Here is a 115343-nt window from a genome sequence, read left to right as displayed (position 1 = left end):
CAGCTTTTTCGCTTACTTTTTCTACGCCAGCTTCGAAACGCTCTTTCAGAGGCTTAGCAGCTTCTTCAGCGATCTTTGTAGAAGCTTCCTGAATGCGACCAGCATCAGCGATCAGCTTGTCGTAGCCAGTTTTCAGAAGTTCAGTTTGCAACTCAGCAACTTCCTGAGGTGTTTTGCATTCGAAGATTTTCTTGGAAGCTTCAACGTTGCCTTCGATAGCAGCTTTAGTGATCTCAGTTACCAGAGTAGCAACGTCCTGAACACCTTTGGCAGCGATAGAGGAAGACTTAACGAAAGCGTCTACGTTCTCTTTAGAGAAAGACAGTGCATCTTCGTAAGATTTGAAGGCATCAACGCCTTCGACTTTAAAGAATTTTTCCATTTGTTCTTTACCGAAATCCATCATTTCGTTGTAACCTTCTTGAATTTGAGTGGAGAATTGTTCGAATTGTACTTCGAAGTCAGTAGCTGGAGCTGCAGGCGTTGCAGGAACTTCAGCTTTAGGCGCAGCAGGCTTCGGTGCAGCAGCTTTTGGCGCTTCTGCTTTCGGAGCTTGCGAAACTGGTTTTGATTCTGTTTTAGCAGCTGGCTTAGCCGCAGGCGCTTTCGCGGCAGGCTTGGCTGCTGGTTTTGCGGCAGCTGGCTTGGCAGCAGCGGGTGCAGCTTTCGCTGGCGCAGCCTTCGCAGCAGTCGCTTTAGGGGCAGCAGGCTTTTTAGCAGGCGCTTTCGGAGCAGCTTTAGCAGCAGCAGGTGTCTTGTTAGCAGGGGTAGTCATCTTCAACCTCACCAGCGAAAATACGTTAATCCGGTCGCTGCCAAATGCCCATTGCATTGCAGCATTGAAGACACCTTACCGATGTTTTTGCAGTGCGTCAATAATATTTTTCGCACCGCAACAAAATTGTCACTTACTTGTGCCACCCGCAAATCCGACCAAGCCGTTTTCGCCCACTTCCAATACAAATGGGCGGGCGTTAATGACACTGCCCCAAATGTCTGTTTTACTCAAAACTCTCGGTTTTACAGGTTTTACGCCTGTCACATCCAACCCGAGAAGCAGGTCATCAAAGGCCATATCGTCCCAATGGGGTGTGCCCCACAGATACGCATCAAAGTGGAATTCACCATCCACACAAGCAGCCACGGTCCAATAGAATTTATCTGATGAAAGACGTAACCCCTTCTGATTATTGTGCAACGCACCACTCTCTTTAAGCGTTTTCCTAACTATATCTAGAAGCTTGTCATTGATCACCAAATCTTCCTGCACCCCACGCCAAGGCGCCAGCAAATCATCTGTCTTCAAATTATTCAGATAAGCTTCACCGCGAACCTGCATGGTAATTTTCTTTGAATAAAAGAAGACGTCATAGCTACGGGTCTGATGTTGATAGATGCCGTTATAGACAAAGCGGTACCTGTCCGTGCCCAGATCGGCACAAACCTTGCGTATATCATCTCCGTTCACATAGCTAAACCAATTGAATTTACGCGAAATTGGGTCATTTGGCCCCAAACCACCAGTACAAGAGGCGGCAAAAATGACCATACACAGGGCAAAAACTGATCGAATAAGTGACATTTTTTCTATAACTCCGCCGCTTTCTTTACTCTTTCTTATCAAACTCAATGCACACTGATGAGTAAGTTTCACTCGACCTTAAGCTCTTGATGACATAGGCTGCAAGCACATGATGAAAAATTTTATAAATAATGCATCTCAACGCACCGGAAAAAAACTCGCCATTGGCGCGGTTGCTTTTATGCTGCTGATGGGCGCGGGCTTCACCTCCCCTGCTGTTGCTAAATATGCCTCTTTCGTCATGGATGCCGATACAGGCCGTGTCCTTCATAGTGTGAATGCCGATACCCGCAATTACCCGGCCTCTCTCACCAAAATGATGACGCTGTTTATGTTGTTTGAAGCACTTGAAAAGAAACAAGTCAGCCTGAACACCAAAATGCGTGTCTCACGCCGCGCGACCTGGCAGCCGCCATCCCGTCTCGGCCTGAAACGCGGCTCTCACATCCGTGTGGAAGATGCCATTTATGCGCTTGTAACCAAATCAGCCAACGATGTGGCGACTGTTGTTGCCGAAAAGCTCGGTGGGACAGAATGGGAATTTGCCAAGGCAATGACCAAGCGGGCCAAACAGATCGGCATGAAAAGCACCAATTTCCGCAACGCCTCCGGCCTGCCCAACCGTCGCCAGCTCAGCACCGCGCGCGATATGGCGGTTTTGGGCAACGAACTTTGGAAACGCTTTCCACAATATTACAAGTATTTCAAGACACAGAAATGGACCTACAAAGGCCGCACCTACGGCAACCATAACAAGCTGATGAAGAAATATGACGGTATGGACGGCATTAAGACCGGCTATATCCGTGCTTCCGGCTTTAACCTGGTTTCTTCTGTAAACCGCGGCGGTCACCGTCTGATCGGTGTTGTCTTTGGCGGCAAGACCTCTAACAAACGAAACGCCATTATGGAACGCATTCTGGATAAAGCGTTCAACAAAGTCGATCCACATATGATGGCGGCTTACACAAAGAAGAAAAAGGTCAAACAGGCCAAGAAAACCAACGCCATCATAGCCAAACGGCGCTCTACCGCCTGGGGTGTACAGGTTGGCGCCTTCAACACCATCAAAAAAGCCCGCGTTCAGGCCAATGCCGCGATCAAACGTGCGCCCAGCTATCTGACAGGCGCCAAGACAAAAGTGGTTCCGCTTAAAAACGGCAACAAAAAAGTCTACCGCGCCCGTGTGGTCGGCGTTGAAAAACGCGAAGCCTACCGCGCCTGTAAAGCCCTTAAACGTATGAAGCAACCCTGTATGGTCTTTCGAAACAAAACCCAGGTGGCTTTGAACAAGCGCTAATCTGAATACGAAAAACCCCGGATGATTTGTCCGAGGTTTTGTTTTATGTAACCAGCATATGTCGTCATTCCACACGCTCCCTCCATTGTCATCCCCGTGAAAACGGGGACCCAGAAATGCGTGTATCCCAGACCGCCTGGGTTCCCGCTTTTACGGGAATGACGGGTGGAGAGAGGTATCTCTTATCACCCCACAACATGTGCGAGGTGACAGGAACAATCACATCTCAGGTGCTTCGATGTTGCTGGCTTCGAGCTGTTCTACCAGGCTGGCTTTCAAGCGTTCAAGCCCGGCCTCATCCTTGGCTTCACAGCGCGCCACCAGCACGGGCTGGGTGTTTGACGCACGAAGCAGCCACCAGCCGTCTTCGGTCACCACACGCACGCCATCAACGGCGATGACTTCAACTCTGTCATCACTTGCCAAACGCGCTTTAACCTCTTCGGCTACATCGAATTTGCGTTCTTCAGCACAGTCAAAGCGGATTTCCGGGGTGTTGACCATCTTGGGCATGGCATCCAGCATGTCGTCGAGTTTCTCATCTGTCTGGGTGAGGATAGAGATCAGGCGGATGGCGGCGTAGAGCGCATCGTCAAAACCGTAATAGCCATCTTTAAAGAAGATATGGCCGCTCATTTCCCCGGCGAAGGGGGACGACAGTTCTTTCATCTTGGACTTGATCAGCGAATGCCCTGTCTTCCACATCATGGGCTCGCCCCCCATGCGGGCGACTTCGTCAAAGAGAACCTGCGACGCCTTAACATCTGCAATGATGGTAGAACCGGGTTTGCGTGACAGGATTTCTTTTGCCCAGACAACCATCAACTGATCGCCCCAAAGCACACGACCCTGACTGTCCACCACACCGATGCGATCGCCATCACCATCAAAGGCAATGCCGAGATCACAGCCTTTGGAACGCACGGCATCTTTCAAATCCGCCAGGTTCTTTTCGACCGTAGGGTCCGGGTGGTGGTTGGGGAAGTTGCCGTCAATATCGGCATACAAAAGGAAGTGTTTGCCCGGCAGCTTGTCACACATCATGGTCATGGCTTCACCTGCTACACCGTTTCCAGCATCCCAAGCGATTTTCAGCTCTTTACCCGGTTTAAAATCAGCCAGCATCCGTTCCACATAGGCATCCAGCATCAGGTGCGTTTCCGTGCTGCCTTCACCGCTTTCGTAATCTTCTTTTTCAGCAATAACACCCAGGTCCTGAATGTCGGCACCAAAGAAAGACAGCCCGGACATCATCATCTTCATGCCATTGTAATCTGGCGGGTTGTGGGACCCGGTGATCATCAGACCTGCATCCGTTTCAAGGGCGTAGGTAGCATAGTAAAGCATGGGCGTTGGACCACGACCTACTTCAAAGACCTTGAGCCCACAAGCCATCAGGCCGCGCACAGCAGCCGCTGCCAGACCGGGGGAGCTGAGACGTCCATCATATCCAACGGCAACCGATTTGCCCCCTGCCCGCTTGATCCGGGTGCCAAACGCGCGGCCCAGGGTTTCGACGACTTCTTCGGTGAAAGTATCGCCGACGATGCCACGGATGTCATATTCACGAAGGATGGTTGGATTGATGATAGAAGTCATAAAGATAGTCCATTCAATATATAAAAAGAGAGCCCCGAGCCAGGGGGCCGGAGCTCTCAATCAAAGTCTGTTTAGTCGGCCAGTTTTGGGCGACCGATGCAGGTATAATCAAACCCTGCTTCTTTCATTTCCACACGGTTGTAGATGTTGCGCAAGTCAATCATGACAGGTGCATTCAACAGCTCTTTCATACGGTCTTTATCCAGCATGCGGAACTCATTCCATTCCGTGATGATGACCAAAGCATCCGCACCGTCCATGGTGTCATAGGAATTTTCTTTCCACTCCACACCCGGCAACATTTCTTTGGCTTCACCCATGGCTTCAGGGTCAAACGCAGCAATCGACGCGCCTGCTTTTTGCAGGGCCGGGATAATGTCCAGACTGGGTGAATCGCGCATGTCGTCTGTATTTGGCTTAAAGGCCACACCCAGAACAGCGATTTTCTTACCGTCAACAGAACCACCACAGGCCGCAACGACTTTGTCAGCCATTTTCAGTTTACGTTCTTTGTTTACATCAACAACGGTTTCGATGATTTTCAACGGGCTGTTGTAGTCCTGCGCTGTTTTCACCAGTGCCAATGTGTCTTTCGGGAAGCAGGACCCCCCATAACCAGGGCCTGCATGCAGGAATTTCTTGCCGATGCGACCGTCAAGGCCGATGCCTTTGGCAACCTGCTGAACGTCCGCGCCCACTTCTTCACACAGGTCTGCGATTTCGTTGATGAAAGTGATCTTGGCAGCAAGGAACGTGTTGGCAGCGTATTTGATCAGCTCAGACGTGCGACGTTCTGTAAACAGGATCGGTGTCTCGATCAGGAACAAAGGACGATACAGCTGACGCATCACATCTTGGGCACGCTCACTTTCCGTACCGATAACAACTCGATCAGGGCGCATGAAATCTTCGATGGCAGAACCTTCACGCAGGAATTCAGGGTTGGAAACCACATCAAATTCCGCATCCGGGCGGGTTTCGCGGATGATTTTTTCGACTTCATCACCTGTGCCAACGGGAACAGTGGATTTAGTCACAACAACGGTGTAACCATCCATGGCTTCCGCAATTTCTTTAGCAGCCGCATAAACATATGACAGATCGGCATGACCATCGCCACGACGCGTTGGTGTGCCCACAGCGATAAAGACCGCATCTGCGCCTTTGACAGCTTCTTTCAGATCCGTGGTAAATTCCAGACGACCGCCGGAAACGTTGTTTTCAACCAATTTATCGAGGCCCGGCTCGTAAATCGGCATGATGTTTTCATGCAGGTTATCGATTTTCTTTACGTCTTTATCGACGCAAACAACGTTTGTACCAAATTCTGAAAAACATGCACCGGACACAAGTCCTACATAGCCGGTACCGATCATTGCAATACGCATGGGATTTCCTTAACGCGTTGTAGTAAAAATTATTTTGTGAAGTTTTCAAGCAGGTCCTGAACGCGATCACGCAGATCATCACGGTCCAGCGCAAATGCGATATTTGCCTCGATAAACCCGATTTTTGATCCGCAGTCATAGCGACGACCATCGAAACGCAGACCTCTAAAGTCCACACGATCCATGGTCTTTGCCATGGCATCGGTCAATTGAACTTCGTTTCCTGCACCGCGTTCCTGCTTATCCAGTTCCTTGAACACTTCCGGCTGAAGAACGTAACGCCCGATGATGGACAGATTACTTGGCGCATCTTCTGGCTTTGGCTTTTCAACCAGACCATCAGCCTTGGCAATGCGTCCATCATCTTCGGTGACTTTCAGCACACCATATTTGTTTGTTTCTTCGCGTGGCACTTCTTCAATTGCCACCACGTTACCGCCTGTCTCGTTATAGACGTCGATCATCTGTTTGAGACAGCATTTGTCTTTTGCCAGCACCAGATCATCGGCAAGCAAAACGGCGAATGGTTCATCACCGATCAGTTCTTTTGCACACCAGACGGCATGACCGAGACCACTTGGCTTCATCTGACGGGTATAAAAGACCGATCCGGGTTTTGGTAGAATATCCAGAACCGTTTTATGAATTTCGTCCTTACCCTTTTCCAACAGGGTGTCTTCCAATTCGTGGGAATGATCAAAGTGATCTTCCAGCGCTGTCTTTCCGCGACCGGTAACAAAGATAAATTGTTCAATACCAGCGTCGATCGCTTCTTCAACCGCATATTGGATCAGCGGTTTATCTACAACAGGCAACATTTCTTTTGGCATTGCTTTTGTTGCAGGAAGGAAACGGGTACCTAATCCCCCAACTGGGAACACCGCTTTCCTGACAGGCTTGGTCATACTTTTCCCCTAGACATCATCATGATCTTTCAAACACGGCTTTGTGCCACAGCGAATTGTTTAGCACAAGTGACGGGTTTGTGAAACGTGAACTAAATTTAATTGTCTTTTTTGTTGAGATAGTCTTTCCAAGCCGTTCTTGCTTTCTTGCAACCTTTGAATTTTATCGTGCGCGCAACCTTGCTTTGCGACATCTTTAATGCGGCTGCTGCCTTCACCTGCCAGAAGGTTGCCTCGCAATTCAACTTTGCCACACCTTCAGGGCCGGATTTATCCCATTGTTCAATCAGTTCTTTTTGTTTCCCTACCTGATTGGTGAACATATCCTGGGCGGCTTTCATATCGCCCTGCAGGGCACGCAGGATGGCGTCTTCACGTTTTTTACCATCGACTTTGCCCTTGAAGCCTTCGATCATCATATGCTGCTGAATTTGTGTCCCGATACGCACCAGATGGAGAATCACATCCTCGCTTTCTTCAAACACAAGTTTCCGGGTAATAACCCCAATGCGTTTTTCCGGCTGACTGCGCAGATAATCATAGCGCGCAAGTGATTTTTCCTGCCCCAGACGGCTCAGGTGATAGCGTGATGGCGGCATATAGTGGATTTCATCAATCAGATTGACCTTATCGCGCATCACCACCGGAAGATTACGCACGTTCTTTATCGCCTCTTTTAACAGAGATAAAAACCGATCCGTCTTCACATCCCCATAAAGCGACCCATATAGCTTAATCGCCCCATAGTTGGACGCGATCTGGTCAGCAAAAGTCGCATCCTTGATTTCATCAAACAAACGGCGTTGGGTCGCAAGAATAAGGGCAAAGCTTAATTGCCGGGATGTCTTGTCACGCAAATACCCGGATGAAACCTGAAGCCAACCATTTTCTATATCCCATCCTACGTAGCGATCTGCGCCTTTGCCTTCGATAATCTCAAAAGCCGGGATGAGGTCTGCCAACGGGCTTAAGATCGGCGCGACCTGATCGGTGATCAATAAAGCTTCTTCCAGACGCAGGCCAAACTGAACGAAGACATCTTCATCCAATCCTTCGGAACGGATCACCGGGAAGCGCCCGATAACTTTGAAATCATCATCCCCGTCATCCGGTGCGTCTGCGGAAAAACAATCCGGCTTTTTCGGACGCCAATCATTGGCCCAGGCAAGACCTGCTTCCGATACTGCATGTCGGGCAGACTCAACTGCACTTTTTAAAATTTTCTGTGCATCCTTATCCCCGCCCCAGGCGGCAAGGCGCGCCCACATGATGGCTTTTTCCAGCGCCATGTCTTCGCGGGATTCTTCCAGATAATAAAGGGCCGCATGACGTTGGGCAGGTGCAACACCGATATCAGCAAGACGCAGAAAGCTTTTAAAAGCGCTATCCTCATCCCCCAAATTCTTGCGTTTAAGTGCTGCCTTATAAGACGACAGCACCGTATCGATATCACAAAAATCAGAGGCCTGAACCGACGTCGGCGTAGAGAACAAGAGACCACATAGAACCCCTGCCCCCATCAAAGCTTTAACAGAGGATTTAATCATTCAACAGCACATCCTTTGCCTGATTGATCTGGGCGGCATGTTCATCTGATCCACCCAGATCAGGATGCGCTTCCTTGATCTTGCGGTGATAGGCGGCTTTGATTTCTTCCGGTGAAGAATCTTCATCCAGTTCAAGGACCTCCAGCGCCTGCTTGCGTGTCATCGGACCCTTTTTAGGATCAGGTGTCTGGATTTTCCCGGCACCGAATATACCCTTAAGTGCCCGCCCAAGCTGCATAATCATGCGAAATCGCTGAAACCAGATAAATAAGGCTGGCAATCCGGCAAATGCCAAAGCGAGCTTACCACTTAGCGCCAACCAAACCACAAACAGGATCAACAGAACACCACCGCCCCATTTCATGGCATGGATGACCGCTTTTGGGTCAGCCTGGGCAAACCATTGCAGCAAGGTATAAGCCACAATCAAAAAAGCGAGGATCAGAACGAGATAAAACAGCATGTTATTTCAGGCAGGGTAAATTAATCGCTTCCACTAAGGTACGCACCTCTTGTCTAGCTGCCAAGTGGGACATGGATAATTCTTCGCCCTTCAAGTCCATCATGGTCAGGCCTTTTAGGAAAAGTTCCCGATAGATCACCCGTTCCCCAAAACCCGGGACAAAGCGACAGCCCAGACGTTTGGACATTTCCGTCAAAAGCTTTTCCATATCCCGCTTGTTACGCGCATCCAGATGACTGAGGCGATTTCGCATCACGATCCAATCAATCCGCGCGCCATTTTGGTCCAGCGCTTTCTTCTGGCGTTGCTGCCAGATGGTCTCGGCATAATGACTTGGGCTTTTGATGGTCATTTTAGCAGGATCGACGCGGGCGAGCACATCCAGATCAATAAAGCTGTCATTCAGCGGGGTGATCAGCGTATCGGCCAGTGAATGGGCCAACACACCCAAGGGCGTATGATGACCGGGCGTATCAATGATGATGACATCTTCAGCCTCTTTCAAGCGGGCAAAGGCATCCTGAAAATGGCCATTGTCTTCAGTGATGCGCACATGATCCGGGCTGCGCAACAGACGGTCTGATTTCGTCCTGTTTTCGATATAGCGCGACAGCGTGCCCTGGCGTTGGTCCAGGTCTAAACTGCCGACATTCAACCCTTGTTCCAACAGGCCCGCAATGACATGCATGGCGGTGGTGGATTTACCCGTCCCACCCTTTTCATTCCCGAAAACAATGACATGCGCATTCATTACTGATGCACCTTCAACCAGACAGAGGTATCGTGATAAACCGCCCCATTATTGGGGTAACCCGGATCACTGGACACAAGACCATTAATCCCGCGTCCTTCGATAAAGGAACTTGCAGGCCAGATGCCTTCGACAACCAATGTATCTTCATGCTGACCTTTGGCCCCAACCGCATTTAACAGCACACTGCCCTGTTCATTGCCAATGCGCACGAGATCACCATCGACAACGCCAATTTTGCGCATAATGCGGCTATGAATCAGCACTTCTGGGCAACGTTCCTTGATGCGCGATGTCTTGGTTTCTGTAAAAGACGAATTCAGGAAATTTTGTGCCGGAGGCGTGATCAGGCGGAATGGTTTTTCGTCCGTCTTTTCATCAATGATGTCCCAATGATCGGGAAAGGCTGGCATGTCCTTGCCCTTTGGCCCCATATTCTTCCAGTCCGGTTTGAAATGGAATTTACGGTCCGGTGTTTCAAACCCGTTGATGAAATGCGACTCTTCAAAGCTTGGATAAAGGTCATGTCCGGTCTTTTCAATCAAACTATCCGCGTTCGGATAGCCAGATGCCGCCAGTGTTTCTTCAACAATCTCCAGCGAAGTTTTTTCAAAACCTTCGTGCCTGGCATTCAAACGTTTTGCAAGTTCACAGAGAACCTCGTGATTGGACTTACATTCGCCCGGGGCCTCAATCACTTTTTTACCGACCTGAAGCGTACCGTGGGCACTGGCTGTATAAAGATCATCATGTTCCAAAAACATCGTGGCAGGCAGGACAATATCGGCATATTTCGCCGTTTCCGTCATGAATTGTTCATGCACACAAGTAAACAAATCTTCACGCGCAAAGCCTTTGCGCACGGCTTCTGAATTCGGGGCAACGATTAAAGGGTTTGTATTTTGGATAAACAATGCCTTCACCTGTGGACCGCCCAGCAAGGCTTCTTTGCTGCCACACAAGATCTCCCCAATGCGTGATTGATCAAGGGTTCGAACAGATGGATCAATCACATCCAGCCCTTCAATCAGGGTAGTATTTAGCTTGGCAAGGTCTCCCTGCCCATAAAGCGCCCCACCGCCTTCAACCATCCACGCCCCCGTAACCGCTGGTAGGCAACTGACCGCATGCATGTTATGTGCGCCGTTGCGCGAACGGGTCATACCATGGCCGACACGGATAAAGCTTTTCTTGGTACTGCCATATAGACGGGCAAAAGATTCAATGGAATGGGCGGGTACGCCTGTGATTTCTGCCGCCCATTCCGGTGTTTTATCTTTCAGATGTTCTTCAAATTCACCCGGAACATCCGTGTATTTTTCCAGATAATCGCGATCCGCATAGCCTTCTTTAAACAACACATGCATCACCGCGCAAGCCAGCGCCCCATCCGTTCCCGGACGAACGGCCAAATGAAGATGCGATTTATCGGCTGTCTTGTTTTTATATGGGTCAACAACAACCAGCTTGGCGCCGTTCTTCACCCCTTTTAAGGCATGGGTCATCAGATGGATTTGACTGGAAACCGCATTCAAGCCCCAGATGACGATCAGATCGGACTTTTCCATTTCCAAAACATTAGTGCCGCGCTTGCTGCCCGTCCCAGCCGTCCATCCCGGGCCAGACAGACCAACACAGTATGTCCCCTGCATCTTGGAATATTTCTTGGCATGCGTCAGACGATTGATTCCGTCGCGCATCACATGCCCCATTGTTCCGGCATAATAAAATGGCCAGATGGAATCTGCCCCAAAGACCTGTTCTGTCTGCAAAAGGCGAGAGGATACTTCTTCCAAAGCTTCATCCCAACTGATCCGTTCAAACTGCCCGGAGCCTTTGGGACCAATCCGTTTTAAAGGGTGCATCAGACGATCTTCGTGGTGAATACGTTCGGCATAGCGCGCGACCTTGCCGCAGACCAGACCATTGGTAAATGGATTATCCTTGCTGCCATTGACCTTGCCAATGCGGGTATCACTTAGACGTTCAACCTCAACCGGGCAAACGCTTGGGCAGTCGTGTGGGCAGACAGACTTCACAATTTCAGAACACATGGGGGAAAGCTCTTTTTGAGTGATTAAAAATACCTGGCGACAATGTAGTGCGATTGCTTGCCTTTTTGCAAGCAACACAGTAGGGTCGGGCAAAGTTTCAACCGGGACGTTCCATCATGAAAAAAGCCTTTCTCTTCACCATTGTCTTTATCGCCCTTTTTGCTTCGGTTTCTTCCGTCATTATTTATATGAGCGAAGAAGTAAATAAAGAAGAAGGCTTCCTCTATAGCGCCATTGGCTGCATCAGCGTCTACAAGAAACTGGACCGTCAGGACAAGGCCGAAGTCGTCCTAAATTTGGTCCATAGCTTCAGTGAAAAACAGAATATCGACGAAATCAAGCCCGGCTACCTTACCCGCTTTATCAAGCTGGTAGAAAAGAAATGGGAAAAAGAAAATGACGTTGCGAAGAAGAACTGCGACGGCATTTATGCCATGGCCGAAAAAGAAGAAAAGCCCGCACAATATAATGCCGTCGCTATGAGCGTTGTTGACTATCTAGCTCAACTGCACGCCAAGAAAAAAGAAACTGCAACCGAGCGCGCGCATCGCGTCCTTGAAGAACAGAAACTCAATCAACAATAATCTGTTTATCCGGATGGAAAGCATGATAGGCAAAGGCAAAAGTCACATGGTGGGCGATGTCTTTGCCTTTTTTCTGCACAATGATATTGCCGACATCATCGCCCTGAAACACGGTTTCACCATCAAGGGCTGAAGCCAGACCTGCCTGCCATTCAATCACCATCCCATCGGTTTCAATCACCACTTTGGATTTGATCAATTCAACCGACCAGGCCTTGTCCCCGATCACCAAAACAGGGGCCATCGGCGCAATCCCTTTGGGCATATCCCCACCATAAAGAAACGGACGTGCAGATTTCGCGTAACCCACATAAGGATTGCGGCCATAATCGCGTGCACTTTCCTGATTTGGGATCAACACTTCGCCATTTGGATGACGTTCCTTAAACAAGGACCAGCTTTCCAGACGCGACGGAATAATGGGCAAAAGCGTACCCTGTAATTCCCCAACGATAGCTTCCCCCATAAATTGCTGCCACCAGGTCTCAGTCTGACGATCATACATGATCAAATCAGAATTCCTGAGTTTTCCTGTTGTCCCAAAATCCAACACCCGCCCATCCGGGAGACGACGATCAAAAACAAGGGCAGCGTTACATAGGGGGCAATAGGTCACCGCGACCGGAACGCCTGCGATTTCATCATTCACAATTTCATGCCACATCAGGATACGCAAAGGGTACGCACGGGCCACGCCATCAACTTCGACAGAGACCACCCCTTCTTTTGCCTGTAAATCCTTGATTTCATCTACTTGTAGAAAATGCGGCTCATCAATCGCCGGGATGCCATCCTTGGGCGGGCCGCCGGATAAAACGTCTTTAAATTCAACAGATGACTTGGAAAAATCGGTGTTTGGCCATTCATATTTCCAAAAATTGGGATCTGCCATTGCGCTGTGGGCAAAAGCTATCAATATTATCAGAGCTAACCGGATCATTCGAGACACCATCATTTTAAAACAGTGCCTTAATGATAATGATTACAATGGTAAACGCTAAATCACTTATGCGTTACCCAACCATATATTCAAGGATCAGCCATGGATGCGTCTGTATTTCTCATTGCCTGCATCATTTTAGCAATTCCGGTCATTCTCCTGGGTGCGGTGATCAAGATATACAATCTCGGCAAACGCATTGAAAAACTTGAAGCTGCGCTTCTTTCAACTGAACAGCCCTTACATCAAAAAACAAAGGAAATGGCAGCACAGACACCTCCTGTCATAAAAGAAAAGACTGAAACACCCACAACAAAAAAACCGACACCCACCATTCCGCAAATTAAGCCCCAGCCAAAGCAAAAGCAAAACACTCTCCCACCAAAAGAAACCATTGAAAGCCAGCTTGGTTCAAAGTGGCTGGTATGGGTCGGCGGGCTCGCACTAATATTCGGTGGAGTTTTTCTGGTCAATTATTCCATTGAAAATGGCCTCCTTGGCCCTTGGGGGCGCATCACATCCGGTCTTGTATTTGGCCTTATTATGCTGGGTGCAGGTGAATGGTTTCGCCGCCAACCAACCGATTCAAAATATACCAGTGCCTGGCCGCATATTCCCCTCGCGCTCACAAGTGCCGCCATTATCACATTGTTTGGTGCTGTCTATGCGGGGTACGCACTTTATAACCTGTTTCCCCCTGCAATTGCCTTTGGCCTTTTGGCAGTTGTGTCCATCGCAACTGTTATAATCGCCGTTCTGCACGGTCCGTTGTTGGGGCTATTGGGGGTGATCGGTGCCTACAGCGTACCGATGCTGATCAGTAGCTCTGACCCTTCCATCATCATCCTTTTCAGTTACCTCTTCCTTTTCTGTACAGCCAGTCTTGCCCTCTTTCGTTATATGAAATGGAAAAATATGGCCTGGGCTAATTTAATTGGGTCACTAAGCTGGGCAGCCATTGGGATGACGGGTTTTGCGTTATCAGATGGCAATAGCCTGGCTATTGGTCTCTATCTGCTCGCGACACTTTGTCTCTTTATCCTTTACGCATGGGATTGCACGGAAACAAAAAATGACGGATCACTCACTGATCAAATCCGCCAGAAATTACTCCACCCACCCTATCAGGTCAGTTTAATTGCAACCATCGCCATCAGTTTTTTAATGGTCATCTTTACCATTGACGCTGCGCACTCCGCCATCAGTCTATTCTTTGTGTGTTGCCTTGCCATTGGCCTACTGGTAATAGCCCGATTAAATGGCAATTTAATCGATTTTATCTTTATTAGCCTGATTGTTATCCTGACCACACTGTTATCCTGGGATTTTTCAAACGAAATTCTTGTCAAAACACCGCGTTTTCTGGGCACAGATATTCCATTTGGATTTAACCCAGAAATCATCATTCCTGATGGCTACGAACTTTTCCTCACCCTTGGTCTGGCGGCATCCTTGATCCATCTTGTTGTCGGGGCTTTTTTCACCTGCACCCATACCAATGCTGGGCGCTGGGCGCTTTTAAGTGTGCTGTCCCCCTTATTGATCTTTATCTTGTCTTACTGGAAGATCAACGGATTACAAACCATTCCGACCTGGAGCTTTATCGCACTGGGTATCGGACTTGTTTTCACCCTGCTTGCGCATCACGTCTCCCGCCAAGCAAAAACCGATATCCAGAAACACGCGCTGGCCGCTTACATCGTCGGCGGTTTTGCCGCAGTAGCGCTTGCCTTTGGTGCCGGGCTTGAAAGCCATTGGCTCGCCATATCCCTTTCCTTACTGTTGCCAGCGATGGCCTGGGTAAACAGCAAAATCCCGCTTGATGCACTTAAGTGGTTTGCCTATCCCATGATCATATTCGTCCTTGGGCAATTACTGTTGGAAGGTCATCTTTGGGCCTTCATGTCTGACAATTACAAGGCAGTGGACTGGTACCTTTATGGATACGGCCTGCCTGCTTTGTCCCTGGCACTGGCATCTTACATTTATGGGAAAGAACGCCCAAGCCACCTGATATCCCTACTGGAGGCCGGGGCCCTTTCATGCTGGATCACCACCTTGTCCTTGATGGTCCATGATTTTGCCGATATCGCCCTGAACCAACCTGGTTACAGCTTTGCAGAACAAAGCATGCAGTCCGTCATCTGGCTGATGAACAGTCTTGGCATTTTCTGGCTGAATAAACGCTATCCATCACGCATTCGAAATTTCGCATGGCGCCTCTTGCTGCTGATCTCAGCCTGCCAGGTTATTCTCTCTCAGGTCCTGCTGCATAATCCTTGGTTCATGGTCCCTAGCCCGATTGGCAACTGGCCGTTTTTCAACTGGCTTTTTGTCGCCTATGTTATCCCTGCGGTTTTCGCTTTCATCTTCGCTCGCATTTTCAAGGAAAAGGATCAGCAAAAATATGCCCGCTTTGCTGGCGTGGCGTCATTTGCATTGCTGTTCATCTATGTTTCAATGGAAATTCATCATTGGTTTGCCGGGCCGAACCTTCAATCCGTCACAATAAGTGAAACAGAACTTTATATCTATTCGCTGGTCTGGTTATTGTGCGCAGGAGGCTTAATGGCCCTTGCCATCCGTTATCAACAAGCCGATATGCAAAAAGGGGCAATGGCGGTACTGGTCCTCACCGTCTTTAAAGTCTTCATTTATGACATGGCACATCTCGAAGGATTGTTACGTGCAATTTCTTTTCTGGGACTGGGGGGAATCTTGATTGGGGTTGGGTATATCTATCAGCGTTATATCGTCAAACCGACCAGCTAAAACGAAACAACAAAAATATCTTTAGCTTTGCCACCGTCTTCTCCTATAGTCTGAAACAAAATGAACATAAACTGGAAAAATACTGAATATGAGTGAACGCGTTGATGCAATCGTTATTGGTGCCGGGGTTGTCGGACTGGCCGTTGCCCGGTCTCTTTCCATGTCAGGCAAAGAAGTCATTATTGTTGAGGCAGATAAGGCCATTGGAATGGGGACCAGTTCACGCAATAGTGAAGTCATCCATGCGGGCATCTATTATCCAAAAGACAGCCTGAAAGCCAAACTCTGTGTTTCTGGCAAGGAAATGCTTTATGACTTTTGCGACAGCCACGGGGTGCCTTATAACAAGATGGGCAAATTGATTGTCGCAACGTCCACAGACCAATTGGATGCGTTGAAAGCCTTAAAACAAAAGGCTGCGGACAATGGCGTGAATGATCTTGTCTGGCTTTCAAAAGAAGAAGCACTGCAGCGCGAACCCAACCTGAATTGCGAAGCCGCACTCTTATCGCCTTCTACCGGGATTATCGACACCCACGCCTTTATGCTCGCCCTGCAGGGGGACGCAGAAGAACATGGCGCCATGTTGGCCCTGAACAGCCCCGCCCTGTCCGGTAGCGTCACCGACGATGGCATCGCACTGGAAATCGGCGGGGAAATGCCCATGTCTATTACAGCCGACATTGTGATCAATGCCGCCGGATTAAGCGCGATCAAGCTTGCGCGTTTGATTGATGGACTGGATGCAAAACACATCCCTGATGATTATTTCTGTAAAGGCAATTACTTCAGCCTGGGATGCAAAGCACCCTTTTCTCACCTGATCTATCCCGTGCCGGAAAAAGCAGGCCTTGGTGTGCATCTGACCCTGGATATGGGCGGACAGGCCCGCTTTGGTCCGGATGTAGAATGGCTGGATGACGGTAATGACATTGATTACGAGGTTGATCCCAAACGCGGTGATATCTTCTATGATGCCATCCGCACCTATTGGCCGGATTTGAAAGATGGTGACCTGCATGCAGATTATTCCGGCGTGCGTCCGAAAATTCAGGCCCCCGGTGAAGAAGCGCGTGATTTTCTTATTCAGGGGCCATCGGTCCATGGTATTTTAGGATTTATAAACTTGTTTGGCATAGAATCACCCGGATTGACCTCTAGCCTCGCCATAGCACAAGAAGTCATGGATGAATTGAAACTGAAATAGTGTCTCGTGATGATGAAAAGAAAACTCGTTGGATTTTGTAGCGCCCTTATTCTCGGTTTAACACTGGCAGCCCCCAGTGCGGATGCGCAATTGCGCTCCCAAGGCAAGGTGCTGGAATTTGGCGAGGATGATGACGGCAACACGCTGTTTCAGGGTCCAACAGTTGATCATGCCCAGGAAATGCGACGCCTGATCCAGAATATCGCGAAATATGGCCGCAAGTTTAAACGCGACTTTGTTGTTCTTGTGCGCGATGCCAAAGGCTTGATGACGCAGGTTGTCGATGTTGACCTTCTGCTTTCTGCCCCCAGTTCCACCTACCTGCAGGCCATTGATGGTTTGATTGAACCGGACCTGTCTTTTGGTAAAGAAGAATTCGGCGAAGCCACATCTGAAAAAGACCAGAAAGATGCGATGGATCAGTTAAAAGTCGCCAATGATGTGGGCCTGAAAGTTTTCACCATTGATTATGCCAGCAAACCCAAGGACGTGGATAAAGCCATCCGCTTTGCCCAGAAAAACAAGTTTGTGCCCTATGTGGCACCGGGGCGCGGTTTCCAGAATAACAAACTGCCCAACTGGCCACGCCGTCCGGTCAATGAAAATTCCCACACGATTTCCAACGTAGGACTGGTCAAAAACTATCTGCTGATCGAAGAATCTTCGCGCATGGGTTCGGCGGCTGAATATGCCATGAAGATCCACAACACAAACTATGATCTGGTCGCAACCCCTGTATTTCACCATCGCTCCCAAACTTTGGGGCGTGATAATGTGCGCAAGATGCAGTTTAAAAAACTGGGTTCACGCCGCCCGGTTCTGGCGATTATGAACATCGGTACAGCAGACGTCGGAGCCTTTTACTGGAAAGACAGCTGGCGTCAGGGAAACCCTTCCTTTGTGCTGGAACTTGCACCTTTCAGTTCGGACCATCACCTGGTGCAATACTGGCATCCAAGCTGGCATCAACTTATGTATGGCAACACCATGTCTTACCTATATGGCATCATTAAAGAAGGCTATGACGGCGTGGTATTGGATGGGGTTAATGTCTATGAAATATTCGCAAACCCTGAATAAACCAGAACGCTCTACGTACTATTTTACGATCCCTACGCATTAATTGCGATTGTCATTTTGTTCTGTCTCCCTACAATATTTTGAAACTTTGGGAGGTTTAAACACATGCTGACGCAATATGACACTTATCAGGATGTCTACGATAAATTTGAATGGACGGTGCCGGAACGATTCAACATGGGAGTCTCGGTCTGTGATGTACATGCCGATGCCACCCCGGATAAAGAAGCCCTGATCGTTGAACAGGCCGATGGCCGGATAGATCGTTACAGCTTTAATGAGATCAGACGCTTTACCAATAAGTTGGCGAACCTTTTTACCGATAAAGGTGTCGATCATGGGGACCGGGTTGCCGTGCTGCTGACGCAGTCGCTAGAAACCGCCGCCACCCATGTGGCCAGCTGGAAAGCGGGTTTTATCTCCATTCCCCTTTTCACCCTGTTTCGCGAAGAAGCCCTGGAATTTCGCCTGCAAAACAGCGGCGCGCGTGTGCTTGTCACCGATCTTGAAAATTACGAAAAGATCAAACCACTGCGCGACAAACTCCCTGCCCTTGAATTTGTCTATCTGGTGGATGGATCGGCCGACGGTGCCCTTGATCTTTATGACGACCTGAAAGGTTGCACAGATGAGTTCACACCCGTTGAGACGAACGCTGAAGACCCAGCGTTAATCATCTATACATCTGGGACCACAGGGAACCCAAAGGGGGCCCTTCATGCCCATCGCACCATCATCGGGCATATCCCCTGTGTGCAGATGGCCCATGAATTTGCTCCACAGGAAAACGACTTGTTCTGGACCCCTGCGGAATGGGCCTGGATTGGCGGGTTGATGAATATCCTGATGGGAGCCTGGTATCTGGGCATTCCGGTGCTGGCTTATCGCGCCCGCAAATTTGATCCGGAAGCTGCCTTAAAGCTGATGGAACGCCATGGCGTCAGAAACATCTTTATGCCGCCCACCGCCCTTAAAATCATGCGTCAGGTCGATGATATCGCCGGGCGATTTGACCTAAAACTGCGCACCGTCACTGTTGCAGGTGAGCCGATGGGCCAGGAACTGTTGGACTGGGGGCAAAAAGCCTTTGGCCTGACGCTGAATGAATATTACGGCCAGACGGAATGTAATATCGTTGTCTCCAACTGCGCAGCCCTTATGCCCGTAAAGCCCGGTTCCATGGGTCGCCCCGTGCCCGGCCATGACGTGCGTATCATCGATGAAAATGCGAACGAAGTGCCGCGCGGTGAAGTTGGCGACATCGCCGTTTATAAAGGTGACCCGGTACAGTTGCTGGAATACTGGGATAATCCGACAGCAACCGAAAAGAAATACCGCAACGGCTGGCTGATTATGGGTGATCAGGGCTATATGGATGAAGATGGATATATCTTCTTTGTGGGGCGTGATGACGACCTAATTACTTCAGCCGGATATCGCATCGGCCCGTCAGAGATTGAAGACTGTCTGACCAAACACGAAGCCGTCGCTTTATGTGCCGTCATCGGTGTGCCCGACCCCATACGTACAGAAGCCATCAAAGCCTTTATCACCCTTCGTGACGGTCATGATGGCACTGAAGCTCTGGAAACGGAACTTAGGAATTTTGTGAAAGACAAATTGTCGCCCCACGAATATCCCCGCCATATCGAATTTGTTGATCACCTGCCTTTGACCGCAACGGGTAAAATCCGTCGCAAGGACTTGCGTGATCAGGAAATTGCAAAAATGGAACGTGCTTAATATCTGCGGTTTGAAACCTTCAGGGAAGTAACAACGAAGCCTTTGTCCGCCGGATAGCGATCCGTCACCATGGTCAGGGCTTCGGCTTCCGTAACGGCTACGATATTCTGGTAATGGACGTCTGCCCATTCATCCCCAAAATCAAGATGACTGTTGTTTTCTTTCACGCAGTTGCGCACCTCTTTATTATAGATGCCGACTTCAAATGTTTTTTGATTTCCGGTTGCGACAGCAAACATACCTTTTCTCCTTCATCGATATGGACTAAGGATCAATGGTAATACCAGTTTATTAAGAATTGATTATCACTGCCTAAAAATCAGGCAATCAGCCCGGCGTAATACCTTTAATGATAAAGCCTTTGTGCTTTGGGTATTTTTGCAGGATACGACGACGTGCGTCCATTTCATCGCGGGCATTGACTTCTATATAGTGGGTTTCTGCCCAATCATCGCTATACTGCGCACGTTCACCCGCTTGCATGGCTTGTTTCACAAGCTCGTTATAAATTGCTACTTCAAATAGAGCCATTTTTTAATTTTCCTCAAGAAACTATCTCGGGAGATAGTACTTTATTTCCAGTTCCCCGAATGTGACGCGGATCACACCTTAAAAGACTTTAGCACTGTTTCAAGACGTTCCCACGCCTTTTCTTCCCCTGGCAGACCAAAACGCAGGAATTCCGGCTGATCCACAAAAGGGCGCACCAAAATACCATTAATTGCCAAATACGCATATAATTCTTGCGCATTAGAGATTGAACAGTATCTAAAAAGATTTGTTCCTCCACAAACCTTTAATCCAGCAACCTGCAATACCTTATCCAACCTCGCAGTCTGTGCAGCCAGATCAAGGCGCGTCTGGTCAATCCAGGCGGTATCGCGAAACGCACGTTGCCCGATCTCCAAAGCCGGACCATTGACAGCCCAGGGACCAATACCGTCTTTCAGACGCTGCCCAAGTACACCACCGACCAGCACAAAGCCCAGACGCAGCCCCGCCAGCCCAAAAAACTTTCCAAATGATCGCAAGACCAACAGTCCGTCCATCCCGCTTGATGCCGAAACATCAATCTCTGGCGTGCAATCCACAAAGGCTGCATCCACGATCAACAGGCCACCTTTGGCATGTTGTCTTTTAGCAAGCTGGATCAGCTCATCCGGACTATAAATCTCCCCTGTCGGATTGTTCGGGCTGACCACAATAATAATGTCACCGTCTTTTTCTGCGGTTTGAAGATCAGGAACACCTTCAACCTCGTGGCCAGCCAGGTCCCAGCAATAGGCATGCTCTTTATATGTGGGTTCCAGAATGCGCACCTTCTTTGGCCGTTCAAACACATGCGGCAGAATTTGCAGCAAGGTCTGGGTGCCAGACACCGGGATCACCAGCGAAGGATCAGCCACATTATAATAAGAAGCAGCTGCAATTTTTAACTCTTCCAGCAAATCCTGATCGGGCAAACGGCCCCACAAGTCTGTTTTCAAGGGTGGGATCGGGTATGGATTCGGGTTGATGCCCGTCGATAAATCGACCCATCCGTCGACTGGGGTGCCGAATTTCTCTGCTGCATCTGCTAAATTACCGCCGTGGAAGACCGCCAAAGCCAAAACTCCGTGAAATATTATTACTCAACCGTCCCATCTTTGCGCAATGGGTAACACGTCCAAAAAACGGGCTCAAGCATCACCTGCGCAAAAACGTAATTAAATTACAAATGAAACTGTTTTTAGGTGGCAATAAATCCCCCCAAACCTCTTTCCTGTAATTTTTAGAACGTTTATTGCATTGCAAAAAATTACCTTAAAAACAACAACTTAAGCCATTTTTTCTCTTGAAATTATATTACAAATTCACAGATAAAAGAAAGACAAGTCCAAACAACAGGAGAGGATCATGTCCGTATTTGAAGCAGCCGATTTTGACAATCACGAAAACGTCGTGTTCGGCTTTGACGAAGAAACCGGCTTAAAATGCATCATCGGTATTCACAACACCAACCGTGGACCAGCGCTCGGCGGGTCACGTTTCTGGAACTATGCAACAGAACAAGAAGCCATTACCGATGTGCTGCGACTTTCAAAAGGCATGACGTATAAGGCTGCAATCACCGGGCTGGATCTGGGTGGCGGCAAGTCCGTAATCATTGGCGATCCGAAGAAAATCAAAACGCCTGATCTGATGCGTGCCTTCGGCCGTGTGATTGAACGTTTGAATGGCGCTTACATCACCGCAGAAGACGTCGGCACCACCGTGCAGGACATGGACTATATCCGTGAAAGCACCGCCCACGTACGGGGTAAATCCACAGGTACAGGCAACCCGTCTCCTGTCACAGCCTACGGAACCTTCATGGGCCTGAAAGCTGCGGTGAAGCACAAGCTGAAAACGGATGATTTGACCGACCTGCGCGTCATGGTTCAGGGTGTCGGCAACGTGGGTTACTACCTCTGTAAGGACCTGCATGAAGCAGGTGCCAAGCTGGTGGTGACAGACATCAACGCCGATGCCATCAAGCGTGTGGTCGATGAATTCGGCGCAACCGCTGTGGGTCTGGATGACGTTTACGGCCAGGACGTGGATATCTACGCCCCTTGCGCGTTGGGTGCGACCATCAACGATCAGACACTGGATCAGTTGAAAGTCAGCATCGTTGCAGGGGCTGCCAACAACCAACTGGCAAAAGACCACCACGGTCAGGCGATTAAAGACAAAGGCATCCTCTACGCCCCTGATTACGTCATCAATGCTGGTGGCCTGATCAACGTCTTTAGCGAAACCGATGACTACGACCCTGCTGTCGTCAAGGCACAGGTCGAAAAAATCTACGACACCTTGTTAGAAATCTTTGCGCGTGCCGATGCCGAAAACAAACCAACCTCCATCGTCGCCGACATCATGGCAGAAGAACGATTTCAAAAGCCCGTAACACTGGCTGCTGAATAAGGTTGGTCTGAGCAAAAAGAAACCGCCGTTTCCTGATATGGGAGACGGCGGTTTTGTATTTTATAGGCCAAGTTCACTCAGTCCCGGGTGATCATCCGGTCGGCGGCCCTGTGGCCAATGGAATTTGCGTTCGCTCTCTTTAATCGGCAGGTCATTGATGCTGGCGTAGCGTTCCATCATCAGGCCATCTTCATTAAAGACCCAGTTTTCATTGCCGTAAGATCGATACCAGTTGCCACTATCGTCATGCCATTCATAGGCATAACGCACAGAAATGCGATTATCCTTGAAGGCAAATAGCTCCTTGATCAGGCGATATTCAAGTTCCTTATCCCATTTGCCTTTCAGAAAATCCGCCGCTTCTGCACGGTTGGTGACAAAATGGGCACGGTTGCGCCATTTGGTATCTTCAGAATAAGCGAGTGCCACTTTTTCAGGGTTACGACCATTCCAGCCATCTTCGGCCAGGCGAACTTTTTCCGCGGCGGTTTCTTCAGTAAATGGAGGAAGCGGGTAGCGTTTTTCCATAGTCTTATCCTTTTGTTGATCAATCGTGCCAACATCTTAAGCCTCACTTGAACATGTCTCAATAATACGTTAACGTTTTTTTAGGACAAATCACCTTATTCATCAGCCAAGGGTCAGAGAAATCTTGAAACAGGAAAGCAGACACATCGTCATTGCCGTCCCACCAAAGGCACAGCCACTTGATGTTTCAGGTCCTCTTGCCGCTTTTCGTGAGGCCTACAGGCAATCTGACAAAAAGATACGCTACGAGGTTTCATTATTGTCCATTGATGGGTCCGATTTCATTGAAATTGAAGGCATGACAGTCAAAGCAGATTTGACACTGGAAACGCTAGACAGACCCATTGATACATTTCTCATTGCAGGCACCCATGCCTACCAACAGGCCTTTGAACATTCAACGTTTACAGATTGGCTGAAAGAAAACACACCGAACATTCGACGTTATGGTTCCGTTTGCACGGGTGCGTTCTTCCTCGGGGAGGCTGGCCTGCTGGATGGGCGCAAAGCAACCACCCACTGGCAACAGGCCGACGAACTTAAAGAGCGCTATCCCAAAGCAGACATCGACCGGGACGCCATTTTCATTCAGGACGGGGCGCTCTGCACGTCTGCCGGAATTACGGCCGGAATTGACCTTGCCCTGAAACTTATTGAAGATGACTATGGGCGAGACCTAGCCCTTAAAATCGCAAGGCGGCTGGTCGTATTTTTAAGACGCCCCGGTGGGCAATCCCAATATAGCGTTCATCTTCAGGCGCAAGTTGCCAATGAAGGACCTATTCAAACTGCACAGCAATGGATTTTAGACAATCTGGAAAGTGATCTCTGCCTACCCGTTTTGGCCAAAAAATCCGCCATGAGCGTGCGTAATTTCAGCCGCACCTTTAAAAAGGAAACCGGACACACACCGTCGGAATTTATCGAACAGGCCCGCATTGATGCGGCCAAAAGATTGCTGGAAGACGGCGACATGGCCCTGCAGCGCATCGCCTCTCACTGTGGGTTCACCAATGTCGATATGATGCGCCGTACCTTTATCAGACGCATCGGCATTAAACCCACAGATTATCGAAATCGCTTTCAGAGCTAGCCGATCAGTTCAATAACCCCGCACCCATTGCAGCGTCTGGTTTATTTTTATCGCCCGTAACCCTTTATTAAGTTATAATCAATAGGATAAGGTTGGGAGGAAGCAATATGTTCAAACCAGTCAATATGGACAAACGATCCAGTCGGCGCCATGAAATCAATGTGGTTGCCAACCTGATCAGTGAAGGCAAAAGCCATTCGGCCACGGTGCTGGATATCTCGACTGGTGGGGCAAAAATCGTTTTGAAGAACAGCACATTGCTGCAGTCAAGTGATGTTCAAATTGACCTGCCCTTTCTGAATGAACTGGACGCCTATGTCATCTGGGCCCATGGTGAAAAATGCGGCCTGAAATTCAATGATGACCAAGATCGTCTAAGTGAATTCCTCTATAATCTCGCTGTCTACGGCACCGCACATTCTTCTGAATGATCACTCTTTTATCACCCGCATGACAAAGTTGGTGCGAAAACGCAGCACATTGTCATCGTGGTTCAAGACCCGGTCACAAAACGCCTGATATTCTTCCATATCCTTCAGGCTGATATTCAAAATCACATCACTTTCCCCAGAAATACTGAAAGCTTTGGTCACGGCAATTTCGTGTTTGACCCGTTCCTGAAAGGCACTGTAGGCCTGATGACCGTGCCGGGCCAAATCAATTTCAACAATGGCGTGCAAGTTTCTGCCAAGCGTTTTTTCGTCAATCACGGCAACCGTTTTCTTGATGATGCCCTGCTGCTTAAGCTTCTGAACCCGGCGCAAACAGCTGCTTGGGGCCAGGTTAACACGTTCTGCCAATGCTGCATTTGTCAGGCTGGCATCCTGCTGCAGGATCGTGAGTATATTTTGATCAATCTTATCCATGCAATATTATTGCACATTTAAGCAATATTTGACCACAACTTCGTTTGGAATTGTTTTAGGGTTTGCGCAGGTTCAAAAGAAAGAAGTGCAAAACATGAATGCAATCATCCATTGGCTGAAAAAGCCCGTCACCGACAGCGTTAAACTTTATTGGGAACTTTTGAAAGTCATGGTCCCGATTATGATCGTGGTGCGCCTGGGTGTTGAATTTGGAATGATTGAACATGTGGCCCGTCTCTTTACCCCCTTTATGGACCTTGTTGGCCTGCCTGCTGAAGCAGGGATCATCTGGACAACGGCCATGCTGGTGAACATCTATGCCGGGATGGTGACCCTGATTGCGCTGCTGCCCGAAGCGCCAATGAGTGTCGCACAAATAACGGTTTTGGGATCCATGATCCTGATTGCCCACAGCCTGCCCATCGAACAACGCATCGTGCAAAAAGCCGGGCCCAGCTTTATCGCCACAACCTTGTTGCGTGTCGTCGGTGCATTGGTTTACGGCGCCATCCTGAACGCGATTTATCAGGCCTTTAATTTCTTACAGGATAACGCTACCATTTCATGGTTACCCCAAACCGAAGTAGATGCGGGTTGGGCGCAATGGTCTATCGATAGTGCCATTCAGTTGTTTTCCATCTTCTGGATCATTCTAGTGCTGGTCGTCCTGCTGAAAATTCTGGAAATCCTGAAGGTGACGGATTTTATTTCCAAACTTCTGTCGCCTGTTTTGGGGCTGATGGGAATTTCTGAAAAAGCCATCCCTGTGACCATGATCGGTGTGATGCTCGGACTGGGATATGGCGGGGCACTTATTATCCGCGAAGCCAAAGAAGGCAATATGTCAGGCCGGGATATTTTCCTGTCGCTCAGCTTCATGTCGCTGTTCCACAGCATGATCGAAGATACGCTTTTGATCTTTGCTTTAGGCGCTGATTTAACAGGTATTCTGATCGGGCGGTTTATCTTCTCCTTCATCGTGGTGATCCTGCTGAGCCAGTTAATCACACGGATGCCGGAACAGACCTTTAATCGGCTGCTGTTTCGCAAGACATAGAAATCTATCGACCCGCCTGCGCATTCCCTGTAGTAATGCGCCATGAACAGAGAAACAGAATTAGAAATCTTCCTCGTCTGCGCGCCCGGCTTTGAACAACTGGTGCGCGCAGAAGCGATTGAAAAAGGGTTCAAAAAACCCAAGTGCGACCATGGTGGCGTCACCATCCTTGGCGGCTGGTCTGTTGCCTGGCGGGCAAACCTGGAAATGCGCGGCGTCAGCAAAGTACTGGTGCGTCTCGCAAGTTTCAAAGTCACGCATCTGTCACAACTGGACAAACGCGCGCGCGAAATGGGCTGGAATACACTATTGCGCCGTGACGTTCCTGTCCGGGTGGAAGCTTCTTGTAAAAAATCCAAAATCTATCATCAGAAGGCCGCCGCAGAACGCATCGCACTCGCCATCACCGATGATGTGGGCTGTAAAATCTCTGATGAGGCCGAGGTCACAATCAAAGCCCGTATCTTTGAAAACCGCTGTACCCTCAGTATCGATACATCTGGCGAAGGCCTACATAAGCGCGGATCAAAAGAGGCCTTGAACAAAGCCCCCATGCGCGAAACGCTTGCTGCCCTGATCCTGCGCGATTGTGGTTATGACGGCAAAGAGCCTGTGCTTGACCCCATGTGCGGGTCTGGCACCTTCGTTCTGGAAGCAGCCGAGATCGCATCAAAGAAAAAAGCCGGGCGCAACCGATCCTTTGCCTTTGAAAAATTCATCAATTTTGATGAAGACCTCTGGTCACGGATGAAAGCCAAAGATGTCAGCATCACCCCTGATGTCCAGTTCTACGGTTTTGACCGGGACAAAGGGGCGATTGAACGGTCAGGCGCCAATGCAAAACGTGCAGGTGTTGAAGGCTGTTGTACTTTCACCAACCAGACCCTCAGCAATCTGAAAGCCCCGGAAGGTGAGAAAGGGCTGGTCGTGGTCAATCCCCCTTATGGAATCCGCATCGGGGACATGAAGAAGCTGGCGACACTCTATCAAAGCCTTGGTCATGTTTTGAAGGCAGAGTTCTCAGGTTGGCATGTCGGACTGGTGACAAATTCAGATCGTCTGGCAAACCGGACAGGCCTTCCCTTCACCAACGACGTAACACATTTTTCCCATGGCGGGATCAAGGTACAGCTTTATAAAACGGATGTGCTTCCTTAAAGCAGCCCCAAATCACGAAGTTCCGCTTGCATATCATCAGGCAGGTCATCGCCTGCGGCTGATCGATCACCGAGATCAGGCGGGACGTCTTTGGGTTCAAAATAGCGCCAGCCCTGAAAGGCTTTTTGCGCTTTCAATTCTGTACGGACCAGACCGGGCTTCAGAATGATCAGGCAATATTTGCGCCCTTCATCATCCATTTCTTCTTCAAAACCGATGATTTCCTGACGCACACGAAACTGCCCCTTGATCACCCAATAAAGCGAGCCACCATCCAGCAGATCATCTTTGCGTTTTGGAGTATTGCGGGTGTAGGTGAAGATGGTGCCGTAATCCTTCAGCTTTTGCGCCTGAATGGTTTCCAGCTCTTCAATATCTTCGATACGGGCAGCGAGTTTTCTTAAATGTACGGTCATGGTCTCAGCATGTTTTTTTGATCCATCACATGGCTTTATCCCATTTCCCGCGAAAAATGAAATCATTTCTGAACACACGCTTTAATTACCCCCTATCCTCTTAATCTGGCTTCTGTATACTCGGTTTGGAAAGGGATGTGTTTTATGGATAGATCACGCAATTACCTGACGAAAAGCCGCTATATCAACAGTATGGGATGCCAGACATTCCATTGGCTTGCCGTCCATGATCCCCTGCCCTATTTTGAGCCTGAACCCGGATCGATCCAAGCCATCGGGACTGCGATTGGCGAACATGCCTGTAAACTGTTTCCGGGTGGAGTTCTGGTAGAAGAGGCGGCCTTTGAACATCAAAAAGCACTAGAGACCACACAAAAACTGATGGCGGATGAAACCGTACCTGCCATCTTCGAAGCCTGTCTGGAATATAAAAACATCCGCATCTGGGTTGATATTCTGGAACGTCTACCCAACAACCAATGGGGCCTGCGCGAAGTTAAATCCAGCACCAGCGTGAAAGAATACCACACCCATGACGTGGCCCTGCAGCTGCACGTGCTTGAAGGTTGTGGCCTGACAGTAGCCTCGGCTGAACTGATTCATATCAATAGACATTACATCCGTGGCGCGGGCGAGATTGAATGGGATCAGCTTTTTGTTCGTCAAGAACTGATGGGGTTCCTGCCTCCCGTCGAAGATAATATTCAAGCCGCCTTTGATGTGCTTCATCAGGAAGACGCCCCTGCCCCGATTTATACATCAGAGTGCAAGAAATGTGATTTCTACGACACCTGTTGTGGGGATAAGCCCGAAGATTGGATTTTACACCTGCCGCGATTGACATCCAAAAAATTTCAGCAGCTTACCGATTTGGGGATTGAAAGTGCTCGTGACATCCCTACTGACTTTTCCCTAACGGCCAATCAGGCAACGGTGCGCAAGGTCTGGCAAACCGACAAACCCTTTATCTCAGACAACCTGCCCAAGGCCTTAAAACAGTTCCAGCGCCCGGCCTATTATCTGGATTTTGAAACCTTTGCACCAGCTTTGCCACTTTATGAAGGATCACGTCCCTTCCAGAACATGCCGTTTCAATGGTCGCTGCATCATATGGATGAAGACGATACCTTGACCCATTGGGAATTTCTGGCAGATGGGGATGAAAATCCGGCTTATAGCTTCACCAAAACATTGGTTGATCGACTTGCCTTTACTGATGGGCCGATCATTGTTTATTCCAGTTACGAGCGCCAAATTTTAAATGGCGTGAAAGAGAATTTCCCGGAATTTGCCGAAGAAATTGATAACCTGATCAGCCGCCTGCAAGACCTGTTGCTGATTGCACGCGGCTATACCTATTTCAAGGAATATAAAGGTTCTTTCTCCATCAAAGCCGTCGGCCCGACGCTTGCGCCAACCGTTCGCTATGACGCGCTTGATCATGTAAATGACGGATTGGGTGCAGCCTATGCTTTTGAAACCATCGCCGCTGGTTTATTGATCGACGAAGAAGTTCAAACTCTCAGACAGGCGCTGATCGATTACTGCACGCTGGATACCCTTGCCATGGTCGAGGTGCATTCTAGCCTTTTGCAGCTATCATCTGATGCAAAGCCTGAACAAGGCGATCTGTTTCCGCCTCAAGATTGAAATAATGAACGGATGCGCGGATGAGGTTGGGCAGTTGCTCAGCCTCAGCATTTATCGGGGTGCTGACGCGATACGAGGTACTAAGGTTGATGCCTTGTTCTCGCATGTGGCTGACGACTTCTTCCGCCTCAAAACCTTCTATGTAAAAGGTCACGATGCCGCACATATTATCGAGATGACCATGCAGGGTGAGCTGGTCGATCTCTGACAATTTACTGCGCAAATCAGATGCCAGCTGCTGAACACGCGCCTGAATATTTTCCAGCCCCAAATCCAGCGCATAGTCAATCGCCACCTTGAAACCAACCAGCGCCGCATAGTTGTTTTCCCAGTTTTCAAATCGTTTGGCCGTGGGCACCAGCTTATATTTATCCGGCCCCTCAAGTTCGGCAGAACGCAGGTCAATGATGGGTGGAAGAAGTTTTTTAATAACCGAAGATCGCACATATAAAAACCCCATACCACGCGGACCACGCAGGTATTTCCGGCTGGTGGCGCTGAGCATATCACAGTGGATTTCTTCCACATCCAGCGGCATTTGCCCGGCGGACTGGCAGGCATCGACCAGATAGAGAATATTATTCTTTCTTGCGATCTTCCCGACCTCTTTCACCGGGTTAACCTGCCCGCTGTTAGAGGGTACATGGGTAAGGGAGATCAATTTCACCCGATCATCAATCATCCCTTCCAGCGCTATGAGATCAAGCTCACCTGTTTCAACTTGCGGGATCACATCAATACTGATGCCCTTTTGATCACGCAGATGGAGGAAAGCCAGATAGTTTGATCCATATTCCGCTTCCCCACAAAGAATACGATCACCAGCTTGAAAATCGATCCCATAAAAAGCCATGGACCAGGCGACCGTTGCATTTTCAACAATCGCAACTTCATCGGCAGAACAGTTCAGCAGCCTTGCGATGGAATGATAGGTCGCATCAATTTTGCTTCGATAGCGATCGGTTGCTTCATATCCACCGATCTCTGCTTCCAGCTTGAGATAGCTCAGCTGCGCATCCAGCACACAGGTGGGCATGATCGATCCACCCGCATTGTTGAAATGGATCATGCCTTCTTTTATCTGCATCTCCTGACGGATGCGCGTTACATCAAGGCTCATCTAAAATTCCACAAGCAGTTCATGTTTTCGTTTATGGATACGTTCCGCCAGAAAATCCACAAACAGACGCACCCGTGCTGTTTTGCGCAAATCACGATGCAGCAACAGCCAGATATTGCGCTGATCCACCACGGGCTTTTGAAAAGGTGCACGCACAAGCCCAGATACACGATCCCCCATAAAACAGGGGATTTGCGTCAAACCCACACCAGCTGTTGCCAATGTAATCTGCGGTACACCTTCATGAATGCGATGGCGCAGCTTGGCTTTGGGATAAGCACTTTCCTTGATCCATGGAGCTGTGGTATCGCCTTCCGGTTCCATCCAGCCGATCCAGTGCAGCCCTTCGCCACCGTTATCCTGCATCTGCTCTGCATAATCCGGTGAACAATAAGCCGCCTTGGAATATCCTGACAGCTTACGCCCCACCACATCATCATGAACTTCACTGACCACGCGCAAAGACACATCGGCTTCGCGTCTCGCCAGATCAACGATGGTGTTGGTCACTTCGATATGCAGGTCGATGTCTTTGTAAAGGCTGGAAAAATCGGCCAGTTCTTCTGCCAGAAATGACATGGCCATAAAGGGCGGCATACTGAAATAGATCGGCCCCTTGGGGTCAAGGTCACGACCGATGACGGTTCTGGAAGCCGCATTAATCTCTTCCTCCACCCGCTGAGCATGAGGCAGCAGTTCTTCCCCGGTCTGGGTCAGGACAAGGCCGGACTGGGTGCGATCAAACAGACGCGCCCCCATATTTTCTTCCAGCATATTCAGCCTGCGAGATAGCGTGGCATGGTTGGCATTGATGCTTTCCGCCCCACCACGCAACGTCCCCACACGGGCAACGGCAAGGAAGTATTTCAGGTCATCCCAGTCAAAGGGTTTGGCGATACTTGGCATGGTTGGATGGTAAACCTAAACACCTGCTTTTAAAAGCATGACGGCGAAATAGTCATTTTCATCCGTTTCATAACGCACCATGTTCCAGCCGTTATCAGACGTCAGCTGTTCCAGTTCAGACCGTCTGAATTTGCGGGAATTTTCCGTATGGATGGATTGGCCTTTCGACAGCCTGAATCCCTGACCAGCAACTTCAAAGCTTTGGTCTTCCTGACTTTCCAGATGCATCTCAATTCGGCTTTTCTCATCATTCCAGATCGCACGATGTCTGAACTTTGCCACATCAATGGTGCCGTCCAGTTCCCGGTTGATGCGGGTCAGCAGGTTCAGGTTAAAGTCCGCCGTCACCCCTTGCGCATCATCATAGGCCGGGATTAACACATCAGGTGATTTACTCAAATCCGCCCCCAAGATGAAATAGGCGTCATCACCCAGATAATCGCGCGCACGTTTCAGAAAGGTATTGATATCATCATTGGACAAGTTCCCGATGGTGGAACCGGGGAAGAAACCGACCCGCTGTGTATCACTACCCAAATCCGTCGTCAGAATGCCTGAGATAAAATCACCCGCCAATGGCCGCACGTTCAGTTCAGGATAATCCAGTGCCAAGTCATTTAAGGACTGTTCCAGGTGATCAAAGGAAATATCAATCGCCACATATTCCGCCGGATCGACAAAAGCGTTTAAGAAAATCCGTGCCTTCATCGCCCCGCCTGCGCCATATTCCACCAGCGACGCATTGGGTCCAATGATATCGCAGAAGATCGGGGCAATTTCATGAAACAACGCAAGCTCAGTGCGGGTCACATAATATTCCGGCAAATCGGTGATGGCTTCAAAGATTTTTGATCCGCGATCATCATACAGCCAGTGCGGCGGGATATATCGGTTTTCTTTTGAAAGCCCCATGATCACATCGTTCAGGAAAGCTTGCGGGTAACTGTTTACCTGTTGGGTATTGAAATAGTTCATAGGTCCTCCGCCAGACGCAATCCAGTGAACTGCCAGCGCTTATCAGGGTGAAAGAAATTGCGATAGGTCGCACGCATATGGCCCGGTGGCGTCACGCAAGATCCCCCGCGCAGCACATACTGCCCGCACATGAATTTGCCGTTATATTCGCCAATGGCACCATGGGCTGGCTTGAATCCGGGATAAGGCGTAAAGGGACTTTGCGTCCATTCCCACACATCGCCATACATCTGCACCAGACCATCCCCATGGGCTGGCGCGGGGCGCAAACGGTCTGAGGCCAGCATATTACCATTGATGATTTGGCCTTTACTTGCCAGTTCCCATTCATATTCTGTCGGCAAGCGCTTGTTTTTAAAGCGGGCATAAGCGTCAGCCTCGAAATAACAAATGTGGGTGACGGGGGCGTCCAGATCAACAGGTTGCAGACCGCGCAGGGTCATGGACCACCAAGTATCCTCAATCTTTTCCCAATAAAGCGGTGCCTGCCAGCCTTCAGCCTGCACCCGATCCCAGCCATCGGATAACCAGATCGTCGGGGTCTGATAACCGCCCTGGTCAATAAAGTCGATCCATTCCCGGTTGCTGACGCAACGGGTGGCAAGCTTGAACGGCGCCACATGGAAGTGATGTTTCGGCCCTTCTGCATCAAAGGCAAAGCCATCGCCATCATGTCCAAACTCATGAAGGCCACCATCAAATTCCATCCAGTTTAACGGGGATGGATCAGCCTTTTTCACTTCTAGAGGGATGGCAGGTCTGAATTCCGGCTTTAAGGGGTTCTGGGCAAACAGATGCAGGATATCGGTCAGCAGCAGTTCCTGATGCTGCTGTTCATGGTTCAGACCCAGTTCCAGCAGATTTAATGCATCTTCAGACACATCCCCTGCCAGAAAAGAAGTCATGGCCTCATCAACATATTGGCGATAACTCAGGACTTCATCCAATGTGGGGCGGGTCAGCATGCCACGTTTGGGCCGGGGCTGTCGGTCACCAAGGGCGTTGTAATAGGAATTAAACAAGAAAGGGTATCGATCATTGAAAATCTGATACCCTTTTGCAAATTCACGCAAAATCAATGTTTCGAAAAACCAGGTCGTATGGGCCAAATGCCATTTGGCCGGACTGGCGTCTTCCATGGACTGAACAGTTGCATCTGCATCACTGAGATGTTCGCTCAGGCTTAAAGTCATCTTGCGGACATCATCATAGCGTTCTGATAACTGATCCGGTTGTGACTTGTGATCACGTTTCGTGTTCATGAAACCCCTGTTTTTTAGCACCCTTTTTTGCGGGCTCAAATTAAATCTAGGAAGCTCTATTCCAACTTCCAAGGTCTAAATGTAGGTGTCACATTTATTTAATTAAACAGGTCAAAACGAAACGTGATGGTTCAAAATTGAACCGCTAAATTTGTGATTTTATAACTCTTAAAACTCCAACATCCGTGGTTACGTTCAGATAAGCCCGACAATCAGACCAATCAAGCCGCCAAAGACACCACCCCAGACCACAAGCCAACCCAGGTGTTTGCGGATCATATCCTGCACGATCTCTTTGACATTTTCCGGGGTCAATTCGTCTAGACGACGATCAATAATTTCTTCGATTTTGCTGATCAGCCCGCTGGTAATATCCTGCCCGATGCCATCGCCCACATTACCATCTGCCAGTTCAGAAATAATGCCTTCCAGTTTGCGGGTCACCGGTTCACGAAGGGGTTCCAGGGCCTTTTTGCCGCCAACCATCGCCAGCATGCCACCCAGGCTTGATTCTTCAATCGCATCACTTAAGCCATTAAAGACCCGATCAAAGTCCACCTTTTCCACGATATTGCCGCCCATGCCTTTTTTGTTGGCTTCAAAGAACCTTTCAATATGTTCATGGGAGAAAAATTCTTCGATGATCAAGTGCTTGATCCCAGCCTTGAAGTCTTCAAAACGATTGGGAATGACGCCGGACCCATAAAGAAACGGGATTTTTTCAAACAGCATATGGATCGCCAGCCAGTTGGTGATACTGCCGGAAAGCGCAAATAAGCCCGTCATCATAATGATCTCACTATATTGGGTGCTGATCAGACCGATCAGGGTGATTAACAGTGCAATCAGATTTGTTAATGCGGATTTATTCATCTCTTCCCTCAAAGATTTGCGAAACTATGCTGCCTGAGTATAATCCTTTTCCAAAATTTGCAAGTCTTCCAAAGGTCAAAATGCCATGAATGCCCCAACTGTCGAGATCAAAAAATTTGAAACCCGCGCTGATTGGGTCCAGGCACTGGCCGATAAAATGGCAACGCAGATAAAACAGAAACTTCAATCTGACGGGACTGCGTCTATCGCCCTAAGTGGTGGTCGCTCCCCTGCCCCTATGCTAGATGCTTTATCCGGTCATGATCTGGACTGGCAAAATGTAACCGTGACCCTGGTGGATGACCGCTGGGTCCCGGTGGGGTCAGATCGTAGTAATGAAGCTTTGGTGCGAAACCACCTGTTACAAGGCCCGGCTGCGGCAGCGCAATTTATTGGGCTGACTACGGATCATAAAACACCCGAAGAAGGCTTGGATGGCGTTGAACGACAACTAAGCACACTCCCCCTGCCCTTTGCCAGCTTATTTATTGGGCTGGGCGAAGATGGTCATACTGCCAGCCTGTTTCCGTGCGCACCAGCACAGGAACTTGCCCAAGGCTTTGCGCCTAACGAGGAACAAAAAGTCGCCGCCATCAATCCAGAAAGCCAGCCGGAAGCGCGCATCACCCTGACCCTGCCGACCATTTTGAATTCAGACCATATTGCCTTGTTTATCTATGGGGAAGAAAAATGGCAGGTCTTTGAAGAAGCCATGAAAAACGGACCGGAAGAAGAACTTCCGATCCGTGCAGTCTTACGTGGGGCAAAGACCCCGATAGAAGTGTACTGGGCACCTTAACCAACAGAAAGAGCCAGAGAAACCTTAGATGCAGGCTTGCGGTTAATCACTTCACTGATGAAACGGCCTGCTTCACAGAGTTTTTCCAGATCAACACCGCTTTCAATGCCCAGGCCATTGAGCATGTAAACCACATCCTCGGTCGCAACGTTCCCAGACGCCCCCTTGGCATAAGGACAGCCACCAAGACCCGCAACCGATGAATCCACCGTTGCCACACCCATTTCAAGGGCTGCATAAATATTGGCAAGGGCCTGACCGTAAGTGTCATGGAAATGTGCCGCCAGATGTTCCATTGGTACCTGCTGGGAAACGGCGCGCAGCATATCCTGCACCTTGCCCGGTGTGCCTACGCCAACGGTATCACCAAGGGAAATTTCATAGCAGCCCATGTCGTAAAGTTTAGCGGACACTTCAGCGACTTTATCGGCGGCAATTTCACCTTCATAAGGACATCCAACCACGCAGGACACATAACCACGCACGCGGATGTTTTCTTTTTTGGCTGCTTCCACAACGGGTTTGAACCGTTCCAGGCTTTCATCGATGGAACAATTAATGTTCTTCTGTGAAAAACTTTCAGAAGCTGCACCAAAGATCGCGACTTCTTCAGCCCCTACAGCCAGCGCGCCTTCAAAACCTTTCATGTTGGGCGTCAGGACGGGGTAAGAGACACCATCCTTGCGGGTGATTTTCTCCATGATCTCTGCACTATCACCCATCTGCGGCACCCACTTGGGGGAGACGAAGCTGCCTGCTTCAATCACAGACAGGCCCGCATCACCCAACGCATGGATCAGCTGAATTTTCGCTTCCGTGGGAACAACTTCCTTTTCGTTTTGCAGCCCATCACGTGGGCCAACTTCAACGATTTTTACTTTTTTTGGTAAAGCCATTGTCTTACTCACCATGAATTTTCAGCAGTTCAACACCTTCTTCAAGCTGATCACCTGCATTAAAGAAGATATCTTCCACCACACCGTCCATGGGCGCAGAAATGGTATGTTCCATCTTCATGGCTTCAAGGATCATCAGGGCGTCACCTTCTTTGACTTCCTGATCTTTTTCCACCAGAACAGAAACCACTTTCCCCGGCATAGGCGATGTCAGTGACCCACTCGCTTCATTTTGATTTTCAGCCGCAGACAGCGGATCAAACAGTTTCAAAGCGTGCGCACGACCATGAACCAGAATTTCCAGATCATCACCATGACGAACCACGGTTGCCTTCATGCGGCGACCACCCAGATCAGCCAGGAGGTCACCATTTTCATCGCGTTCACCACGCACCAGAATGTCACCACCCGGCAGTTCCATAACAAAGCCACTTTCACGATAATGACATGTGACCGTGATGGTATCTTCCTCGTTCACAAAATAAAGTTCGTGATGATTGTCATCATTCATGCGGAAACCGCTTGTGGAATGCCATGGGCTGAACGGATCACCCGACCAGTCGGCCTGTGCCTGCACTTCTTCTTCGCGGGCAATGAACACATCCAGACAAGCCAAGGCAAGCGCATCGTCGGTGATATGTTCACGCTCGGGGAAGAGGTCGTTTTCATGACGTTCAATAAAGCCCGTATCCACGTCAAAATTAACGAATGCCGGATGAGACACAAGTGTTGCCAGAAATTCGATATTGGTCGTCAAACCCACAACCTGATAGTCCGCCAAAGCTTTACGCATATAACGAAGTGCACCATCGCGCGTGTCGCCCCAGACGATCAGTTTTGAAATCATCGGATCATAGTAAATCGAGACTTCATCACCTTCACGCACACCTGTATCAATACGCACATGGGCGCTTTCTTCTGGTGTGCGCAGATGTTTCAGCTTCCCCGTTGCAGGCAGGAAGTCATTATCCGGATCTTCGGCATAAATCCGAACTTCCATGGCATGACCGCTGATGGACAGATCATCCTGTTTAACCGGGATGGGCTGACCGGATGCGATGCGCAACTGCCATTCCACCAGGTCTTCGCCTGTGATCAATTCTGTCACCGGATGTTCCACCTGAAGACGGGTGTTCATTTCCATAAAATAGAAAGACCCATCTTCATCAAGCAGGAATTCAACGGTGCCTGCGCCTTCATAGCCAATGGCACGCGCGGCATTACAAGCTGCCACACCCATGCGGTGACGCAGGTCCTGCGTCATGTTCGGTGCCGGGGCTTCTTCCACCACTTTCTGGTGGCGACGCTGGACAGAACAATCACGTTCAAACAGATAAACCGCTTCGTCATGCTGGTCAGCGAAGACCTGAATTTCCACGTGACGTGGCTTGGTCAGATATTTTTCCACCAGCATGTGGTCATCGCCAAAGCCTTTCATAGATTCGCGTTTGGCGGCCTCATAAGAATCTTCGATCTCATCTTCCGACCAGACGATCCGCATGCCTTTACCACCGCCGCCAGCAGCGGCTTTCAAGATCACCGGATAGCCCATCTTGTTGGCATGTTCGCGCATCAGCTCAATGCCCTGCTCATCCCCGTGATAACCCGGGACCAGCGGCACATTGGCTTCTTCCATAATCTTCTTGGCTTCAGATTTTGACCCCATGGCCTCAATCGCACCGACGGGTGGGCCGATAAAGGTAATGTCATTTTCCGCCAAGGCACGGCAGAAGGCTGCATTTTCAGACAGGAAGCCATAGCCCGGGTGCATGGCTTGCGCACCGGATTTCTTACAAACTTCGATGATCTTGTTGTAATCAAGATAACTTTCAGCCGCTGGTGAAGCCCCAATATAATAAGCCTCATCCGCCATGGAAACATGCATGGCGCCCGCATCTGCATCAGAATAGACAGCGACAGTTTTCACGCCCATACGACGGGCTGTTTTGATCACACGACAAGCGATCTCGCCACGGTTGGCAATCAGGATTTTATTAAACATTATGCGTTCCCCTTAACCCAAGACGGTTTTCGTTTTTCAAGAAAAGCGCCAAGGCCTTCTTTCCCTTCGACAGATGCGCGTTGATTGGCAATCCGCTCGGCTGTGTCTTTAATGACAGTTTCATCCACTGGACGGTTATAAACTGCAAAGATCAGGTCTTTACAGGCCGCAACAGAGGCTGGACCATTGCCCATCATGGCTTCAATCAGTTTTTCAACCGCACCGTCCAGTTCGTCCGCCGCCACAACTTCATGCAGCAGGCCGAAACGCAAGGCTTCATCGGCCTTGAACCGTTCTGCTGTCAGCATATATCGACGGCTTGCACGTTGCCCCATGGCATTCACCACATAAGGGGAAATCACCGCCGGGATCAGGCCCAGTTTCACTTCGGACAGGCAGAAGCTGGCATATTCTGACCCCACAGCCATATCACAGGCCGCAACCAGTCCAACACCGCCGCCAAAGGCCGCGCCCTGAACTTTCGCAATGGTCGGTTTCTTCAGGAAATTCAATGTTTCCATCAGACCGCCCAAGCCCATGGCATCTTCAAAGTTTTCTTCATAAGAATAAGCCGCCATGCGCTTCATCCAGTTCAGATCGGCGCCGGCTGAAAAGCTTTTGCCTTCTGCAGCCAACACGACAACGCGCACGTCATCGTTGGCTTCCAGCTCTTTCAATTTCGCTGTCAGATCAGCGATCATCACATCGTCAAAAGCGTTGTGCATCTCTGCGCGCGTCATGGTCAGTGTGGCCACACCACGTGCATCAATTTCAATTTTTGAAGTCTCAGTCATGATCCACCCTTACATCCTGAAGATGCCGAAGTTGGTCGGCTCGATTGGTTTATTAAGCGACGCTGACAGGGACAAGCCCAGCATCATGCGCGTATCAACCGGATCAAACACACCATCATCCCACAGACGGGCTGAGGCGTAATACGGATGACCTTCGACTTCATATTTATCAAGGATCGGTTTTTTGAATTCTTCTTCAGCCTCGGCTGACCATTCTTCGCCTTTGCGTTCCATCCCATCACGCTTGATGGTGGACAGCACGCCTGCGGCCTGTTCACCGCCCATTACGGAAATACGAGAATTTGGCCACATAAACATGAAGTTTGGATCATAGCCACGGCCACACATGGCGTAGTTGCCCGCACCAAAGGAGCCACCGATCACACAGGTGATTTTTGGCACATTGGCACAAGCCGTTGCCGTTACCATCTTCGCACCATGTTTAGCGATGCCTTCTGCTTCGTACTTGCGACCAACCATAAAGCCGGTGATGTTTTGCAGATACAGAAGCGGAATACCGCGTTGAGCACAAAGCTCGATAAAGTGCGCGCCTTTTTGCGCAGCTTCGGAGAACAGAATACCGTTGTTCGCCACAATCCCGACCGGATAGCCATAAAGATGCGCAAAACCAGTGACAATCGTTGTGCCATAAAGGGCCTTGAATTCATCAAAGCGGGATCCATCAACGATACGGGCGATGACTTCGCGGATATCAAACGGCTTTTTGGTATCAGCCGGGATAATGCCGTAAAGTTCTTCTGCTGGATAAAGTGGCTCTTCCGGTTCACGGATGTCCAGGTTTGGATTTTTCACACGGTTGAGGTTGCGCACGACTTGGCGGGCCAGGGCAAGCGCATGACCATCATCCTGTGCATAATGGTCCGCCACACCGGATGTCTTACAGTGCACGTCCGCACCACCCAGATCTTCGGCAGAAACCACTTCACCTGTCGCCGCTTTTACCAGTGGGGGGCCGCCCAGGAAGATGGTTCCTTGTTCTTTTACAATGATACTTTCATCCGACATAGCAGGCACATACGCCCCACCCGCTGTACAGGACCCGTGAACAACGGCGACCTGCGGAATGTTCTGACCCGACATATTGGCCTGATTATAGAAGATACGACCAAAGTGATCACGATCCGGGAAAACTTCATCCTGACGTGGCAGGTTCGCCCCACCAGATTCCACTAGGTAGACGCAAGGCAGATTGTTTTTCAGTGCGATTTCCTGGGCGCGCAGGTGTTTTTTCACCGTGATGGGATAGTAAGACCCGCCTTTTACGGTTGGATCGTTGGCAACCACCATACATTCCTGACCTTCGATGCGGCCAATCCCGGTGATCACGCCACCAGCGGCAATGGTGCCGTCTTCCGGATACATATCCCAACCGGCAAGCTGAGAAAGCTCCAAGAATGGTGAACCCACATCCAGCAGACGACGGATACGTTCACGCGCCAGCAGTTTACCGCGACGGATATGACGTTCGTTGGCTGTCACGCCACCGCCTTGTTTAACAGTCGCAATGACTTCGCGCAGATCATCAACCTGCTTTTTCATTGCTTCAGCATTGGCCTTGAAATCGTCAGACCGGGTGTTGATGGACGTTTTTAGAATGCTCATGATTTATGACCACTTCCCCTGTTTGAGCCAGTCACGGATCATCGGCAATCGGTCCCATCCCCAAAAACTCTCACCATCAATGATGATGAAGGGAGAACCGAAGACGCCACGATCAATCGCTTTCTGACCTTCTTCAATTAATCTTGCTTTAACGTGTTTATCCTGAACAGCGCTCAGGAATTCTTCTTTGTCGATGCCACACTCTGCGGCAACTTCTGCGGTTTCTTCGTTCGTCCACATCGGACGACGATCCGCGAAATAAGCTTTGTAGGCAGCTTTGGCAAATCTAATGGCAAGCTCTTCACGACCTTGATCCATCAGCCAGTAAAACCCGCGTGGTGCCGCCAGAATTCCGGTTGGGAATTTGGCAGGCAGGTGCCAGGGCGTGCCCGTATAGGCGCTGATGCGTTCCCAATCGTTCAGGCAATAATCGCCTTTTAACGGAACATCGCGCAGCGGAACCGCCCCTGTTTTCTCAAAGGCTGAGCCCAGCATATAAGGTTTCCAAATGACCTTGCGGCCAAACTCTTCGCCAATGGCCTCAATCTGATTGGCGGCGAAATATCCATAGGGGCTGCCAAATTCGAAATAAAACTCAATGATTTTGTCTGTCATGTCACCAGCCACCTGTTTTCAGCCATTGATCGATTTGTTCCTTTCGATCGTTGCCCCAAAAGCCTTCGCCATCAACTCTTATAAAGGGGGCACCAAACACGCCATTTTCAATGGCGCGGGTGGTTTCATCTTTCAGGCGATCTTTGATCATAGGTTCACGAATGCCAGCGATCAATGTGCTTGCATCAATATCAAGATGATCACACAGAAGCTTTAATTCTTCCGCACTGGCCGGGGCCACGCCCTCTTCGAAATATCGGTTAAAAGCCAGCTTGGCAAAAGCCACAGCTTTTTCCGGTGCGTTTTTTTCCAACCAGTAAAAGCCACGCGACGGGGCAAGCGCGAGATACGGAAACGGATCAGCGATGACCACATCCAAACCGACCATACGCGCAGATCGTAAAAAGTCGTGCATGCCATAGTCACCGCGCAGCGGCTGATGGAACAGCGGCTTCATGCCCGTTTCTTTAAACATAACGCCCAACATGACCGGCTTCCAGGTGACCGTGCGGTCATATCGGGCCGCCAGATCATCGATCCACTTGCTGGTCAGATAGGCAAATGGCGAAGACAGATCAAAGTAAAATTCAATCGGTTTCTGGGTCATGATAAAAGCCCTTCAACTACGCCCGCAGGTCGCGTTTTTTGGTATGTTTCTTTGCTATATTTCATCTTGCGATCAGTGCCTCAAAGCTGAAAATGTTAACCATTTAACATATAAAAAACAAAACCTTATGGACCTAGTAGATGGCCGAATTAACCATTTAAGACGGCGCGCGAGATGACGATTTTCTGCACCTCGCTGGTGCCTTCATAAATCTGGCAAATACGTACATCGCGGTAATATTTCTCCACCGGAAATTCCGATGAATAGCCATAACCACCAAAAATCTGGATCGCTTCGGAACAGACTTTTTCTGCCATCTCTGAAGCAAAGACTTTCGCCATGGAGGCCTCTTTCAGGCACGGCATATCCGCATCGCGAAGGCTGGCAGCGTGCAATACCATCTGACGCGCGGCATGAATTTGCGTTGCCATGTCAGAAAGCTTGAATGCGATGGCCTGATGTTGGGCAATCGGCTTGCCGAACGCTTCACGTTCTTTTGCATATTCAACAGATGCATCCAGTGCCGCACGTGCCATACCGACACATTGTGATGCGATCCCAATGCGGCCACTTTCCAGATTTGAAAGCGCAATTTTATATCCCATGCCTTCTTCGCCCAGCAGATTTTCAGCTGGCAAACGCATGTCTTCAAAAACGATCTGTGCGGTGTCAGATGCCTTCTGACCCATCTTATGTTCCAGGCTAGAAACGATATATCCGGGCGTATCTGTCGGCACGATGAAGGCAGAAATCCCTTTTGCACCAGCCTCCGGATCAGTTACGGCAAATGCAATGAGCGTATCGCCAATCTTGCCGGAGGTGATAAATTGCTTGGTGCCATTAAGAACATAATGATCGCCATCACGCTTGGCGCGACACTTCAAAGCAGACGCATCAGAACCGGTATGTGGCTCAGTTAAAGCAAAACATCCAAGTTGTTCTCCGGCCGCCATTGGCTTAAGAAACTTCTCTTTCTGCTCGTTATTGCCAAACTTTAAGATTGGCCCATAACCAACTGAATTATGTACAGAAAGAACCGTACTTAAAGCACCATCTCCTGCTGCAATTTCTTCAAGTGCCAAAGCTAAACCAACATAGCCAATTTCGGATCCGTTGTGTTCAGCCGGAGCAACCATCCCCATCAGTCCAAGCTCTGCCATCTCGGCAAAAATCTCTTTTGGGAAGGCCTCATCAGCCTCCCACTGGCGGGCGTTCGGGGCGATGCGATCGGTGGCGAAGTTACGCACCATATCGCGGATCAAAACCTGTTCTTCGTTCAGAATCATTTGTTTGACTCTATTTTCCACATATCATTACTGAAATTAAGCGACGCGTTCAAAGGCCATGGCAGTTGCTTCGCCACCACCAATACACAGGGACGCCACACCGTTTTTCTTGCCGTATTTTTCAAGCGCTGCGAGCAGCGTCACAATCACACGGGCACCGGATGCACCGATGGGGTGACCCAAGGCACAGGCCCCGCCATGAACGTTAACTTTATCCGCATCCAGTTCCAGATCACGCATGGCGGCCATGGTCACAACAGCAAAGGCTTCGTTAATTTCCCACAGGTCCACATCGTCCTTGGACCAGCCGACATTTTCCAAAAGCTCTTTCATCGCGCCAACAGGGGCGGTGGTGAAGAGATTTGGTTCCTGCGCAAAGGTCGTGTGACCGAGAACGCGTGCAATTAGCTTCAGCCCACGCTTTTCAGCTTCACTTTCACGCATCATCACAAGCGCTGCTGCCCCATCAGAGATAGAAGACGAGTTTGCAGCTGTCACCGTACCGTCTTTTGCAAAGGCAGGACGCAGGGATGGAATTTTATCAGGGCGCGCATTACCTGGCTGCTCATCCGTATCGATCACAGTTTCGCTTTTACGCGTCTTGACCGTCACAGGTGTGATTTCCGCCTTAAACGAACCATCTTCAATCGCAGCATTGGCGCGCGACAGGGAACGGATGGCAAATTCATCCTGTTCTTCACGGGTAAACTGATAAGATTGCGCACACTCTTCAGCGAACGTGCCCATCAGGCGACCTTTATCATAGGCGTCTTCCAGACCGTCCAGGAACATATGGTCTTTGACCTGACCATGGCCCAGACGCATGCCGTCACGGGCTTTTTCCAGCAGATACGGTGCATTGGTCATACTTTCCATGCCACCAGCAACCATCACATCATTGACACCTGCCTTGATCAAATCATGACACAGCATCGCAGCTTTCATGCCGGAGCCACACATTTTGTTGATGGTGGTACAGCCTGTCGCCAACTCAAGGCCACCAGAAAGGGCAGCCTGACGTGCCGGGGCCTGGCCCTGACCTGCACCAAGAACGTTCCCGAAGATCACTTCACCGACATCTTCTGCCTTAACGCCTGCACGTTCCACAGCCGCTTTAATCGCTTCGCCACCCAATTCAGACGCTGTCAGGGCAGAGAACATACCCTGCATACCGCCCATGGGCGTACGTGCAGAACCAACAATTACGATAGGATCATTCTGAGACATGTTTTTTCCTCTTTGTCATCCCGGCGAAGGCCGGGATCTGATAAATTCGAACAAGATCCCTGCCTTCGCAGGGATGACGCTTTATATGTAGGACTTATTTGGTTTCGTTAAACAGTTCGCGACCGATCAGCATACGGCGAATTTCGGATGTACCCGCGCCGATTTCATAAAGCTTGGCATCACGCAGCAGACGACCTGTTGGATATTCGTTGATATAGCCATTGCCACCCAGAATTTGAATAGCATCCAGGGCCATCTGTGTTGCTTTTTCAGCTGCATACAAGATCACACCAGCCGCATCCTTACGGGTTGTTTCCCCACGGGCACAGGCTGCGTTTACCGCATAGACATAAGCTTTACAGGCATTCATGGTGGAATACATATCGGCAACCTTGCCCTGGATCAGCTGGAACTCGCCGATGGACTGACCGAATTGCTTGCGTTCGTGAATGTAGGGGACAACAACATCCATACACGCTTGCATAATCCCGGTCGGTCCACCTGCAAGAACAGAACGTTCGTAATCCAGACCGGACATCAGAACGCGGACACCTTTGTTCAATTCACCCAGAATATTTTCTTCCGGCACTTCGCAATCCTGGAACACAAGCTCACAGGTATTGGACCCTCGCATCCCAAGCTTATCGAGCTTTTGCGCAGTTGAGAAACCCGGGAAATCTTTTTCAATGATGAAGGCTGTGATCCCTTTGGGGCCGGCATCCATATCGGTTTTCGCATAAACAACCAATGTATCAGCGTCCGGTCCGTTGGTGATCCACATCTTATTGCCGTTCAGGATGAAACGATCACCCTTCTTTTCAGCCTTCAACTTCATGGACACAACGTCGGAACCCGCACCTGGCTCACTCATCGCCAAGGAACCGATATGTTCACCAGAAATCAGTTTTGGCAGATATTTTTCTTTCTGCGCCTGATTACCATTACGATAAATCTGGTTCACACACAGGTTTGAGTGCGCACCATAGGATAGACCGATAGAAGCAGAGGCACGGCTGATTTCTTCAACAGCGATCACATGTTCCAGATAGGACATCCCTGCCCCGCCAAATTCTTCTGAAACCGTAATCCCCAAAAGACCCAGCTCCCCAAAGCGCGGCCACAAGTCATTAGGAAAGGCATTTTCTTCATCCGTCTTGGCGGCAATTGGTGCGATCTCTTCTTTTGCAAAAGAACTGACCATATCGCGGATCATGTCTGCGGTTTCACCCAGATTAAAGTTCAAAGAAGGATATTCTACGAAGCTCATAACTCTTTCCCATTTCCCTAAAGGTGCATCTTCATGCGTTTTAAAATCTGCCAAAAATATATTTTACGTTTACGTAAACGTCAACTTATGAATTGTAAAAAAAAGTGAGGGCACAAACGCACCCTCACCCTTAACCGACCAAAACCAGCTTAGAACCTGATGTTTCCAGAGCTTCCATCCCGGATATCATCCAGAAATTCCTGCACGGAACTTCTAAGATGCTGGCTTGCATTTTTCACATTATTGGCAGAATCCGCAACGCTATGGGCCAGCCGACCTGTGTCACTGGCAGCTTGCGCCACGCCGGAAATATTGGAAGAAACTTCTTCATTACCACGGGCTGCTTCATTCACATTATGGGCAATCTCACCTGTTGCCGCACTTTGTTCTTCAACAGCAGCAGCAATGGAGGAAGTATATTCATTCAAATGCCCGATGGTGGTAGCAATACCATCGATCGCATCTACCGCCCCGGTTGTCTCACTTTGAATTTTACCAATTTGCGCACCGATCTCTTCGGTTGCCTTGGCAGTTTGTTGGGCAAGGTTCTTCACCTCACTTGCCACAACCGCAAACCCTTTACCCGCATCGCCCGCACGGGCCGCTTCGATGGTAGCGTTCAAGGCTAGCATATTGGTTTGTTCCGCAATATCGGTGATCAGCTTGACCACATCCCCAATACGCCCAACTTCTTCAGCCAGCGTTGAAATCGTCTGGGTGGTTTCCTGTGCTTCGGCAACCGCACCACTTGAAATCTCGGATGATTTTGCGACCTGCTCAGAAATCTCGTTGATTGATGCTGTCAATTGTGCACCAGACGCCGAAACAGCCTCCACATTCGCAGTTGCTTCTTCGGTTGCTGCAGATACCGCCTGGCTTTGCGCACTTGTCTGATCCGCTGCTGAAGACATCTGACCTGCCATACCTTCCAGGTCTGTCAGCACATCTGAAATTTCCTGCATACTACCGGAAACACGGCCTTCCAGATCGTCCGCCATCTGCATCATGGTTGCCTGACGCTCTTTTTTGACTTTTTCTTCCGCTTCTTTTTGCTCATCCTGAAGGCGCTTGTTTTCAATCGCACTTTCTTTAAAGATTTGAACAGACTCTGCCATCTCGCCCAACTCGTCCGAACGATCACGACCATGAACCTCAGTGTCCAGTTTCCCTTGTGAAAGCCCGGTCATAGTTGCCGTCATCTGCGAGATATTCTTGCACAACTTGGTCACTGCAATAATCGCAGCAAAACCAACAAGTACAGAAATCACAATCGGCACAAGCGAAACATTACGCAAAGAATTGTTCTTTTCTTTATCCTTCGCCAGAAGCTCACCTTCTTCTGTCAGGCTTTCTTTAACAATGGCTTTAACACCTTTGTTCACCTGGCCAACGCCATCCTGAATCTTGGCCGCAACTTCATCAAAGTTGCCCATCATCTTATTACCACCCGCCGGACCGTCAGCAATATAGGCTTCAGCCATCTGAACACCGACCTGATAATAAGGACCAAAGGCGTCGCCCATTTCTTTAAGGCTCGCTGTCAGTTTGGGTTGATTAAGCTCTTCTGTCAGTTTAAGTGCCACTGCAAGATTGGCTTTAAATTCATCTGCATTGGCCTTGGCTTCATCAAAACCATCATTCAGACCATCCAGACCACGGGTCGCGGAAATATCCGTCAGCCACTGCTGCACCTGAATCACATTGACTTTCAGGTCTTGCGTAACGGTAATTAAAGGCAGAACTTTATCTTTAATTTTGTTAGAAGATGCGGAAATCTCATCGAATGCATCGGAACTTTGCCCGGCAATCATCAACAGCAACGCGCTATTAACCATTACGAAAGCAAGCATCAGTGCAAAAGCACCAATTAATTTAGTACGGATTGTCATAATCTCAGCCACCCAAAAAGGTTGATTTATCTTTTGGGAAATACATAGCAGACTATAACGACAAAATTAAGCCTTTTGTATAAACGCCAAGATTATGGTTATTGCAAAAATTCTACACATCAACAGCCATCAATGTCTGTATCGCACATGCACAATGAGTTTCATGCCCCTCTGTCACTGCATACACATCAATGTTGGTTACAGTCAGGGTGCGGCCATGTTTAACCACGCGCCCTACTCCTTTCAGATAATCACCAGCGCCAGGGGCCATGATATTCAGTTTATATTCCACAGTCAGCATGGCCTGACCTTCTGCCAGCAAGGAATATCCCGCAAAGCCACCGGAGACATCAGCCAATGTCCCAATCACACCACCATGGAAATAGCCATGATGCTGATCCAGTTCCGACTTGAACGGGATATGAAGCTCACAAAACCCAGGCTGGATTTCAACCATCTCCACGCCCAGATGTTCCATAAAACCTTGCTTGGCGAAAGCCTGCTGGACGATCTCGATATAATTTTCTGACCTGGGCTGAAACTGGCTCATGACTTACTCCGCCGCCTTTTTCGTTTCACCCAAAAAAGCCTGCCCTTTTGCCAGAATATCTTTCGGGATTTCAGACGCACGGCGCGCCGTCTGATCCATATGGACACCAAACAATTCGCAATCGGCAACCAGATCACCCGTGATACTGTCGAACATGCGATGGATCATCTTGAATTTCTTGCCTTCAAACAGCGCCAGATGGGTGCGCACTGTTACACTGTCACCTGCGACCATTTCTTTTTTATAGGTCACATGATGATCCACAGCCGCCACACCGCCATTACGTTCGGAGAAATATTTCTTGTTGATCCCCAGCTCCGCCAACAAATTCCAGGCAGCATCATCAAATTTTGCCATATAGTGACGCACATTCAGGTGCCCCATATGATCACATTCCCACTGCTGAACGACACTGCGATGGGTCACGATGGATTTTGGGTGAATTAAATCAGTCATGGGGGGGGCACTCTCTTCAATTTACGTTTACGTAAAGGTTAACTATTAGATCAAACAAATACCCTGATCACCGACCAAGGTCACAGACGAAAAGTTAGGCTTTTTTATTTTTAAGAAGGGTCGAACACTGATCTTCCAGTGTATCCAGCTCACCCAGCATGGCTTCGATATCTGCCTGTTGCTGGGTCAGGGCCGTGCGACGTTCCTGAATACGGTCCAGAAAGACCTGTAATTGGGTAACTTCTGATCTGTCCGTATCATAAAGATCGATCAATTCCTGAATTTCAGACAGGGCAAAACCAAGGCGTTTACCGCGCATAATCAAGCGTAGACGAACGCGATCACGCTGAGAATAAATCCGGCGCTGTCCTTCGCGCGCAGGCGAAATCAGACCTTTATCTTCATAGAAACGGATGGTTCGCGTGGTGATATCGAACTCTTTGGATAAATCCGTAATGCTGAATGTTGTTTTCTTTTGATCACTCATAACGCGCAAAGCTTAATTTACCTTTACGTAAACGTAAAGCATTTTCTTTCTGCCATGTCGTTTTCTATCAAAGAAGGACCAGGGCCGCCAGCCCTAAAAAGGCGAAGAAGCCCACAACGTCTGTGACGGTCGTCAAAAAGACAGAGGATGAAATCGCAGGGTCCGCCCCAAATCGATCCAGCGCAACCGGGATGAGCGCACCTGCAAATCCAGCCACCACCATATTCACAATCATGGCCGCCCCGATCACGCCTGCCAAAGCCCCGTCGCCAAACCAGGCCCAGGTGGCAAGCCCGACAAGGACAGCAAAGACCGCCCCGTTTACACAACCAACAGCGACTTCCTTGCCCACTACTCGAATGGCGTTGGCAGGCGTCAATTCATTCATGGCAATGGCACGCACCGCAATGGTCAGGGTCTGCGTCCCCGCATTTCCGCCCATGGAAGCCACAATCGGCATCAGGACGGCGAGCGCAACCAACTGTTCAATCGTATCGGTGAACAAACCGATTACAACGGACGCCAGAATGGCCGTCCCCAGATTGACCACAAGCCACCAGACCCGTGATTTCGCCGCATCCATGGCGGAGCTATAGAACTCATCCTGGGTTACCCCCCCCATACGCATGATGTCTTCTTCGTGTTCTTCATCAATAACGTCGAGAACGTCATCGACTGTGATCACACCCAAGAGACGCGAATTGTCATCGACAACAGGGGCTGATACCAGGTCACGGTCCCGGAAAATAAAAGCCACCGCTTCCTGATCGGTATCGACCGGAATGGTGGTCAATTGTTCTTCCATCAGATTGCCGATCCGCACCGGGCGCTTGTTGCGCATCAACCGGCTAAGCTGCACGGTACCCAGGGGATTGAATTTTGGGTCCACCACAAAGATTTCATAGAAATCATCTGGTAAATCCACATCACCGCGCAGATAATCCAGCGTCTCGCCCACCGTCCAGAAAGCAGGGACAGTGACGAGTTCGCGCTGCATCAAACGACCAGCGGAATCTTCCGGGAAAGACAGACCTTCTAAAATCGCCTGGCGTTCTTCCCCGTGAGGAAGCGCTTCCAAGACTTCTTTCTGGTCTTCTTCGTCCAGTTCTTCGATAACGGCCAAAGCGTCATCGCTATCCATCTCGACGATGACCTGGGCAACCTGATCGGCACCCATTTCATCAACGACTTCTTCAAGGATATCTTCGTCGAGTTCTGAAATAACGTCCGGGTCAACTTCATCCCCGACGATCTGATAAACCTGCGAACGGTCATCAGATTTAAGCTGCTGCAAGATATCTGCAGCATCCGCATAGTGCAGATCGTCAAACAGTTCTTTTACAGCTTCTTCATTGCCATCACGCAAATGATCGTGAAGTTGGGAGAGGTGTTCCTCCCCCAAACCGAATGCATCCCCTTCTTCGATCTCGACATCGGGTTGCACATCCGTTTCTTCAACGATTTGCTTTTCAGGCATATCCGTCACGTCGAACTTACTCCGACTCACCAGCGTGGATTTGTGCATCCACAACTGCAACCGCACTGACGTTCACCACTGCACGCACAGTGGCAGATGGTGACAGGATATGTGCAGGTTTCGCAGCCCCTAGCAACAACGGACCAACAGGCAGGCCATCAGCCGTCATTTTCACCAGGTTATAGGCGATGTTAGCGGAATCCAGATTTGGCATAATCAACAGGTTCGCCGACCCGCGCAAACGCGAGTTCGGGAAGATGTTGTTACGCAGCTGTTCAGAAAGCGCAGCATCGGAATGCATCTCGCCTTCGATTTCCAGTTTTGGATCCTGTTCCAGCACCAACTCACGCACGCGGCGCATTTTAAACGATGACTCGTTGTCACGGTTACCGAAGTTGGAATGACACAACAGCGCAACTTTTGGCGTGATACCAAAACGACGCACTTCTTCCGCCGCCATCAACGTAATCTCCGCCAGCTGTTCGGCCGTCGGGTCATAGTTCACGTAGGTATCACACATAAAGAGCGTGTCTTTTTCCATGATCACAAGGTTCATCGCAGCCAGAACGGACTGTTTCTCACGAATACCGATCACACCTTCCAACTGTTCCAGATGCTTACCGTAACGCCCCGAAGTCCCACAGATCATGGCATCGGCTTCCCCCCGGCGCACCATGATGGAGGCCAGAATGGTCGGACGGGTACGCACCAGGCTAAGGGCTGCTGACGGTGAAATACCGCGACGCCCCATCAGACGGTGATAGTAATCACCATAACTGTGTAGGCGGAAATCACGCATGATCTCGACAATCTCGATATCTTTATCGACTTCCAGACGCAAACCCAGGTCTTTGATCTTTTTCTCAATTACATCACGGCGACCGATCAGGATCGGTGTTGCCAGACCATCATCCACAACGATCTGAACCGCGCGCAATACGCGATCATCTTCCCCTTCAGCATAAACGATCTTCTTAGGATTACGTTTTGCCTGTTCAAACACAGGCTTCATGATCATGCCGGAACGATAAACGAACTGTGACAGTTTTTCACGATACGCACGGAAATCATCGATCGGACGTGTGGCAACGCCACTATCCATCGCCGCTTTGGCAACGGCCAAAGTCACGTTCAGGATCAGACGTGGATCAAACGGTTTCGGGATCAGATATTCCGGGCCAAAACAAAGGTTTTCTTCACCATAAGCTTTGGTCACTCGTTCATCCGCTTCCACCAATGCCAGATCAGCCAGCGCTTCCACACAGGCCATTTTCATTTCAGCATTAATGGTTGTCGCCCCTACATCCAACGCACCTCGGAAGATGTATGGGAAACATAAAACGTTGTTCACCTGGTTTGGATAGTCAGAACGACCTGTCGCCATGATGCAGTCCGGGCGCACTTCTTTGGCCAGTTCCGGGCGAATTTCAGGTTCCGGGTTGGCCAATGCAAAGATGATCGGCTGCTCACCCATCTTGGCGACCATTTCCTGCTTCAGCACCCCTGGGGCAGAAAGACCGAGGAAGATGTCTGCACCTTCAATGGCTTCATCCATGGTGCGATGATCAGTATCGATGGCGAAAACTTCTTTATATTCGTCCATCTCTTCCGTGCGACCTTTATAGACCACACCAACGATATCACAGACGGTGATATTTTCACGGGGCAGACCCATGTGCTTCAGCACGTTCAGACACGAAAGAGCCGCAGCCCCCGCACCGGATGCCACAAGCTTCACGTTCTTGATATCTTTGCCGATGATGCGCAGCGCGTTCTTGATCGCAGCGCCCACAATAATGGCTGTACCATGCTGGTCATCGTGGAAGACCGGAATGTTGCAGCGTTCTTTCAGTTCGCGCTCGACATAAAAACATTCAGGTGCTTTGATATCTTCAAGGTTAATCCCGCCGAAGGTTGGTTCCAGCGCGGCAATAATATCAACCAGCTTTTCCGGATCACGTTCTTCAACTTCGATATCAAACACATCAATATCGGCAAATTTCTTGAAGAGAACGCCTTTACCTTCCATCACCGGCTTTGACGCCAGCGGTCCAATGGCACCCAAGCCCAGAACGGCCGTCCCGTTGGAAATAACGCCCACCAGATTGCCGCGTGCGGTCATGTTTGCCGCTTCTTTTTCATCACGCACAATCTCTTCACAGGCAAAGGCCACGCCTGGTGAATAAGCCAGCGCAAGGTCGCGTTGGTTTGCCAGTGGTTTTGTTGCAGTTACACTGATTTTACCCGGTACAGGAAAGCGGTGGTAGTCCAGCGCGCCCTGACGGAATTTTGCCTCAGTATTCTTTTTTTCTTCATCTGCCATGCACTCGTCCCCTTTGTGTGGCTAGGTGTTACCCTATAAATTTCGACAGCGATTCGAATTTAATTTTTTGGTCTCTAATGCTCCCCTCTCCTGAAGCATTAAAAATCCTGCAGCCATCGTCTTTTTTGTTTGATCACGATTGTCCTGCAAGAAGGACGTTTCCTTCTGCCACAATAGCTTTATCGACAAAAAGCACAATAAAAAAAGGCCCATTGGGCCTTATTTTTCAACCAGCAGATTGAAATATTTTTGCAATCTTTTAGAAACTATCAAAAACCTATTCATCACCGACATATTTGAAACGCGGCAACGTCTGCCCGTCCACTTCCACATCTTCCACAAACATATCAAGCGGGCGTACCCAAATACCGCGCTCTCCATATTGCGGCTGATAGACCACCAGTTCTTCCAGGGTCTCTGAATGTTTCGCCACACCCATCACCACATATTCATTACCTTTGTAGTGGATATATTTGCCGTTTTTAACTATGCTCATCGATTATACTTTTTCTTGAGTTTTTCAGTGTCGCGACGGTAGCCAGATACTTAGACAAGTTCAATGTTTTTTCATCTATGATAAAGTAATTTCTGCTAACGTCTTAAATAAATATAACAAAAGGACATCCGTGTCAGACATGCGCACAAGAAAGCTAAACGCAAAAACAAATCTTTTCGTCACCGGGCTTTCCCTTTGCTGGGTCACCGCAATGCTATGGTTTGCTTCTCCGCTTTCCCATCAGTTGGGTTTCTTAATCCTCAGCGTCACAGAACTTAAAATTCTGACACTTGGCTATGCGGTATTTTTAGGGCTTTTGTGTTACCCTTCCAGTCAGAATAAAAAAGACACATCCGCCCAAACATCTGATTACCTTCTTGCCTTTGCAGGAAGTATTGGCATCCTGTACTTCCTGTTTTTCATTACAAACCTTCATGACATCATGAAAAGTAGTCTCTACATTGACTGGATCTTTGCCACGGTTGGTTTAATCCTCTTGCTGGAAGCAACACGAAGGGTCCTTGCCTTGCCACTTGCACTCCTGGCCGGGCTTACCCTTCTGATCATTGCCTTCCTGCCGGATACCAGTGCACAGAATCTCTTTCTTCATTACTGGTTTTCAACAGAAGCCGTGTTTGGTGTTAGTCTGGGCATTGCAACCACAATGCTTTCCTTTGCCGTTGTCATCGGATCAAAACTTGACTATCTCGGTTTTGGACAACAGATGATTGCAAAGCTCTATCAGCTGTTTATTCCCACCACCCACAAATCACTTATCCCGACGTGGCTAGATCAAAAGTTCTGGGCCTGGGCCTTCACCTTACTTTATCTGGAAGAAATTTATCGAACAGGCACTACCTATTTTGGACTACAAATCTTATTAGTCTTTCTCATTGTCACCCCTTATGGCTTGTTTCAGTATTGGCGCATAAAAACAAACCGGGAAGAAACACCTCTCATAAACCGCGTCCGCCAATTTTTCCCAATTGTCACCATCCTTACACTTGCACTAACTGGCTTTATGCAATCGACATTGTTTCTTCTGTTGCTCTGCGCCCCGGTATCAGTTTACAGAGCCCGACAATCCGCCGATCAAAAAGAAAAACCATCCCTCCTCAGCCTTTTGGAATCCTCCGCCCTAGGGGTCTTGTCTATCAGCCTGACCGCAACCGCCCTTTCTCTTCTTCTTTTCCTGATTGGTCAGTTAGGACATACAATTGATCTTTCAGCCCAGATTTCCAGAAGCTTGCTGATCAGTCTCATAACGGTTTTCGGGGGCATCCTGTTCCTTATATTGAGATCATCCTCCAGAAAGGTTTTCGCCCTCCCCGTTGCCTTTCTTTGCACAATTCTTCTGATCCTTGGCCTAGAACTGATTATGTTCAGACTATCGCCAGGCCTATCTGCTATACACGCAATTGCAGCCAGCAGCCTTATAGTCGCCCTATCGCAACTTCACGCCTTTTTCTTTCCCGGCAAACAAGATGATGCGCGTCCTGGCAGTCTGATGGACTGGTTCACCCTTGCGGGTCGAAATGCCGTCCCTGTGATCATCGCCGCTGCCACTGGCGGCATATTTATCGGTGCCATCACGCAAACGGGATTTCTCGTTCACTTATTCGGCTGATTGATCCGCACTGGGTACATCGACCCAGAAGATACTGCCGCCTTCCTGGTTGGGTTCAAACCCGATATTCCCGCCAATTTGCTCAGCCGTTTTCTGGGCAACGCAAAGACCAATGCCAACACCGGGAATAGATCCATTTTCCCGCCCCAACCGATTAAAGGGCTGAAACAAGTCGCCCTTATGTTTATCAATGATCCCCTGGCCGGAATCTTCCACACGGATGCGCACCATGTCGCCATGATGATGCATGCATTTGACGATCACGGTACCATCTTCGATATTAAATTTGATGGCATTTTCAACAAATTCCCCAAGAATACGCTTCAGGTGCGTCTCGCTGCATTTGACCGAGCAACAGTTGCTGCTGGTATTGACCAGATGGACTTTGGACTTTTCCCCAACATGCTGATGGGCTTCCAAAACATCAGAGACAATCTGGTTGACATGAAGCGTTTCCGGATTGAAATCCGCATCTTCAAGGGCGGTAAATTCAATCAGTTTATCCACCATATAAAGCAGCTCATCCCCGTTGTGCTGAATGTAGGTCAGCATCTCCAACTGCTTGTCTGTCAGGTTGGATTGCGAATTGCCCAGCAACAACTGTACAAAACCGTTGATGGAATTCAAGGGCGTCCTGAATTCATGGCTCAGCAAGGATAAGAAATCCGATTTCGCCTGACTTGCCACCATGGATTTCTGTTCGGCAATCACGCGTTCGGTTACATCCACCACGGTGGTCTGCACCACCTGTTCATCATACCAGGTCACCAGATTGTTAAAGGATTCCAGCCAGACCTTGGTGCCGTCTTTCTTAAGATATCGTGCGATATGCTGGGTGGGGGCTGTCATGCCGTTTTCACGGTTTTTGCGATATTGATGCAGCCTGTCGCGTTCTTCCGGCGCAATGAACTGCTCAACATTTTCAAGCTTCAAAAAGTCATCCACCTTTTCATAGCCCAAAATCCGCGCCATGGCATTATTGGCAAACAAAAGGTTCCACTCTTTATGGACATAGACCCCTTGAATGGAGTTTTCCAACAGGTCTTTAAAGCGCTGCTCACTGGCAAGCCACAGTTTTTCTGCTTCTTTTTCCTTGGTCAGATCCCGAACCGAAATCGCCACCCGGTACACATTGCCTTCATCATCCAGCACAGGGTGATATCGGTTGGAATAATAATGATCCCCATCCTTATCGATCTGCTCAAAGGCGTTTCCGGTTTCAAACACCCGCTGATGCCACTTTTGCCGCCTGCGCCCGAGCTCCGTAATCGGCTCTCTGAACATAGGCATTCCCGTCAGGGTGCCATCCGCGTTTTTGCGTTCATCCTCATACATATCTTCAAGGTTTTTGTTTGCAATCACGATGGTGCCGTCTTGTTCCACCAGCGCGGCATAATCGGTAGAGGCATTCAGAAAAGATAAAAGCTCCTGCCGGGACCTGTTCGTCACCCGCTCACTTTTCAGATGCCGAAGCAAGCCATATCCCACCGCCCAGATCGCCCCCAGCGACAACAGTCGATTTGTCAGCACAATCCATTCTTCACTGCCCATATCAGACAGGAAGTAGCCAACAGCAATTAAAAGACTGCAGATAAAAACACAGGTCCAGACATGCGTGGAAGATCGTGTCCGGCTGATCAGTATGACAGGGACAACATAGCCGACCCCCATTGCCACCCCTAAAGGAAACAACAGGTCCGCCCCAAAGACGATGAGGGTCAGTAAAACCGCGCCCCCAACAATCCTGTTTGTCATACGGCCCATAAAATACTCATTCCCGGTTTTCAGGACACACGATTGGTCTGATGCCCGCTTATTGGGTCAGTATAATGATTTTCTATCAGAAGGGGGAACTTTTGTTGAGACCGCCCAAAACAAAAAATCCCCGCCTCATCACTGAAGCAGGGATTTTATGGTGCGGTCGAGAAGACTCGAACTTCCACGGGGGTTAGCCCATAGCGACCTCAACGCTACGCGTCTACCAATTCCGCCACGACCGCATATTTTGTGGCATAAGATGTTGGAAGGGTGTATGAGGTTTTTTAATCACCCGAACATCTTGTGTGGGCGTGGGTATAAACAAACTCTTCAGATAGATCAAGACATGAATGATAAAAATTTTACATCTTTGTTAAGAAACGGCATCGAATGGCGTTTTAGCGACGATGAAGTGCCGTACGAAGAAGCGCTTTCCTTTATGGAACAACGTGTTAGTGAAATTCAAAAAGGCGAGGCTCCGGAATGTATCTGGTTGCTGGAACATCCGCCACTTTACACGGCCGGGACCAGCGCGGACCCGAAAGACCTGATCGACCCTGAACGTTTCCCCGTTTATGACGCCGGACGTGGCGGTCAGTACACTTATCACGGCCCCGGACAACGTATTGCCTATGTCATGCTGGACCTGTCAAAGCGCGGACGTGACATCCGTAAATTCGTCAGCAATCTGGAAGAATGGGTTATTCAAACCCTTGCCACCTTTAACATTCAGGGGGAACGCCGCGAAGGCCGCGTTGGCATCTGGGTGGATCGGGGCATGGGTCGTGAAGATAAAATTGGTGCCATTGGTGTACGTGTGCGCAAATGGGTCACCTTCCATGGGATCTCCCTGAATGTAGAACCTGACCTGTCCCACTTTGGGGGAATCGTGCCTTGCGGCATTTCTGAACATGGGGTGACGTCCCTGCAGGACCTCGGCATCTGGATCACCATGCAGGAAGTTGATAGTCTGCTGATGACCTGTTTTGATGCGGTGTTTGCCGACACCGAGGCTGAAACAGACGAAGACGAAGACGAAGACGCAGAATAAAAAAAGGCGGCCCCAGAAAATCAGGAGCCGCCTTCTTCATTAAAGATAATCGCTTATCTTATTTGAACTTGATGGTTACACGGCGGTTACGTGCTTCCTCCACATTGTCGCCTGTTGTAACTGCATTCATGTTCTCACCGCTTGCGCCCACACGGATGGACTTGCCAGAAATACCATGAGATTTCAGGAAGTCGGAAACCGCTTGCGCACGAGAAAGTGCCAGCGCTTCGTTGTAAGCAGAGTCACCTTTGGTGTCCGTATGACCTTCAACCATCAGCGCATCAGCACCTCGACCCATCATGGAAGCTTTCACCAGCAGGCCTTTGGCTTCGTCTGTCAGCATCGAGCTGTTGAAGTCGAAATAGACAACGATGTCATCCATCTTCTTCATCATTGGCTTTTTCTCTGCCATGTCAGCCAGACCAGCCATGAAGTACTTTTTACATGCTTCGATATCTTCCGGCTGGAAGTTTTCTTCCTGTTCCTGCATCCAGCAGTCAAAGCCAGCTTGTGCACGCGCCGCAGCTTGTGGGTATTTCACCTTGCCGCCCTGCGCAAACGCCATGGTCAGCTTGTTGCGCGCCATGGTCAGTTCTTCAACTTTATCATCCGGAATGCGACGATCTGCAACCATTTGCGGTTCTACATCGCCCATCGTGGCCGCACGTGCTTTGGACACGAAGCGGCGTGCATCGCGCCAATCGCCTTCGTCACGTTCCAGGCCTGCAAGACGTGCATATTCGCCTTGAAGTTCTTTCTGGAAAGCCGAACCATCGTTCGGTGCCATTTTAGCGCCTTCTACATCCCAGTTAGATGCACAAGCTGCCAAAAATGGGAGTGCGCTCAATGCAACGGCTGTTTTTAAAAATTTCATGAATTAGCCTCCTAGACTTTTTTCCCTATCGCTCGACTTAACAAAACTAAACGAATGTATAATCACGCTGTCTTGCCACTCTCATAAATTCAACGCACGTATTTCTCAAAGATATTCAATTGTCTTTGTTTTCAAAACTGTGCCTTAAATCTTGCAAATTTTCTACATTTGTAGAAGCATTTGAAAAGTAAGATCATTAAAATGATTGTGTCGCACGTCAAAGAGTGCAAGCTAAATATTTATGATTATGACTTTTTTTCCAAATGGAGCCCCTTTTGAACACTGAGACCCCTTTACAACTGGCGATTTTCGACTGTGACGGTACATTGGTAGACAGTCAGCATTCCATTATCAAAGCCATGGACCTGACCTGTAAAACCTATGGAATCGACAAATTAGGGCGCGACTCGGTACGCAGAGTCGTTGGATTACCCCTTGAAATTGCTATGGCAAACCTGATTGACGGTCTCACCCAATCACAATGTGATGAAATGGCCGAATGCTATCGTAACCATTTCCGCACCATGCGCATAAATGATGATGTGGAAGAACCGCTTTTCCCCGGCACCGTCGATGCGCTTAATCAATTGGAAGACGACGGATGGTTACTTGGCGTTGCTACAGGCAAGGCAATGCGCGGTTTAATTCCAACCTTGCAAACCCACAATCTGGAAAAGAAATTCACCACTCTTCAGACGGCGTGTCGGGCGCGCGGCAAACCGGACCCTGAAATGGTGGAAAAAGCCCTCAATAAAACCGGGGTGGAAACGCAGAATGCAATTGTAATTGGCGATACGACTTACGATATCCATATGGCATGTAACGCAAATGTAAAATCAATTGGCGTTGCCTGGGGGTATCATGAACCAGACGAACTGATGGAGGCTGGTGCAGTTTCAGTCATCCATGACTATTCAGAACTGACACAGGCGATAAAAAAAGCGATGGAGACTTGAGCATATGGGACGCATTAAATTAATTGTCGGCGGTATTTTTGCCGTCATCGTGGGGGGTATTGTTGCGGGTGTTGCAATCCTCAGCTCCATGGACTTCAACCAATATAAAGGCATGATCGCGGAAGAAGCCAAGGCGGCCACAGGCCGTGATCTGGTGATTGCAGGTGATCTTAATCTTGAAATCTCCCTCAGCCCAAAAGTCCGGGTTGATGGCGTCACCTTTGCCAACGCAAGCTGGGGATCACGCCCGGAAATGGTCAAGCTGAAAAGCTTTGCTGCGGAAATGAAACTCCTGCCCCTGATCTTCGGCGATATCCATATCGTTGAACTGGTGCTGATTGAACCAGACATCCTGCTGGAAACCGATAAATCCGGAAAAGGTAACTGGATGATGGGTGAGGCTTCCACCGAAAAGAAAGAAGAAGAAAAGTCTGAAAGCGCATCCGGTGGCAGCCTGCCTGCCGTCAGTGCGGTCCGTATTGATAAAGCACGTTTCACCTATAAAGATGGTCAGAAAGGCGAAGAAACCTCTATCGTCATTGATACCATGCAGGCCAAAGCCGCCGACCTGAATGATCCGCTGGACCTGTTGTTCAAAGGTTCCTTCAACAATCATGTGGTGGAACTGACAGGTCAGCTGGGTTCGCCCGATGCGTTAATGAGCGGCGATCCTCTGGATGTCAATCTGGCGCTGAAAGCAGCTGGGGCCGTTGTGAATGTCACAGGTAAGATTGCAGAACCCGCAGCAGGTAAAGGTCTCAACCTTGCCATTTCCGCCAAAAGTGACAATATCGCCAAGCTGGCAGAACTGGGCGGTGCCAAAGTTGGCAAAGTCGGCCCCTTTGAAATGGCCGCAACAGTTTCTGATGGCGATAAATCCTATAAGCTAGGTGGCTTGAGCATCAAGATCGGCCAGACGGACTTAAGCGGTGATGTTACCGTCAGCCTTGCCAATAAAAAGCCTTATATCAATGTGGCACTTGCCTCCAACCGCTTTGCGCTGAATGACGTTCTGCCACAAGGTGAAGAAATGGCAGAAGCTGCTCCCGCACCAAAGAAAGAAACCTCTGACAAACCAGCAAAACTCTTCCCCAAAGCCCCCTTGCCAATCGAAGGCTTAAAAGCGGTAAATGCGGATGTGTCTTTCAAAGCCAAGAAATTCATCCTGGGTGATTTTGCACTCAACAACCTGTCTGATGTGATCTCGCTTAAAGACGGAAAAATGACGGGCCAGCATGACTTTGTTATGGGCGGTGGCACATTTGGTGGCCACATCAATTTTGATGGTCGCAAACTGCCTGCCAATCTTGATGTTGATCTGACAGGCAAGAACCTGGGACTGGGCAAAAGCCTTGAAGAAACAGGGGTGACCGACCTGATCCATGGCGGTGCGACCCAGATGAAGATCAATCTGAAGGCATCCGGTAAATCAGCCGCTGGCCTGATGGCATCGCTGCAGGGTAAGACCCTGATCAATGTCGGGGAAGGTAAAATCAAGTCTGACAAAGTAAACTTCCTTGGCGGTGATCTGGTCACTGGCGTTCTGGAAAATATCCTGCCAAGCGGGACGGAAGGTGAATTCACCCCCTTTGCCTGTATGGTGGTCAATCTGGATTTTGAAAAAGGCGTTGCAGATTACGATAAACGCATTGCTGTTCAAACCAATGTGATGAACATCTCAAGCTCCGGCAACATCAACCTGGCAAAGGAAACACTGGATATCGGCATCAAGCCCGAACCCCGTGGCGATTCCGTTGATTTAGGCGTCAATGCGGGCGGTATTGCCAGTATGGTGCGCCTGACTGGTCCGCTGTCTTCGCCTGGTATCGGTATTGATGCGCTGGAAACAGCCAAAGCCGCCATGGGCGTTGCCTCTGCCATTGCAACAGGTGGTGTGTCCCTGCTGATCAGCGGACTAACCGACAAAGCCCTGTCGGACAGCGCACCTTGTGATACTGCCCTTGGCATCAAATCCAGCCAGAAAAAATCTTCTTCCGGCACCACTCAGAAGAAAGAAGAAAAGTCAGACAATCCAATTGGTGGCTTGCTAAATATGCTGGGAGGGAATAAATAAGGCCCCAAATTTAACTATTACGCCCTTCCCTGTTATTCAGGGAGGGGCGATAATTTGGGGAAAAGACAATGGATCCATCTGCACCACTGAAACGTTTTTATAAGACCGTCAGCGTCGATCAGGACGGCGATGGATTTCGTGTTCTGTTAGATGGTCGCCAGCTGAAAAGCCCGGCCAAACGATCCATGCTCCTGCCCACCAAAGCACTGGCTGAAGCCCTTGCAAAAGAATGGGATTCACAGGACGAAAACATCCTGCCCCTCACCATGCCCCTGATGGCGCTTGCGTCCACAGCCGTTGACCGGATCGGTCAATTGCGTGATGGCGTTGTCGAACAAATCGCAAAATATGGCGAAACTGATCTTATCTGTTACTGGACCGATGACCCTGCCGACCTTGCCAAGCGCCAGTCGGACACCTGGCTGCCCCACATCAAATGGGCAAAAGACCGTTATGGCGCGACACTGAAAACCCAGACAGGCATTCTCCATATCGAACAATCCCAGGATGCCATTGACGCGCTTAAAAAAGCCGTTGATGCCCTGAACGACTGGGAACTGGCGGGCCTTTCCATCGCCACCCATGGCACAGGTTCCATCATCCTCGGTCTTGCGTTAATCGAAGGCGTGATTGACAGCGAACAGGCCTTTGAAGATTCCCAGGTTGATGAAACCTATCAGATCGAACAATGGGGTGAAGACTGGGAAGCAGCTGACCGCCGAAAAGCCCTGCGCGCAGACCTGCAATCCGTCACAACCTGGATTGAACTTCTCAAAGACTGATCAACCTGATCACCGATTCTTACCCAAGAATGTCCTTTTTGATAATTTTATGTGCTATTTTTCTGGCATTCTTGGGTTGCCTAAAATATAAAATTTCACTTTTCCTTTTTATAAAATATTTTAAAATCAAATACTTATTTGGTATTTTTGCATTAAATCGGTAATTCGGTATTAGAGTACGTATTTTTTCTGGAACAGCGTATCCGATTGTGTTATTCAATCTCTCAGGAAGGCATCAGTCTTCCACATATATCGACTGCCCGGTTGGGCGAAGGGGACATATATAGATGCACGACATTATCCAAATGCTGGACGAAAAACGCGCGAAAGCACGTCTGGGCGGTGGTCAGCGCCGTATCGACTCACAGCATAAAAAGGGCAAGCTGACAGCCCGTGAAAGAATTGACCTTTTCCTTGACGAAGGTTCCTTTGAAGAATGGGACATGTTCGTTGAACACCGCTGTACCGATTTTGGTATGGAACAAGACCACACACCGGGCGACGGTGTTGTAACAGGTTACGGTACTGTAAATGGTCGTCTGGTTTTCGTTTTCTCTCAGGATTTCACTGTATACGGTGGTTCTCTGTCAGAAACACACGCTGAGAAAATCTGCAAGATCATGGATCAAGCCATGAAAGTTGGCGCGCCATGTATCGGTCTGAACGATTCAGGTGGTGCCCGTATTCAGGAAGGTATCGCTTCTCTGGGTGGTTATGCTGATGTGTTCCAACGCAATGTTGAAGCCTCCGGTGTGATCCCTCAAATCTCCATGATCATGGGCCCATGTGCGGGTGGTGCAGTATACTCCCCTGCCATGACTGACTTTATCTTTATGGTTAAAGACAGCTCCTTCATGTTTGTAACTGGTCCTGACGTTGTTAAGACTGTGACACATGAAGAAGTCACACAGGAAGAACTCGGTGGTGCAATCACGCATACAACCAAATCCGGTGTTGCGCACCTGGCTTTTGAAAATGATGTTGATGCGCTTGTACAGCTGCGCGACTTTGTTGACTTCCTGCCAAGCAACAACAAAGAAAAAGCACCACACCGCCCAACAACTGACCCGGCGGACCGTGATGATGCATCACTTGATACGCTGGTCCCGAGCAATGCCAACATGCCTTATGACATGAAGGAACTGATTGAAAAAGTTGTCGATGAAGGTCACTTCTTTGAAATCATGCCTGACTTCGCCAAAAACATCATCGTCGGCTTTGGTCGCATGAATGGTGACACTGTTGGTTTTGTTGCCAACCAGCCAATGGTTCTGGCGGGTTGCCTGGATATCGACAGCTCCGTTAAGGCTGCACGTTTCGTTCGTTTCTGTGATGCGTTCAACATTCCGCTGGTGACATTTGTTGACGTACCAGGCTTCATGCCGGGTACCGATCAGGAATACAACGGTATCATCACCCACGGTGCGAAACTGCTTTACGCTTTTGCGGAAGCAACTGTACCAAAAGTGACTGTGATTACCCGTAAGGCTTACGGTGGTGCTTATGACGTAATGAGCTCCAAACACCTGCGTGGTGATGCGAACTTCGCATGGCCATCTGCGGAAATCGCGGTAATGGGTGCCAAAGGTGCGGTGGAAATCATCTTCCGTCAGGACATCGGCGATGCTGATAAAATTCAAGAACGCACAGACGAATATGCCCGCAACTTCGCCAACCCGTTCAAGGCTGGTGGCCGCGGCTTCATTGATGATGTGATCATGCCACACGGTACACGTCGTCGTATCTGTCAATCTCTCGCAATGCTGAAGAACAAAGATCTGAAGAACCCCGAGCGCAAGCACGGCAACATCCCTCTTTAAGATCGTCTCAAGTAAGCTATTGAAAAGGAAACGGACACATGTTCGATAAAATCCTGATTGCAAACCGCGGTGAGATTGCTTGTCGCGTAATCAAATCAGCCCGTAAGATGGGCATCAAGACCGTTGCGGTCTATTCTGACGCCGATAAAGACGCGCTGCACGTCGAAATGGCGGACGAAGCCGTTAACATCGGTCCAGCACCAAGTGCCCAGTCTTATCTGGTCATGGAAAACATCCTGGACGCCATCAAACAAACAGGCGCACAAGCTGTGCACCCTGGTTACGGCTTCCTGTCAGAAAACGCTGCGTTCTTTGACGCTTTGGATGAGGCTGGCATTGAATTCATCGGCCCTGAAAAACTCGCCATCCAGGCAATGGGTGACAAGATTGAATCCAAACTTCTGGCGCAAAAAGCGGGTGTAAGTACTGTACCTGGTTACACAGAAGTCATTAAAGACACCGACCACGCGGTCGAAATCTCCAATAAAATCGGCTACCCGGTTATGCTGAAAGCCTCCGCCGGTGGTGGTGGTAAAGGTATGCGTGTTGCCTTTAACGAAGAAGAATGCCGCGACGGTTTTGAACGTGCAACCTCTGAAGCGATTTCTTCTTTTGGTGATGGCCGTGTCTTCATCGAAAAATTCATCGAAGAACCACGCCACATCGAAATTCAGGTTCTGGCCGATAAACACGGTAACGCCGTTTATCTGCAGGAACGTGAATGCTCGATCCAGCGTCGTCACCAAAAGGTAATTGAGGAAGCGCCATCGCCATTCCTCACACCTGAAACACGTAAGAAAATGGGTGAAGAAGCTGTTGCTTTGGCAAAAGCTGTGGATTACCGTTCTGCCGGTACTGTGGAATTCATCGTCGATAAAGACCAGAACTTCTACTTCCTGGAAATGAACACCCGTCTGCAGGTGGAACACCCTGTAACAGAACTGATCACAGGTGTTGACCTGGTTGAATGGATGATCAAGATCGCTGACGGTCAGGAACTGACCCTGAAGCAGGATGAAATTCCAATCAACGGCTGGTCCATGGAAAGCCGAGTTTATGCGGAAGATCCTTTCCGTAACTTCCTGCCATCAACTGGTCGTCTGATCAAATATCGCCCACCTGTTGAAAGCGACACGGTTCGTGTTGACACAGGCGTTTATGAAGGTGGCGAAATCTCCATGTTCTATGACCCGATGATCGCCAAGCTGATCACATGGGGCAAGGATCGTGAAGAATGTACTGAAAACATGAAACGTGCCCTTGATGAATATTACATCCGCGGTGTAGGCCATAACATCTCGTTCCTGAACGCTGTTATGTCCAAGCAACGTTTTGTTGATGGTAACCTGACCACAAACTTCATCGCCGAAGAATATCCAGATGGCTTTGATGCGTCCATGGTGCCGCAGAAAGACCCGAAAAACCTGGTGGCTGTTGCCTGCTTCATGAAACGTATGGAGACAGAGCGCGAAACCATGATTTCCGATCAGATGGAAGGTGGTCGTGGTCGTCAGATTAACGATGAATGGGTTGTTAAATATAACGACGAGAAATTCAACGCGACTGTGACACCAAACGAAGTTGAAGGCTATGACGTTGCCATCGACGGTGCGACCCTGCATGTTCGTTCTGAATGGACATTTGGTGAGCCCCTGTTCTTTGCTGACATCAATGGTCACGAACTGTGTGTCCAGGTTGACAAGCAACCAACAGGCTACAGCCTGTTCCACGCTGGTGCACAGGCTGATGTAAAAGTCATGACTGCCCGTCAGGCTGAACTGAACGACCTGATGCCGTTTAAAGCACCGCCTGACATGTCTGCCTTCCTTCTGTCGCCAATGCCAGGTCTGCTCCTGTCCATTGCGGTTGAAGAAGGCCAGGAAGTCAAAGCAGGTGAAGAGCTTTGCGTAATCGAAGCCATGAAAATGGAAAACATCATGCGCGCAGAAAAAGATGTGGTCATCAAAAAGATCCACGCTTCTGCCGGTGGTAGCCTTTCTGTTGATGAGAAAATCATCGAATTTGAAAGCGACGATTAAGGCAAGTTTTGACAGGACTTGAGAAAAGGCAGCTGATCATTTCAGCTGCCTTTTTTTATGCTATGTCACCAATTGTGCATTTGCTTATACACGTAAAGATAATACACCTATCCGTAAGAACCTGATTAGGTGGTCAAAAACTTGCGCTGCATCATATTGCGGCGCACATAAACATGATAATTTCCCTCCAAACACCCATGAAGGGGGAATAGATCATGTCATTACAAAACATCTCAATTTCAAAAAAAATCCTGATGCTCTCGCTGATTGCGTTCACAGGTATTGTTGTACTGGTTGGCATCAGCCTGCAACAATTCAAAGCCACAATGATTGCAGACCGGGAAATTAAAACCCGGCATATTGTCGAAACGGCCTACTCTATTGTTGAAAATTTCGCCAATCGCGCTGAGGCGGGTGAACTCTCTTTGGGTGAAGCCAAGCAACAAGCTGCAAAAACCCTGCAAGCCATGCGCTATGATGGATCAGAATATCTGTTCATCACAGATTTCAACGCAACCATCGTCATGCATCCGATTAAACCGGAACTAAACGGCAAAGACCTGTCAGCATCAAAAGACCCAAAGGGCGTGCCGCTGTTCCAGCTGGTTGCAGCAACAGCGAAATCCGGTGACGGTTTCGTCTCTTATCACTGGCCCAAAGCTGGTTTTGACGACCCGGTGGAAAAACTGTCTTTCGTAAAAGGCTATAAGCCATGGGAATGGGCCATTGGCTCCGGCATCTATATGGATGATGTGGACAGCGCCTTTTTCAATCAGGTTCTGGTCCTTGGCGGCATCGTTATCGCAGTTTTACTGATCGTCTTTTTTGGATCATTTTTGATCGGACGTGACATCACAAGACCATTAGCCGTCATGACACAAAACATGTCTGCTCTGGCCTCCGGTGATCTATCAACCGAGATAAGGGGCCGAGAACGCGGTGATGAAATCGGTGATATGGCCGATGCCGTTCAAGTCTTCAAAGACAATATGATCAAGACACAAGAACTGACCCGCGCACAGGAACGCGATCAGGAAATCAAGGAACAGCAGCGCCAGTTGATCAACAGCTATATCCGTGAGTTTGAAGTCACCATGATCAATGTGCTGGATGGGCTCAACAACGCCGATGCCTCGGTTCGATCTGCGTCCAAGGATGTTTCTGCTGAATCAACCGAAACCAAACTGCAGGCCACAACGGTTGCCAGTGCCTCAGAAGAAGCCACCGCCAATGTGCAGACGGTCGCCGCCGCCGCCGAAGAACTTTCCAGTTCCATCTCCGAAATTGGCCGTCAGGTGAGACAGTCTTCTGATGTGACATCACGTGCCGTGGCCCAATCCGAAGCCACATCTGCACAGATGGGCGAACTGGCGGGGGCTGTCTCCAAAATCGGGGAGATCGTAAACCTGATTAACGATATCGCTGAACAGACCAACCTCCTGGCCCTGAACGCAACCATCGAAGCTGCCCGTGCGGGTGAGGCTGGCAAAGGCTTTGCGGTTGTTGCTTCCGAGGTCAAGAACCTCGCCAACCAAACCACACGTGCGACCGAAGACATCACCCAGCAGATCACCGAAATTCAAAGCTCGACTGACCGCTCTGTCGATGCCATTCGCTCCATCGCGGGTGTGATTACAGAGATCAATCAAATCTCTTCCACCATTTCCACAGCGGTGGAACAACAAAGTGCCGCTACCCAGGAAATCGCCATGAATGTGGATCAGGCCTCCAGTGGCACACAGGAAGTCTCCACCTCCATTCAACAGGTGCAGAAATCAGCCGAGGCTGCCAATGAATCGGCCAACGTCTTGATGCAGACTTCTGAAGGACTGGAACGTGAATCCAATACCTTACGTGAGCAGGTCGCGCGCTTCTTAAAACAGGTTCAACTTGAAGATGTGGATGAACAGACACTATTCACCTGGTCCGATGACCTATCCTGCGGCGATGCGCGCGTGGATGAAGATCACCAACAAATGCTTGTGCGCATTAACGAGCTTTATAACGCCATCAAACACAACAGCGAAAGCGGCGTGGTTGCGGGCATGTATAAGGACCTGAAAGACTATACGCTGCAGCACTTTAGCGAAGAAGAAAAAGTGATGGAACGTGTTGCTTATCCTGATCTGGAAGCCCACAGGGAAGAACATTCGGTCTTCATCAACCGGGTAGAAAAATCCTATGACGACTATATCCAGAACCCAAGTGAATATGCCTCTGTTGAACTGATCGGACTGCTGGCCAGCCTATGGCAAAAACATATCAGCACAACCGACAAGAAATTTGCGACTTTTATGCAAAACAATTCTAAACAAGCCGCCTGATCATGCTAAGGTGGGGTCAGGACCAACGACCCCACCTAATTGATTATGAAAACAGTAAATTTAAGAATTACCGGACGCGTTCAGGGTGTCTGGTATCGCGCCTGGACCCGTGACACAGCGACAGAACTTGGCCTCAACGGCTGGGTGCGCAACCGCATGGACGGCAGTGTGGAAGCCGTCGTGCAGGGCGACGACGCAGCCATCAATCAGTTGATTGAAAAATGCTGGGGCGGATCGCCTGCTTCCAAAGTCCATGACATCAAAGTCACCAATAGCGATGAAACGGTGGATGCCGGATTCAAGCAGGAACGCACTGTTTGACGAAAAAGCGATTTACGCGCATAATATCGGCTATTCGGCGCGCAGAAAGAAATTCTGCATTAGGCGTGAAAAGAACCCTGACATCATAAAATTGATTACGTTGACGCTATGGCCATTCCCAGCTTAGGCACCACGGTTCCTTTTCAGACTCTGGAAAACATCTCTCCGGCAGAGGCTAGAGAGACCAGAGAAGCACGTGCGGCGGCCACTGCAGAACGCCGTAATACCAACCAACGTGTCGCTATCAATGTTGACAATAATCCACAACCTCAACGTACCGTCAGCGACCCAACCCAGATCAGAAGCCGCCTAAGCGCTGATATCGCCGAAGACATCCAACGCGGGATTATTGACCGTGCGGACGCGCGCGCCGTGCAGGATGCCCTGGATAATCTCGATCAGATCATTCAGGATAACGTCAACGCAACTGATATTCAGATCACACAAGAACGCCGCAACAGAAACGCAGATACCAGTGCGCAGGATGCGGCAGATAGCACGCGCGTTGCCGGAACAGAAACCAGCACGTCTTCTTCAGGTATCGTCACTGAAACCACGCTTTATGCCAATGGGGCGCAGGACACCAGCCAGTATTATCTGGCCGCACAAGACCTGACACGCCCCAGAGCACAGGATCAAAGCGCTTTATCCACCATTCAGGAAAGCCTGCAGCAATCCGGCCAGGATCAGGCCACGGTTGATTACGCCAACCGCCTGCTCAGCCAGAACCGTCTGGATATTGTGGGTTGATTGCCTTGCCCTCTCCCTGTCATCCCGGATTTATTCCGGGACAACCCGTTGAGGGAAAAGATAAATTCTCAAACATGCCATCTACAGATTGTCCCGCAACAAGTGCGGGATGACAGGGAGCGTGTGTGGGATGACAGATTGAATTAATCGTGGCGCTTGTAGGTCGCCGTCACTTTCTGTGTCAGGTCAAACAGCTCGTCAGCGTCTTCTTCATCCACATCAAAGCCAAAGAAATCCCACGACTTGATCATGTGATCCGGCATAGGGGCGGTCACATCGATGACACCATAACCATCCGGTGACGGGATTTGCAGGCGACGGGCATGAAGGTGCATTTTCTTGGAAACCCCATCCCCTGTCAGATATGCGTCCTGGCCACCATATTTGCCATCACCCTGAATAGGTGTCTTCAGGTACGCGCAATGAACACGCAACTGGTGTGTGCGACCTGTGCGCGGTTCCAACGCAACCCAGGCAGCGACGTTCCCGGTGCTTTCGATGGTGCGATAAAGGGATCGCGCATCCTGGCCTTCATCCGCATCGATGACCATCCGTTCGCCATGATGGCTGTGATATTTCGCGATGGGCTGAAAGACCTTGCCTTCTTTCGGAGTTGGCACTTTAACCGTCAGCGCCCAATAGAGCTTACGTGCATCCTTGGTCTTAAACGCCTTGGTCATTTTGGCCGCAACATTGGCACTGCGTGCGAGCAGCAAAACACCGGAAGTATCTTTATCCAGACGATGACACAGTTTGGGCTTTTCCGTCTTTTCATATTTCAAAGCATGCAACAAGCCATCCAGATGACGTTTCACGCCCGTGCCGCCCTGTGTCGGAAGGCCCGCAGGCTTGTTGATCACGATCACATCGTCATCGCGGTACAAGACCCAGCTGCGGATTTCTTCGATTTCCTGATCCGACAGATGGGCATCCTGTTTCTTTTCAATGGGTTTTACGCCGCCATCATTGCCAAAGGGCGGGACGCGCACGACCTGACCCGCAGAAATACGCTGGTTGGATTTCGCCCGTTTGCCATCCAGTCGGATCTGACCTTTGCGCAGCAGCTTTTCCAGACGACCATAGGACAGTTCTGGGTAATGACGTTTAAACCAACGGTCCAAACGGATATCGTCGTCATCATTGGCGACGGTAATTTGCTTCACACCGGACATAGCGGGCGTTCCTTATGATAAGAGGGCTTTCATCGATTGCATGCCCATATATAGGGCTGCGATGGACAATGCAACAGATAACCCGGTATAAAGCGCCAATTGCACCCATTCACCACGGCTGCCCAATGTTATCACATCCAGCGAAAATGTGGAAAAAGTGGTAAAGGCACCCAGCATCCCGACCACCAGCATGGCCCGGATTTCCGGACTGGGTGACCAGGCGAGTGCCGAGATTTCCACCAATACCCCCAAGATAAACGAGCCCAGAATATTCACCGTCATGGTTCCGTAAGGAAAGTGTGATCCCGCATGATGCGCCCAATGACCCACCATGGAAACAACCGCAAACCGCCCCATCGCGCCGATGGCCCCGCCAATGGCGACATAGATAAATGTAGTAAATGACATAAAAATCAGAACCAGTTGTGAATAATTTTCACTGAATCTATCAAAAAATGCGGCACTGCACCATAGAAATATAGAAGATGGCTGGAAACCTTCTGATTATCATTGATTGAAGCGCTAAAGCAGACTATTTCTGTGGGCAATGCTTATCTTTTAGGGGAATAAAAGACGATGGATTTGCGAACGAAAGTTGCCAACTGGATTGAGGGTCCAAAAGTTCAGCACTTCATTACGGCTGTGATCATCATCAATGCCATCACATTGGGGTTGGAAACGGATGCCGGGATCATGGCGGAATTTGGCCCAGCCCTCCATCTGATTGACCAAGTTGCGCTTAGCATCTATGTGGTTGAAATTCTCCTGAAACTTTTTGGCCGGGGCTTAAGCTTCTTTAAAGATGGCTGGAACCTGTTTGACACCCTTGTTGTCGGCATCGCACTTATCCCGGCTTCTGGACCACTCGCGGTTCTTCGATCTTTCCGTATCCTGCGGGTGCTTCGTCTTCTATCCACCGTGCCGCAGATGCGCGCGGTTATTCAGGCCCTGATCACGGCCATTCCGGGCATGTTTTCCATCATCGGGTTGATCACCGTGATCTTTTATGTTTTTGCCGTTTTGACCACAAATTTCTATCAGGATACCTTTACCGAATGGTTTGGCGATATCGGGGCCTCCATGTACACGCTGTTCCAGATCATGACACTGGAAAGCTGGTCCATGGGAATCGTGCGCCCTGTGATGGCAGTCCACGAAGATGCCTATTGGATTTTCATTCCCTTCATCATGATCACCACCTTTGCCGTTGTGAACCTGATCATCGGTGTGGTGGTTGACGCCATGCAGAGCCAACACACCGCCGATGCCCAGGAAGTCGAAGCCAACGCCCATGACGAACGCGAAAACCTGCTCCTGGAAATCGTTGCTTTGCGTGACGAGATGAAAGAATTGAAAGAGATTATTAAGGCGAAGTAAGTTTATACAAATTCGTCATGCCGCACCTGTTGCGGCATAATGGGAAAAGTCCGCGCTCTGGCACTACTCCATTAGCCCGCAACGCGTGCGGGCTGACGGTTTCCCCAACTACCACTTCTCGCGTCTCAGCTTTGCCCAATAGGCCTGACGTTTAGAAAGTTCGCGCTCAAACCCTTTGTCTTTGGGGTGATAGAACTGCTGACGCCCCAATTCTTCGGGGAAGAAATCCTGACCGGAAAAGCCGTCTTCAGCATCGTGATCATACTGATAGCCCTCGCCATAGCCGATCTCTTTCATCATTTTGGTGGGGGCATTCAAAATGTGTTTGGGCGGCATCAACGATCCCGTGCGTTTTGCCATATCCCGTGCGGCCTTGTAACTCACGTATGACGCATTGGATTTCGGTGCCGTCGCCACATAAACAACGGCCTGTGCAAGCGCATATTCCCCTTGTGGACTGCCCAACCGTTCATAGCTTTCCCACGCCTGTAAAGCTTGCGTCATGGCATTGGGGTCCGCTGTGCCCACATCTTCGACCGACGTAATCAGCAGGCGACGCGCGATATATTTCGGGTCTTCCCCGCCATCCAGCATCCGGGCAAACCAATAAAGGGCCGCATCCGCATCACTGCCGCGCAGGGATTTCTGGAAGGCGGAGATCAGGTTATAGTGGCCTTCCTGGGACTTGTCATAAATCGGCATGCGTTTCTGCACGACCTGAGAAAGCGTGTCTGTGCCCAACACTTCCCCATCCGGCACTTCATAGACCGCTTCCACCATATTCAAAAGATACCGCCCATCGCCATCAGCCATCGCCCGCAAGGATGCACGCGCATCTTCATCCAACGGCAAATCACGCTTCTTTTCCGCCTCTGCCCGGCCCAAAAGCCCTTCCAAGGCGTCATCAGACAAGCGATTGAGCACCATCACCCGGCAGCGTGACATCAAGGCTGCGTTCAGTTCAAAAGACGGATTTTCCGTCGTTGCCCCGACCAGCACCACCGTACCGTCTTCGACAAAGGGCAGAAAGCCATCTTGTTGCGCACGATTGAAGCGATGGATCTCATCGATAAACAACAAGGTGCCCTGCCCGCCTTCGCGGCGCATCTTGGCATCCTTAAAGACTTTTTTCAGATCAGCCACACCGGAAAAGATGGCAGACAGTGGTTCGAAGTATAAATCCGTCTTATCCGCTAAAAGCCGCGCCACAGTGGTTTTACCGCACCCCGGCGGCCCCCACAGGATCATCGAAGTCAGGCGCCCGCCATTGGCAACCATACGGCCAATAGGGCCATCTTCGGCCAACAGATGGTCCTGCCCGATCACCTCTTCCAGCGATTGGGGGCGCAGACTGTCAGCTAAAGGCCGTGGGGCCTGATCTTCGAATAGGGAACTCATCCGCGGAATCTTAGCTCTTTTCGTTTACCATTGCGAATAATACCGACAAGCCAGTCGCCTTTGCGCGGTTCAAACTTGTTCAGCACCCGCACCAGATCACGCACGGATTTAATCTCAATGCCGTTGATCCCGGTGATACGGTCGCCGGGCTTGAAGCGCAGGCGATTGGCCGTACTGCCCCGACGAATTTTTTCAATCGCCACACCGGACAACATGGTGTTCCACCCCAGTTCATCATTCAGCGCCGGGGACATATTCACCACGACCGCACCGTCAAACGGGTGATAGCCTTTTAGGCCTGTCTGATTGCGCTTGGGGGTTTCAGGTGGTGGCAAAGCTTCAAACATCAGTTTCACCTGCTGTCCACGGCGCAGAACGCCCAATTCAATGGTATCGCCCAATGCCAATGTCGCCAGACGGAAACGCAGGGCCTGTGGCTCATTAACTTCACGCCCGTCGATGGACAGGATGATATCGCCCCGTTTCAGACCCGCCTGGTCCGCGGGACCTTTGGGATAGACGTCATCAATCAATACGCCTGTCGGGCGTGACAAATTAAAACTGGTGGCCAAGTCTTGTGTGACAGCCTGACCGTTTGCCCCAAGCCACGGGCGAACCACCTTGCCTGTTTTGCTAACGCCCGACAGAACAGAGCGCACCATACTGGCCGGAATCGCAAAGCCGATACCGTTAGACCCACCGCCTTTGGAATAAATAGCCGAATTCACCCCGATCAGCTTGCCATGCATATCCACAAGCGCACCACCGGAATTACCCGGGTTAATGGCCGCATCGGTCTGAATAAAGAAGCTGTAATCGGTAATGCCGACCTGCGTACGTGCAAGCGCTGAGACAATCCCGCTGGTCACCGTCTGGCCAACACCAAAAGGGTTACCGATGGCAAGCACCAGGTCACCCACTTCCAGACTATCAGAATCACCCAGTTGCAGGGTCGGCAACATCTCGCCTTCCGTGTTGATTTTAAGGATGGCAAGGTCTGTGCGTTCGTCTGACCCCAAGAGCTTGGCTTCATATTCCCGACGATCATTCAAAACCACCTTGATGTCATCAGCCCCTTCAATCACGTGATGATTGGTGATCACCACACCGGTTGGCTCAACAATCACGCCGGAACCCAGAGAGTTCTGAACCTTTTTCTTACGCCCACCTTGCTGCGGGGCATTGGGAAAGGCCTGCCCAAAAAAACGGCGGAAGAAAGGATCGTTAAACAGCGGCGAACGCGTACGCGTGCGCACCGTCTTGGTGGTAAAAATATTCACCACCGCTGGTGCGGCTGACTTCACCAAAGGAGCATAAGACAGCTGCACTTCAGACTGAGAAGAAGGCACTGTTTTAATTTCGGCATGTGCCACATTCATCACAAAAAAGGACAGAACGACAATTCTAAATAACATATGGACCCGTATTTTCGGCATTTTCAGGAATGATTAATGTGTTCTTATCATCTTGAGAACGCAAGTCCAAGCCTGTTAGCCTTCTAACTGATCTTCCACTGATTTTGTTTTGTCATCTTGCACATTCCCCGTATGCAGTGTCGTTTTTGTCTCCACCAACGCAACAAGGCATTCCTCAGCTGCAATTGGGTTGTGTTCAACGCCCTTGGGGATCACATGCACGTCACCTACGCCCAGATCCACCACATGGTCACGATATTCAATACGCAGATTGCCTTTCAAAATATAAAACAGTTCGTCTTCATCCTCATGTGCGTGCCAAACGAATTGCCCTCTGATCTTGGCAACTTTGACATATTGATCATTCACTTCCGCCACCACACGTGGCGACCAGTATTCTGTCAGACTTTCAGCTTCTTTTAAAAGATTGGTGGAAACAGCAAACATAAGGGCACTCCAAATTCGATAAAACTATCCAGAGGATTTCACAAGCCTGTCATGCAATCCACCTTTTAAAGTGCACAAATGTTCTAGACTTTCTCTGTGAATGTGGTTTTCTTGTAACTATGACGCATTCTAAACAGGAAAGCTGGCTGAATTTACAATTTGATCCGGCCACAGGGATTGAGACCCTGCACGCACATTTCAAAGGTCATGCCTATGATTCCCATTGGCATGAAACCTATGTTATTGGCCTGACTGAAAGCGGGGTCCAGCAGTTTGACTGCCGCCACAAAACCCACAACTCCCTTGAAGGCGGATGTTTCCTTTTGGAACCGGGCGAAGTCCACAATGGCCGTGCGCCTTGTGAAACGGGCTTTACCTATCGCACGCTCTATATCCCGCAAGACTGGCTACACCAGCAGATCAACGATATGTTTGAACAAAAGCCAGACCATTTCGAACTGACATTTAACAACACGCTCTGTGCCGATAAACGGCTGGCTGCGGCCACATCAGCAGCCTTTATGGCCAAACATATGAATGACCCAAAGATCGTGCAGGAAGGTTGCCTCGACCATATGATCCAGGCCCTGACCAGTCATATGAACTGGCGACAAAAGAAACAATCAGAAAACGGCCACCATCTGGCCTATCGCATCCGTGATTATTTCCATGACCACATGGAAGACGATATCCTGTTACAGGATGTGGCCACCGAATTTGGCTATGACCGTTTCCAGATCAATCGTGCTTTCAAAAATGCCTTTCATATCTCGCCCCATGTCTACCTGATCCAGCTGCGGCTCGCTAAAGCCCGAACGTTACTTGCAGGCGGACGGTCCCCCAATGACGTGGCCCATCAACTTTGTTTTTCAGATCAAAGCCATCTGGGACGTTGGTTTAAACGCGCGTATCGTTTGACCCCGGCAGCATACAAAAAATGCTGCACACCTGTTCCAGACAGGCAGTAACAAAGTTTCAGATAATGAAGGTCATCAACGAACAAGGTGACCAACATGATTTCTTACTTCGCAAGCTTTTCCCTTTTTGCCTTTATCGCCGCCATTACGCCAGGCCCTACCAACATTATTTCGCTTTCCACCGGCATGCGCGCGGATGTCCGCTCTGCCCTGCCCTTTATGTTTGGATCAGCAAGTGGGGCTGGTATGTTGTTATTCCTGACCTGCCTGGGGATGACAGAGATCTTTAAACATTATCCGTCCTTACGTATATTTATTACCCTTGCCGGGTCCATCTGGCTTAGCTGGATGGCGTGGAAATTGTTTAATCTCAACGCAGCCGAAGCCACATCGCTTGAAAAGCTGCCCACCTGGCAAGACGGTGCCATTCTTCAATTTATAAATCCAAAAACCTGGATGACGACACTGAGCATGAGCAGCCTGTTTTATTCAACACACCTCGATCAGGTAACCAATGCTGTCAGTCTGGGACTAATCTTCTTTGCGATCACCTGTCCCTGCATGCTGACATGGGCAGCCATGGGAAAATATTTACAGCAGCATATCAAATCAACCCGTCATCAGAGACTGATCTATAAAACGCTTTCACTTCTGCTGCTGATGACCGTCTGGGGTCTGGTTTATGACGTATTGTCTTAAACGCAAAAAAGGCGGCTACCATATGGTAACCGCCTTTTTCGATGTGGTGCAAAGAGAAGCTTATACAGCTACGTCTTCAATCGCATCTTCTGCTTCGCGTTCGGCTTCAACGCGGGCTTTATCTGCAGCGCCTTTGGCGTCTACATCACGATCTACCAACTCGATGAAAGCCATCGGGGCAGCATCGCCTGTACGGAAACCAGCTTTAAGAACGCGTGTGTAGCCACCTTTACGATCCGCGTAACGTGGACCCAGGACTTCAAACAGTTTCTTAACAGCAGCTTCGTCGCGCAGTTCAGCCAGAGCTTGACGACGCGCGTGCAAATCACCGCGTTTGCCCAAAGTGATCATTTTGTCAGCAATGCTGCGCAGATCTTTTGCTTTTGGCAAAGTTGTTTTGATTTGCTCGTGTGTAAGCAGAGCAACCGCCATGTTCGCAAACAAAGCGCGGCGGTGTGATTTAGTACGGTTCAGTTTGCGACCAGATAAACGGTGACGCATGACGGTATCTCCTATCTATTCGTTTCGCCAGTAGCGAAAGCGATAAGTAAAACTTTCCGCCGCGCCTCTGTTCAATCCAAAACAGAGGCAGGAACGAAAAGGTTGGATCAAAACGATCCGGTAAACTTCGGCTTACGGCCTGTCAGATCAAAATGGATCTTCCAGACGTTTTGCCAAATCTTCGATATTTTCTGGCGGCCAGCCGTCCACATCCATACCCAGCGAAAGTTCCATACCGGAGAGCACTTCTTTGATCTCGTTCAGGGACTTACGACCGAAGTTAGGTGTACGCAGCATTTCCGCTTCGGTTTTCTGTACCAGATCACCGATGTAGATAATGTTGTCGTTTTTGAGACAGTTAGCAGAACGAACAGACAGTTCCAGTTCGTCCACTTTACGCAGCAAGTTCTTGTTGAACGGAAGGTCGTCTTCTTTCTTCTCCACAACAGCCACTTCTGGCTCTTCGAAGTTGATGAAGAGTTGCAGCTGGTCTTGCAGGATACGACCCGCCAGAGCAACAGCGTCCTCCGGTGTCACGGAACCGTCAGTGGTGACTGTCAGAGACAGTTTGTCATAGTCGGTTACGCGGCCAACACGAGTGTTGTCTACCTTGTAAGATACTTTCTTCACAGGTGAGAAGATCGCATCAACAGGTATCAAACCGATCGGAGAATCTTCCGGACGGTTCTGAACAGCAGGCACATAGCCTTTACCCGTATCAACGGTAAATTCAATGCTCAGTTTCGCATCGGCATCCAGGTGACAGATCACCAGATCGGGATCCATAACTTCCATGTCACCAGGGCATTCAATCATGCCAGCGGTTACAGGACCTGGGCCAGTTGCTTCCAGATGCATTTTCTTTACGCCTTCGCTTTCACAGCGAAGCGCAATGTTCTTAACGTTAAGAACGATATCAGTAACGTCTTCACGGACACCCGGGACAGACGAAAACTCGTGCAAAACACCATCGATTTGGATAGCGGTTACTGCTGCACCTTGCAGCGACGACAGCAACACACGACGGATGGCGTTACCAAGAGTCAGACCGAAGCCACGCTCGAGTGGTTCAGCAACGATAACAGCCGTACGACCATCATCTTCACCGGATTTCACTTCAAGCTTGGACGGTTTGATGAGTTCTTGCCAATTCTTTTGAATCACAACCCTGACCTCACACAAGTATAAAAAAAACAGCGAATCCGTTTTACAGGCTATTCAAGCCAAAAACCGATACCCAAAAATGGTACCGGTTATTGGCATAAGAAGAACCTGTCGGACAGGCAGATTAGACGCGACGACGTTTGCGCGGACGGCAACCGTTGTGCGGGATAGGTGTCACATCCTTGATAGAAGTGATGTTGAAACCTACAGCATTCAACGCACGAAGTGCTGATTCACGCCCAGAACCTGGACCTTTAACCAAAACTTCAAGAGTTTTCATGCCGTGATCCATCGCCTTTTTGCCTGCATCTTCAGCAGCAATCTGTGCAGCGTAAGGTGTAGACTTACGAGAGCCTTTGAAACCTTGTGCACCTGCAGAAGACCAAGAGATAGCATTACCTTGTGCATCGGCAATGGTGATGATCGTGTTGTTAAACGTTGCGTTAACGTGTGCAATACCGGAAACGATATTTTTGCGCTCACGTCTTTTAGTACGCTGTGTTGTAGCTTTTGCCATTATCAAACAATCCTAGCTGAATTATTTCTTCTTACCAGCAATCGGACGCGCAGGTCCTTTGCGGGTACGAGCGTTACACTTGGTACGTTGACCACGAACCGGAAGACCTTTCCGGTGACGTAGGCCGCGGTAACTTTTCAAGTCCAGCAGTCGTTTAATGTTCATCGCAACTTCACGACGAAGGTCACCTTCTACCGTGTAGTCTGCATCAATCGTTTCACGAATTTTAACGACGTCGTCGTCAGACAATTCGTTTACACGCTTCTCTGACGGAATGCCTACTTTTGCACAGATTTCCTGTGACTTAGCCGGGCCGATTCCGTGAATATATGTAAGTGCAATCACAACTCGTTTTTGAGTTGGGATGTTCACACCTGCAATACGCGCCAAAGCGGTTCTCCTCACACCAAAAATAAAAAAGGTAAGATAAATACTTACCCTGAACCAAGGGGCGGGATTATAGAAACGATTAAGTTTCTGTCAACCCCTTAGTTCAATTAAATAATTAACCCAAGATTGCCTTGAGTTGGTTCGTGACTTCATCGATGTCAGCCATGCCATCGACAGTCTTTAACATCCCTTTTGCATCATAGTGTGATGCAATCGGTGCAGTTTGTTCACGATAGGAAACCAGACGTGAACGAACAGTTTCTTCATTATCATCGGCACGGCGTGTAAATTCGGTTGCGCCGCACTTGTCACAAACGCCTTCAGTAGCAGGCTTTTGGAACTCGTCATGGTAACCCTGGCCACATTTGGCACAGGTGTAACGACCGGTGATACGTCCAACAAGCACTTCTTCATCAACAACCATTTCGATGACGCTATCCAGTTTCTGACCTTTTTCTTCCAGCATGGAATCTAAAGCTTCAGCCTGGGCTGTTGTACGTGGGAAACCATCAAGAATGTAACCTTTCTTGCAGTCGTCTTGTTCAACACGGCTGGAAATCATGGAAATGATCAGTTCGTCGGTTACGAGATTACCCGCTTCCATCACTGCTTTCAGTTCTTTCCCGATCTCACTGCCACTGGCAACTTCTGCACGCAGCATGTCACCTGTAGACAATTGAACGATACCGTAAGCTTCTTCAAGACGTTTGGCCTGGGTTCCTTTACCGGCACCCGGTGCCCCTAACAAGATTAGTTTCATCCTCTTTTTCCCCTAAGTTTGGATTTCTTAATCAAGCCTTCATATTGGTGGGCCAGAAGATGCGAGTGCACCTGACCAACTGTATCCATAGTTACAGTCACCACAATCAACAAGCTGGTTCCACCGAAGTAGAAAGGTACTTGCCATTTTGCGATCAGCAATTCAGGCAGCAGACAGACAGCGGACAGATAAGCTGCACCAATGACTGTCAGTCGTGTTGTGATCTTGTCCAGATATTCTGCAGTATTTTTGCCTGGACGGATCCCCGGAACATATCCACCGTTCTTGCGCAGGTTTTCCGCCGTTTCCGTTGGGTTGAAAACAACCCCCGTGTAGAAAAAGGCGAAGAAGACGATCAAACCGACATAAAGTGCAATATATGCGGGCTGACCATGCCCCAACCATGCCGCAACAGTTTGCAGCCAATCCGGCCCCTGCCCTGCAGTCATAGAGATCACAGTTGTTGGCAACAACAGCAAGGAACTGGCAAAGATTGGTGGGATAACACCGGAAGTATTGATTTTCAGCGGCATATGGGAAGACTCGCCCCCATATACTTTATTACCACGCTGACGTTTCGGATATTGGATAATCACCTTGCGCTGCGCACGTTCAACGTAAACGATAAACATGATAACAGCCACACTCATCACCAGCAAACCAACGATCAACAGTGCAGACAATGCACCAGTTCGACCCAGTTCGAAGGTCCCTGCAAGGGCTGATGGCAAGTTTGCCACAATCCCTGCGAAGATGATGAGGGAAATCCCGTTACCGATACCACGTGCCGTGATTTGCTCGCCCAGCCACATCAGGAAGATAGTACCACCAACCAATGTGATCACTGTAGCTGCCCGGAAGAACATTCCCGGGTCAATTACAGCGCTGCCCGCACTGGATGACATACCTTCCAGACCAACGGCAATACCGTAAGCCTGCAATGAAGCAATAAGAACCGTCAGATAACGGGTATATTGCGTAATCTTCTTGCGCCCTTGCTCGCCCTCTTTCTTCATCGCTTCGAGGGTCGGCGAAACCGCAGTCCCCAGTTGCATGATGATCGATGCCGAGATGTAAGGCATGATGTTCAACGCAAAAATGGTCATACGACCCAATGCGCCACCGGCAAACATATCAAACATACCCAGGATGCCACCTGCATTCTGCGTGAAGAGATCACGCAGAATGACAGGGTCGATACCCGGAATAGGAATGTAAGCGCCAATGCGATAGACGATCAACGCCCCTAACGTAAACCAGATGCGTTTTTTCAGTTCTTCCGCTTTCGCGATAGCACCGAAGCTCATGTTAGAAGCCAATTGTTCTGCGGCAGATGCCATAACGGTCCCCTGGACTTACTTGGTCCGAAATCGAAGTGTGGTTTATTCAGCAGCGTCAACTGTAACTGAACCGCCTGCTTTTTCAACAGCGGCAACAGCTGCAGGTGAAGCACTATTGACTTCAACCGAAATCTTGGCAGTGATCTCGCCTTTGTTAAGAAGACGAACGCCGTCCTTAACATTGTTGACAAGACCAGCAGCTTTAAGAGCGTCAATGTTCAGTGTATCACCGGCATTGATTTTGCCTGCATCAATCGCTTTTTGAATACGACCAACGTTAACAACAGCGAATTCCTGACGGAAGATGTTGTTAAAGCCGCGTTTCGGCAAACGACGATACAAAGGCATTTGACCGCCTTCAAAGCCAACCGCAACAGTGTTACGGGCTTTTTGACCTTTTTGACCGCGACCAGAAGTCTTGCCTTTGCCTGAAGCCATACCACGGCCCACGCGCATGCGAGTTTTTCTAGCGCCATCATTGTCACGAAGCTCATTGAGTTTCATGTTTCAAATCCTTTAAAGTTTCTCGAGACAATTCGAAAGAGGGAGGTGTGGAAAAATCCACACCTTACTCAACGATTTGTACGAGATGTTGAACTTTACTGATCATGCCGCGAACAGAAGGAGTATCTTCCAGTTCAGAAACACGATTAATTTTGTTCAAACCCAGACCAACCAGCGTAGCACGCTGGTCTTTTCTGCGACCGATCGGGCTTCCGATCTGTTGCACTTTAACGGTTTTCTTCGTAGCCATATCTCATTACTCCTTTGCAGCAGCTTGTGCAGCCGCACCTGAGTCCCGGCGTGCCACGATCTCACCCACTTTCTTACCACGCTTGGAAGCGATGGAACGCGGAGAGAACGAATTCTGCAGCGCATCGAAAGTAGCTTTAATCATGTTTTGCGGGTTTTGAGTGCCCTGAGACTTCGCAACAACGTCTTGTACGCCCATTGTTTCGAATACTGCGCGCATTGGACCACCGGCGATGATACCAGTACCTGAAGGCGCAGCACGCAGGATTACTTTACCTGCGCCGAAGTGCCCCTTCACATCGTGGTGAAGTGTACGACCTTCGCGAAGCGGAACGCGGATCATGTTACGTTTAGCCTGATCGGTTGCCTTACGGATAGCTTCCGGAACTTCACGTGCTTTACCTGTGCCGAAACCGACACGGCCACGACCGTCACCTACAACGACCATAGCAGCAAACGAGAAGCGACGGCCACCTTTGACCACCTTGGCGACACGGTTAATACCGACGAGCTTGTCGATAAGATCGGAATCAGCTTCCTGTTGCTTATCTTTGCCCCGGCCTTTACCGCGAGAGTTTTCTTTTGGATTACGTGCCATATCTCATTCTTCCTTTAGAACGACAGACCAGCTTCACGAGCTGCGTCAGCCAAAGCTTTTACGCGCCCGTGATAGCGGTAGCCACCACGATCGAAGACGACATCTTTGATACCGGCTTTAACAGCACGCTCAGCAACCAAAGCACCAACTTTGGCAGCAGCGTCTGTATCAGCACCAGTTTTCAAGCTACCCTTGAGATCTTTCTCAATGGAAGATGCAGCCACCAGAGTAACGCCATTGGCGTCATCGATAACTTGTGCATAGATGTGCTTGCTGGAACGGAAAACCGACAAACGTGGACGACCAGTAGCACGCTTGCGGATTTGGTAACGTACGCGACGGGCGCGACGGTCCTGAAGTTGTTTTGAATTCAACATTACTTCTTCTTCCCTTCCTTACGAAGGATGTACTCACCCTTATAACGTACACCTTTGCCTTTGTAAGGCTCTGGTGGACGGTAACCACGGATTTCAGCAGCGATCTGACCGACCTTCTGTTTATCCGCGCCAGAGATGGTGATCTCTGTTTGTGAAGGACAAGCAATCTTCAGGTCAGACGGAATCGGCACGATTACGTCATGGGAGAAACCAAGTTGAAGCTCCAGGTTAGAACCCTTAACGGCGGCACGATAACCAACGCCTTGGATTTCCAACTCTTTGGAGAAACCTTCGTTCACACCAATGACCAGATTGTTAATACGTGTGCGAGCAGTCGCCCACATTTGACGAGCACGGCGGGAGTCGTTCTTCGGAGAAACAGTGACTTTACCATCGTCCATAGCGACAGCAACTTCATCCATTACAACGAAAGTCAATTCGCCAAGTTTACCTTTGGCAACAACTTCCTGACCGTTGACAGTGACCGTAACGCCAGAAGGCACTTCTACTGGGTGCTTACCAATACGTGACATAGTATGCTCCCCTTAGAATACGGTGCAGAGAACTTCGCCGCCAACGTTGGCTTCACGTGCTTCTGCATCACTCATAACACCGCGAGGTGTTGTCAAAATGGAAATACCCAGGCCGTTGAAAACCTTCGGCAGATCATTCACGCCAGAATACACACGGCGACCCGGTGTAGAAACGCGTTTGATTTTCGAGATGACAGGCTTGCCATCAAAGTATTTCAGCTCAATGCGCAGTTCGTCAAAGCCTGAATCACCAGTAACTTTTTCGAAACCACGAATGTAACCTTCCCGTTTCAATACTTCCAAAACGTTCGCACGAAGCTTGGACGCAGGCGCGTTAACAGCGCTTTTGCTTGCTTGTTGACCGTTACGGATACGGGTCAGCATATCCCCTAAGGGATCTGACATAGACATTATCGTATCTCCTTACCAGCTGGACTTGACGACGCCAGGCAGGCTACCGTTAGAAGCCAAGTCGCGGAATTTAATCCGGCACATCTTGAACTTGCGGTAGTTACCACGTGGGCGACCAGTGACTTCACAACGCATGCGAATGCGGCTTTTAGACGCATCACGCGGCAGAGCATTCAGCTTGAACTGAGCTGCAAAACGATCTTCAGGAGATGTCTCACGGTTCATGATGATTGCTTTAAGTTCTGCGCGCTTTTTAGCGTACTTAGCAACGGTACGTTCGCGACGCTTGTTTTTTTCGACAGCACTTACTTTAGCCATAACTAAATATCCTTCTATCGATTACTTCGCGAACGGCATGTCGAATTTAGCAAGAAGAGATCTTGCTTCTTCGTCGTTCTTAGCCGTTGTGCAGATTACGATGTCCATACCACGGATCGCGTCTACTTGATCGTAGTCGATTTCCGGGAAGATGATTTGTTCTTTGACACCCATGGCGTAGTTGCCACGACCATCGAAAGACTTGCCGTTCAGACCACGGAAGTCACGAACACGCGGCAATGCGATGTTTACCAGGCGATCCATGAATTCGTACATCTGGTTACGACGCAGCGTAACTTTACAGCCGATCACTTGCTCTTCACGAAGCTTGAAGCCCGCGATAGATTTGGATGCTTTGGTTTTAACCGCTTTCTGACCTGAAATTGCTTCCAGCTCATTTACCGCTGCTTCGATTTTCTTCTTGTCTGCAGCAGCTTCACCAACACCCATATTGATGACGATTTTGTCCAACTTCGGAATTTCCATTTCATTCGCGTAGTTGAACTCATCTTTCATCGCTTGACGGATGGTGGAGTTGTATAATTCTTTAAGACGAGCCATTTGATCCTATCCCTTAGCTATCGATGACTTCGCCAGAAAGTTTCGCAACGCGTACTTTCTTGCCGTCTTCGAGGGTTTTGAAGCCAACGCGAGTCGCTTTGCCTTCTTTAGGATCAACAATCGCTACGTTAGAGATAGCAATTGCAGCTTCTTTTTCAACGATACCGCCAGCTTGGAACTGGGTTGGCTTCGTATGGCGCTTCACCATGTTGATGCCTTGAACAACGGCTTTGCCAGCAGCAGGTTGAATGCTGAGAACTTCGCCTTGTTTGCCCTTGTCTTTGCCTGTCAGAACGATAACGTTGTCGCCCTTTTTAATCTTAGCAGCCATCTTAGAGTACCTCCGGTGCAAGGGAGACAATTTTCATGTAGTTACGACCGCGCAGTTCGCGTGTAACAGGGCCGAAGATACGTGTGCCGATAGGTTCGCCGTTTTTGTTGATCAAAACAGCAGCGTTCTTATCGAAACGAATTACAGAGCCATCAGGGCGACGGATGTCCTTAGATGTGCGAACGATAACGGCGCGATGCACGTCACCTTTTTTCACACGACCGCGTGGGATAGCTTCTTTAACGGAAACGACGATAACGTCCCCAACAGAAGCCCAGCGGCGCTTAGAACCACCGAGAACCTTGATGCACTGCACCCGACGTGCGCCCGAGTTATCGGCCACTTCCAGGTTGGTTTGCATCTGAATCATAGAAAAATCCTCTATCTAGATTCTGGTCACGAAAGTAAGGAAGCACGATAAATCATGCTTCCCTATGTAAGACATACAAGTTGAATATTGATGTCGCGAGGGGGATACCTAAGCGATTAGGTATCCCCAGTCAAGAGATATCAATAATTTCTTGTCGTCACGAAGTTGAGGAAGCTTAAAATTAAGCTTCCTCTGTCAGGACTTCCCAAGTTTTGTTCTTGGAAATAGGCTTGGTTTCCTGAATTTTCACCAGGTCACCAGTTTTGAACTGATTGTTCTCGTCGTGCGCGGCATACTTTTTAGAACGCTTAATGAATTTTTTGTAGAGCGGGTGCATGAAGCGGCGCTCAACTTTCACTACAACGGTCTTTTCTTGTTTGTCGCTAACAACAACGCCTTGGAGTATACGCTTAGGCATTTGAATTGCTCCTTAGGCTTTTTCACTGATGACCGTCTTGATACGTGCGATATCGCGACGTACCTGACGGACACGAGCTGTGTTTTCCAATTGGCCGCTGGCTTGCTGGAAACGCAGGTTAAACGCTTCCTTACGCAATTTCAGCAACTCATCCTTCAGCTCGTCAGAGCTTTTGGAACGGATTTCTGCAGCGTTCATCTTATTCTCCTTCACCCAGACGGGTTACGAAGCGTGTACGCACTGGCAGCTTTGCAGCGGCCAATTCCATAGCACGACGTGCTACGTCTTGTGGTACACCGTCGATTTCGAACATGATGCGACCCGGCTTCACTTTACAAGCCCAGAATTCTACAGAACCTTTACCTTTACCCATACGGACTTCAGCAGGTTTTTTAGAAACTGGAACATCAGGGAAGATGCGGATCCATACACGACCAGCACGTTTCATGTGACGAGTCATCGCACGACGTGCGGCTTCGATTTGACGAGACGTTACACGCTCAGGAGTCAAAGCTTTCAAGCCGTATGTTCCGAAGTTCAAAGAAGAACCGCCTTTTGCATTGCCCTTGATACGGCCTTTATGCATTTTGCGGAACTTAGTACGTTTTGGCAATAACATGATAACCTACTCCTTAGCGTGCGGCTTGCGCATCAGCGGCAAGGTTTTCAACAGCCATTGGATCGTGTTCCATGATCTCGCCTTTGAAGATCCAGACCTTCACACCGCACGCACCGTAAGTAGTGTGTCCAGTAGAAGTCCCGTAATCAACGTTTGCACGCAGTGTGTGCAGCGGAACACGGCCTTCACGATACCATTCAGTACGCGCGATCTCAGCACCACCCAGACGGCCGGAGCAGTTGATACGAATACCGAGTGCGCCAAGGCGCATGGCAGATTGAACAGAACGTTTCATCGCACGACGGAAAGAAACACGACGTTCCAGCTGCTGAGCGATACCGTCAGCGACCAGTTGTGCGTCCAATTCAGGCTTGCGGATCTCAACGATGTTCAAACGAACGTCATTGCCTGTCATTTCAGAAAGCTTCAGACGAAGCTTCTCGATGTCGGCACCTTTTTTACCAATGATTACACCCGGACGAGCCGTGTGAATGGTAATGCGGGCACGCTTTGCAGGACGCTCAATAACAACTTTTGCAACACCGGCTTGAGCGAGTTCTTTTTTGATGAACTCACGCAATTTGATATCTTGGTGCAGCTTGGATGCATAATCGCCTTTATCAGCGTACCAACGAGATTCCCAAGTACGGTTAATCCCGAGGCGCAGACCAATAGGGTTTACCTTCTGACCCATTATGCTGTCTCCTCTTCACGCTCACGAAGAATGATGCGCATGTTGCTCCATGGTTTCATGATCTTGCCAACACGACCACGAGCACGTGGACGCCAGCGTTTCATAACCATAGCGCGACCTACAGAAGCTTCTGCGACAAACAGGTTGTCAACATCAAGCTGGTGATTGTTTTCTGCGTTGGCGATTGCAGATTCCAGGATAGCTTTCACGTCTTTAGCGACGCGACGCTTGGAAAATGCCAATTCAGCTACCGCTGCAGAAGCGCTTTTGCCACGGATGGAGGCACAGACCAGGTTCAGCTTTTGAGGGCTGATACGGATCATTTTGGCGCGAGCCATTGCCTCGTTATCGGCAAGGCGACGATCTGCCTTTTTCTTACCCATAACTTACTTCCTTTTGGCTTTTTTATCGGCTGCGTGACCATAATAGGTACGAGTTGGTGAGAATTCACCGAACTTGTGACCAATCATGTCTTCTGTCACCAAAACCGGGATGAACTTATTACCGTTGTAGACACCAAAGGTGATGCCCACGAACTGCGGCAGAATAGTGGAGCGACGGGACCAAGTTTTGATCACGTCGTTGCGACCTGAGTCACGTGCTGCCTCTGCTTTTTTCAGAAGGTAGCCGTCAACAAACGGTCCTTTCCATACGGAACGAGCCACGATCAGACCTCCTTACTTCTTATGACGCGAACGCATAATCAATGCGTCGGTCTTTTTGTTGCTACGAGTGCGCTTACCCTTAGTAGGCTTACCCCAAGGTGTCACCGGATGACGACCACCTGAAGTACGACCCTCACCACCACCATGTGGGTGATCAACAGGGTTCATTGCTACACCACGAACAGAAGGACGCTTACCGAGCCAGCGGTTACGACCCGCTTTACCAAGTTTAACGTTCTGCTGATCAGGGTTAGATACAGCGCCGATAGTTGCCATGCACTCACCACGGACCAGGCGAACTTCACCAGAACCGAGACGAAGCTGAGCGTATCCTTGGTCTTTACCAACGAGCTGAACGTATGTACCGGCAGAACGAGCGATCTGACCACCTTTACCAGGCTTCATTTCGACGTTGTGAATGATGGTACCAACTGGGATATTAGCGATTGGCATCGCGTTACCCGGTTTCACGTCAACACGTTGACCAGACACAACAGTGTCGCCAACTTGCAGGCGTTGTGGAGCGAGGATGTAAGACAACTCGCCATCTTCGTAGCGGATAAGAGCAATAAAGGCTGTACGGTTAGGATCGTACTCAAGACGCTCTACTGTAGCCGGAACATCAAATTTCGCATTACGTTTGAAGTCGATGAAGCGATAACGACGCTTATGACCACCGCCGATACGGCGAGATGTAATACGACCTGTGTTGTTACGACCGCCGCTTTTACGCAGACCTTCAGTCAGACCTTTGACTGGCTTGCCTTTGTAAAGATCGGAACGATCAACCAGAACCAGGTTACGTTGGCCTGGAGTCGTTGGTTTGAATTTTTTCAAAGCCATGGATTAAACCCCCGTCGTCACATCGATAGACTCACCTTCAGCGAGTGTAACGATTGCTTTTTTGACATCGGCACGACGACCTACGCGACCACGGAAACGTTTGGTTTTACCTTTAGTGATAATGGTATTAACCGCAGTTACCTTGACACCAAATACGTTTTCAACCGCTTTACGAACTTCAACCTTATTGGCATCCATTGGTACGCGGAACGTAACTTGGTTATGCTCTGACAACAGAGTCGCTTTCTCGGTGATTACCGGAGAACGCAGCAATTCAAACTCACGCTCTTTAGAAACGGTAATTTTGCTTGCTAGATATTTTGTCATGACAAGCGCTCCACCAATTTTTCGACTGCACCCTTGGTCAGAACCAATTTGTCAGCACGCAGGATATCATAAACGTTAGCGCCTTGGCTTGGCAGAGCGTCTACGCCAGGAATGTTGGCAATAGCGTTCTGGAAGTTGGCGTCAACATCTGTACCGTCGATAACCAGTGCAGAAGTCCAGCCCAATGCTTTGAGCTTAGCTGCTGCTTCTTTGGTTTTCGGGGTATCGAACTTAGCATCTTCAACAACGACCAAAGCACCGTCAGCAGCTTTTGCAGACAGCGCACATTTCAGGCCGAGTTTGCGAACTTTTTTGTTCAGGCTGTGTGCGTAAGAACGAACAACAGGACCATGAACAGTCGCACCGCCGCGCATTTGAGTAGCACCTTTAAAGCCCTGACGAGCGTTACCGGTACCCTTTTGCTTGAACGGCTTTGTCTTAACGATGTTAAGTTCACCACGAGTTTTTACTTTGTGTGTACCGGATTGGCGAGATGCCAACTGCCAGTTAACCACACGGTGAAGAATGTCAGCGCGCGGCTCAACACCAAAGATGGCGTCGTCCAGCTCAATATCGCCGACTTTCTTATTTTCAAGACTAATTACGTCGCACTTCATGCCACTTATTCCTCAGTCGTCTCTGGAGCTTCAGCAGGTGCTTCATCAGCAGCCGGTGCTTCCGCAACAGTCGCAGCTTTCACAGCAGCCGGGAATGGAAGACCTTCTGGTGCCGGACGCTTAACAGCATCTTTTACCAAAACGTAACCACCCTTGGCACCGGGCAGTCCGCCCTTAACCATGATAAGTCCACGCTCGCCATCAGTGGCGACGATTTCGAGGTTCTGAACAGTCACACGCGCAGCACCCATATGACCAGCCATCTTCTTACCTTTGAAGACTCGGCCTGGGTCCTGACATTGACCGGTGGAACCATGTGAACGGTGTGAGATTGATACACCGTGAGAAGCACGAAGACCACCAAAGTTGTGGCGCTTCATAGCCCCTGCAAAGCCTTTACCGATAGATGTGCCGGTTACGTCAACAGACTGACCAACAACAAAGTGCTCAGCTGAAAGCTCAGCACCCACTTCGATAAGACCTTCAGGTTCCACGCGGAATTCTGCCAATTTGGCTTTTGGCTCCACCTTATTAGCGGCGAAGTGCCCGCGCATGGGCTTGCTCACGTTCTTGACCTTGGCGCTACCAAATCCGAGCTGCACTGCTGTGTAGCCATCCTTGTCTTCGGTACGCTGCGCTACCACTTGAGTATCTACCTTCAATACTGTTACGGGAACATGGTTTCCGTTTTCAGCAAAGACACGGGTCATACCCAACTTTTGCGCGATGAGACCAGATCGCATCTGCCCTATCCTTTAAAGCTTAATTTCAACATCAACGCCGGACGCGAGGTCCAGCTTCATGAGCGCATCCACAGTCTGCGGCGTAGGATCCACAATGTCGAGAAGACGCTTGTGGGTACGCGTTTCGAACTGCTCACGAGACTTTTTGTTTACGTGAGGAGAACGCAGAATTGTGAAACGCTCGATACGAGTAGGTAGCGGGATTGGACCCTTTACCTGTGCACCAGTCCGTTTAGCAGTGTTTACGATCTCTTTAGCGGACTGATCCAGTACGCGGTGATCGAATGCCTTCAGACGAATGCGAATATTTTGGTGTTCCATAGGAGTTAATTACCTAAACCAGACAACAAAAAAACCTCGACACTTCCTATCCTTATCGGATGTACGGAAGCCCCGAAGTACTCAACCCCTTAAATGGGGTGAAAGAGCGAATGGCGGGTTTATATGGGAACCCGCCCTATGATGCAAGGAGAAAATTGTTAAATCTGAAGATTCTTTTAAACCTTCCCCTTCTCAGACAAGATCAGGCCGCCTGATAGCCTTGTGAGCGGGCAAAGTTAGCTGTCACCAGATCCATTGTATTGCGATGGTTCAACAACCAGTCTTCCAGCTCGTCATGCAGCAGTTTCGGATTCACGGATGAAGAATCAGCCTTCAGTTTTTCAAGCTTACGTTCCAGGTCACCCAGCACCCGCTCATGTTCACCGGAGTGACAGTCATAAGCGAAAAAACCGACCTGTAACATCATTTCTTCTTCGCGCACGAAATGTTCGCGGCAATGTTCCAGATAGGCTTTCAGCTTTTCTGCCAGGTCTTCTGAGGTGGCATTGCCAATTGCCTTGATAATGTCGGCTGCATGTTCGTGATCGTCATCCATAAAGGAGACGCCCACATTCAATTCAGATGTCCATTCCATTTCATTCTCCCATTCTCCCCTCTCTTATCGCAAATTTAGAGATGAAGCTGTTTGATTTGCATCAAAATCTGGGGCTGAATATGCATAACTTGTAATTAAACTGAAATAAAAATAGTAATCCTTAGTCAATTCCGAGTTTCGCCCCCGGCACTCCCCAAAACACAAAAAAGCCCCCACCCTTTCAGGCGGAGGCTTCTTTTAAGCTTTATCGCTAAAGCAGTCGATTACTCGTCGATGGATGCAACCACGCCGGAACCAACTGTACGACCCCCTTCACGGATCGCGAAACGCAGACCTTCGTCCATCGCAATCGCACCCAGCAGTTCAACAGACAGCTTGACGTTATCGCCAGGCATTACCATTTCTGTGCCTTCAGGCAGCGTGATGGAGCCAGTTACGTCAGTTGTACGGAAGTAGAACTGTGGACGGTAGTTCGCGAAGAATGGCGTGTGACGGCCACCTTCTTCTTTAGTCAGAATGTAAACTTCACAAGTGAATTTCTTGTGAGGAGTGATGGAGCCAGGAGCAGCCAGAACCTGGCCACGCTCACCTTCGTCACGCTTCAGACCACGCAGCAGAACACCAGCGTTATCGCCAGCACGTGCTTCGTCGAGAAGTTTACGGAACATTTCAACCATAGACGGCCTCTAGGCTACAGAGATGCCAGACCTAAGTAATACCAGCCAACGCTTCATAAAACTGATAAAAACCGTAACCTACAACCATCAACCAAAGAAAATTGACACTTAGAATAAGGAGACGGACTGTTCTAACCCACACCTTTCTTTCAGATGGTGTTTTATTGCGACAAATTTTAAGCCACTCCTGCATTTTTGTGCGCTTCTCCCATTTGCCTGAAAACATACATTCCACAAAGGAGGGCCTTGTTGGCAACTTACGTGCCACAATGAATTTTACTGCACCATGTACGATCAAAGAGACAACGAAGCCGACGAAAAAAAGTAAAGAGTTTTCGAAGTTAAGAAACCCTCCAACAGTGACTAATCCCTTATCAACGACCAACCAAACTACGACAGAAACCAGACAGAGAGGCAAAAGCACACAATTCAAAACAGTCAATCGTTTAGATATTGTTTTTAGGGTCATCTTTTTTCTGTGAACCACAGCACTAATTGAAGGATGAGAATTCTATCGGCGTTAGTTTTCGCAATCAAGGCTTAAGAAACAACTGCCCCCAAAACACAAAAAAGCCCCCACCCTTTCAGGCGGAGGCTTCTTTTAAGCTTTATCGCTAAAGCAGTCGATTACTCGTCGATGGATGCAACCACGCCGGAACCAACTGTACGACCACCTTCACGGATCGCGAAACGCAGACCTTCGTCCATCGCAATCGCACCCAGCAGTTCAACAGACAGCTTGACGTTATCGCCAGGCATTACCATTTCTGTGCCTTCAGGCAGCGTGATGGAGCCAGTTACGTCAGTTGTACGGAAGTAGAACTGTGGACGGTAGTTCGCGAAGAATGGCGTGTGACGGCCACCTTCTTCTTTAGTCAGAATGTAAACTTCACAAGTGAATTTCTTGTGAGGAGTGATGGAGCCAGGAGCAGCCAGAACCTGGCCACGCTCAACTTCGTCACGCTTCAGACCACGCAGCAGAACACCAGCGTTGTCGCCAGCTTTTGCTTCGTCGAGAAGTTTACGGAACATTTCGATACCAGTTACAGTCGTTTTCTGGGTGTCTTTCAGACCAACGATTTCAACTTCGTCACCTACAACAGTGATACCAGTTTCGATACGACCAGTTACAACAGTACCACGACCGGAGATAGAGAACACGTCCTCGATCGGCATCAGGAATGGTTTGGATGTATCTGTTTCAGGCTGTGGGATGTGGTCATCAACAGCTTTCATCAGCTCAAGAATTTTCTCTTTACCGATGTTGTCGTCACGGCCTTCCAGAGCAGCCAGTGCAGAACCAGCAACGATAGGAACATCTTCAAAGCCATAGCTTTCCAGAAGTTCTGTTACTTCCATTTCTACCAGCTCAAGCAGTTCTTCGTCGTCAACCTGGTCAACTTTGTTCAGGAAAACAACCAGGGCAGGAACGCCAACCTGACGGGCAAGCAGGATGTGCTCGCGAGTCTGAGGCATAGGGCCGTCAGCTGCGTTTACAACCAGGATACCGCCGTCCATCTGCGCAGCACCCGTGATCATGTTCTTAACATAGTCAGCGTGACCTGGGCAGTCTACGTGTGCGTAGTGACGTGCTTCAGTTTCGTATTCTACGTGTGCTGTAGAAATTGTGATACCGCGCTCACGCTCTTCAGGAGCTTTGTCGATGTTTGCAAAATCAACAGCTTCACCACCGCCGACTTCAGCGAGAACTTTGGTGATTGCAGCAGTCAGTGTAGTTTTACCATGGTCAACGTGACCAACTGTACCGATGTTACAGTGTGGTTTCGAACGGTCAAATTTTTCCTTAGCCATTACTAAGTAACTCCAATTAAATTTAAGTCAGGAGCTGACGGGATTAACCCGCCAGCTTTTCCTTGATTTCTGTGGCAACGTTATTCGGCACTTCTGAATAGTGGTCGAACTGCATTGTGAACTGTGCACGGCCCTGAGACAGGGAACGCAGGTTGTTCACGTAACCAAACATGTTGGCCAGAGGAACGTGAGCGTCAACAACACGGGCGATACCGCGTTGGTCCATCGAGTTAACTTGACCACGACGGGAGTTCAAGTCACCAATGATGTCACCCATATATTCTTCAGGCGTTACAACTTCAACCTTCATCATAGGCTCAAGCAGTTTCGGGTTGGACTCACGCATACCTTCACGGAACGCAGCACGGGCTGCGATTTCGAAAGCAAGTACGCTGGAGTCAACATCGTGGTATGCACCATCGAACAGTTCAGCTTTAAGACCGACAACAGGGAAACCTGCGATACAGCCAGTGTCCATAGAAGTCTTAAGACCTTTTTCAACACCTGGAATGTATTCTTTCGGTACGTTACCGCCAACGATAGAAGATTTGAAATCAAACTGAGTTTCAGCATCTTCTTCAAGCGGGCCGAAGCGAAGTTGTACGCGGGCGTACTGACCAGAACCACCAGACTGTTTCTTGTGGGTGTAGTCGATTTCAACTTCTTTACCGAAGGCTTCACGATAAGCAACCTGTGGGGCACCTACGTTTGCTTCAACTTTGAATTCACGCTTCATACGGTCAACGAGAATGTCCAGGTGAAGTTCACCCATACCAGCGATAATAGTCTGAGCCGTTTCATGGTCAGTCTTAACGCGGAAGGATGGATCCTCAGCCGCCAGGCGAGCCAGGGCGATACCCATTTTCTCTTGGTCAGCTTTTGTCTTAGGTTCAACAGCAACTTCGATTACTGGCTCCGGGAATTCCATACGTTCCAAGATAACCTGACTATCGTTGGCACACAGAGTATCACCAGTTGTTGTGTCTTTAAGACCGACGAGGGCAACGATGTCACCAGCAGAGGCTGTCTTGATTTCTTCACGTTCCGCAGAATGCATAAGCAGCATACGGCCAATACGTTCTTTTTTGCCTTTAACAGTGTTTGTCACGTAAGAACCTGCTTCCAAAGAACCAGAGTAGATACGGGCAAATGTCAAAGAACCTACGAACGGGTCGTTCATGATTTTAAATGCAAGCGCAGAGAAAGGCTCGTCTTCAGAGTTTTTACGCTCGATTTCGATGCTTTCGTCTTTCGCGTCAACACCTTTAATCGCAGCAATGTCAGTCGGAGCTGGCATGTAGTCGATTACAGCGTCGAGCAGAGGCTGAACACCTTTGTTCTTAAAGGCAGTACCACAAAGAACAGGCACGAATGCCAGACCGATTGTACCTTTACGGATACAGGCGATCAGTGTTTCCTCAGAAGGCTCGTTACCTTCCAGGTAAGCTTCCATAGCGTCGTCGTCCTGCTCAACAGCAGTTTCAACCAGCTTCTCACGGTATTCCGCAGCTTTGTCAGCCAGATCGTCAGGAATATCGACATAGTCGAATTTCGCGCCGAGCTCTTCACCGCCCCAGATAACCGCTTTCATTTTGATCAGATCAACGTGACCAGCATAGTCAGCTTCAGCGCCGATTGGCAGCTGAGTTACCAGCGGCACAGCACCGAGACGGTCAACAATCATATCTACACAACGGTAGAAGTCAGCACCCATACGGTCCATTTTGTTGACAAAACACATACGTGGAACGTCATATTTGTCAGCCTGGCGCCATACAGTTTCAGACTGTGGTTCAACACCGGCAACGGAGTCAAATACACAAACAGCACCATCGAGTACACGCAGGGAACGCTCTACCTCAATGGTAAAGTCCACGTGACCAGGTGTGTCAATGATGTTTACACGGTGATCGCGCCAGAACGTCGTTGTCGCAGCAGAGGTAATGGTAATCCCACGCTCTTGCTCCTGCTCCATCCAGTCCATGGTCGCGTTACCGTCGTGTACTTCACCAATCTTATAAGATTTACCAGTGTAGTACAGAATACGTTCGGTAGTTGTCGTTTTACCCGCATCAATGTGAGCCATGATGCCGATGTTACGATACTTCTCCAAAGGATATTTATCAGCCATTTAGAAAATCCGATCTTACCAGCGGTAGTGAGAGAAAGCTTTGTTCGCTTCAGCCATACGGTGTGTGTCTTCACGTTTTTTGACAGCAGCACCACGGTTTTGAGCCGCATCCAGGAGTTCACCTGTCAGACGGTCAGCCATAGTGTTTTCGCTGCGCTTACGTGTCGCATCGATGATCCAGCGGATCGCCAGTGCCTGACGACGTGTCGCACGAACTTCAACAGGAACCTGGTAAGTCGCACCACCAACACGGCGGGAACGGACTTCAACAGCAGGCTTAACATTTTCAAGTGCTTCGTGGAATTGAGCAACAGGGTCGTTACCTGTTTTTTTCTCAATGTTATCGAAAGCAGTGTAAACGATTTTTTCAGCAGCGGACTTACGACCATCCAGCATCAAACCGTTCATGAATTTTGTCAGTACAACGTCACCAAATTTGGCATCAGGCAGTACTGTACGCTTTTCAGCAGCGCGTCTACGAGACATATTCTAAACCCCTTATTTCGGACGTTTCGCACCGTAGTGCGAACGACGTTGACGACGATCTTGCAGACCTTGTGTATCGAGCACACCACGGATGATGTGGTAACGAACACCAGGCAAATCTTTCACACGGCCGCCGCGGATCATCACGACAGAGTGTTCTTGCAAGTTGTGGCCTTCACCAGGGATGTAAGACGTAACCTCGAAACCGTTGGTCAAACGAACACGTGCAACTTTACGCAAAGCTGAGTTCGGTTTCTTTGGTGTAGTAGTATAAACGCGGGTACAAACGCCACGTTTCTGTGGGCAAGCTTCCATAGCTGGAACCATGTTACGAACTGGTTTCGGCTTACGCGGCTTGCGGATCAGTTGGTTAATAGTAGGCATAATGCAGTATGTTCCTTGACACACTCGCAACGTTATAACGCGCTTAAAACATAAAAACCCAACGCTCAGACACAGCTGTCTTCGCGTCAGTTGAATTTCGCGGATGCTATAACGTTCCTGTTACAACAATATGAAATCCATCCACTTTATAGAAAATAAACGGATTCCACTCTCAATAGGCCGCGCATACTATGGATATTTCAACATTTGTCAAGGGAAACTGTGGGGTGAGGGAATAACAGGTCGTCCTTCTTCAGGAAACGGTCATTCCCGCATAAGCGGGAACCCAGAAAAACCGTCATTAAATTGGCTGGGTCCCCGCATTCGCGGGGATGACAAGGAAGAAAGAACCGACATTACACTCAAGCGAAAAACTTGATACCCGCCAGAAATCCACCAAGCGCCAGAATCATTGCCCCGGTCCGGATTGTGATGGATTGTTCGATCTGTTTCAGGTCGGTGCGCATCTGCAATTCCAGATGTTTCAAATCCTGTTTGGTCGCCAGTTGCTCATCAATCAGACGCGTTTGTTCAGCCGCCAAAACCTCAGCTTGCGCTTCCGGCATTCCGGCGCCCACCAATTTCTTTACAAACACATGCGTATCAAAAATCAAAGCCGTCATCCTCAATGTTCCTCTCAATATAATACAATCATGTGATCTATGAAAGGTTTGGGGAATTTTTATACGAATAGAAAAACCATTATAATCTTTTCATAAACAAGACAGGAGGAATAAAAATGAAACACCTATTATTTATCGCTTGTCTTTTGTCCTCACCAACTCTTGCAGCTGACATCATTCCCATTAAGTTGGGCATGAATAAAATCGATATAAATAGCGATGGTGAAACAGAGTATGTGTTAAAAACTTGGCGCGAAAACCATAATGCTCATGGTTTTTATACGTATCAATTTGCTGACAAAGACTGGAATACAATTACCATTGGCAGAAATAGGACCAAAACACTTGTAACATCTGCCCAAGGTGCTGACTGCGTTACACAAGATTACTTCATTATAAAGGGGATCGGGTTAGTCAAGGCCTATAGAGACACCAAACGTGGTTATGGTGCCAAAGAAAATGTTTGGATTACAACACTATATCTTGCCCAAAACACCAATGAGAAACCAGGCCTCCCCAAACAATTTTTCAATCCAATCGTAGACTGGGTATCCAAATCAAAACACTGCGATGTCATAGACGGCCTTCTGGAAATCCTTGCGCAATAAAAAAACCGGATAGAGCAAATGCCCTACCCGGTTTTCTTTTGACTTGAACGTCGTCCGCTTATTCAGCAGGAGCAGCAGGTGCTTCCTCTGTGCCTTCGCCAGCCGTCAAAGCAGCAGTGTGTGCAGCTTCGGCTTCGGCTTGGGCGGCAGCGGCAGCTTGTGCAGCTTGTTCGTGTTCTGGCACGTAGCCAGCTTCACGATCACGCTCGGCAGCAACCTGACGGACTTTGCTCATGTAAGCGCCCGTACCGGCTGGGATCAAGCGACCCACGATGACGTTTTCTTTCAGACCCAGCAGGTAGTCTTTCTTGCCGGAAACAGCCGCTTCTGTAAGAACGCGGGTTGTTTCCTGGAAGGACGCTGCGGAGATGAAGGATTGTGTCTGCAAAGACGCCTTCGTGATACCAAGAAGGATTGGCTGACCAACAGCGATACGATCGCCGCGTTCTTCAGTCTTCTTGTTCTCACGACGGAATTCAACGCGATCCACTTGCTCGCCAACCAGGAAGGTTGTGTCGCCCGGATCGGTGATTTCGATCTTTTGCAGCATCTGACGTGCAATCGTTTCGATGTGCTTGTCGTTGATCATAACCCCTTGCAGACGGTAAACGTCCTGGATCTCAGCGATCAGGAATTCAGCCAGTGCCTCAACACCCATAACGCGCAGGATGTCGTGTGGAACCGGGCTACCATCCATCAATGGGTCACCTTTACGTACGTAGTCACCTTCCTGTACAGAAATGTGCTTACCTTTTGGAACAAGGAATTCCATTGGTTCAGCATCATCACCTTCAGGTGTGACAACGATACGACGCTTGTTTTTATAGTCCTTACCAAAGGTCACGCGGCCATCGATATCGGTGATGATAGCATGGTCTTTTGGTTTACGGGCTTCGAACAGTTCGGCCACACGTGGCAGACCACCGGTAATGTCACGGGTCTTGGCAGACTCACGTGGAATACGTGCCAATGTGTCACCCGCGTGAACCGTATCGCCATCCTGGATGGACAGTACAGAGTCAACAGACATTGCGTAAGTGGCTTGAGACCCGTTTGCCATTTCAATCGGCTGACCATTTTCGTCAACGATTGCAATCCGTGGGACAAGATCCGCACCAGCAGGCAGGGATTTCCAGTCAACGATAACTTTAGAAGCAATACCCGTTGCTTCGTCCGTTTGTTCGGCGACAGAAACACCGTCTACCAGGTCGAGGAACTTAACTGTACCGTTTACTTCTGTCAGAACCGGCAATGTGTGCGGATCCCATTCAGCAAGCTTGGTGCCACGTTCAACGGTCTGACCGTCGATGACAAACAGTTTTGTACCATAATTAATACGGTGACGGGCACGTTCCTTACCAGTGTTGTCGATCAACAGCAGTTCGGTGTTACGGCTCATGACCGTATCAACGCCTGCGGAGTTCTTAACTGTCTGGCAGTTGACCAGGCTCACTTTACCTTCGTAAGAAGTTTCGATGGAGTTCTGTTCCGCACCACCAGTCGCCGCACCACCAATGTGGAACGTACGCATGGTCAGCTGTGTACCAGGCTCACCAATGGACTGGGCAGCGATAACACCAACTGCTTCCCCACGGTTTACCTTGGTGTTACGGGCCAGGTCGCGGCCGTAACATGTGGCACAAACGCCGTTTTCAGCTTCACAAGTCAGAACCGAGCGGATCTTGACGGTTTCTACACCGGCTTCTTCGATCGCTTTGGCTTCTTCTTCTTCGATCAGTTCACCAGCAGCAAGGATCAACTCACCTGTTTCAGGGTGTGTGATGTCTTCACCCGCAGAACGACCAAGGATACGTTCGTACAGAGAAACAATCTCGTCACCACCATCAACAACAGCACGTGTTGTCAGGCCGTTTTCCGTCCCACAATCGTCTTCGAAGATGATGCAATCTTGTGCAACGTCTACCAGACGACGTGTCAGGTAACCGGAGTTCGCTGTTTTCAAAGCCGTATCTGCCAGACCCTTACGGGCACCGTGTGTCGAGTTAAAGTACTCAAGTACGGTCAGACCTTCTTTAAAGTTCGCGATAATCGGTGTTTCGATAATCTCACCAGACGGCTTGGCCATCAGACCACGCATCCCGCCAAGCTGACGCATCTGGGCAGTCGAACCACGGGCACCGGAGTGAGCCATCATGTATACAGAGTTGACAGGAACGCCCGGCTCAACGCGCGAGATTTCCTTCATCATTTCTGATGTCACCTGATCGTTACAGTGTGACCAGGCATCAACCACTTTGTTGTACTTCTCACGCTGTGTGATCAGACCGTCCATATACTGACGTTCGAATTCCTTGACGGCGTCTTTGGTTTCAGCAACCAGCGGCGCTTTCGCTTCAGGAATAACCATATCGTCTTTACCAAACGAGATACCTGCTTTACAGGCCCATTTGAAACCAAGACCCATGATACGGTCACAGAAGATAACAGTCTCTTTCTGACCCACGTGGCGGTAAACTTCACCGATGACGTTGGAAACGTCTTTCTTCGTCAGAAGACGGTTAATCAGAGAGAACGGCACTTCGATGTGGCGTGGCAACAGCTCGGAAAGCAGCATACGGCCAGGTGTTGTTTCAACACGTTCAACAACTTCATCACCATTTTCATCGATTGTGCGGTAACGACATGTGATCTTCGCGTGCAGGCTGACAACATCATTGTCAAGCGCCTGGTGGATTTCACCAACGCCGGAGAACTGCATGCCTTCGCCTTTTTCTTCATCAAGCTGCATTGAGAGGTAGTAAATACCCAATACAATATCCTGTGAAGGTACGATGATCGGTTTACCAGAAGCCGGTTGCAGGATGTTGTTTGTAGACATCATCAGTACGCGGGCTTCAAGCTGTGCTTCCAGAGACAGCGGTACGTGTACCGCCATTTGGTCACCGTCGAAGTCAGCGTTAAAGGCCGTACAAACAAGCGGGTGCAACTGGATCGCTTTACCTTCAACCAACGTCGGTTCAAACGCCTGGATACCCAAACGGTGCAGTGTTGGTGCACGGTTCAGCATCACTGGGTGTTCACGGATAACTTCTTCAAGAATATCCCAAACTTCCGGGCGTTCTTTTTCCACCATACGCTTTGCTGCTTTAATGGTGGTTGCCATCCCGTAAAGTTCCAGCTTCGCATAGATAAACGGCTTGAACAGTTCGAGCGCCATCTTCTTCGGCAGACCACACTGATGCAGCATCAGTTCAGGACCTACCACGATAACCGAACGACCAGAATAATCGACACGCTTACCAAGAAGGTTTTGACGGAAGCGACCCTGCTTACCCTTAAGCATATCAGACAGAGACTTAAGTGGACGCTTGTTCGCACCAGTGATCGGACGGGAACGACGGCTGTTGTCGAACAGTGCGTCAACGGATTCCTGCAGCATACGTTTTTCGTTACGTACGATGATTTCCGGTGCGCGCAGTTCGATCAGACGCTTCAGACGGTTGTTACGGTTGATCACCCGACGATAAAGATCGTTCAGATCAGACGTCGCAAAACGACCGCCGTCCAGAGGGACCAGTGGACGCAGTTCTGGTGGAATGACCGGAACAACTTCCAGGATCATCCACTCAGGACGGGAACCTGATTCAAGGAAAGCTTCAACCAGTTTCAGACGTTTAACGAACTTCTTACGCTTGGCTTCGGAGTTTGTCTCGCGAAGGTCTTCACGCAGATCTTCCATTTCGTCTTCCAGGTTGATCTCAGCCAGCATGTCACGGATTGCTTCCGCACCGATGCCCGCTGTGAACGCATCCTGACCGTATTCTTCAACAGCATTGATATACTGTTCTTCAGTCAGAAGCTCTTTCTGTTTCAATGGCGTCAGGCCCGGTTCAACAACAACGAAGTTTTCGAAGTAGAGAACGCGTTCCAGATCTTTCAACGTCATATCCAGCAACAGGCCGATACGAGAAGGAAGAGACTTCAGGAACCAGATGTGAGCAACAGGTGCTGCAAGTTCGATGTGACCCATGCGTTCACGACGCACTTTGGTCAATGTCACTTCAACGCCACATTTTTCACAAACGATCCCTTTGTACTTCATGCGTTTATATTTACCGCACAAGCACTCGTAATCTTTTACCGGGCCGAAAATACGGGCGCAGAACAGGCCGTCACGTTCCGGTTTAAAGGTACGATAGTTGATAGTTTCAGGCTTCTTAATCTCACCATAAGACCAAGAACGGATTTTCTCAGGGCTTGCGATATTGATCTGCAAGTTATCGAACTGTTGAGCGCCGCTAACTTGACCAAAGAATTTCATCAATTCCGACATATTAGAGTTCCCCTTGGTTCATGTTGACATTCAGGCCAAGCGCTTGAAGCTCTTTCACCAGAACGTTGAAGGATTCCGGAATACCGGCTTCGAAGCTGTCTTCACCGCGAACGATGGCTTCATACACTTTCGTACGACCAGAAACGTCATCGGACTTAACCGTGAGCATTTCCTGCAGAGTATAGGCAGCACCATATGCTTCAAGGGCCCATACCTCCATCTCACCAAAGCGCTGACCACCGAACTGGGCTTTACCGCCCAATGGCTGTTGTGTAACCAAACTGTACGGGCCGATGGAACGGGCGTGCAGTTTGTCATCAACAAGGTGATGCAGTTTCAGCATGTAGATGTAACCAACGGTCACCTGACGGTGGAACTGATCCCCCGTACGGCCGTCATACAATGTGGACTGACCGGATGCATTGAAACCGGACATTTCCAGATGCTTGGAGATATCGTCCTGGGACGCACCGTCAAAGACAGGTGTCGCCATTGGAACCCCTTTACGCAGGTTACCTGCCAGTTCGTCAATCTCGCCATCGTCCATGTCAGCAACATGTTCGTTGAAGATTTCATCACCATAAGCGAATTGCAGCTTGTCGCGAACGCCATCATAAGCACCGGAACGCTTCGCAGCGTCAAGTTGCTCACCGATTTGGCGGCCAAGACCGGCAGCAGCCCAGCCCAGGTGTGTTTCAAGGATCTGACCAACGTTCATACGTGATGGTACACCCAGTGGGTTCAGAACCACGTCAACGTGCGTACCGTCATCCAGGTAAGGCATATCTTCGATCGGAACGATACGAGAAATAACACCTTTGTTCCCGTGACGACCGGCCATCTTGTCACCAGGCTGCAGCTTACGCTTGATCGCAACGAAGACTTTAACCATCTTCATTACCCCTGGTGGCAGTTCGTCACCGCGTTGCAGTTTCTCAACTTTATTTTCGAAACGTTCCTGAACATGACCAATGGCATCTTCAAAGTGTTTCTTCAGAGATTCAACATCGCTTTGAACGTCATCATTTTCAACCGCAACATGGATCAGCTGACCCGGGTTGAACTGATCCAGCATTTCTTCAGTGATTGCAACACCGGTTTCCATGCCGTTTGGACCGGCAACCGCGATTTGGCCAACAACTGTGGACTTCATACGGGCAGCAAGGTTACGTTCGTGGATTTTACGCTCGTCATCACGGTCTTTTGCAAGACGTTCGATCTCAGCGCGTTCAATCGCCAACGCACGTTCGTCTTTTTCCACACCACGGCGGTTAAAGACGCGAACCTCAACAACAGTACCAGTAGCACCAGGAGGCATGCGCAGAGAAGTATCACGCACGTCAGAAGCTTTCTCACCAAAGATGGCACGCAGAAGTTTTTCTTCCGGTGTCATTGGGCTTTCGCCTTTTGGTGTCACTTTACCAACCAGAATATCAGAAGCTTTTACTTCCGCACCGATGTAAACGATACCGGCTTCATCAAGGTTTTTAAGGGCCTCTTCACCAACGTTTGGAATATCACGGGTGATTTCCTCCTGACCCAGTTTGGTATCACGCGCCATGACTTCAAATTCTTCCAGGTGGATAGAAGTGAAGACGTCGTCACGTACGATACGTTCGGAAATCAGAATAGAATCCTCGAAGTTGTAACCGTTCCATGGCATGAAGGCCACAAGCACGTTACGCCCCAGTGCCAGATCACCCAGATCAGTTGATGGACCGTCAGCCAGTACAGTACCAGCCAGAACCATGTCACCAACTTTCACCAGCGGACGCTGGTTGATACAGGTGTTTTGGTTGGAACGTTTGAATTTCTTCAAAGTGTAGATATCAACACCAACTGTGGACGCGTCGTCACCTTCGGCACGTACCACGATACGTGTTGCATCAACGGTATCGATGATACCTGCACGTTTTGCAACAATTGCAGCACCGGAATCGCGCGCGACAACTTCTTCCATGCCTGTCCCAACGAGTGGTGCATCAGCTTGCAGAAGTGGAACGGCCTGACGTTGCATGTTCGCACCCATCAGGGCACGGTTGGCGTCATCGTTTTCCAGGAAGGGGATCATCGCGGCCGCAACAGATACGATCTGTTTTGGCGATACGTCGATCAGCGTAATGTCTTCAGGCTGCGCCATGATATATTCACCCGCCTGACGGCAAGAGATCAGATCATCAACGAAGCAACCGTTTTCATCCAGGTTCGCGTTCGCCTGAGCCACTGTGTAGCGACCTTCCTGCATCGCAGAAAGATACACAACTTCGTCACTTACCTGACCATTTTCAACACGGCGATACGGGCTTTCGATGAAGCCGTATTTATTGACACGGGCAAATGTGGACAAAGAGTTGATCAGACCAATGTTCGGACCTTCAGGGGTCTCAATCGGACAGATACGACCATAGTGCGTTGGGTGTACGTCACGAACTTCAAAGCCCGCACGTTCACGTGTCAAACCACCGGGGCCCAAGGCTGACAGACGACGCTTGTGCGTCACTTCTGACAGTGGGTTCGTCTGGTCCATGAACTGTGACAACTGCGATGAGCCGAAGAATTCACGAACAGCAGCAGCGGCTGGCTTCGCGTTGATCAGATCGTGTGGCATTACAGTGTCGATATCGACAGAGCCCATACGTTCCTTGATCGCACGTTCCATACGCAGCAGACCGATACGGTACTGGTTTTCCATCAATTCACCAACGGAGCGAACACGACGGTTGCCCAGGTGATCGATATCGTCAATCTCGCCACGACCATCTTTCAGTTCAACGAGGATACGCAGAACTTCCAGAATGTCTTCGCGACGCAATGTACGGATGGTGTCAGGGATTTCATCAAAGCCCAGACGCATGTTCATTTTAACACGACCAACCGCAGACAGGTCATAACGCTCCTGATCGAAGAACAGGCTTTCGAACAGAGCTTCTGCAGACTCAAGGGTTGGCGGCTCACCCGGACGCATGACACGATAAATATCGATCAGCGCTTCTTCACGGGTAGAGTTCTTATCAACAGCCAGTGTGTTGCGAACGTACGGGCCAACATTTACGTGGTCGATAGACAGCAATGGCAGCTCAGTGACGCCAGCAGCTTCCAGTTCTTCCAGAAGTTCCGCTGTCAGTTCACCACCTGCTTCGACGAAGATTTCGCCAGTGCTTTCGTTCACCAGATCAGAAGCAACAAACTTGCCGATCATTTCTTCCTGAGAAACAAGTGTATCCGTCAGACCTGCTTCTGCCAGTTTCTTGGCTTGGCGTGGCGTCACTTTCTTACCGATACCCAGAACAGTCTCACCTGTTTTGGCATCAACAAGATCGTGCATCAGCTTTACGCCTTTCAGACGTTCTGCATCAAAGACTGTCTGCCAGCCTTTCTTGCCACGTGTGTATTCAACAGTCGCATAGAAGAAGTTCAGAACGTCTTCTGGGGACATGCCAACCGCATCACCAACTTCGAAGGTTTCGCCAGCTGCGCGTTTGTCAGCTGTTTCCTGGTTGTCCAGGGCCATCATCAATGTGGTCACAGGCAGCTTACGACGACGGTCGATACGGACATACAGAATGTCTTTCGCATCAAATTCGAAATCCAGCCATGAACCGCGGTAAGGAATAATACGCGCTGCGAACAGGTATTTACCTGAAGAGTGCGTTTTACCTTTGTCGTGATCGAAGAACACACCAGGGGAGCGGTGCATTTGCGATACGATTACACGTTCCGTACCATTTACAACGAATGTACCGTTAGACGTCATGAACGGCATATCGCCCATGTAAACGTCCTGTTCTTTAATGTCGCGAACCGAGCGCGCACCGGTATCTTCGTCAACGTCCCAAACAACCAGACGCAGGGTCATTTTCAACGGGGCAGAATAAGTCATGCCACGTTGCTGACATTCTTCAACGTCGTATTTAGGCTCTTCAAATTCGTAGGAAACATATTCCAGCGTGCCACGCTCAGAGAAGTCATTAATCGGGAAAACCGACTTAAAGACAGCCTGCAGACCGTTATCAATACGATCGCCTGGTTTTACTGTGGCTTGCAGAAAATGTTCGTAGGATGATTTTTGAACTTCAATCAAGTTCGGCATCGGGGCAACAGTCGGGATACGACCGAAGCTCTTACGGATACGCTTGCGGTTAATTAGCGGAGTCGCCATTAGTGTCCTCAAGGATATAAAGTGAAGGATTAGCCATTACACCGCCAGTCGCCGAACCTTGATGCAATTTCAATCCAAAAAGCTCACCAAGAAAGTGAACCAACTCCAAGAAATCCCTAACTTTATCGGCCTGGCTACGGCCTATCCGGGTTAGAGACGGAGGTGTCTTCATACGCATAATACAGACAAAGACAGCCGGGCCGGATCGAATCAACGATTCAATCCAGCCCAGCGATTTGCATTCTTTATAGGGAATGCTCAGAAAATGTAAAGAAAAAAAACGCTCTCCAAACAATCCCTCACATCACCATAAGCTTCCTTGATTCCATTTCACCCTTCCAATAAGCTCACCTGTAAGTAAGGCGTGAAAAAGGAAGAGCCAAATGAAACAAATAATTCCAGCACTTCTTGGACTTATACTATCCGTAACAAGCGCAGAGGCCCGTGACTGGGACGAGATTACTAAATCCGGTACACTCAACGTCGGTGTGCGCCCGGCAGCACAGGTGGTCTACCGTCCGGCCAGTCCGGAAAAGCCTGGGATGATGTATGAGATGGTGCAGGATTTTGCCAAACTGCATGGACTGAAAATCAATCTGGTGGAAATCCCTTCCTTTTCCACTTACTGGAAACAAAACCCCACCGACAAAGCCCTAAGCAAAATGGGCACGCCTGGCATTTATGATCAGATTGATGTGGCCGCAGAAATCTTCACTGTGACGGACGCGCGCAAATCCCGGATCCATATGAGCCCCTATCTGGAAAATGTGGAACTGTTCTTTGCACAAAAAGGCAAACGCTTTCAATCTTATGAAGACCTGATCGGTCAAAGCATCCTGACCTATGAGTCTATGAGCTTCTATGGCTTGTTGATCAACGAGCTTCATAAACATAACCTACCCTATCGCCAGACCTATGTTACACCACTGAAAGACAAGGTCGGCACATTTGAGCTGCCCGCCAATTACAAAAACGATCCAACAAAGATCAACCTGCTGACCTTCCCCAAAGACACCAAGGCACGCGCCACCATGTCTTATCAGCCTGTCGCCAGCGGCATAGCGGATATAGGGATCAATGATGCGGTCGGTGTGCTTTATCGGGTGTTTGAGGTCGGGCAGTTTAAAGACAAGCTCCGCCCCCTCTTCCCTGCCCAGCCCAAACGGTCCGAACTCGCCTGGGGCAGCCGTCATGAAGACAAGATGCTGAACCAAAAAATTGCAGAATTCATGGTGGAAGATAAAAAGTCCGGTCAATTTTCCAAACGACTGGAACGTTACATCGGCATGAGCTTTGAAGACTATCAAAGCCTCATTCAGATGTTTGACTGAGCCCTGCCCCATGCGTATTCAGCATCAGATATTCCTGGCGATCCTGCTGGTCTTTACCTGCGTATTCGGCCTTGCCACCTGGTTTTACTATTATCATTTCAGCCAGGAACTGCATCGTTCTGAAACACAACAGGTCAATCAGATCAACCGCTATGTGGAACGTGAAATCAATGACACGCTGAAACGTCACCATGGACTGATGCAGACATTAAACAAAGATGGCGATGTGGCCTCTGCCTATGATGACGTCAACTGGCTTGCCTTTATGGGGCGCAAGTTCATCACCAAAAGCGTTGCCGACCTGTTTGAACGCTATCCCTATTTCCAAAGCGCAACTTTCTATAAAGAGGGCGCGCGATTTATCAATGTGGCTGCCCCCGCAACATCTGCTCCCCCCAATGCGCTGATCGAACAATCCATCCTGTTGGATGTACCGGATGGCAAACTGGTTTTGCGCAGTAATATCCTCAAGCTTTTGCAGGCGCATCTGAAAGACAACAAAATCAACCGTTCCACTCGGCTTTATTTTGAAACTGACCGGGGTGCCTGGCTAGTCAGTTCCCAATCCATTGAAAAGGTGAATATCCAGCTGAACATTAATCAGTCAGAACAAATTAAACTGCCTGCCGGTATCTATCTTTCCTCCCCGCGTCTGAGTGGAGAGAATTGGTCCCTGCACAGTCTGCTTTCCCAAACCGCAACGACCAATGCCTTAAACGAACTACTATTCAAGGCCGTAATGGCTTATCTGGCTTCTGCCCTTTTGTTCTTTGTCATCGCGCGTTATCTCTCCCACCTCATGATCCGGCCGTTGCGCAATCTGGAAAAGGCGGCCGTTGCCATCATGAGTGGGGACTATTCCCCCATCAAAACAGACCAGGCAGACGAAACCAAACCCGCCATCGAAGCCTTTAACCTGATGAGCAAACGCATTCAGGGGTTCACACAAGAACTACAGGATCAAGTCGCAGCACGCACGAAAGAACTTGAAATCGCCAACGCTGAACTCGCTTTGATGAATGAAACCGATATTCTTACGGGCGCGCGCAGCCGACAATTCCTGACCCACCATGCGCCCAACTTAATCAAGCTGGCCAATCGCAGTGGATTAAGCGTGGGCGTAGCCATGCTGGACATTGATTATTTTAAAAAAATCAATGACACCTACGGCCATGTCAAAGGCGATGAATGCCTAATTGCTTTTGTCGATGAAATGCATCGCATTTTCCGCCGGGACAATGACTGGGTCATCCGCTATGGCGGAGAAGAATTCTGCCTGATTTGCTTTGGGCAAGATCACGACAGTTTCAAAGAACAGCTCGCCATCTTCCGCCTGGCTGTTGAACAAATTAAAATAGCGGATGAAGAGAACGGCGAAATCACATTCACGGTCTCCATCGGCTACAATCATTATGATGAAGCCCCGGAACAATGGTCCGACCCTATGATCGGGCGGGCGGACGAATTACTCTATAAAGCCAAACGGTCCGGGCGTAACCGTATTGAGGGCGAACAGATCAACCACTAAGGTAAAGTTCCCTCCACGCCCGGGATTTACCCCTTATGTAAAATTTCGATTTCTTCTTTTGAGAGGGGAGCGTTATGAGTGGCGAGGTTTTCGTCCTGTGGCCTCCCCGCCCATTGACCCGACACTAATCGAGGCAAGACTGTCTCCATCAAAATAATAGATTTTTTATATAGGCTCATTGCGAGACTAAGTGGCGTGTCGGTGTCCAAAACATTCACAGGAATTTGTGCAATGATGTCACCTTTGTCAAATTCAGCTGACATGACATGTACTGTCACACCCGTCACATCTTCTTTCTTTTTCAGCACCCATTCAATTGGATGAGGCCCTCTATTTCTCGGCAAGAGAGAATAGTGAATATTAAACGCGCACCCCTCGACAAACGATAGCAGATCGTCAGAGATCAAAAGACTGTAACTGTTGCAAATAAGCCCATCAGGTTTCAAATCTCGTACATTCTCGATAAATGTATCCCACGCCTTCTCATCCTTACGAGGGGGCTGAACAAGCATAGGCAATTTCTTTTCGAGGGCCATTTTTTCAATCTTGGTGATATCCTCCGGCCGATTAAAAGCTGCGACAACGCCGGCAATTCGGTTGGCTGGAAGATAGTGTAGAATTTGATTTACCCCAATTTCATCACCAAAGATCAACATCTTTTCTATCGATTTTGGCATTTGGCAAACCTTTCATTCTCACACGCCGCACCAAAGCGCTTTCATCAAGGATCTGTCAATTATCCATGACAGGTTCATTCATTTCTGTCCATTGCATTCTGATCCACTGCGACCAGATATTCATCGTCCATAAGATTATTCACAAACAAAAAAACGGCCCTCGCTTGAGGACCGTTTTTTAGAAACTGTAATGTTTCACCCACATTAAGCGAGAGAGCATTCGTTTTCTTCTTCGATTTTACCGGATTCAACGATCTCGATAATACGAGTGTTTTCTTCGTTGGCCGGGCAACCGCAAGAATAGTCGCCAGAAGCTTCGTGCAGTTCAGCTTGCTTCAGGTGCCATTGTGCTACTTTTCTGTGATCATCAGCTTTCATGTGTCTTCCCCTTAGAAGTATCATTAAATTAAAAAAGCGTATGCCTTTTTAGATGAAGCTTTACAAGGGTGCAACCCGTTGTTTGGAAAAATTCTAGATTTTTTCCAAACTAAGAGCTAACTCCTTATCAGCAATAAAAAAACGGCCCTTCAATTGAAGGACCGTCTTTTCAAAAAATCTAAAGCCAGAAGGCTTCAAGAAATTATTTAAGAGCGACTTTAGCGCCAGCTTCTTCCAATTTCTTTTTGATTTCTTCAGCTTCGTCTTTAGCAACGCCTTCTTTAACAGGCTTAGGTGCGCCTTCAACGAGTTCTTTAGCTTCTTTCAGACCCAGGCCTGTGATGCCACGAACTTCTTTGATCACGTTGATTTTCTTGTCGCCAGCGGACTCAAGAACAACGTCAAAGTCAGTTTTTTCTTCAGCAGCTTCGCCACCAGCAGCAGCTGGACCAGCAGCTACAGCAACAGGAGCAGCAGCAGAAACGCCCCATTTTTCTTCGAGCATAGTAGAAAGCTCAGCAGCTTCCATAACAGTCAGTGTAGATAGTTCGTCTACCAGTTTAGCCAAATCAGCCATAGTTCATAACTCCTAGAACTTTAGTCTTCTGTAAAAATAAAATATTAAAACCGGTCTTAAGCTTCGCTTTTGCCGTAAGCACCGAATACGCGAGCCAGTTGGCCAGCAGGTGCTTGTGTAACAGCTGCAAGTTTCTGAGCAGGTGCCTGAAGCACGCCCACAAGCTTGCCACGCAGTTCGTCGAGAGAAGGCATAGAAGCCAGAGCTTTTACACCAGCGACGTCAAGCGCAGTTTCGTCCATGGCACCACCAAGAATAACGAGCTTTTCGTTTTTCTTAGCGAATTCCACAGAAGCTTTGGCGGCAGCAACAGCATCTTCCGAATACGCAATCGCAGTCGGACCACTGAGCATTTCGCCAAGGCCTTCGAACTTGCTGTCAGCAAGAGCGAGTTTAGTAAGACGGTTTTTCGTAACCTTGAAGCCAGCACCAGATTCACGCATCTTGCCGCGAAGCTCTTCCATTTCTGTTACTGTCAGACCACTGTAGTGGGCAACAACAACTGTAGAGCTGCTCGCAAACACGTCGCGCATTTCTGCTACGAGTTCTTCTTTCTCGGTACGGTTCATGTCGTCTCCGATACTCTTTTAGACATCCACCCCCGAACGGGGCCAAACATCCGATGGATAATGAACAGGCGAAATCATTTCACCTGCCCGGTTCCACTGTCTCAAATTGTCACAGAAGGTCAGTTCAAGAGAGGCTCGCGAACAACGCGCGGGCATCAAATTCTTTACTTCCGTCTATGAAGGCCAAATGTTTAAACGAGGCGAACCCCGCACCTTCAGTCTTGGACAGTCACGAAAGGTCTTTCACCTTTCGATCAACTCCGGCCCTTCGCAAAACAAAGAGCCGGAGAATCTCTAAAACTCGAAGCGGCTTTTAGCCGACCAGAGTTGCAATGTCAAGCTTAACGCCAACACCCATTGTAGAAGACACAGTCGCGGACTTCAGGTAGGTGCCTTTAGCGCCAGATGGCTTGGCTTTGTTAATCGCTGCGATGAAAGCGGTGACGTTCTCAGCGATTTGCTCTTCTGAGAAGGATGCTTTACCGATACCAGCGTGAACGATACCAGCTTTCTCTACGCGGAACTGAACTTCACCAGCTTTTGCGTTAGAAACAGCGTCTTTAACGTTCGGTGTAACTGTACCCAGTTTTGGGTTCGGCATCAGGCCACGTGGACCAAGTACTTTACCCAGACGGCCAACAACAGCCATCATGTCAGGTGTCGCGATTACACGATCGAAGTCCATTTCGCCGCCCTGAATTTTTTCCATCAGGTCTTCAGCGCCAACCAGGTCAGCACCAGCTTCTTTGGCTTCTTCTGCTTTTGCATCACGTGCGAAAACAGCAACACGCATTGTTTTACCTGTGCCGTGTGGCAGAGCAACAACACCGCGAACCATCTGGTCAGCGTGACGTGGGTCAACACCCAGGTTTACAGCGATTTCGATTGTTTCGTCGAATTTGGCTTTTGCGCCATCTTTAACGATTTTGGAAGCTTCAGCTGCAGAGAATGTAGCGAGCTTGTCCCAGCCTTCACGGGCCGCAGTAAGACGTTTACCAACTTTTGCCATGATCTTAATCCACTACCTCTACGCCCATAGAACGTGCAGAACCAGCCAAAGAATTCACAGCCGCCTCAATTGTGTTGGCGTTCATGTCTTTGATTTTTTCTTCTGCGATCTCAGCCAATTGTGCTTTGGTGATTTTGCCAACAAAGCCCTGACCTGTTGTACCGGAACCTTTTTTCAGGCCGATTTTCTTCTTAATGAAGTAAGAAGCAGGTGGCAGTTTGGTTTCGAAAGTGAATGTACGGTCAGCATAAGCTGTGATCACAACAGGAATCGGTGTGCCCGGTTCCATTTTTTGTGTCGCAGCGTTAAACGCCTTACAGAATTCCATGATGTTCAGACCTGCTTGACCCAAAGCCGGACCCACGGGTGGGGACGGGTTTGCTTGACCAGCAGCGATTTGCAGCTTGATAAAGCCTGCAACTTTTTTAGCCATAATAAACCTCAGTTTATAGTGTTACCGGGTTGTGTGGTCGGGCTTGACTTGGCCTCCCACACTCTTATCGTTTGCAATCCAGAAGAAAGCAAAACGCCGCGCCTTATACTGAGCTTGACCACCCTTGTCGAGTCTTTATTTACACATAACTGTAAAAAAGGCGAAGAGCCGTTGTTTTCCCCTCATCGCCCCATAAAATCAGGGACCCAGACAACAAAAAAGCGAGGTATAAACCTCGCTCTTTCAAATTCTTTTCAAGCCAGAAAGACTTAAGCCTTATCGACCTGGTTGTATTCCAGTTCCACCGGGGTCGAACGACCGAAGATGGAAACGGATACTTTGAGGCGGGCTTTTTCTTCATCGACTTCTTCAACCAGACCATTGAAGGAAGCGAACGGTCCGTCTGTAACCCGAACTTCTTCACCGATTTCGAAGGAAACGCTGTTGCGTGGGCGTTCAACACCTTCCTGTACCTGATGCAGGATACGCTGGGCTTCTTCTTCGCTGATTGGCGCAGGCTTGCCTTGCGCACCCAGGAAGTCCGTAACCTTCGCGGTGTTTTTCACCATGTTCCACGTTTCATCGGTCAACTGCATTTTTGCCAGAACGTAGCCTGGGAAAAATTTACGGTTGGCGGTGACTTTGTTACCACGACGCATTTCAACGACTTCTTCAGTCGGAACCAGAACTTCTTCAAACAGGTCACCCAGACCTTTTTTGTCCGCTTGTTCACGGATGGTCTGTGCTACTTTGTTTTCAAAGCCGGAATAGGCGTGAATAACGTACCAACGTGCTTGTGCCATGGATCTCTACCTCAGCTAAAGATGGCTTTTACCGCCGTAGACAAAATCTGGTCTACGAGGAAAAAGAAAATCGCGGCTAAGAAAACCATGACAAAAACCATACCCGTAGAAACAAAAGTTTCTTTACGTGTTGGCCATGTGATCTTCTTCGCTTCCTGACGGACTTCTTGGGCAAATTTTCCCGGTGATGTCTTCGCCATGATTTCTACCAATCCTTAAGTTCAAAATGGTGACGGATACGTCAAATAAATGGCAGGAGTGGAGGGACTCGAACCCCCGGCACCCGGTTTTGGAGACCGGTGCTCTACCAACTGAGCTACACTCCTACAGCGTCCCTTCAGGGAATACTCAGGCGCTTTCAAACTCTCTCAAGAACTTGAAGCGGGCCTCGTTATATAGCCACAGTTGTCACCTTGCAAGTGTTAAAGTGTGGTTTTAGTGAACTTTTTTCAAGGGAGTGTTTTTTCGGCGCAGTTTATGACCTTTCCTTACTGTAATCCTGGGACAATCGATCAATGAAAGGCGGAATTTGGAAGGCATTTTATCACCATATCATCCTGCAACATGTCCGAGACGACACATTTCTGCACTCTCGTCATCCCTGCGCAGGCAGGAATTTCAAGCACGCTGGGCTCTGGGTTTCGAAAGATCCCGCCAGCAGCGAAGACACAGCTCCTCTCAAACACAAAAAGCCCCCACCCTTTCAGGCGGAGGCTTCTTTTAAGCTTTATCGCTAAAGCAGTCGATTACTCGTCGATGGATGCAACCACGCCGGAA

General features: G+C 49.3%; 117 protein-coding genes, 2 tRNA genes and 1 pseudogene (1 of these 120 running past the window's edge). 29 read left to right on the top strand and 91 right to left on the bottom strand.

Going from position 1 to position 115343, the window contains the following annotated elements:
- Positions 1 to 775: the 5' portion of a phasin family protein gene (locus tag RYZ26_RS03090; RefSeq protein ID WP_317681682.1), read on the bottom strand. The gene continues 5 nt to the left of window position 1, outside the view; 775 of the gene's 780 nt are visible here — the first part of the coding sequence; the start codon lies at positions 773 to 775; its stop codon lies off the left edge, out of view.
- A gap of 129 nt (positions 776 to 904) precedes the next feature.
- Positions 905 to 1654 (bottom strand): hypothetical protein, encoded by a 750-nt coding sequence (locus tag RYZ26_RS03085; RefSeq protein WP_317681681.1) that lies wholly within the window; start codon positions 1652 to 1654, stop codon positions 905 to 907.
- A gap of 37 nt (positions 1655 to 1691) precedes the next feature.
- Here RYZ26_RS03085 and RYZ26_RS03080 point away from each other — a divergent pair, with 37 nt between their 5' ends.
- Positions 1692 to 2882: a serine hydrolase gene (locus RYZ26_RS03080; RefSeq protein ID WP_317681680.1), complete on the top strand. Its 1191-nt coding sequence runs from the start codon at positions 1692 to 1694 to the stop codon at positions 2880 to 2882.
- A 219-nt stretch (positions 2883 to 3101) separates the two neighbouring features.
- On the opposite strand, the gene pgmG is transcribed toward RYZ26_RS03080, so the two are convergent.
- The 7 genes from pgmG to RYZ26_RS03045 form a co-directional block, all read right to left on the bottom strand.
- The gene (pgmG, locus tag RYZ26_RS03075) at positions 3102 to 4481 is read right to left on the bottom strand and encodes a phosphoglucomutase/phosphomannomutase PgmG (protein WP_317681679.1); all 1380 of its coding nucleotides are present in this window, start codon (positions 4479 to 4481) and stop codon (positions 3102 to 3104) included.
- 71 nt (positions 4482 to 4552) lie between these two features.
- Entirely contained in the window at positions 4553 to 5869 is a 1317-nt protein-coding gene (locus RYZ26_RS03070; protein ID WP_317681678.1) for a UDP-glucose dehydrogenase family protein, read from the bottom strand.
- A gap of 29 nt (positions 5870 to 5898) precedes the next feature.
- Complete coding sequence (gene galU / locus RYZ26_RS03065) at positions 5899 to 6774, bottom strand: UTP--glucose-1-phosphate uridylyltransferase GalU (RefSeq protein ID WP_317681677.1); 876 nt, start codon at positions 6772 to 6774, stop codon at positions 5899 to 5901.
- Between the two features lie 98 nt (positions 6775 to 6872).
- A complete protein-coding gene (locus RYZ26_RS03060) occupies positions 6873 to 8321 on the bottom strand; it encodes an SEL1-like repeat protein (RefSeq protein WP_317681676.1) in 1449 nt (482 codons plus the stop codon).
- Positions 8314 to 8784 (bottom strand): J domain-containing protein, encoded by a 471-nt coding sequence (locus RYZ26_RS03055; protein ID WP_317681674.1) that lies wholly within the window; start codon positions 8782 to 8784, stop codon positions 8314 to 8316. Before RYZ26_RS03055 ends, RYZ26_RS03060 begins: the two co-directional genes overlap by 8 nt.
- 1 nt (position 8785) lies before the next feature.
- Entirely contained in the window at positions 8786 to 9535 is a 750-nt protein-coding gene (locus tag RYZ26_RS03050; protein WP_317681673.1) for a division plane positioning ATPase MipZ, read from the bottom strand.
- Positions 9535 to 11589 carry a molybdopterin-dependent oxidoreductase gene (locus tag RYZ26_RS03045; RefSeq protein WP_317681672.1) on the bottom strand — a complete coding sequence of 685 codons (2055 nt, stop codon included), beginning with the start codon at positions 11587 to 11589 and terminating at the stop codon, positions 9535 to 9537. The genes RYZ26_RS03050 and RYZ26_RS03045 overlap by 1 nt, the downstream gene beginning before the upstream one ends.
- Before the next feature lie 116 nt (positions 11590 to 11705).
- On the opposite strand from RYZ26_RS03045, the gene RYZ26_RS03040 reads away from it, so the two are divergent.
- A complete protein-coding gene (locus tag RYZ26_RS03040) occupies positions 11706 to 12173 on the top strand; it encodes a hypothetical protein (RefSeq protein ID WP_317681671.1) in 468 nt (155 codons plus the stop codon).
- Here the strand turns inward: RYZ26_RS03040 and RYZ26_RS03035 are convergent.
- Positions 12160 to 13065 carry a DUF3179 domain-containing protein gene (locus RYZ26_RS03035; protein WP_317681670.1) on the bottom strand — a complete coding sequence of 302 codons (906 nt, stop codon included), beginning with the start codon at positions 13063 to 13065 and terminating at the stop codon, positions 12160 to 12162. The two genes, RYZ26_RS03040 and RYZ26_RS03035, sit on opposite strands and share 14 nt — an antisense overlap.
- A 150-nt stretch (positions 13066 to 13215) precedes the next feature.
- On the opposite strand from RYZ26_RS03035, the gene RYZ26_RS03030 reads away from it, so the two are divergent.
- The 4 genes from RYZ26_RS03030 to RYZ26_RS03015 all read left to right on the top strand — a co-directional run bounded on the left by RYZ26_RS03030 (position 13216) and on the right by RYZ26_RS03015 (position 19915).
- Positions 13216 to 15885, top strand: a complete 2670-nt coding sequence (locus tag RYZ26_RS03030; RefSeq protein ID WP_317681669.1) for a DUF2339 domain-containing protein — start codon at positions 13216 to 13218, stop codon at positions 15883 to 15885.
- An 88-nt stretch (positions 15886 to 15973) separates the two neighbouring features.
- Positions 15974 to 17092, top strand: coding sequence for an NAD(P)/FAD-dependent oxidoreductase (locus RYZ26_RS03025; protein WP_317681668.1), 1119 nt, complete (start codon positions 15974 to 15976; stop codon positions 17090 to 17092).
- A 9-nt stretch (positions 17093 to 17101) separates the two neighbouring features.
- Positions 17102 to 18172, top strand: coding sequence for a hypothetical protein (locus RYZ26_RS03020; protein WP_317681667.1), 1071 nt, complete (start codon positions 17102 to 17104; stop codon positions 18170 to 18172).
- Between the two features lie 105 nt (positions 18173 to 18277).
- On the top strand, positions 18278 to 19915 hold the full coding sequence (locus RYZ26_RS03015; RefSeq protein ID WP_317681666.1) for an acyl-CoA synthetase: 1638 nt from the start codon (positions 18278 to 18280) through the stop codon (positions 19913 to 19915).
- Here RYZ26_RS03015 and RYZ26_RS03010 read toward each other — a convergent pair.
- The 3 genes from RYZ26_RS03010 to cobD all read right to left on the bottom strand — a co-directional run bounded on the left by RYZ26_RS03010 (position 19912) and on the right by cobD (position 21519).
- Positions 19912 to 20154 carry a hypothetical protein gene (locus RYZ26_RS03010; RefSeq protein WP_317681665.1) on the bottom strand — a complete coding sequence of 81 codons (243 nt, stop codon included), beginning with the start codon at positions 20152 to 20154 and terminating at the stop codon, positions 19912 to 19914. The genes RYZ26_RS03015 and RYZ26_RS03010 overlap by 4 nt on opposite strands.
- 88 nt (positions 20155 to 20242) lie before the next feature.
- Entirely contained in the window at positions 20243 to 20446 is a 204-nt protein-coding gene (locus RYZ26_RS03005) for a hypothetical protein (RefSeq protein WP_317681664.1), read from the bottom strand.
- A 71-nt stretch (positions 20447 to 20517) separates the two neighbouring features.
- The gene (gene cobD / locus RYZ26_RS03000; RefSeq protein WP_317681663.1) at positions 20518 to 21519 is read right to left on the bottom strand and encodes a threonine-phosphate decarboxylase CobD; all 1002 of its coding nucleotides are present in this window, start codon (positions 21517 to 21519) and stop codon (positions 20518 to 20520) included.
- 292 nt (positions 21520 to 21811) lie between these two features.
- Between cobD and RYZ26_RS02995 the strand changes: the two genes are divergently transcribed.
- A complete protein-coding gene (locus tag RYZ26_RS02995) occupies positions 21812 to 22861 on the top strand; it encodes a Leu/Phe/Val dehydrogenase (protein WP_317681662.1) in 1050 nt (349 codons plus the stop codon).
- Between the two features lie 60 nt (positions 22862 to 22921).
- On the opposite strand, the gene RYZ26_RS02990 is transcribed toward RYZ26_RS02995, so the two are convergent.
- Entirely contained in the window at positions 22922 to 23389 is a 468-nt protein-coding gene (locus tag RYZ26_RS02990) for a nuclear transport factor 2 family protein (protein ID WP_317681661.1), read from the bottom strand.
- A 124-nt stretch (positions 23390 to 23513) separates the two neighbouring features.
- On the opposite strand from RYZ26_RS02990, the gene RYZ26_RS02985 reads away from it, so the two are divergent.
- The gene (locus tag RYZ26_RS02985) at positions 23514 to 24482 is read left to right on the top strand and encodes a GlxA family transcriptional regulator (RefSeq protein WP_317681660.1); all 969 of its coding nucleotides are present in this window, start codon (positions 23514 to 23516) and stop codon (positions 24480 to 24482) included.
- Between the two features lie 107 nt (positions 24483 to 24589).
- Entirely contained in the window at positions 24590 to 24913 is a 324-nt protein-coding gene (locus tag RYZ26_RS02980) for a PilZ domain-containing protein (RefSeq protein WP_317681659.1), read from the top strand.
- Here the strand turns inward: RYZ26_RS02980 and RYZ26_RS02975 are convergent, their stop codons facing one another.
- On the bottom strand, positions 24914 to 25348 hold the full coding sequence (locus tag RYZ26_RS02975; RefSeq protein WP_317681658.1) for an Lrp/AsnC family transcriptional regulator: 435 nt from the start codon (positions 25346 to 25348) through the stop codon (positions 24914 to 24916).
- A gap of 94 nt (positions 25349 to 25442) precedes the next feature.
- Here RYZ26_RS02975 and RYZ26_RS02970 point away from each other — a divergent pair, with 94 nt between their 5' ends.
- Positions 25443 to 26405: a nucleoside recognition protein gene (locus RYZ26_RS02970; protein WP_317681657.1), complete on the top strand. Its 963-nt coding sequence runs from the start codon at positions 25443 to 25445 to the stop codon at positions 26403 to 26405.
- Positions 26406 to 26447: 42 nt separating this feature from the next.
- Positions 26448 to 27563: a THUMP domain-containing class I SAM-dependent RNA methyltransferase gene (locus RYZ26_RS02965; protein ID WP_317681656.1), complete on the top strand. Its 1116-nt coding sequence runs from the start codon at positions 26448 to 26450 to the stop codon at positions 27561 to 27563.
- On the opposite strand, the gene RYZ26_RS02960 is transcribed toward RYZ26_RS02965, so the two are convergent.
- Positions 27560 to 27979: a DUF1489 family protein gene (locus tag RYZ26_RS02960; RefSeq protein ID WP_317681655.1), complete on the bottom strand. Its 420-nt coding sequence runs from the start codon at positions 27977 to 27979 to the stop codon at positions 27560 to 27562. The genes RYZ26_RS02965 and RYZ26_RS02960 overlap by 4 nt on opposite strands.
- 144 nt (positions 27980 to 28123) lie before the next feature.
- Here RYZ26_RS02960 and RYZ26_RS02955 point away from each other — a divergent pair, with 144 nt between their 5' ends.
- Complete coding sequence (locus RYZ26_RS02955; RefSeq protein WP_317681653.1) at positions 28124 to 29629, top strand: DUF2779 domain-containing protein; 1506 nt, start codon at positions 28124 to 28126, stop codon at positions 29627 to 29629.
- Here the strand turns inward: RYZ26_RS02955 and RYZ26_RS02950 are convergent.
- The 5 genes from RYZ26_RS02950 to RYZ26_RS02930 all read right to left on the bottom strand — a co-directional run bounded on the left by RYZ26_RS02950 (position 29562) and on the right by RYZ26_RS02930 (position 34765).
- Complete coding sequence (locus RYZ26_RS02950; protein ID WP_317681652.1) at positions 29562 to 30749, bottom strand: aminotransferase class V-fold PLP-dependent enzyme; 1188 nt, start codon at positions 30747 to 30749, stop codon at positions 29562 to 29564. The two genes, RYZ26_RS02955 and RYZ26_RS02950, sit on opposite strands and share 68 nt — an antisense overlap.
- Positions 30750 to 31655, bottom strand: a complete 906-nt coding sequence (locus RYZ26_RS02945) for a LysR family transcriptional regulator (protein WP_317681651.1) — start codon at positions 31653 to 31655, stop codon at positions 30750 to 30752.
- Between the two features lie 15 nt (positions 31656 to 31670).
- A complete protein-coding gene (gene egtD / locus RYZ26_RS02940) occupies positions 31671 to 32630 on the bottom strand; it encodes an L-histidine N(alpha)-methyltransferase (protein ID WP_317681650.1) in 960 nt (319 codons plus the stop codon).
- A complete protein-coding gene (gene egtB / locus RYZ26_RS02935) occupies positions 32627 to 33892 on the bottom strand; it encodes an ergothioneine biosynthesis protein EgtB (RefSeq protein WP_317681648.1) in 1266 nt (421 codons plus the stop codon). Before egtB ends, egtD begins: the two co-directional genes overlap by 4 nt.
- Positions 33893 to 34087: 195 nt before the next feature.
- Positions 34088 to 34765: a DUF445 domain-containing protein gene (locus RYZ26_RS02930; RefSeq protein ID WP_317681647.1), complete on the bottom strand. Its 678-nt coding sequence runs from the start codon at positions 34763 to 34765 to the stop codon at positions 34088 to 34090.
- Between the two features lie 85 nt (positions 34766 to 34850).
- On the opposite strand from RYZ26_RS02930, the gene pgl reads away from it, so the two are divergent.
- The gene (gene pgl, locus RYZ26_RS02925) at positions 34851 to 35564 is read left to right on the top strand and encodes a 6-phosphogluconolactonase (protein ID WP_317681646.1); all 714 of its coding nucleotides are present in this window, start codon (positions 34851 to 34853) and stop codon (positions 35562 to 35564) included.
- Here pgl and RYZ26_RS02920 read toward each other — a convergent pair.
- The 16 genes from RYZ26_RS02920 to RYZ26_RS02845 form a co-directional block, all read right to left on the bottom strand.
- Positions 35561 to 36460, bottom strand: a complete 900-nt coding sequence (locus tag RYZ26_RS02920; protein ID WP_317681645.1) for a hydroxymethylglutaryl-CoA lyase — start codon at positions 36458 to 36460, stop codon at positions 35561 to 35563. The two genes, pgl and RYZ26_RS02920, sit on opposite strands and share 4 nt — an antisense overlap.
- 4 nt (positions 36461 to 36464) lie before the next feature.
- Positions 36465 to 38462 carry an acetyl/propionyl/methylcrotonyl-CoA carboxylase subunit alpha gene (locus RYZ26_RS02915; protein ID WP_317681644.1) on the bottom strand — a complete coding sequence of 666 codons (1998 nt, stop codon included), beginning with the start codon at positions 38460 to 38462 and terminating at the stop codon, positions 36465 to 36467.
- The gene (locus RYZ26_RS02910; RefSeq protein WP_317681643.1) at positions 38462 to 39256 is read right to left on the bottom strand and encodes an enoyl-CoA hydratase/isomerase family protein; all 795 of its coding nucleotides are present in this window, start codon (positions 39254 to 39256) and stop codon (positions 38462 to 38464) included. The genes RYZ26_RS02915 and RYZ26_RS02910 overlap by 1 nt, the downstream gene beginning before the upstream one ends.
- Before the next feature lie 9 nt (positions 39257 to 39265).
- Positions 39266 to 40879, bottom strand: coding sequence for a carboxyl transferase domain-containing protein (locus RYZ26_RS02905; protein WP_317681642.1), 1614 nt, complete (start codon positions 40877 to 40879; stop codon positions 39266 to 39268).
- A gap of 3 nt (positions 40880 to 40882) precedes the next feature.
- On the bottom strand, positions 40883 to 41494 hold the full coding sequence (locus tag RYZ26_RS02900; protein ID WP_317681641.1) for a 2-hydroxychromene-2-carboxylate isomerase: 612 nt from the start codon (positions 41492 to 41494) through the stop codon (positions 40883 to 40885).
- Between the two features lies 1 nt (position 41495).
- Positions 41496 to 42101 carry a 2-hydroxychromene-2-carboxylate isomerase gene (locus RYZ26_RS02895; RefSeq protein ID WP_317681639.1) on the bottom strand — a complete coding sequence of 202 codons (606 nt, stop codon included), beginning with the start codon at positions 42099 to 42101 and terminating at the stop codon, positions 41496 to 41498.
- Positions 42102 to 42250: 149 nt separating this feature from the next.
- Positions 42251 to 43387, bottom strand: a complete 1137-nt coding sequence (locus RYZ26_RS02890) for an acyl-CoA dehydrogenase family protein (RefSeq protein WP_317681638.1) — start codon at positions 43385 to 43387, stop codon at positions 42251 to 42253.
- A gap of 36 nt (positions 43388 to 43423) precedes the next feature.
- Positions 43424 to 44614 carry an acetyl-CoA C-acyltransferase gene (locus tag RYZ26_RS02885; protein WP_317681637.1) on the bottom strand — a complete coding sequence of 397 codons (1191 nt, stop codon included), beginning with the start codon at positions 44612 to 44614 and terminating at the stop codon, positions 43424 to 43426.
- 94 nt (positions 44615 to 44708) lie between these two features.
- Positions 44709 to 45881 (bottom strand): isovaleryl-CoA dehydrogenase, encoded by a 1173-nt coding sequence (locus RYZ26_RS02880; RefSeq protein WP_317681636.1) that lies wholly within the window; start codon positions 45879 to 45881, stop codon positions 44709 to 44711.
- A 149-nt stretch (positions 45882 to 46030) separates the two neighbouring features.
- Positions 46031 to 47770: a methyl-accepting chemotaxis protein gene (locus RYZ26_RS02875; protein ID WP_317681635.1), complete on the bottom strand. Its 1740-nt coding sequence runs from the start codon at positions 47768 to 47770 to the stop codon at positions 46031 to 46033.
- Between the two features lie 112 nt (positions 47771 to 47882).
- Complete coding sequence (locus RYZ26_RS02870) at positions 47883 to 48320, bottom strand: PaaI family thioesterase (protein WP_317681634.1); 438 nt, start codon at positions 48318 to 48320, stop codon at positions 47883 to 47885.
- Positions 48321 to 48323: 3 nt separating this feature from the next.
- A complete protein-coding gene (locus RYZ26_RS02865) occupies positions 48324 to 48776 on the bottom strand; it encodes an acyl-CoA thioesterase (RefSeq protein WP_317681633.1) in 453 nt (150 codons plus the stop codon).
- A 94-nt stretch (positions 48777 to 48870) separates the two neighbouring features.
- A complete protein-coding gene (locus RYZ26_RS02860) occupies positions 48871 to 49263 on the bottom strand; it encodes a MerR family transcriptional regulator (RefSeq protein WP_317681632.1) in 393 nt (130 codons plus the stop codon).
- 67 nt (positions 49264 to 49330) lie between these two features.
- A complete protein-coding gene (gene mgtE, locus RYZ26_RS02855; protein ID WP_317681803.1) occupies positions 49331 to 50740 on the bottom strand; it encodes a magnesium transporter in 1410 nt (469 codons plus the stop codon).
- Positions 50741 to 50756: 16 nt separating this feature from the next.
- Positions 50757 to 53063, bottom strand: coding sequence for an NADP-dependent malic enzyme (locus tag RYZ26_RS02850; protein WP_317681631.1), 2307 nt, complete (start codon positions 53061 to 53063; stop codon positions 50757 to 50759).
- Positions 53064 to 53340: 277 nt separating this feature from the next.
- Positions 53341 to 53559, bottom strand: coding sequence for a DUF1653 domain-containing protein (locus tag RYZ26_RS02845; RefSeq protein WP_317681630.1), 219 nt, complete (start codon positions 53557 to 53559; stop codon positions 53341 to 53343).
- Positions 53560 to 53698: 139 nt separating this feature from the next.
- Here RYZ26_RS02845 and RYZ26_RS02840 point away from each other — a divergent pair, with 139 nt between their 5' ends.
- Positions 53699 to 55186 carry a hypothetical protein gene (locus tag RYZ26_RS02840; protein ID WP_317681629.1) on the top strand — a complete coding sequence of 496 codons (1488 nt, stop codon included), beginning with the start codon at positions 53699 to 53701 and terminating at the stop codon, positions 55184 to 55186.
- On the opposite strand, the gene RYZ26_RS02835 is transcribed toward RYZ26_RS02840, so the two are convergent.
- Together RYZ26_RS02835 and RYZ26_RS02830 are read right to left on the bottom strand one after the other, a co-directional pair.
- On the bottom strand, positions 55175 to 56950 hold the full coding sequence (locus RYZ26_RS02835) for a PAS domain S-box protein (protein ID WP_317681628.1): 1776 nt from the start codon (positions 56948 to 56950) through the stop codon (positions 55175 to 55177). The genes RYZ26_RS02840 and RYZ26_RS02835 overlap by 12 nt on opposite strands.
- A gap of 149 nt (positions 56951 to 57099) precedes the next feature.
- Positions 57100 to 57186 (bottom strand) — tRNA-Leu (locus tag RYZ26_RS02830).
- Positions 57187 to 57329: 143 nt separating this feature from the next.
- Between RYZ26_RS02830 and lipB the strand changes: the two genes are divergently transcribed.
- A complete protein-coding gene (gene lipB, locus RYZ26_RS02825; RefSeq protein WP_317681802.1) occupies positions 57330 to 57995 on the top strand; it encodes a lipoyl(octanoyl) transferase LipB in 666 nt (221 codons plus the stop codon).
- Between the two features lie 58 nt (positions 57996 to 58053).
- On the opposite strand, the gene RYZ26_RS02820 is transcribed toward lipB, so the two are convergent.
- Positions 58054 to 58869, bottom strand: a complete 816-nt coding sequence (locus RYZ26_RS02820; protein ID WP_317681627.1) for an OmpA family protein — start codon at positions 58867 to 58869, stop codon at positions 58054 to 58056.
- 275 nt (positions 58870 to 59144) lie between these two features.
- On the opposite strand from RYZ26_RS02820, the gene RYZ26_RS02815 reads away from it, so the two are divergent.
- From RYZ26_RS02815 to RYZ26_RS02780, 8 genes are all read left to right on the top strand, one after another.
- Positions 59145 to 59825: an HAD-IA family hydrolase gene (locus RYZ26_RS02815; RefSeq protein ID WP_317681626.1), complete on the top strand. Its 681-nt coding sequence runs from the start codon at positions 59145 to 59147 to the stop codon at positions 59823 to 59825.
- Positions 59826 to 59829: 4 nt separating this feature from the next.
- On the top strand, positions 59830 to 61899 hold the full coding sequence (locus tag RYZ26_RS02810; protein WP_317681625.1) for an AsmA family protein: 2070 nt from the start codon (positions 59830 to 59832) through the stop codon (positions 61897 to 61899).
- A 68-nt stretch (positions 61900 to 61967) separates the two neighbouring features.
- Positions 61968 to 62681 (top strand): ATP12 family chaperone protein, encoded by a 714-nt coding sequence (locus RYZ26_RS02805; protein WP_317681624.1) that lies wholly within the window; start codon positions 61968 to 61970, stop codon positions 62679 to 62681.
- A 287-nt stretch (positions 62682 to 62968) separates the two neighbouring features.
- On the top strand, positions 62969 to 64501 hold the full coding sequence (locus tag RYZ26_RS02800) for an acyl-CoA carboxylase subunit beta (protein ID WP_317681623.1): 1533 nt from the start codon (positions 62969 to 62971) through the stop codon (positions 64499 to 64501).
- A 38-nt stretch (positions 64502 to 64539) separates the two neighbouring features.
- The gene (locus RYZ26_RS02795) at positions 64540 to 66540 is read left to right on the top strand and encodes an acetyl-CoA carboxylase biotin carboxylase subunit (protein WP_317681622.1); all 2001 of its coding nucleotides are present in this window, start codon (positions 64540 to 64542) and stop codon (positions 66538 to 66540) included.
- A gap of 215 nt (positions 66541 to 66755) precedes the next feature.
- Positions 66756 to 68864: a bacteriohemerythrin gene (locus RYZ26_RS02790; RefSeq protein WP_317681621.1), complete on the top strand. Its 2109-nt coding sequence runs from the start codon at positions 66756 to 66758 to the stop codon at positions 68862 to 68864.
- 45 nt (positions 68865 to 68909) lie between these two features.
- The gene (locus tag RYZ26_RS02785; protein ID WP_317681620.1) at positions 68910 to 69185 is read left to right on the top strand and encodes an acylphosphatase; all 276 of its coding nucleotides are present in this window, start codon (positions 68910 to 68912) and stop codon (positions 69183 to 69185) included.
- A 108-nt stretch (positions 69186 to 69293) separates the two neighbouring features.
- Positions 69294 to 69935, top strand: coding sequence for a hypothetical protein (locus RYZ26_RS02780; RefSeq protein ID WP_317681619.1), 642 nt, complete (start codon positions 69294 to 69296; stop codon positions 69933 to 69935).
- Between the two features lie 143 nt (positions 69936 to 70078).
- Here RYZ26_RS02780 and RYZ26_RS02775 read toward each other — a convergent pair whose 3' ends face one another.
- Entirely contained in the window at positions 70079 to 71107 is a 1029-nt protein-coding gene (locus RYZ26_RS02775) for an RluA family pseudouridine synthase (RefSeq protein WP_317681618.1), read from the bottom strand.
- 12 nt (positions 71108 to 71119) lie between these two features.
- Complete coding sequence (gene crcB / locus RYZ26_RS02770) at positions 71120 to 71515, bottom strand: fluoride efflux transporter CrcB (protein WP_317681617.1); 396 nt, start codon at positions 71513 to 71515, stop codon at positions 71120 to 71122.
- 168 nt (positions 71516 to 71683) lie between these two features.
- Between crcB and RYZ26_RS02765 the strand changes: the two genes are divergently transcribed.
- Positions 71684 to 72484 (top strand): ion transporter, encoded by an 801-nt coding sequence (locus tag RYZ26_RS02765; RefSeq protein ID WP_317681616.1) that lies wholly within the window; start codon positions 71684 to 71686, stop codon positions 72482 to 72484.
- A gap of 108 nt (positions 72485 to 72592) precedes the next feature.
- On the opposite strand, the gene RYZ26_RS02760 is transcribed toward RYZ26_RS02765, so the two are convergent.
- The 3 genes from RYZ26_RS02760 to RYZ26_RS02750 form a co-directional block, all read right to left on the bottom strand.
- A complete protein-coding gene (locus RYZ26_RS02760) occupies positions 72593 to 73882 on the bottom strand; it encodes a replication-associated recombination protein A (RefSeq protein WP_317681615.1) in 1290 nt (429 codons plus the stop codon).
- On the bottom strand, positions 73879 to 75297 hold the full coding sequence (locus RYZ26_RS02755; RefSeq protein WP_317681614.1) for a DegQ family serine endoprotease: 1419 nt from the start codon (positions 75295 to 75297) through the stop codon (positions 73879 to 73881). The genes RYZ26_RS02760 and RYZ26_RS02755 overlap by 4 nt, the downstream gene beginning before the upstream one ends.
- Positions 75298 to 75372: 75 nt before the next feature.
- Positions 75373 to 75744: a cupin domain-containing protein gene (locus tag RYZ26_RS02750; RefSeq protein WP_317681613.1), complete on the bottom strand. Its 372-nt coding sequence runs from the start codon at positions 75742 to 75744 to the stop codon at positions 75373 to 75375.
- A 119-nt stretch (positions 75745 to 75863) separates the two neighbouring features.
- Between RYZ26_RS02750 and RYZ26_RS02745 the strand changes: the two genes are divergently transcribed.
- Both RYZ26_RS02745 and RYZ26_RS02740 read left to right on the top strand, forming a co-directional pair.
- Entirely contained in the window at positions 75864 to 76712 is an 849-nt protein-coding gene (locus RYZ26_RS02745; protein WP_317681612.1) for an AraC family transcriptional regulator, read from the top strand.
- 45 nt (positions 76713 to 76757) lie between these two features.
- A complete protein-coding gene (locus RYZ26_RS02740) occupies positions 76758 to 77360 on the top strand; it encodes a LysE family translocator (protein ID WP_317681611.1) in 603 nt (200 codons plus the stop codon).
- Positions 77361 to 77420: 60 nt separating this feature from the next.
- On the opposite strand, the gene rplQ is transcribed toward RYZ26_RS02740, so the two are convergent.
- From rplQ to RYZ26_RS02565, 35 genes and pseudogenes are all read right to left on the bottom strand, one after another.
- Entirely contained in the window at positions 77421 to 77861 is a 441-nt protein-coding gene (rplQ, locus tag RYZ26_RS02735; RefSeq protein WP_317681610.1) for a 50S ribosomal protein L17, read from the bottom strand.
- Positions 77862 to 78008: 147 nt separating this feature from the next.
- Complete coding sequence (locus RYZ26_RS02730) at positions 78009 to 79025, bottom strand: DNA-directed RNA polymerase subunit alpha (protein ID WP_317681609.1); 1017 nt, start codon at positions 79023 to 79025, stop codon at positions 78009 to 78011.
- Positions 79026 to 79149: 124 nt separating this feature from the next.
- Positions 79150 to 79542: a 30S ribosomal protein S11 gene (gene rpsK, locus RYZ26_RS02725; protein ID WP_317681607.1), complete on the bottom strand. Its 393-nt coding sequence runs from the start codon at positions 79540 to 79542 to the stop codon at positions 79150 to 79152.
- Between the two features lie 21 nt (positions 79543 to 79563).
- Positions 79564 to 79932: a 30S ribosomal protein S13 gene (gene rpsM, locus RYZ26_RS02720; protein ID WP_135081983.1), complete on the bottom strand. Its 369-nt coding sequence runs from the start codon at positions 79930 to 79932 to the stop codon at positions 79564 to 79566.
- 115 nt (positions 79933 to 80047) lie between these two features.
- Positions 80048 to 80692, bottom strand: a complete 645-nt coding sequence (locus RYZ26_RS02715) for an adenylate kinase (protein WP_317681606.1) — start codon at positions 80690 to 80692, stop codon at positions 80048 to 80050.
- Positions 80689 to 82032, bottom strand: a complete 1344-nt coding sequence (gene secY / locus RYZ26_RS02710; RefSeq protein ID WP_317681605.1) for a preprotein translocase subunit SecY — start codon at positions 82030 to 82032, stop codon at positions 80689 to 80691. The genes RYZ26_RS02715 and secY overlap by 4 nt, the downstream gene beginning before the upstream one ends.
- Before the next feature lie 42 nt (positions 82033 to 82074).
- Complete coding sequence (rplO, locus tag RYZ26_RS02705) at positions 82075 to 82536, bottom strand: 50S ribosomal protein L15 (protein WP_317681604.1); 462 nt, start codon at positions 82534 to 82536, stop codon at positions 82075 to 82077.
- A 64-nt stretch (positions 82537 to 82600) separates the two neighbouring features.
- Positions 82601 to 82786: a 50S ribosomal protein L30 gene (gene rpmD, locus RYZ26_RS02700; RefSeq protein WP_317681603.1), complete on the bottom strand. Its 186-nt coding sequence runs from the start codon at positions 82784 to 82786 to the stop codon at positions 82601 to 82603.
- Positions 82787 to 82792: 6 nt separating this feature from the next.
- Positions 82793 to 83383, bottom strand: coding sequence for a 30S ribosomal protein S5 (gene rpsE, locus RYZ26_RS02695; protein ID WP_317681602.1), 591 nt, complete (start codon positions 83381 to 83383; stop codon positions 82793 to 82795).
- Between the two features lie 14 nt (positions 83384 to 83397).
- The gene (rplR, locus tag RYZ26_RS02690; RefSeq protein ID WP_317681601.1) at positions 83398 to 83760 is read right to left on the bottom strand and encodes a 50S ribosomal protein L18; all 363 of its coding nucleotides are present in this window, start codon (positions 83758 to 83760) and stop codon (positions 83398 to 83400) included.
- Entirely contained in the window at positions 83760 to 84293 is a 534-nt protein-coding gene (rplF, locus tag RYZ26_RS02685; RefSeq protein WP_317681600.1) for a 50S ribosomal protein L6, read from the bottom strand. Before rplF ends, rplR begins: the two co-directional genes overlap by 1 nt.
- 12 nt (positions 84294 to 84305) lie before the next feature.
- Positions 84306 to 84704 (bottom strand): 30S ribosomal protein S8, encoded by a 399-nt coding sequence (gene rpsH, locus RYZ26_RS02680; RefSeq protein ID WP_317681599.1) that lies wholly within the window; start codon positions 84702 to 84704, stop codon positions 84306 to 84308.
- A gap of 12 nt (positions 84705 to 84716) precedes the next feature.
- Positions 84717 to 85022, bottom strand: a complete 306-nt coding sequence (gene rpsN / locus RYZ26_RS02675; RefSeq protein WP_317681598.1) for a 30S ribosomal protein S14 — start codon at positions 85020 to 85022, stop codon at positions 84717 to 84719.
- A 21-nt stretch (positions 85023 to 85043) separates the two neighbouring features.
- A complete protein-coding gene (rplE, locus tag RYZ26_RS02670) occupies positions 85044 to 85583 on the bottom strand; it encodes a 50S ribosomal protein L5 (RefSeq protein WP_317681597.1) in 540 nt (179 codons plus the stop codon).
- Positions 85584 to 85596: 13 nt separating this feature from the next.
- Positions 85597 to 85914, bottom strand: coding sequence for a 50S ribosomal protein L24 (gene rplX / locus RYZ26_RS02665; RefSeq protein WP_317681596.1), 318 nt, complete (start codon positions 85912 to 85914; stop codon positions 85597 to 85599).
- 1 nt (position 85915) lies between these two features.
- Entirely contained in the window at positions 85916 to 86284 is a 369-nt protein-coding gene (gene rplN / locus RYZ26_RS02660; protein ID WP_317681595.1) for a 50S ribosomal protein L14, read from the bottom strand.
- A 181-nt stretch (positions 86285 to 86465) separates the two neighbouring features.
- Complete coding sequence (gene rpsQ / locus RYZ26_RS02655; RefSeq protein WP_317681594.1) at positions 86466 to 86702, bottom strand: 30S ribosomal protein S17; 237 nt, start codon at positions 86700 to 86702, stop codon at positions 86466 to 86468.
- 12 nt (positions 86703 to 86714) lie between these two features.
- Positions 86715 to 86900, bottom strand: a complete 186-nt coding sequence (rpmC, locus tag RYZ26_RS02650) for a 50S ribosomal protein L29 (RefSeq protein ID WP_317681593.1) — start codon at positions 86898 to 86900, stop codon at positions 86715 to 86717.
- Position 86901: 1 nt separating this feature from the next.
- Positions 86902 to 87321 carry a 50S ribosomal protein L16 gene (gene rplP, locus RYZ26_RS02645; RefSeq protein WP_317681592.1) on the bottom strand — a complete coding sequence of 140 codons (420 nt, stop codon included), beginning with the start codon at positions 87319 to 87321 and terminating at the stop codon, positions 86902 to 86904.
- 13 nt (positions 87322 to 87334) lie between these two features.
- Positions 87335 to 88015, bottom strand: a complete 681-nt coding sequence (rpsC, locus tag RYZ26_RS02640; RefSeq protein ID WP_317681591.1) for a 30S ribosomal protein S3 — start codon at positions 88013 to 88015, stop codon at positions 87335 to 87337.
- On the bottom strand, positions 88015 to 88398 hold the full coding sequence (gene rplV / locus RYZ26_RS02635) for a 50S ribosomal protein L22 (protein WP_317681590.1): 384 nt from the start codon (positions 88396 to 88398) through the stop codon (positions 88015 to 88017). The genes rpsC and rplV overlap by 1 nt, the downstream gene beginning before the upstream one ends.
- 3 nt (positions 88399 to 88401) lie before the next feature.
- Complete coding sequence (gene rpsS / locus RYZ26_RS02630; RefSeq protein ID WP_317681589.1) at positions 88402 to 88680, bottom strand: 30S ribosomal protein S19; 279 nt, start codon at positions 88678 to 88680, stop codon at positions 88402 to 88404.
- A 12-nt stretch (positions 88681 to 88692) separates the two neighbouring features.
- Positions 88693 to 89523 carry a 50S ribosomal protein L2 gene (gene rplB / locus RYZ26_RS02625; protein ID WP_317681588.1) on the bottom strand — a complete coding sequence of 277 codons (831 nt, stop codon included), beginning with the start codon at positions 89521 to 89523 and terminating at the stop codon, positions 88693 to 88695.
- 3 nt (positions 89524 to 89526) lie between these two features.
- On the bottom strand, positions 89527 to 89850 hold the full coding sequence (locus RYZ26_RS02620) for a 50S ribosomal protein L23 (RefSeq protein ID WP_317681587.1): 324 nt from the start codon (positions 89848 to 89850) through the stop codon (positions 89527 to 89529).
- The gene (gene rplD, locus RYZ26_RS02615) at positions 89847 to 90467 is read right to left on the bottom strand and encodes a 50S ribosomal protein L4 (protein WP_317681586.1); all 621 of its coding nucleotides are present in this window, start codon (positions 90465 to 90467) and stop codon (positions 89847 to 89849) included. The genes RYZ26_RS02620 and rplD overlap by 4 nt, the downstream gene beginning before the upstream one ends.
- Positions 90468 to 90472: 5 nt before the next feature.
- Positions 90473 to 91210 (bottom strand): 50S ribosomal protein L3, encoded by a 738-nt coding sequence (rplC, locus tag RYZ26_RS02610; protein ID WP_317681585.1) that lies wholly within the window; start codon positions 91208 to 91210, stop codon positions 90473 to 90475.
- A gap of 12 nt (positions 91211 to 91222) precedes the next feature.
- Complete coding sequence (rpsJ, locus tag RYZ26_RS02605; RefSeq protein ID WP_028878479.1) at positions 91223 to 91531, bottom strand: 30S ribosomal protein S10; 309 nt, start codon at positions 91529 to 91531, stop codon at positions 91223 to 91225.
- A gap of 202 nt (positions 91532 to 91733) precedes the next feature.
- Positions 91734 to 92126 carry a bacteriohemerythrin gene (locus RYZ26_RS02600; RefSeq protein WP_317681584.1) on the bottom strand — a complete coding sequence of 131 codons (393 nt, stop codon included), beginning with the start codon at positions 92124 to 92126 and terminating at the stop codon, positions 91734 to 91736.
- A 224-nt stretch (positions 92127 to 92350) separates the two neighbouring features.
- Positions 92351 to 92761 (bottom strand): annotated as a pseudogene (locus tag RYZ26_RS02595) (EF-Tu C-terminal domain-related protein); the annotation flags it as partial.
- Positions 92762 to 92795: 34 nt separating this feature from the next.
- Positions 92796 to 93233, bottom strand: coding sequence for a hypothetical protein (locus RYZ26_RS02590; protein ID WP_317681583.1), 438 nt, complete (start codon positions 93231 to 93233; stop codon positions 92796 to 92798).
- A gap of 158 nt (positions 93234 to 93391) precedes the next feature.
- Positions 93392 to 94576, bottom strand: coding sequence for an elongation factor Tu (gene tuf / locus RYZ26_RS02585; protein WP_317681582.1), 1185 nt, complete (start codon positions 94574 to 94576; stop codon positions 93392 to 93394).
- A gap of 43 nt (positions 94577 to 94619) precedes the next feature.
- Positions 94620 to 96707, bottom strand: coding sequence for an elongation factor G (fusA, locus tag RYZ26_RS02580; RefSeq protein ID WP_317681581.1), 2088 nt, complete (start codon positions 96705 to 96707; stop codon positions 94620 to 94622).
- Between the two features lie 15 nt (positions 96708 to 96722).
- On the bottom strand, positions 96723 to 97193 hold the full coding sequence (gene rpsG / locus RYZ26_RS02575; protein ID WP_317681580.1) for a 30S ribosomal protein S7: 471 nt from the start codon (positions 97191 to 97193) through the stop codon (positions 96723 to 96725).
- Between the two features lie 12 nt (positions 97194 to 97205).
- Positions 97206 to 97577, bottom strand: coding sequence for a 30S ribosomal protein S12 (gene rpsL, locus RYZ26_RS02570; RefSeq protein WP_028880765.1), 372 nt, complete (start codon positions 97575 to 97577; stop codon positions 97206 to 97208).
- A 362-nt stretch (positions 97578 to 97939) separates the two neighbouring features.
- Positions 97940 to 98200 carry a CCDC90 family protein gene (locus RYZ26_RS02565; RefSeq protein WP_317681579.1) on the bottom strand — a complete coding sequence of 87 codons (261 nt, stop codon included), beginning with the start codon at positions 98198 to 98200 and terminating at the stop codon, positions 97940 to 97942.
- Positions 98201 to 98316: 116 nt separating this feature from the next.
- Here RYZ26_RS02565 and RYZ26_RS02560 point away from each other — a divergent pair, with 116 nt between their 5' ends.
- Complete coding sequence (locus tag RYZ26_RS02560) at positions 98317 to 98808, top strand: hypothetical protein (protein WP_317681578.1); 492 nt, start codon at positions 98317 to 98319, stop codon at positions 98806 to 98808.
- A 58-nt stretch (positions 98809 to 98866) separates the two neighbouring features.
- On the opposite strand, the gene rpoC is transcribed toward RYZ26_RS02560, so the two are convergent.
- A complete protein-coding gene (rpoC, locus tag RYZ26_RS02555) occupies positions 98867 to 103102 on the bottom strand; it encodes a DNA-directed RNA polymerase subunit beta' (RefSeq protein WP_317681577.1) in 4236 nt (1411 codons plus the stop codon).
- A gap of 1 nt (position 103103) precedes the next feature.
- Positions 103104 to 107261 carry a DNA-directed RNA polymerase subunit beta gene (gene rpoB / locus RYZ26_RS02550; protein WP_317681576.1) on the bottom strand — a complete coding sequence of 1386 codons (4158 nt, stop codon included), beginning with the start codon at positions 107259 to 107261 and terminating at the stop codon, positions 103104 to 103106.
- Positions 107262 to 107644: 383 nt separating this feature from the next.
- On the opposite strand from rpoB, the gene RYZ26_RS02545 reads away from it, so the two are divergent.
- Positions 107645 to 108592, top strand: a complete 948-nt coding sequence (locus RYZ26_RS02545; protein WP_317681575.1) for a transporter substrate-binding domain-containing protein — start codon at positions 107645 to 107647, stop codon at positions 108590 to 108592.
- Between the two features lie 10 nt (positions 108593 to 108602).
- Positions 108603 to 110120 (top strand): diguanylate cyclase, encoded by a 1518-nt coding sequence (locus RYZ26_RS02540; RefSeq protein WP_317681574.1) that lies wholly within the window; start codon positions 108603 to 108605, stop codon positions 110118 to 110120.
- Between the two features lie 26 nt (positions 110121 to 110146).
- Here RYZ26_RS02540 and RYZ26_RS02535 read toward each other — a convergent pair whose 3' ends face one another.
- From RYZ26_RS02535 to RYZ26_RS02495, 9 genes are all read right to left on the bottom strand, one after another.
- Entirely contained in the window at positions 110147 to 110797 is a 651-nt protein-coding gene (locus RYZ26_RS02535; protein ID WP_317681573.1) for a methionyl-tRNA formyltransferase, read from the bottom strand.
- Positions 110798 to 111001: 204 nt separating this feature from the next.
- A complete protein-coding gene (locus tag RYZ26_RS02530) occupies positions 111002 to 111175 on the bottom strand; it encodes a hypothetical protein (RefSeq protein ID WP_317681572.1) in 174 nt (57 codons plus the stop codon).
- Positions 111176 to 111377: 202 nt separating this feature from the next.
- Complete coding sequence (gene rplL, locus RYZ26_RS02525) at positions 111378 to 111752, bottom strand: 50S ribosomal protein L7/L12 (protein ID WP_317681571.1); 375 nt, start codon at positions 111750 to 111752, stop codon at positions 111378 to 111380.
- A 56-nt stretch (positions 111753 to 111808) separates the two neighbouring features.
- Positions 111809 to 112321 (bottom strand): 50S ribosomal protein L10, encoded by a 513-nt coding sequence (gene rplJ, locus RYZ26_RS02520; protein WP_317681570.1) that lies wholly within the window; start codon positions 112319 to 112321, stop codon positions 111809 to 111811.
- Positions 112322 to 112634: 313 nt separating this feature from the next.
- Positions 112635 to 113330 (bottom strand): 50S ribosomal protein L1, encoded by a 696-nt coding sequence (gene rplA / locus RYZ26_RS02515; protein ID WP_317681569.1) that lies wholly within the window; start codon positions 113328 to 113330, stop codon positions 112635 to 112637.
- 4 nt (positions 113331 to 113334) lie between these two features.
- Positions 113335 to 113763, bottom strand: a complete 429-nt coding sequence (gene rplK / locus RYZ26_RS02510) for a 50S ribosomal protein L11 (RefSeq protein ID WP_317681568.1) — start codon at positions 113761 to 113763, stop codon at positions 113335 to 113337.
- Between the two features lie 269 nt (positions 113764 to 114032).
- Positions 114033 to 114566 (bottom strand): transcription termination/antitermination protein NusG, encoded by a 534-nt coding sequence (gene nusG / locus RYZ26_RS02505; protein ID WP_317681567.1) that lies wholly within the window; start codon positions 114564 to 114566, stop codon positions 114033 to 114035.
- Positions 114567 to 114577: 11 nt separating this feature from the next.
- Positions 114578 to 114766 (bottom strand): preprotein translocase subunit SecE, encoded by a 189-nt coding sequence (gene secE, locus RYZ26_RS02500; RefSeq protein ID WP_317681566.1) that lies wholly within the window; start codon positions 114764 to 114766, stop codon positions 114578 to 114580.
- 50 nt (positions 114767 to 114816) lie between these two features.
- Positions 114817 to 114892: transfer RNA gene (locus tag RYZ26_RS02495), tRNA-Trp, on the bottom strand.
- Between the last annotated feature and the right edge of the window lie 451 nt (positions 114893 to 115343).

The organism is Terasakiella sediminum, assembly GCF_033100395.1.
In the GTDB taxonomy this organism is placed as follows: domain Bacteria; phylum Pseudomonadota; class Alphaproteobacteria; order Rhodospirillales; family Terasakiellaceae; genus Terasakiella.
This window is presented reverse-complemented; position numbering and strand designations above follow the sequence as displayed.

Coding starts and splice junctions, on each gene's coding strand:
- RYZ26_RS02930 (WP_317681647.1), bottom strand. CDS start 34,765: ATGAATAAATCCGCATTAACAAATCTGATTGCACTGTTAATCACCCTG.
- RYZ26_RS02795 (WP_317681622.1), top strand. CDS start 64,540: ATGTTCGATAAAATCCTGATTGCAAACCGCGGTGAGATTGCTTGTCGC.
- egtD (WP_317681650.1), bottom strand. CDS start 32,630: ATGAACTATTTCAATACCCAACAGGTAAACAGTTACCCGCAAGCTTTC.
- RYZ26_RS02950 (WP_317681652.1), bottom strand. CDS start 30,749: ATGAGCCTTGATGTAACGCGCATCCGTCAGGAGATGCAGATAAAAGAA.
- RYZ26_RS02995 (WP_317681662.1), top strand. CDS start 21,812: ATGTCCGTATTTGAAGCAGCCGATTTTGACAATCACGAAAACGTCGTG.
- RYZ26_RS02960 (WP_317681655.1), bottom strand. CDS start 27,979: ATGACCGTACATTTAAGAAAACTCGCTGCCCGTATCGAAGATATTGAA.
- galU (WP_317681677.1), bottom strand. CDS start 6,774: ATGACCAAGCCTGTCAGGAAAGCGGTGTTCCCAGTTGGGGGATTAGGT.
- RYZ26_RS02765 (WP_317681616.1), top strand. CDS start 71,684: ATGGATTTGCGAACGAAAGTTGCCAACTGGATTGAGGGTCCAAAAGTT.
- RYZ26_RS02805 (WP_317681624.1), top strand. CDS start 61,968: ATGGATCCATCTGCACCACTGAAACGTTTTTATAAGACCGTCAGCGTC.
- RYZ26_RS02860 (WP_317681632.1), bottom strand. CDS start 49,263: ATGAGTGATCAAAAGAAAACAACATTCAGCATTACGGATTTATCCAAA.
- RYZ26_RS03050 (WP_317681673.1), bottom strand. CDS start 9,535: ATGAATGCGCATGTCATTGTTTTCGGGAATGAAAAGGGTGGGACGGGT.
- rpsJ (WP_028878479.1), bottom strand. CDS start 91,531: ATGGAACACCAAAATATTCGCATTCGTCTGAAGGCATTCGATCACCGC.
- RYZ26_RS03040 (WP_317681671.1), top strand. CDS start 11,706: ATGAAAAAAGCCTTTCTCTTCACCATTGTCTTTATCGCCCTTTTTGCT.
- RYZ26_RS02990 (WP_317681661.1), bottom strand. CDS start 23,389: ATGGAAAAACGCTACCCGCTTCCTCCATTTACTGAAGAAACCGCCGCG.
- rpoB (WP_317681576.1), bottom strand. CDS start 107,261: ATGGCGACTCCGCTAATTAACCGCAAGCGTATCCGTAAGAGCTTCGGT.
- RYZ26_RS02775 (WP_317681618.1), bottom strand. CDS start 71,107: ATGTCCGGTGTGAAGCAAATTACCGTCGCCAATGATGACGACGATATC.
- RYZ26_RS02850 (WP_317681631.1), bottom strand. CDS start 53,063: ATGGCAGATGAAGAAAAAAAGAATACTGAGGCAAAATTCCGTCAGGGC.
- tuf (WP_317681582.1), bottom strand. CDS start 94,576: ATGGCTAAGGAAAAATTTGACCGTTCGAAACCACACTGTAACATCGGT.
- RYZ26_RS03020 (WP_317681667.1), top strand. CDS start 17,102: ATGATGAAAAGAAAACTCGTTGGATTTTGTAGCGCCCTTATTCTCGGT.
- pgl (WP_317681646.1), top strand. CDS start 34,851: ATGAATGCCCCAACTGTCGAGATCAAAAAATTTGAAACCCGCGCTGAT.
- rplF (WP_317681600.1), bottom strand. CDS start 84,293: ATGTCACGTATTGGTAAGCACCCAGTAGAAGTGCCTTCTGGCGTTACG.
- RYZ26_RS02745 (WP_317681612.1), top strand. CDS start 75,864: ATGACGCATTCTAAACAGGAAAGCTGGCTGAATTTACAATTTGATCCG.
- RYZ26_RS02870 (WP_317681634.1), bottom strand. CDS start 48,320: ATGAGCCAGTTTCAGCCCAGGTCAGAAAATTATATCGAGATCGTCCAG.
- RYZ26_RS02820 (WP_317681627.1), bottom strand. CDS start 58,869: ATGAAATTTTTAAAAACAGCCGTTGCATTGAGCGCACTCCCATTTTTG.
- rpsK (WP_317681607.1), bottom strand. CDS start 79,542: ATGGCAAAAGCTACAACACAGCGTACTAAAAGACGTGAGCGCAAAAAT.
- RYZ26_RS02955 (WP_317681653.1), top strand. CDS start 28,124: ATGGATAGATCACGCAATTACCTGACGAAAAGCCGCTATATCAACAGT.
- RYZ26_RS03060 (WP_317681676.1), bottom strand. CDS start 8,321: ATGATTAAATCCTCTGTTAAAGCTTTGATGGGGGCAGGGGTTCTATGT.
- RYZ26_RS03045 (WP_317681672.1), bottom strand. CDS start 11,589: ATGTGTTCTGAAATTGTGAAGTCTGTCTGCCCACACGACTGCCCAAGC.
- RYZ26_RS02715 (WP_317681606.1), bottom strand. CDS start 80,692: ATGAAACTAATCTTGTTAGGGGCACCGGGTGCCGGTAAAGGAACCCAG.
- rplD (WP_317681586.1), bottom strand. CDS start 90,467: ATGAAGTGCGACGTAATTAGTCTTGAAAATAAGAAAGTCGGCGATATT.
- RYZ26_RS03005 (WP_317681664.1), bottom strand. CDS start 20,446: ATGGCTCTATTTGAAGTAGCAATTTATAACGAGCTTGTGAAACAAGCC.
- RYZ26_RS02905 (WP_317681642.1), bottom strand. CDS start 40,879: ATGAGCATTCTAAAAACGTCCATCAACACCCGGTCTGACGATTTCAAG.
- RYZ26_RS02600 (WP_317681584.1), bottom strand. CDS start 92,126: ATGGAATGGACATCTGAATTGAATGTGGGCGTCTCCTTTATGGATGAC.
- rplA (WP_317681569.1), bottom strand. CDS start 113,330: ATGGCAAAAGTTGGTAAACGTCTTACTGCGGCCCGTGAAGGCTGGGAC.
- secY (WP_317681605.1), bottom strand. CDS start 82,032: ATGGCATCTGCCGCAGAACAATTGGCTTCTAACATGAGCTTCGGTGCT.
- RYZ26_RS02880 (WP_317681636.1), bottom strand. CDS start 45,881: ATGAGCTTCGTAGAATATCCTTCTTTGAACTTTAATCTGGGTGAAACC.
- rpsG (WP_317681580.1), bottom strand. CDS start 97,193: ATGTCTCGTAGACGCGCTGCTGAAAAGCGTACAGTACTGCCTGATGCC.
- RYZ26_RS02620 (WP_317681587.1), bottom strand. CDS start 89,850: ATGACAAAATATCTAGCAAGCAAAATTACCGTTTCTAAAGAGCGTGAG.
- RYZ26_RS02535 (WP_317681573.1), bottom strand. CDS start 110,797: ATGCCAAAATCGATAGAAAAGATGTTGATCTTTGGTGATGAAATTGGG.
- RYZ26_RS03025 (WP_317681668.1), top strand. CDS start 15,974: ATGAGTGAACGCGTTGATGCAATCGTTATTGGTGCCGGGGTTGTCGGA.
- rpmD (WP_317681603.1), bottom strand. CDS start 82,786: ATGGCTACGAAGAAAACCGTTAAAGTGCAACAGATCGGAAGCCCGATC.
- RYZ26_RS03015 (WP_317681666.1), top strand. CDS start 18,278: ATGCTGACGCAATATGACACTTATCAGGATGTCTACGATAAATTTGAA.
- RYZ26_RS02740 (WP_317681611.1), top strand. CDS start 76,758: ATGATTTCTTACTTCGCAAGCTTTTCCCTTTTTGCCTTTATCGCCGCC.
- RYZ26_RS03030 (WP_317681669.1), top strand. CDS start 13,216: ATGGATGCGTCTGTATTTCTCATTGCCTGCATCATTTTAGCAATTCCG.
- RYZ26_RS02885 (WP_317681637.1), bottom strand. CDS start 44,614: ATGTCTCAGAATGATCCTATCGTAATTGTTGGTTCTGCACGTACGCCC.
- RYZ26_RS02915 (WP_317681644.1), bottom strand. CDS start 38,462: ATGTTTAATAAAATCCTGATTGCCAACCGTGGCGAGATCGCTTGTCGT.
- RYZ26_RS02755 (WP_317681614.1), bottom strand. CDS start 75,297: ATGTTATTTAGAATTGTCGTTCTGTCCTTTTTTGTGATGAATGTGGCA.
- rplK (WP_317681568.1), bottom strand. CDS start 113,763: ATGGCTAAAAAAGTTGCAGGCTTTATCAAGCTGCAAATCGCTGCTGGT.
- RYZ26_RS02810 (WP_317681625.1), top strand. CDS start 59,830: ATGGGACGCATTAAATTAATTGTCGGCGGTATTTTTGCCGTCATCGTG.
- rpmC (WP_317681593.1), bottom strand. CDS start 86,900: ATGAACGCTGCAGAAATCCGTTCCAAAAGCTCTGACGAGCTGAAGGAT.
- RYZ26_RS02835 (WP_317681628.1), bottom strand. CDS start 56,950: ATGGGCCGTATGACAAACAGGATTGTTGGGGGCGCGGTTTTACTGACC.
- crcB (WP_317681617.1), bottom strand. CDS start 71,515: ATGTCATTTACTACATTTATCTATGTCGCCATTGGCGGGGCCATCGGC.
- rplO (WP_317681604.1), bottom strand. CDS start 82,536: ATGAAACTCAATGAGCTTCGTGACAATGATGGCGCTAGAAAAACTCGC.
- RYZ26_RS02790 (WP_317681621.1), top strand. CDS start 66,756: ATGTCATTACAAAACATCTCAATTTCAAAAAAAATCCTGATGCTCTCG.
- RYZ26_RS02540 (WP_317681574.1), top strand. CDS start 108,603: ATGCGTATTCAGCATCAGATATTCCTGGCGATCCTGCTGGTCTTTACC.
- RYZ26_RS02750 (WP_317681613.1), bottom strand. CDS start 75,744: ATGTTTGCTGTTTCCACCAATCTTTTAAAAGAAGCTGAAAGTCTGACA.
- RYZ26_RS02895 (WP_317681639.1), bottom strand. CDS start 42,101: ATGACCCAGAAACCGATTGAATTTTACTTTGATCTGTCTTCGCCATTT.
- RYZ26_RS02875 (WP_317681635.1), bottom strand. CDS start 47,770: ATGACAATCCGTACTAAATTAATTGGTGCTTTTGCACTGATGCTTGCT.
- RYZ26_RS02965 (WP_317681656.1), top strand. CDS start 26,448: ATGAACAGAGAAACAGAATTAGAAATCTTCCTCGTCTGCGCGCCCGGC.
- RYZ26_RS02780 (WP_317681619.1), top strand. CDS start 69,294: ATGGCCATTCCCAGCTTAGGCACCACGGTTCCTTTTCAGACTCTGGAA.
- rpsE (WP_317681602.1), bottom strand. CDS start 83,383: ATGGCACGTAATCCAAAAGAAAACTCTCGCGGTAAAGGCCGGGGCAAA.
- rpsN (WP_317681598.1), bottom strand. CDS start 85,022: ATGGCTAAAGTAAGTGCTGTCGAAAAAAACAAGCGTCGCGAACGTACC.
- RYZ26_RS02840 (WP_317681629.1), top strand. CDS start 53,699: ATGCGCACAAGAAAGCTAAACGCAAAAACAAATCTTTTCGTCACCGGG.
- RYZ26_RS02565 (WP_317681579.1), bottom strand. CDS start 98,200: ATGACGGCTTTGATTTTTGATACGCATGTGTTTGTAAAGAAATTGGTG.
- egtB (WP_317681648.1), bottom strand. CDS start 33,892: ATGAACACGAAACGTGATCACAAGTCACAACCGGATCAGTTATCAGAA.
- RYZ26_RS02590 (WP_317681583.1), bottom strand. CDS start 93,233: ATGACCCTAAAAACAATATCTAAACGATTGACTGTTTTGAATTGTGTG.
- rplB (WP_317681588.1), bottom strand. CDS start 89,523: ATGGCTTTGAAAAAATTCAAACCAACGACTCCAGGCCAACGTAACCTG.
- RYZ26_RS02865 (WP_317681633.1), bottom strand. CDS start 48,776: ATGACTGATTTAATTCACCCAAAATCCATCGTGACCCATCGCAGTGTC.
- RYZ26_RS03055 (WP_317681674.1), bottom strand. CDS start 8,784: ATGCTGTTTTATCTCGTTCTGATCCTCGCTTTTTTGATTGTGGCTTAT.
- rplV (WP_317681590.1), bottom strand. CDS start 88,398: ATGGGTAAGAAAAAGGCAGATCGTCGCCTTGCCGATAACGAGGCAATG.
- RYZ26_RS02920 (WP_317681645.1), bottom strand. CDS start 36,460: ATGGCTTTACCAAAAAAAGTAAAAATCGTTGAAGTTGGCCCACGTGAT.
- RYZ26_RS02800 (WP_317681623.1), top strand. CDS start 62,969: ATGCACGACATTATCCAAATGCTGGACGAAAAACGCGCGAAAGCACGT.
- rplE (WP_317681597.1), bottom strand. CDS start 85,583: ATGGCTCGTCTTAAAGAATTATACAACTCCACCATCCGTCAAGCGATG.
- RYZ26_RS02560 (WP_317681578.1), top strand. CDS start 98,317: ATGAAACACCTATTATTTATCGCTTGTCTTTTGTCCTCACCAACTCTT.
- RYZ26_RS02900 (WP_317681641.1), bottom strand. CDS start 41,494: ATGACAGACAAAATCATTGAGTTTTATTTCGAATTTGGCAGCCCCTAT.
- RYZ26_RS02760 (WP_317681615.1), bottom strand. CDS start 73,882: ATGAGTTCCCTATTCGAAGATCAGGCCCCACGGCCTTTAGCTGACAGT.
- rpsL (WP_028880765.1), bottom strand. CDS start 97,577: ATGCCTACTATTAACCAACTGATCCGCAAGCCGCGTAAGCCGAAACCA.
- rplC (WP_317681585.1), bottom strand. CDS start 91,210: ATGCGATCTGGTCTCATCGCGCAAAAGTTGGGTATGACCCGTGTCTTT.
- pgmG (WP_317681679.1), bottom strand. CDS start 4,481: ATGACTTCTATCATCAATCCAACCATCCTTCGTGAATATGACATCCGT.
- rpsH (WP_317681599.1), bottom strand. CDS start 84,704: ATGTCTATGTCAGATCCCTTAGGGGATATGCTGACCCGTATCCGTAAC.
- RYZ26_RS02975 (WP_317681658.1), bottom strand. CDS start 25,348: ATGGATAAGATTGATCAAAATATACTCACGATCCTGCAGCAGGATGCC.
- rpoC (WP_317681577.1), bottom strand. CDS start 103,102: ATGTCGGAATTGATGAAATTCTTTGGTCAAGTTAGCGGCGCTCAACAG.
- rplL (WP_317681571.1), bottom strand. CDS start 111,752: ATGGCTGATTTGGCTAAACTGGTAGACGAACTATCTACACTGACTGTT.
- rpsQ (WP_317681594.1), bottom strand. CDS start 86,702: ATGCCTAAGCGTATACTCCAAGGCGTTGTTGTTAGCGACAAACAAGAA.
- fusA (WP_317681581.1), bottom strand. CDS start 96,707: ATGGCTGATAAATATCCTTTGGAGAAGTATCGTAACATCGGCATCATG.
- RYZ26_RS02785 (WP_317681620.1), top strand. CDS start 68,910: ATGAAAACAGTAAATTTAAGAATTACCGGACGCGTTCAGGGTGTCTGG.
- rplQ (WP_317681610.1), bottom strand. CDS start 77,861: ATGCGTCACCGTTTATCTGGTCGCAAACTGAACCGTACTAAATCACAC.
- nusG (WP_317681567.1), bottom strand. CDS start 114,566: ATGGCACAAGCACGTTGGTACGTTATTCACGCCTATTCCGGCTTTGAA.
- RYZ26_RS03070 (WP_317681678.1), bottom strand. CDS start 5,869: ATGCGTATTGCAATGATCGGTACCGGCTATGTAGGACTTGTGTCCGGT.
- RYZ26_RS02890 (WP_317681638.1), bottom strand. CDS start 43,387: ATGATTCTGAACGAAGAACAGGTTTTGATCCGCGATATGGTGCGTAAC.
- RYZ26_RS02945 (WP_317681651.1), bottom strand. CDS start 31,655: ATGCCAAGTATCGCCAAACCCTTTGACTGGGATGACCTGAAATACTTC.
- RYZ26_RS03080 (WP_317681680.1), top strand. CDS start 1,692: ATGATGAAAAATTTTATAAATAATGCATCTCAACGCACCGGAAAAAAA.
- RYZ26_RS02970 (WP_317681657.1), top strand. CDS start 25,443: ATGAATGCAATCATCCATTGGCTGAAAAAGCCCGTCACCGACAGCGTT.
- RYZ26_RS02980 (WP_317681659.1), top strand. CDS start 24,590: ATGTTCAAACCAGTCAATATGGACAAACGATCCAGTCGGCGCCATGAA.
- secE (WP_317681566.1), bottom strand. CDS start 114,766: ATGGCGAAGACATCACCGGGAAAATTTGCCCAAGAAGTCCGTCAGGAA.
- mgtE (WP_317681803.1), bottom strand. CDS start 50,740: ATGCCTGAAAAGCAAATCGTTGAAGAAACGGATGTGCAACCCGATGTC.
- RYZ26_RS02910 (WP_317681643.1), bottom strand. CDS start 39,256: ATGACTGAGACTTCAAAAATTGAAATTGATGCACGTGGTGTGGCCACA.
- rplJ (WP_317681570.1), bottom strand. CDS start 112,321: ATGAACCGTACCGAGAAAGAAGAACTCGTAGCAGAAATGCGCGACGTG.
- RYZ26_RS03010 (WP_317681665.1), bottom strand. CDS start 20,154: ATGTTTGCTGTCGCAACCGGAAATCAAAAAACATTTGAAGTCGGCATC.
- RYZ26_RS03035 (WP_317681670.1), bottom strand. CDS start 13,065: ATGGCAGATCCCAATTTTTGGAAATATGAATGGCCAAACACCGATTTT.
- rplN (WP_317681595.1), bottom strand. CDS start 86,284: ATGATTCAGATGCAAACCAACCTGGAAGTGGCCGATAACTCGGGCGCA.
- rplX (WP_317681596.1), bottom strand. CDS start 85,914: ATGGCTGCTAAGATTAAAAAGGGCGACAACGTTATCGTTCTGACAGGC.
- rplP (WP_317681592.1), bottom strand. CDS start 87,321: ATGTTATTGCCAAAACGTACTAAGTTCCGCAAAATGCATAAAGGCCGT.
- RYZ26_RS02545 (WP_317681575.1), top strand. CDS start 107,645: ATGAAACAAATAATTCCAGCACTTCTTGGACTTATACTATCCGTAACA.
- rpsC (WP_317681591.1), bottom strand. CDS start 88,015: ATGGGTCAGAAGGTAAACCCTATTGGTCTGCGCCTCGGGATTAACCGT.
- RYZ26_RS02530 (WP_317681572.1), bottom strand. CDS start 111,175: ATGAAAGCTGATGATCACAGAAAAGTAGCACAATGGCACCTGAAGCAA.
- RYZ26_RS02845 (WP_317681630.1), bottom strand. CDS start 53,559: ATGAGCATAGTTAAAAACGGCAAATATATCCACTACAAAGGTAATGAA.
- rplR (WP_317681601.1), bottom strand. CDS start 83,760: ATGTTGAATTCAAAACAACTTCAGGACCGTCGCGCCCGTCGCGTACGT.